The organism is Halorutilus salinus, assembly GCF_026242195.1.
Taxonomy (GTDB): Archaea; Halobacteriota; Halobacteria; order Halobacteriales; family Halorutilaceae; genus Halorutilus; species Halorutilus salinus.
Map to the genome: position 1 here is coordinate 55917 of NZ_RKLV01000003.1, position 111019 is coordinate 166935.

126 protein-coding genes, 1 tRNA gene and 5 pseudogenes (2 of these 132 only partly in view) are annotated in these 111019 nt (G+C 60.8%); 88 read left to right on the forward strand and 44 right to left on the reverse strand.

Going from position 1 to position 111019, the window contains the following annotated elements:
• On the reverse strand, positions 1 to 1170 hold the 5' portion of the coding sequence (locus EGH25_RS03635) for a 2-oxo acid dehydrogenase subunit E2 (RefSeq protein ID WP_266086288.1). Its footprint begins 612 nt before the window's first position; only the first 1170 of its 1782 coding nucleotides appear in the window; its start codon is at positions 1168 to 1170; its stop codon lies off the left edge, out of view.
• A 148-nt stretch (positions 1171 to 1318) separates the two neighbouring features.
• Here EGH25_RS03635 and EGH25_RS03640 point away from each other — a divergent pair, with 148 nt between their 5' ends.
• The 17 genes and pseudogenes from EGH25_RS03640 (at position 1319) to EGH25_RS03715 (ending at position 16041) form a co-directional block, all read left to right on the forward strand.
• Positions 1319 to 1546, forward strand: coding sequence for an Lrp/AsnC family transcriptional regulator (locus tag EGH25_RS03640; protein WP_266086289.1), 228 nt, complete (start codon positions 1319 to 1321; stop codon positions 1544 to 1546).
• A 2-nt stretch (positions 1547 to 1548) separates the two neighbouring features.
• A complete protein-coding gene (locus tag EGH25_RS03645; RefSeq protein ID WP_266086290.1) occupies positions 1549 to 2394 on the forward strand; it encodes a YgfZ/GcvT domain-containing protein in 846 nt (281 codons plus the stop codon).
• 7 nt (positions 2395 to 2401) lie between these two features.
• Entirely contained in the window at positions 2402 to 3262 is an 861-nt protein-coding gene (locus tag EGH25_RS03650) for a shikimate kinase (RefSeq protein WP_266086291.1), read from the forward strand.
• Positions 3184 to 3507, forward strand: coding sequence for a chorismate mutase (locus EGH25_RS03655; protein ID WP_266086292.1), 324 nt, complete (start codon positions 3184 to 3186; stop codon positions 3505 to 3507). The genes EGH25_RS03650 and EGH25_RS03655 overlap by 79 nt, the downstream gene beginning before the upstream one ends.
• Before the next feature lie 30 nt (positions 3508 to 3537).
• Positions 3538 to 6414, forward strand: a pseudogene (locus tag EGH25_RS03660) (DNA topoisomerase I); the annotation flags it as partial.
• Between the two features lie 162 nt (positions 6415 to 6576).
• A pseudogene (locus EGH25_RS12225) lies at positions 6577 to 7644 on the forward strand (topoisomerase DNA-binding C4 zinc finger domain-containing protein); the annotation flags it as partial.
• Positions 7645 to 7646: 2 nt separating this feature from the next.
• Positions 7647 to 7985, forward strand: coding sequence for a peptidyl-tRNA hydrolase Pth2 (gene pth2 / locus EGH25_RS03665; RefSeq protein WP_266086466.1), 339 nt, complete (start codon positions 7647 to 7649; stop codon positions 7983 to 7985).
• A 52-nt stretch (positions 7986 to 8037) separates the two neighbouring features.
• The gene (locus EGH25_RS03670; RefSeq protein WP_266086294.1) at positions 8038 to 8634 is read left to right on the forward strand and encodes an Hsp20/alpha crystallin family protein; all 597 of its coding nucleotides are present in this window, start codon (positions 8038 to 8040) and stop codon (positions 8632 to 8634) included.
• A 2-nt stretch (positions 8635 to 8636) separates the two neighbouring features.
• Positions 8637 to 9899, forward strand: coding sequence for a tRNA pseudouridine(13) synthase TruD (gene truD / locus EGH25_RS03675; protein WP_266086295.1), 1263 nt, complete (start codon positions 8637 to 8639; stop codon positions 9897 to 9899).
• A 24-nt stretch (positions 9900 to 9923) separates the two neighbouring features.
• Positions 9924 to 10334, forward strand: coding sequence for a 6,7-dimethyl-8-ribityllumazine synthase (gene ribH, locus EGH25_RS03680; RefSeq protein WP_266086296.1), 411 nt, complete (start codon positions 9924 to 9926; stop codon positions 10332 to 10334).
• Positions 10335 to 10337: 3 nt separating this feature from the next.
• Complete coding sequence (locus EGH25_RS03685; RefSeq protein ID WP_266086297.1) at positions 10338 to 11216, forward strand: A24 family peptidase; 879 nt, start codon at positions 10338 to 10340, stop codon at positions 11214 to 11216.
• A 15-nt stretch (positions 11217 to 11231) separates the two neighbouring features.
• On the forward strand, positions 11232 to 11603 hold the full coding sequence (hisI, locus tag EGH25_RS03690; protein ID WP_266086298.1) for a phosphoribosyl-AMP cyclohydrolase: 372 nt from the start codon (positions 11232 to 11234) through the stop codon (positions 11601 to 11603).
• Positions 11600 to 12400: an SDR family oxidoreductase gene (locus EGH25_RS03695; RefSeq protein WP_266086299.1), complete on the forward strand. Its 801-nt coding sequence runs from the start codon at positions 11600 to 11602 to the stop codon at positions 12398 to 12400. Before hisI ends, EGH25_RS03695 begins: the two co-directional genes overlap by 4 nt.
• Positions 12397 to 13182 (forward strand): DUF8116 family protein, encoded by a 786-nt coding sequence (locus EGH25_RS03700; protein ID WP_266086300.1) that lies wholly within the window; start codon positions 12397 to 12399, stop codon positions 13180 to 13182. The genes EGH25_RS03695 and EGH25_RS03700 overlap by 4 nt, the downstream gene beginning before the upstream one ends.
• A 24-nt stretch (positions 13183 to 13206) precedes the next feature.
• Positions 13207 to 14643, forward strand: coding sequence for a proline--tRNA ligase (gene proS, locus EGH25_RS03705; protein ID WP_266086301.1), 1437 nt, complete (start codon positions 13207 to 13209; stop codon positions 14641 to 14643).
• Positions 14644 to 14696: 53 nt separating this feature from the next.
• A complete protein-coding gene (hemB, locus tag EGH25_RS03710; RefSeq protein ID WP_266086302.1) occupies positions 14697 to 15668 on the forward strand; it encodes a porphobilinogen synthase in 972 nt (323 codons plus the stop codon).
• A gap of 55 nt (positions 15669 to 15723) precedes the next feature.
• Entirely contained in the window at positions 15724 to 16041 is a 318-nt protein-coding gene (locus tag EGH25_RS03715) for a hypothetical protein (RefSeq protein ID WP_266086303.1), read from the forward strand.
• A gap of 10 nt (positions 16042 to 16051) precedes the next feature.
• Here the strand turns inward: EGH25_RS03715 and EGH25_RS03720 are convergent, their stop codons facing one another.
• Positions 16052 to 16645 (reverse strand): DUF5806 family protein, encoded by a 594-nt coding sequence (locus EGH25_RS03720; RefSeq protein ID WP_266086304.1) that lies wholly within the window; start codon positions 16643 to 16645, stop codon positions 16052 to 16054.
• Positions 16646 to 16824: 179 nt separating this feature from the next.
• Between EGH25_RS03720 and EGH25_RS12230 the strand changes: the two are divergent.
• Positions 16825 to 17067, forward strand: a pseudogene (locus EGH25_RS12230) (HNH endonuclease); the annotation flags it as partial.
• A gap of 33 nt (positions 17068 to 17100) precedes the next feature.
• On the forward strand, positions 17101 to 17475 hold the full coding sequence (locus EGH25_RS03725; RefSeq protein WP_266086305.1) for a hypothetical protein: 375 nt from the start codon (positions 17101 to 17103) through the stop codon (positions 17473 to 17475).
• A 30-nt stretch (positions 17476 to 17505) separates the two neighbouring features.
• On the opposite strand, the gene EGH25_RS03730 is transcribed toward EGH25_RS03725, so the two are convergent.
• Positions 17506 to 18561, reverse strand: coding sequence for a M20 family metallopeptidase (locus EGH25_RS03730; RefSeq protein WP_266086306.1), 1056 nt, complete (start codon positions 18559 to 18561; stop codon positions 17506 to 17508).
• A gap of 88 nt (positions 18562 to 18649) precedes the next feature.
• Between EGH25_RS03730 and EGH25_RS03735 the strand changes: the two genes are divergently transcribed.
• Positions 18650 to 19450, forward strand: coding sequence for a nucleoside phosphorylase (locus tag EGH25_RS03735; RefSeq protein ID WP_266086307.1), 801 nt, complete (start codon positions 18650 to 18652; stop codon positions 19448 to 19450).
• On the opposite strand, the gene EGH25_RS03740 is transcribed toward EGH25_RS03735, so the two are convergent.
• Both EGH25_RS03740 and EGH25_RS03745 read right to left on the reverse strand, forming a co-directional pair.
• Positions 19447 to 21663: an amino acid permease gene (locus EGH25_RS03740; RefSeq protein ID WP_266086308.1), complete on the reverse strand. Its 2217-nt coding sequence runs from the start codon at positions 21661 to 21663 to the stop codon at positions 19447 to 19449. The two genes, EGH25_RS03735 and EGH25_RS03740, sit on opposite strands and share 4 nt — an antisense overlap.
• Positions 21664 to 21764: 101 nt before the next feature.
• On the reverse strand, positions 21765 to 22238 hold the full coding sequence (locus EGH25_RS03745) for an Lrp/AsnC family transcriptional regulator (RefSeq protein ID WP_266086309.1): 474 nt from the start codon (positions 22236 to 22238) through the stop codon (positions 21765 to 21767).
• Positions 22239 to 22326: 88 nt separating this feature from the next.
• Here EGH25_RS03745 and EGH25_RS03750 point away from each other — a divergent pair, with 88 nt between their 5' ends.
• Both EGH25_RS03750 and EGH25_RS03755 read left to right on the forward strand, forming a co-directional pair.
• The gene (locus EGH25_RS03750) at positions 22327 to 23466 is read left to right on the forward strand and encodes a 5-(carboxyamino)imidazole ribonucleotide synthase (RefSeq protein WP_266086310.1); all 1140 of its coding nucleotides are present in this window, start codon (positions 22327 to 22329) and stop codon (positions 23464 to 23466) included.
• Positions 23463 to 24098 carry an AIR carboxylase family protein gene (locus EGH25_RS03755; RefSeq protein WP_266086311.1) on the forward strand — a complete coding sequence of 212 codons (636 nt, stop codon included), beginning with the start codon at positions 23463 to 23465 and terminating at the stop codon, positions 24096 to 24098. The genes EGH25_RS03750 and EGH25_RS03755 overlap by 4 nt, the downstream gene beginning before the upstream one ends.
• Here EGH25_RS03755 and EGH25_RS03760 read toward each other — a convergent pair whose 3' ends face one another.
• Both EGH25_RS03760 and EGH25_RS03765 read right to left on the reverse strand, forming a co-directional pair.
• Positions 24099 to 24290: a hypothetical protein gene (locus tag EGH25_RS03760; RefSeq protein WP_266086312.1), complete on the reverse strand. Its 192-nt coding sequence runs from the start codon at positions 24288 to 24290 to the stop codon at positions 24099 to 24101.
• Positions 24265 to 24744 (reverse strand): redoxin domain-containing protein, encoded by a 480-nt coding sequence (locus EGH25_RS03765; protein WP_266086313.1) that lies wholly within the window; start codon positions 24742 to 24744, stop codon positions 24265 to 24267. Before EGH25_RS03765 ends, EGH25_RS03760 begins: the two co-directional genes overlap by 26 nt.
• Before the next feature lie 74 nt (positions 24745 to 24818).
• On the opposite strand from EGH25_RS03765, the gene EGH25_RS03770 reads away from it, so the two are divergent.
• Entirely contained in the window at positions 24819 to 25892 is a 1074-nt protein-coding gene (locus EGH25_RS03770; RefSeq protein WP_266086314.1) for a geranylgeranyl reductase family protein, read from the forward strand.
• 38 nt (positions 25893 to 25930) lie between these two features.
• The gene (locus tag EGH25_RS03775) at positions 25931 to 26182 is read left to right on the forward strand and encodes a hypothetical protein (protein WP_266086315.1); all 252 of its coding nucleotides are present in this window, start codon (positions 25931 to 25933) and stop codon (positions 26180 to 26182) included.
• Between the two features lie 12 nt (positions 26183 to 26194).
• On the opposite strand, the gene EGH25_RS03780 is transcribed toward EGH25_RS03775, so the two are convergent.
• Positions 26195 to 27358 carry a thiolase family protein gene (locus EGH25_RS03780; RefSeq protein WP_266086316.1) on the reverse strand — a complete coding sequence of 388 codons (1164 nt, stop codon included), beginning with the start codon at positions 27356 to 27358 and terminating at the stop codon, positions 26195 to 26197.
• A gap of 431 nt (positions 27359 to 27789) precedes the next feature.
• Between EGH25_RS03780 and EGH25_RS03785 the strand changes: the two genes are divergently transcribed.
• The 8 genes from EGH25_RS03785 (at position 27790) to EGH25_RS03820 (ending at position 38209) form a co-directional block, all read left to right on the forward strand.
• Positions 27790 to 30588, forward strand: coding sequence for a hypothetical protein (locus tag EGH25_RS03785; RefSeq protein ID WP_266086317.1), 2799 nt, complete (start codon positions 27790 to 27792; stop codon positions 30586 to 30588).
• A 274-nt stretch (positions 30589 to 30862) separates the two neighbouring features.
• Positions 30863 to 31753, forward strand: a complete 891-nt coding sequence (locus EGH25_RS03790) for a hypothetical protein (protein WP_266086318.1) — start codon at positions 30863 to 30865, stop codon at positions 31751 to 31753.
• A 117-nt stretch (positions 31754 to 31870) separates the two neighbouring features.
• The gene (locus EGH25_RS03795) at positions 31871 to 32737 is read left to right on the forward strand and encodes a hypothetical protein (protein WP_266086319.1); all 867 of its coding nucleotides are present in this window, start codon (positions 31871 to 31873) and stop codon (positions 32735 to 32737) included.
• A 76-nt stretch (positions 32738 to 32813) separates the two neighbouring features.
• Positions 32814 to 33653: a hypothetical protein gene (locus EGH25_RS03800; RefSeq protein WP_266086320.1), complete on the forward strand. Its 840-nt coding sequence runs from the start codon at positions 32814 to 32816 to the stop codon at positions 33651 to 33653.
• Positions 33654 to 33736: 83 nt separating this feature from the next.
• Positions 33737 to 34729, forward strand: a complete 993-nt coding sequence (locus tag EGH25_RS03805; RefSeq protein ID WP_266086321.1) for a hypothetical protein — start codon at positions 33737 to 33739, stop codon at positions 34727 to 34729.
• A 178-nt stretch (positions 34730 to 34907) separates the two neighbouring features.
• Positions 34908 to 36368, forward strand: coding sequence for a COG1361 family protein (locus EGH25_RS03810; RefSeq protein ID WP_266086322.1), 1461 nt, complete (start codon positions 34908 to 34910; stop codon positions 36366 to 36368).
• A gap of 122 nt (positions 36369 to 36490) precedes the next feature.
• A complete protein-coding gene (locus tag EGH25_RS03815) occupies positions 36491 to 37390 on the forward strand; it encodes a hypothetical protein (RefSeq protein WP_266086323.1) in 900 nt (299 codons plus the stop codon).
• A 51-nt stretch (positions 37391 to 37441) separates the two neighbouring features.
• Positions 37442 to 38209, forward strand: a complete 768-nt coding sequence (locus EGH25_RS03820) for a DUF6114 domain-containing protein (RefSeq protein ID WP_266086324.1) — start codon at positions 37442 to 37444, stop codon at positions 38207 to 38209.
• A gap of 6 nt (positions 38210 to 38215) precedes the next feature.
• Here EGH25_RS03820 and EGH25_RS03825 read toward each other — a convergent pair whose 3' ends face one another.
• The gene (locus tag EGH25_RS03825; protein WP_266086325.1) at positions 38216 to 38944 is read right to left on the reverse strand and encodes a uroporphyrinogen-III synthase; all 729 of its coding nucleotides are present in this window, start codon (positions 38942 to 38944) and stop codon (positions 38216 to 38218) included.
• Positions 38941 to 39834: a hydroxymethylbilane synthase gene (gene hemC / locus EGH25_RS03830; protein WP_266086326.1), complete on the reverse strand. Its 894-nt coding sequence runs from the start codon at positions 39832 to 39834 to the stop codon at positions 38941 to 38943. The genes EGH25_RS03825 and hemC overlap by 4 nt, the downstream gene beginning before the upstream one ends.
• 82 nt (positions 39835 to 39916) lie before the next feature.
• Here hemC and EGH25_RS03835 point away from each other — a divergent pair, with 82 nt between their 5' ends.
• Entirely contained in the window at positions 39917 to 41185 is a 1269-nt protein-coding gene (locus EGH25_RS03835) for a Single-stranded DNA binding protein (protein ID WP_266086327.1), read from the forward strand.
• Positions 41175 to 42413 (forward strand): RPA family protein, encoded by a 1239-nt coding sequence (locus EGH25_RS03840; RefSeq protein WP_266086328.1) that lies wholly within the window; start codon positions 41175 to 41177, stop codon positions 42411 to 42413. Before EGH25_RS03835 ends, EGH25_RS03840 begins: the two co-directional genes overlap by 11 nt.
• Here the strand turns inward: EGH25_RS03840 and EGH25_RS03845 are convergent.
• The gene (locus tag EGH25_RS03845) at positions 42410 to 42760 is read right to left on the reverse strand and encodes a hypothetical protein (RefSeq protein ID WP_266086329.1); all 351 of its coding nucleotides are present in this window, start codon (positions 42758 to 42760) and stop codon (positions 42410 to 42412) included. The two genes, EGH25_RS03840 and EGH25_RS03845, sit on opposite strands and share 4 nt — an antisense overlap.
• Before the next feature lie 86 nt (positions 42761 to 42846).
• On the opposite strand from EGH25_RS03845, the gene EGH25_RS03850 reads away from it, so the two are divergent.
• On the forward strand, positions 42847 to 43023 hold the full coding sequence (locus tag EGH25_RS03850; RefSeq protein WP_266086330.1) for a hypothetical protein: 177 nt from the start codon (positions 42847 to 42849) through the stop codon (positions 43021 to 43023).
• Here the strand turns inward: EGH25_RS03850 and EGH25_RS03855 are convergent.
• Both EGH25_RS03855 and EGH25_RS03860 read right to left on the reverse strand, forming a co-directional pair.
• Entirely contained in the window at positions 43014 to 44129 is a 1116-nt protein-coding gene (locus EGH25_RS03855) for a DNA primase large subunit PriL (RefSeq protein ID WP_266086331.1), read from the reverse strand. The two genes, EGH25_RS03850 and EGH25_RS03855, sit on opposite strands and share 10 nt — an antisense overlap.
• On the reverse strand, positions 44130 to 44921 hold the full coding sequence (locus EGH25_RS03860) for a DNA polymerase sliding clamp (protein WP_266086332.1): 792 nt from the start codon (positions 44919 to 44921) through the stop codon (positions 44130 to 44132).
• Between the two features lie 274 nt (positions 44922 to 45195).
• On the opposite strand from EGH25_RS03860, the gene EGH25_RS03865 reads away from it, so the two are divergent.
• Positions 45196 to 45840 carry a 2,5-diamino-6-(ribosylamino)-4(3H)-pyrimidinone 5'-phosphate reductase gene (locus EGH25_RS03865; RefSeq protein ID WP_266086333.1) on the forward strand — a complete coding sequence of 215 codons (645 nt, stop codon included), beginning with the start codon at positions 45196 to 45198 and terminating at the stop codon, positions 45838 to 45840.
• Here EGH25_RS03865 and EGH25_RS03870 read toward each other — a convergent pair.
• From EGH25_RS03870 to EGH25_RS03900, 7 genes are all read right to left on the reverse strand, one after another.
• Positions 45830 to 47110: a tripartite tricarboxylate transporter permease gene (locus EGH25_RS03870; protein ID WP_266086334.1), complete on the reverse strand. Its 1281-nt coding sequence runs from the start codon at positions 47108 to 47110 to the stop codon at positions 45830 to 45832. The two genes, EGH25_RS03865 and EGH25_RS03870, sit on opposite strands and share 11 nt — an antisense overlap.
• 58 nt (positions 47111 to 47168) lie before the next feature.
• The gene (locus EGH25_RS03875; protein WP_266086335.1) at positions 47169 to 47606 is read right to left on the reverse strand and encodes a transcription elongation factor Spt5; all 438 of its coding nucleotides are present in this window, start codon (positions 47604 to 47606) and stop codon (positions 47169 to 47171) included.
• A gap of 1 nt (position 47607) precedes the next feature.
• A complete protein-coding gene (locus EGH25_RS03880; RefSeq protein ID WP_266086336.1) occupies positions 47608 to 47781 on the reverse strand; it encodes a protein translocase SEC61 complex subunit gamma in 174 nt (57 codons plus the stop codon).
• A 41-nt stretch (positions 47782 to 47822) separates the two neighbouring features.
• The gene (gene ftsZ, locus EGH25_RS03885) at positions 47823 to 49142 is read right to left on the reverse strand and encodes a cell division protein FtsZ (RefSeq protein ID WP_266086337.1); all 1320 of its coding nucleotides are present in this window, start codon (positions 49140 to 49142) and stop codon (positions 47823 to 47825) included.
• Positions 49143 to 49212: 70 nt separating this feature from the next.
• A complete protein-coding gene (locus EGH25_RS03890; RefSeq protein ID WP_266086338.1) occupies positions 49213 to 50481 on the reverse strand; it encodes a D-aminoacyl-tRNA deacylase in 1269 nt (422 codons plus the stop codon).
• Entirely contained in the window at positions 50478 to 50861 is a 384-nt protein-coding gene (locus tag EGH25_RS03895; protein ID WP_266086339.1) for a DUF7126 family protein, read from the reverse strand. The genes EGH25_RS03890 and EGH25_RS03895 overlap by 4 nt, the downstream gene beginning before the upstream one ends.
• A gap of 130 nt (positions 50862 to 50991) precedes the next feature.
• Positions 50992 to 51225 (reverse strand): hypothetical protein, encoded by a 234-nt coding sequence (locus EGH25_RS03900; protein WP_266086340.1) that lies wholly within the window; start codon positions 51223 to 51225, stop codon positions 50992 to 50994.
• Between the two features lie 96 nt (positions 51226 to 51321).
• Here EGH25_RS03900 and EGH25_RS03905 point away from each other — a divergent pair.
• Together EGH25_RS03905 and EGH25_RS03910 are read left to right on the forward strand one after the other, a co-directional pair.
• Positions 51322 to 51582, forward strand: a pseudogene (locus tag EGH25_RS03905) (restriction endonuclease); the annotation flags it as partial.
• A gap of 26 nt (positions 51583 to 51608) precedes the next feature.
• On the forward strand, positions 51609 to 51740 hold the full coding sequence (locus EGH25_RS03910) for a hypothetical protein (protein ID WP_266086342.1): 132 nt from the start codon (positions 51609 to 51611) through the stop codon (positions 51738 to 51740).
• 21 nt (positions 51741 to 51761) lie between these two features.
• On the opposite strand, the gene EGH25_RS03915 is transcribed toward EGH25_RS03910, so the two are convergent.
• Both EGH25_RS03915 and EGH25_RS03920 read right to left on the reverse strand, forming a co-directional pair.
• Positions 51762 to 52214 (reverse strand): hypothetical protein, encoded by a 453-nt coding sequence (locus tag EGH25_RS03915; protein WP_266086343.1) that lies wholly within the window; start codon positions 52212 to 52214, stop codon positions 51762 to 51764.
• The gene (locus EGH25_RS03920) at positions 52211 to 53188 is read right to left on the reverse strand and encodes a DUF8098 family protein (protein WP_266086344.1); all 978 of its coding nucleotides are present in this window, start codon (positions 53186 to 53188) and stop codon (positions 52211 to 52213) included. The genes EGH25_RS03915 and EGH25_RS03920 overlap by 4 nt, the downstream gene beginning before the upstream one ends.
• A gap of 652 nt (positions 53189 to 53840) precedes the next feature.
• On the opposite strand from EGH25_RS03920, the gene EGH25_RS03925 reads away from it, so the two are divergent.
• Entirely contained in the window at positions 53841 to 54131 is a 291-nt protein-coding gene (locus EGH25_RS03925; RefSeq protein WP_266086345.1) for a hypothetical protein, read from the forward strand.
• A gap of 102 nt (positions 54132 to 54233) precedes the next feature.
• Here EGH25_RS03925 and guaA read toward each other — a convergent pair whose 3' ends face one another.
• Positions 54234 to 55151 (reverse strand): glutamine-hydrolyzing GMP synthase, encoded by a 918-nt coding sequence (guaA, locus tag EGH25_RS03930; RefSeq protein WP_266086346.1) that lies wholly within the window; start codon positions 55149 to 55151, stop codon positions 54234 to 54236.
• The gene (locus EGH25_RS03935) at positions 55152 to 56768 is read right to left on the reverse strand and encodes a CTP synthase (protein ID WP_266086347.1); all 1617 of its coding nucleotides are present in this window, start codon (positions 56766 to 56768) and stop codon (positions 55152 to 55154) included.
• An 80-nt stretch (positions 56769 to 56848) separates the two neighbouring features.
• On the opposite strand from EGH25_RS03935, the gene EGH25_RS03940 reads away from it, so the two are divergent.
• From EGH25_RS03940 to EGH25_RS03980, 9 genes are read left to right on the forward strand one after another with little or no spacing between them, the layout of a single operon-like run.
• On the forward strand, positions 56849 to 57211 hold the full coding sequence (locus tag EGH25_RS03940; protein WP_266086348.1) for an ArsR/SmtB family transcription factor: 363 nt from the start codon (positions 56849 to 56851) through the stop codon (positions 57209 to 57211).
• Positions 57208 to 57978 carry an RAD55 family ATPase gene (locus EGH25_RS03945; RefSeq protein ID WP_266086349.1) on the forward strand — a complete coding sequence of 257 codons (771 nt, stop codon included), beginning with the start codon at positions 57208 to 57210 and terminating at the stop codon, positions 57976 to 57978. The genes EGH25_RS03940 and EGH25_RS03945 overlap by 4 nt, the downstream gene beginning before the upstream one ends.
• Positions 57932 to 58357, forward strand: a complete 426-nt coding sequence (locus tag EGH25_RS03950; protein ID WP_266086350.1) for a DUF2209 family protein — start codon at positions 57932 to 57934, stop codon at positions 58355 to 58357. Before EGH25_RS03945 ends, EGH25_RS03950 begins: the two co-directional genes overlap by 47 nt.
• A complete protein-coding gene (gene hflX, locus EGH25_RS03955) occupies positions 58354 to 59643 on the forward strand; it encodes a GTPase HflX (RefSeq protein WP_266086351.1) in 1290 nt (429 codons plus the stop codon). The genes EGH25_RS03950 and hflX overlap by 4 nt, the downstream gene beginning before the upstream one ends.
• Positions 59644 to 59695: 52 nt before the next feature.
• Positions 59696 to 60112 carry a DUF998 domain-containing protein gene (locus EGH25_RS03960; protein ID WP_266086352.1) on the forward strand — a complete coding sequence of 139 codons (417 nt, stop codon included), beginning with the start codon at positions 59696 to 59698 and terminating at the stop codon, positions 60110 to 60112.
• A 31-nt stretch (positions 60113 to 60143) separates the two neighbouring features.
• The gene (locus EGH25_RS03965; protein ID WP_266086353.1) at positions 60144 to 61100 is read left to right on the forward strand and encodes a GHMP family kinase ATP-binding protein; all 957 of its coding nucleotides are present in this window, start codon (positions 60144 to 60146) and stop codon (positions 61098 to 61100) included.
• Positions 61100 to 62185 (forward strand): aminotransferase class V-fold PLP-dependent enzyme, encoded by a 1086-nt coding sequence (locus EGH25_RS03970; protein WP_266086354.1) that lies wholly within the window; start codon positions 61100 to 61102, stop codon positions 62183 to 62185. The genes EGH25_RS03965 and EGH25_RS03970 overlap by 1 nt, the downstream gene beginning before the upstream one ends.
• Entirely contained in the window at positions 62185 to 62907 is a 723-nt protein-coding gene (locus tag EGH25_RS03975; protein ID WP_266086355.1) for an NRDE family protein, read from the forward strand. Before EGH25_RS03970 ends, EGH25_RS03975 begins: the two co-directional genes overlap by 1 nt.
• Before the next feature lie 11 nt (positions 62908 to 62918).
• Positions 62919 to 63242: a DUF7116 family protein gene (locus tag EGH25_RS03980; RefSeq protein WP_266086356.1), complete on the forward strand. Its 324-nt coding sequence runs from the start codon at positions 62919 to 62921 to the stop codon at positions 63240 to 63242.
• Here the strand turns inward: EGH25_RS03980 and EGH25_RS03985 are convergent.
• Entirely contained in the window at positions 63227 to 63763 is a 537-nt protein-coding gene (locus tag EGH25_RS03985; RefSeq protein ID WP_266086357.1) for a DUF7108 family protein, read from the reverse strand. The genes EGH25_RS03980 and EGH25_RS03985 overlap by 16 nt on opposite strands.
• Positions 63760 to 64341, reverse strand: a complete 582-nt coding sequence (locus EGH25_RS03990; protein WP_266086358.1) for a ribonuclease HI family protein — start codon at positions 64339 to 64341, stop codon at positions 63760 to 63762. The genes EGH25_RS03985 and EGH25_RS03990 overlap by 4 nt, the downstream gene beginning before the upstream one ends.
• Before the next feature lie 103 nt (positions 64342 to 64444).
• Between EGH25_RS03990 and EGH25_RS03995 the strand changes: the two genes are divergently transcribed.
• The 3 genes from EGH25_RS03995 (at position 64445) to purN (ending at position 67066) form a co-directional block, all read left to right on the forward strand.
• Positions 64445 to 65422: a transcription initiation factor IIB gene (locus EGH25_RS03995; RefSeq protein ID WP_266086359.1), complete on the forward strand. Its 978-nt coding sequence runs from the start codon at positions 64445 to 64447 to the stop codon at positions 65420 to 65422.
• Positions 65423 to 65467: 45 nt separating this feature from the next.
• Positions 65468 to 66136 (forward strand): DUF7979 domain-containing protein, encoded by a 669-nt coding sequence (locus tag EGH25_RS04000; protein WP_266086360.1) that lies wholly within the window; start codon positions 65468 to 65470, stop codon positions 66134 to 66136.
• Between the two features lie 201 nt (positions 66137 to 66337).
• Positions 66338 to 67066 carry a phosphoribosylglycinamide formyltransferase gene (gene purN / locus EGH25_RS04005; RefSeq protein ID WP_266086361.1) on the forward strand — a complete coding sequence of 243 codons (729 nt, stop codon included), beginning with the start codon at positions 66338 to 66340 and terminating at the stop codon, positions 67064 to 67066.
• Here the strand turns inward: purN and EGH25_RS04010 are convergent.
• Positions 67063 to 68505 (reverse strand): dihydrolipoyl dehydrogenase family protein, encoded by a 1443-nt coding sequence (locus EGH25_RS04010; protein WP_266086362.1) that lies wholly within the window; start codon positions 68503 to 68505, stop codon positions 67063 to 67065. The two genes, purN and EGH25_RS04010, sit on opposite strands and share 4 nt — an antisense overlap.
• 112 nt (positions 68506 to 68617) lie before the next feature.
• Here EGH25_RS04010 and dph2 point away from each other — a divergent pair, with 112 nt between their 5' ends.
• Positions 68618 to 69607: a diphthamide biosynthesis enzyme Dph2 gene (gene dph2, locus EGH25_RS04015; protein ID WP_266086363.1), complete on the forward strand. Its 990-nt coding sequence runs from the start codon at positions 68618 to 68620 to the stop codon at positions 69605 to 69607.
• Positions 69608 to 69650: 43 nt separating this feature from the next.
• On the opposite strand, the gene EGH25_RS04020 is transcribed toward dph2, so the two are convergent.
• Together EGH25_RS04020 and EGH25_RS04025 are read right to left on the reverse strand one after the other, a co-directional pair.
• Positions 69651 to 69842 carry a DUF7333 family protein gene (locus EGH25_RS04020; RefSeq protein ID WP_266086364.1) on the reverse strand — a complete coding sequence of 64 codons (192 nt, stop codon included), beginning with the start codon at positions 69840 to 69842 and terminating at the stop codon, positions 69651 to 69653.
• 37 nt (positions 69843 to 69879) lie between these two features.
• Positions 69880 to 70308: an Lrp/AsnC family transcriptional regulator gene (locus EGH25_RS04025; protein WP_266086365.1), complete on the reverse strand. Its 429-nt coding sequence runs from the start codon at positions 70306 to 70308 to the stop codon at positions 69880 to 69882.
• A 499-nt stretch (positions 70309 to 70807) separates the two neighbouring features.
• Between EGH25_RS04025 and EGH25_RS04030 the strand changes: the two genes are divergently transcribed.
• Positions 70808 to 71725, forward strand: a complete 918-nt coding sequence (locus tag EGH25_RS04030) for a TIGR00269 family protein (protein WP_266086467.1) — start codon at positions 70808 to 70810, stop codon at positions 71723 to 71725.
• Between the two features lie 190 nt (positions 71726 to 71915).
• Entirely contained in the window at positions 71916 to 72665 is a 750-nt protein-coding gene (locus tag EGH25_RS04035) for a bacteriorhodopsin (protein WP_266086366.1), read from the forward strand.
• Between the two features lie 55 nt (positions 72666 to 72720).
• Here the strand turns inward: EGH25_RS04035 and ftsZ (EGH25_RS04040) are convergent, their stop codons facing one another.
• From ftsZ (EGH25_RS04040) to EGH25_RS04060, 5 genes are all read right to left on the reverse strand, one after another.
• Complete coding sequence (gene ftsZ, locus EGH25_RS04040; RefSeq protein WP_266086367.1) at positions 72721 to 73917, reverse strand: cell division protein FtsZ; 1197 nt, start codon at positions 73915 to 73917, stop codon at positions 72721 to 72723.
• Between the two features lies 1 nt (position 73918).
• Positions 73919 to 74095, reverse strand: a complete 177-nt coding sequence (locus EGH25_RS04045) for a ribbon-helix-helix domain-containing protein (protein WP_266086368.1) — start codon at positions 74093 to 74095, stop codon at positions 73919 to 73921.
• Between the two features lie 205 nt (positions 74096 to 74300).
• Positions 74301 to 74888 carry a double zinc ribbon domain-containing protein gene (locus EGH25_RS04050; RefSeq protein ID WP_266086369.1) on the reverse strand — a complete coding sequence of 196 codons (588 nt, stop codon included), beginning with the start codon at positions 74886 to 74888 and terminating at the stop codon, positions 74301 to 74303.
• Position 74889: 1 nt separating this feature from the next.
• Positions 74890 to 75327 (reverse strand): CopG family ribbon-helix-helix protein, encoded by a 438-nt coding sequence (locus tag EGH25_RS04055; protein WP_266086370.1) that lies wholly within the window; start codon positions 75325 to 75327, stop codon positions 74890 to 74892.
• 223 nt (positions 75328 to 75550) lie between these two features.
• Entirely contained in the window at positions 75551 to 76267 is a 717-nt protein-coding gene (locus EGH25_RS04060; protein WP_266086371.1) for a DUF2103 domain-containing protein, read from the reverse strand.
• Between the two features lie 71 nt (positions 76268 to 76338).
• Here EGH25_RS04060 and EGH25_RS04065 point away from each other — a divergent pair, with 71 nt between their 5' ends.
• The 3 genes from EGH25_RS04065 to EGH25_RS04075 all read left to right on the forward strand — a co-directional run bounded on the left by EGH25_RS04065 (position 76339) and on the right by EGH25_RS04075 (position 77812).
• Complete coding sequence (locus EGH25_RS04065; protein WP_266086372.1) at positions 76339 to 77163, forward strand: GAF domain-containing protein; 825 nt, start codon at positions 76339 to 76341, stop codon at positions 77161 to 77163.
• Positions 77160 to 77702 carry a DUF7504 family protein gene (locus EGH25_RS04070; protein ID WP_266086373.1) on the forward strand — a complete coding sequence of 181 codons (543 nt, stop codon included), beginning with the start codon at positions 77160 to 77162 and terminating at the stop codon, positions 77700 to 77702. The genes EGH25_RS04065 and EGH25_RS04070 overlap by 4 nt, the downstream gene beginning before the upstream one ends.
• A gap of 36 nt (positions 77703 to 77738) precedes the next feature.
• Positions 77739 to 77812: transfer RNA gene (locus EGH25_RS04075), tRNA-Tyr, on the forward strand.
• 471 nt (positions 77813 to 78283) lie between these two features.
• Here the strand turns inward: EGH25_RS04075 and EGH25_RS04080 are convergent.
• Entirely contained in the window at positions 78284 to 79126 is an 843-nt protein-coding gene (locus EGH25_RS04080; protein WP_266086374.1) for an IS5 family transposase, read from the reverse strand.
• A gap of 769 nt (positions 79127 to 79895) precedes the next feature.
• Between EGH25_RS04080 and EGH25_RS12240 the strand changes: the two genes are divergently transcribed.
• Positions 79896 to 80270, forward strand: coding sequence for a DUF2085 domain-containing protein (locus EGH25_RS12240; protein ID WP_266086375.1), 375 nt, complete (start codon positions 79896 to 79898; stop codon positions 80268 to 80270).
• Positions 80271 to 80315: 45 nt separating this feature from the next.
• Here the strand turns inward: EGH25_RS12240 and EGH25_RS12245 are convergent.
• Positions 80316 to 80450, reverse strand: a pseudogene (locus tag EGH25_RS12245) (site-specific integrase); the annotation flags it as partial.
• A gap of 275 nt (positions 80451 to 80725) precedes the next feature.
• On the opposite strand from EGH25_RS12245, the gene EGH25_RS04095 reads away from it, so the two are divergent.
• From EGH25_RS04095 to EGH25_RS04105, 3 genes are all read left to right on the forward strand, one after another.
• A complete protein-coding gene (locus EGH25_RS04095) occupies positions 80726 to 81715 on the forward strand; it encodes a formyltetrahydrofolate deformylase (RefSeq protein ID WP_266086376.1) in 990 nt (329 codons plus the stop codon).
• A gap of 65 nt (positions 81716 to 81780) precedes the next feature.
• Entirely contained in the window at positions 81781 to 82959 is a 1179-nt protein-coding gene (locus tag EGH25_RS04100) for a pyridoxal-phosphate-dependent aminotransferase family protein (RefSeq protein ID WP_266086377.1), read from the forward strand.
• Between the two features lie 141 nt (positions 82960 to 83100).
• Positions 83101 to 83244, forward strand: coding sequence for a hypothetical protein (locus EGH25_RS04105; RefSeq protein ID WP_266086378.1), 144 nt, complete (start codon positions 83101 to 83103; stop codon positions 83242 to 83244).
• Here EGH25_RS04105 and EGH25_RS04110 read toward each other — a convergent pair whose 3' ends face one another.
• Positions 83245 to 84279, reverse strand: coding sequence for a zinc-binding dehydrogenase (locus EGH25_RS04110; RefSeq protein ID WP_266086379.1), 1035 nt, complete (start codon positions 84277 to 84279; stop codon positions 83245 to 83247).
• Positions 84280 to 84376: 97 nt separating this feature from the next.
• Between EGH25_RS04110 and EGH25_RS04115 the strand changes: the two genes are divergently transcribed.
• Together EGH25_RS04115 and EGH25_RS04120 are read left to right on the forward strand one after the other, a co-directional pair.
• Positions 84377 to 84802: a universal stress protein gene (locus EGH25_RS04115; RefSeq protein WP_266086380.1), complete on the forward strand. Its 426-nt coding sequence runs from the start codon at positions 84377 to 84379 to the stop codon at positions 84800 to 84802.
• Positions 84795 to 87068 (forward strand): amino acid permease, encoded by a 2274-nt coding sequence (locus EGH25_RS04120; protein WP_266086381.1) that lies wholly within the window; start codon positions 84795 to 84797, stop codon positions 87066 to 87068. Before EGH25_RS04115 ends, EGH25_RS04120 begins: the two co-directional genes overlap by 8 nt.
• A 118-nt stretch (positions 87069 to 87186) precedes the next feature.
• Here the strand turns inward: EGH25_RS04120 and EGH25_RS04125 are convergent, their stop codons facing one another.
• From EGH25_RS04125 to trkA, 6 genes are all read right to left on the reverse strand, one after another.
• Positions 87187 to 89067, reverse strand: a complete 1881-nt coding sequence (locus EGH25_RS04125) for a formate/nitrite transporter family protein (RefSeq protein ID WP_266086382.1) — start codon at positions 89065 to 89067, stop codon at positions 87187 to 87189.
• Between the two features lie 149 nt (positions 89068 to 89216).
• Positions 89217 to 91508 (reverse strand): amino acid permease, encoded by a 2292-nt coding sequence (locus EGH25_RS04130; RefSeq protein WP_266086383.1) that lies wholly within the window; start codon positions 91506 to 91508, stop codon positions 89217 to 89219.
• On the reverse strand, positions 91505 to 92245 hold the full coding sequence (locus EGH25_RS04135; protein WP_266086384.1) for a universal stress protein: 741 nt from the start codon (positions 92243 to 92245) through the stop codon (positions 91505 to 91507). Before EGH25_RS04135 ends, EGH25_RS04130 begins: the two co-directional genes overlap by 4 nt.
• Positions 92246 to 92295: 50 nt before the next feature.
• Positions 92296 to 93807, reverse strand: coding sequence for a TrkH family potassium uptake protein (locus tag EGH25_RS04140; protein WP_266086385.1), 1512 nt, complete (start codon positions 93805 to 93807; stop codon positions 92296 to 92298).
• Positions 93808 to 93846: 39 nt separating this feature from the next.
• Positions 93847 to 95343: a TrkH family potassium uptake protein gene (locus EGH25_RS04145; protein ID WP_266086386.1), complete on the reverse strand. Its 1497-nt coding sequence runs from the start codon at positions 95341 to 95343 to the stop codon at positions 93847 to 93849.
• A complete protein-coding gene (gene trkA / locus EGH25_RS04150; protein WP_338071870.1) occupies positions 95340 to 96827 on the reverse strand; it encodes a Trk system potassium transporter TrkA in 1488 nt (495 codons plus the stop codon). Before trkA ends, EGH25_RS04145 begins: the two co-directional genes overlap by 4 nt.
• On the opposite strand from trkA, the gene EGH25_RS04155 reads away from it, so the two are divergent.
• Positions 96765 to 97337, forward strand: coding sequence for a cysteine hydrolase family protein (locus tag EGH25_RS04155; RefSeq protein WP_266086388.1), 573 nt, complete (start codon positions 96765 to 96767; stop codon positions 97335 to 97337). The two genes, trkA and EGH25_RS04155, sit on opposite strands and share 63 nt — an antisense overlap.
• A gap of 103 nt (positions 97338 to 97440) precedes the next feature.
• Positions 97441 to 98529: an AI-2E family transporter gene (locus EGH25_RS04160; protein WP_266086389.1), complete on the forward strand. Its 1089-nt coding sequence runs from the start codon at positions 97441 to 97443 to the stop codon at positions 98527 to 98529.
• Here EGH25_RS04160 and EGH25_RS04165 read toward each other — a convergent pair.
• Positions 98526 to 98741 carry a dodecin gene (locus tag EGH25_RS04165; RefSeq protein ID WP_266086390.1) on the reverse strand — a complete coding sequence of 72 codons (216 nt, stop codon included), beginning with the start codon at positions 98739 to 98741 and terminating at the stop codon, positions 98526 to 98528. The genes EGH25_RS04160 and EGH25_RS04165 overlap by 4 nt on opposite strands.
• Before the next feature lie 133 nt (positions 98742 to 98874).
• Here EGH25_RS04165 and EGH25_RS04170 point away from each other — a divergent pair, with 133 nt between their 5' ends.
• From EGH25_RS04170 to rpmD, 23 genes are all read left to right on the forward strand, one after another.
• The gene (locus EGH25_RS04170) at positions 98875 to 99675 is read left to right on the forward strand and encodes a putative RNA uridine N3 methyltransferase (protein ID WP_266086391.1); all 801 of its coding nucleotides are present in this window, start codon (positions 98875 to 98877) and stop codon (positions 99673 to 99675) included.
• Positions 99676 to 99687: 12 nt separating this feature from the next.
• Positions 99688 to 100674 (forward strand): 50S ribosomal protein L3, encoded by a 987-nt coding sequence (locus EGH25_RS04175; RefSeq protein WP_266086392.1) that lies wholly within the window; start codon positions 99688 to 99690, stop codon positions 100672 to 100674.
• Positions 100675 to 100676: 2 nt separating this feature from the next.
• On the forward strand, positions 100677 to 101426 hold the full coding sequence (rpl4p, locus tag EGH25_RS04180; RefSeq protein ID WP_266086393.1) for a 50S ribosomal protein L4: 750 nt from the start codon (positions 100677 to 100679) through the stop codon (positions 101424 to 101426).
• Positions 101423 to 101674, forward strand: a complete 252-nt coding sequence (locus EGH25_RS04185) for a 50S ribosomal protein L23 (RefSeq protein WP_266086394.1) — start codon at positions 101423 to 101425, stop codon at positions 101672 to 101674. The genes rpl4p and EGH25_RS04185 overlap by 4 nt, the downstream gene beginning before the upstream one ends.
• Before the next feature lie 51 nt (positions 101675 to 101725).
• A complete protein-coding gene (locus EGH25_RS04190; protein ID WP_266086395.1) occupies positions 101726 to 102439 on the forward strand; it encodes a 50S ribosomal protein L2 in 714 nt (237 codons plus the stop codon).
• A 2-nt stretch (positions 102440 to 102441) separates the two neighbouring features.
• The gene (locus EGH25_RS04195) at positions 102442 to 102846 is read left to right on the forward strand and encodes a 30S ribosomal protein S19 (protein WP_266086396.1); all 405 of its coding nucleotides are present in this window, start codon (positions 102442 to 102444) and stop codon (positions 102844 to 102846) included.
• Between the two features lie 3 nt (positions 102847 to 102849).
• Positions 102850 to 103395, forward strand: coding sequence for a 50S ribosomal protein L22 (locus EGH25_RS04200; protein WP_276591904.1), 546 nt, complete (start codon positions 102850 to 102852; stop codon positions 103393 to 103395).
• Between the two features lie 49 nt (positions 103396 to 103444).
• Positions 103445 to 104413 (forward strand): 30S ribosomal protein S3, encoded by a 969-nt coding sequence (locus EGH25_RS04205; RefSeq protein ID WP_266086468.1) that lies wholly within the window; start codon positions 103445 to 103447, stop codon positions 104411 to 104413.
• Entirely contained in the window at positions 104414 to 104629 is a 216-nt protein-coding gene (rpmC, locus tag EGH25_RS04210) for a 50S ribosomal protein L29 (RefSeq protein ID WP_266086397.1), read from the forward strand.
• Positions 104626 to 104895, forward strand: a complete 270-nt coding sequence (locus EGH25_RS04215; protein ID WP_266086398.1) for a ribonuclease P protein component 1 — start codon at positions 104626 to 104628, stop codon at positions 104893 to 104895. Before rpmC ends, EGH25_RS04215 begins: the two co-directional genes overlap by 4 nt.
• Before the next feature lies 1 nt (position 104896).
• On the forward strand, positions 104897 to 105226 hold the full coding sequence (locus EGH25_RS04220; protein WP_266086399.1) for a 30S ribosomal protein S17: 330 nt from the start codon (positions 104897 to 104899) through the stop codon (positions 105224 to 105226).
• Positions 105223 to 105621, forward strand: a complete 399-nt coding sequence (locus EGH25_RS04225; RefSeq protein WP_266086400.1) for a 50S ribosomal protein L14 — start codon at positions 105223 to 105225, stop codon at positions 105619 to 105621. The genes EGH25_RS04220 and EGH25_RS04225 overlap by 4 nt, the downstream gene beginning before the upstream one ends.
• On the forward strand, positions 105618 to 105986 hold the full coding sequence (gene rplX / locus EGH25_RS04230; protein ID WP_266086401.1) for a 50S ribosomal protein L24: 369 nt from the start codon (positions 105618 to 105620) through the stop codon (positions 105984 to 105986). Before EGH25_RS04225 ends, rplX begins: the two co-directional genes overlap by 4 nt.
• Positions 105983 to 106702 (forward strand): 30S ribosomal protein S4e, encoded by a 720-nt coding sequence (locus EGH25_RS04235; protein ID WP_266086402.1) that lies wholly within the window; start codon positions 105983 to 105985, stop codon positions 106700 to 106702. The genes rplX and EGH25_RS04235 overlap by 4 nt, the downstream gene beginning before the upstream one ends.
• Positions 106699 to 107217 (forward strand): 50S ribosomal protein L5, encoded by a 519-nt coding sequence (locus EGH25_RS04240; RefSeq protein ID WP_266086403.1) that lies wholly within the window; start codon positions 106699 to 106701, stop codon positions 107215 to 107217. Before EGH25_RS04235 ends, EGH25_RS04240 begins: the two co-directional genes overlap by 4 nt.
• Positions 107214 to 107390, forward strand: a complete 177-nt coding sequence (locus EGH25_RS04245) for a 30S ribosomal protein S14 (RefSeq protein WP_266086404.1) — start codon at positions 107214 to 107216, stop codon at positions 107388 to 107390. Before EGH25_RS04240 ends, EGH25_RS04245 begins: the two co-directional genes overlap by 4 nt.
• Positions 107391 to 107400: 10 nt before the next feature.
• Positions 107401 to 107793: a 30S ribosomal protein S8 gene (locus EGH25_RS04250; protein ID WP_266086405.1), complete on the forward strand. Its 393-nt coding sequence runs from the start codon at positions 107401 to 107403 to the stop codon at positions 107791 to 107793.
• Between the two features lie 10 nt (positions 107794 to 107803).
• Positions 107804 to 108328 carry a 50S ribosomal protein L6 gene (locus EGH25_RS04255; protein ID WP_266086406.1) on the forward strand — a complete coding sequence of 175 codons (525 nt, stop codon included), beginning with the start codon at positions 107804 to 107806 and terminating at the stop codon, positions 108326 to 108328.
• A gap of 3 nt (positions 108329 to 108331) precedes the next feature.
• Complete coding sequence (locus tag EGH25_RS04260; protein WP_266086407.1) at positions 108332 to 109009, forward strand: 50S ribosomal protein L32e; 678 nt, start codon at positions 108332 to 108334, stop codon at positions 109007 to 109009.
• Positions 109006 to 109449, forward strand: a complete 444-nt coding sequence (locus EGH25_RS04265; RefSeq protein ID WP_266086408.1) for a 50S ribosomal protein L19e — start codon at positions 109006 to 109008, stop codon at positions 109447 to 109449. The genes EGH25_RS04260 and EGH25_RS04265 overlap by 4 nt, the downstream gene beginning before the upstream one ends.
• Before the next feature lie 2 nt (positions 109450 to 109451).
• Positions 109452 to 109991, forward strand: a complete 540-nt coding sequence (locus EGH25_RS04270; RefSeq protein WP_266086409.1) for a 50S ribosomal protein L18 — start codon at positions 109452 to 109454, stop codon at positions 109989 to 109991.
• Positions 109988 to 110635 carry a 30S ribosomal protein S5 gene (locus EGH25_RS04275; protein ID WP_266086410.1) on the forward strand — a complete coding sequence of 216 codons (648 nt, stop codon included), beginning with the start codon at positions 109988 to 109990 and terminating at the stop codon, positions 110633 to 110635. The genes EGH25_RS04270 and EGH25_RS04275 overlap by 4 nt, the downstream gene beginning before the upstream one ends.
• 88 nt (positions 110636 to 110723) lie before the next feature.
• On the forward strand, positions 110724 to 111019 hold the 5' portion of the coding sequence (gene rpmD / locus EGH25_RS04280; RefSeq protein WP_266086411.1) for a 50S ribosomal protein L30. 163 nt of this gene lie beyond the right edge of the window; the window shows 296 of its 459 coding nt (coding positions 1-296); its start codon is at positions 110724 to 110726; its stop codon lies off the right edge, out of view.

Here is a 111019-nt window from a genome sequence, read left to right on the forward strand (position 1 = left end):
GTCCATCTCGTCTTCCGCGCGTATCCGCGAGGAGCCGTCGGGTGTCGTACCCTCCTCGGTTGAGTCCGTACCGCACGTCCGCTTCGTCCCTTCTGTCACGTCACCGTTCTCGTCGGTCACGTCTCCGGCTTCGTCAAACGGTGACTCCACCTTCTCACCTTCCGTCTCTTTCCTCACCTCCTCAACCGTCCGTCTCGGCTTCGCCGACGCCTCGTCCTCGGTGCCGTCGGAGCCTTCGTCCTCTTCCTCATCTTCTCCGGTTTTCCTTTCTATTTCCTCCTCCGTCTCCGTTTCTATCCCTCCTCCCCTTTCAGTTCCTGTTTCTGTCACTGCTTCTGTCTCCTCCTCACCCTCTCCGTCATCCTTCTCCGCCTCCTTACCTGTCTCACCCTTCGCCTCCGTCCCCCTCTCCGTCTCTGCCTCTACCCCTGCTTCTTTCTCCTTCTCCGTCTCTGGCTCCCCTTCCTCCCCCTCGCTCTCGTCGCTTCTCTCTGCCGTCGGCGTCTCGTCGCCGAACATACTCGTCTCCTCGGCTGTGTTTGGCTCGACGGCGGGCGTCTCAGGCTGTCCGAAGTCGGGTGCCGTATCGTCGTCCTCCATAGCCGGTGTCTTCTCGCCCTTTCCGGGTATACCGGTTCCCGGATCCTCGGCTTCCTCGTCGCCGCGCTCACCGTCGCGTCTCTCCTGATCCTGTTTCGCCGCGTGGAGTACGTCCTGCGCGACGATACGTCCGTCCGCGCCGCTCCCCTCTACGTCGTCGAGGCTAACACCCATCTCGCGCGCGAGCCGTCGCGTCGCCTCCGACGCTCCGTCGTCGTCACCGTCGTTCTCGACAGTATCCTCGTCGCCTCCGTCGGCGTCCACGTCAACAGCCGCGTTTCCGTCGCTGTCGAGTATCTCGACGCCTCCGTCGTTTCTCGCTGTACCCCCCTCGCCCTTCTCGAACGTCACCAGACGGTTCCCGACGCCGACCGTCTCACCCTCGTCGGCGTGTAACCGGTCTACGGCTCCGTCGACGGGCGAAGGTATCTCGATTATCGCCCTCTCAGTCTCAACCTCGGCGATCGGGTCGTCTTCGAGCACGCCGTCGCCGACGTTCACCATCCATTTTAGAACCTCGGCTTCCTCGATCCCGTCCCCAACGTCGGGTAGATTAAACTCGTGTGCCATGGTGCTGGTAGTTCCTCCTAACAGTTCTTCCGGAGGTAGATAACCTTTTTCGAGGCGCGCTCCGCGTAAGACGCGTCTTAGACCGTCACCCCCGCACCGACGGCTAAGACATGAACAGACGTATTACGGAAGACACCGTACGACGACCATGGTACAAGCGTACGTCCTGATGACCTGTGAAACCGGGTCGATACAGGGTATCGTGGACGAGATGGAGAACTTCGACGAGGTCGTAGAGGTAACCGCCGTGACCGGAGACTACGACGTCATCTCTAAGCTTGAGGTTGACGAGGTCGACGAACTCCTCAAGATAGTCGCAGGAAAGATACACGGTCTTCCCGGTGTGGGAGACACCACCACCTGCATATCGACCTGAAAGTGACCGAAGAAGGAAACGAAACGGCGGGGTACGAGGCGGTCTACGACACCTTCGGCTGGAAACCGCTCGACGCCGAGGTTCTGCGCCTCACGGGCGAGGACGCGCACGACTTCCTCGACAGAACCGTGACCGCCGAGGTACGTGACCGACCGACGCGCGCACTCCTTCTCGATCCTAACGGGAAGACACAGGACGACCTCCGTGTCGTCCCGCGCGACAACGGCTTCCTCGTCCTCTCACGCCGACCCGACGAAACCGCCGATGTATGGCGGTCGAACATCTTCGTCGAGGACGTTGAGATCCAGAAGACCGACCACGGCGTCGTTTCTGTACAGGGATCCGAAGCCGCACAAGCCGTAGGGAAGCTCGACGCAGAGGCTACCTACGAGGCGAAACGGTCTGTACCCGGCGGGTACGACGCCGTCGGCGACCAACTGAAGCCCGACGCGCCGCGTTACGACGACCACGCCGACGCGCTCCGTGTCGAGGCTGGCGTCGCGGGCTTTGAGAACGAACTCGCGGGACGTATACCCGTCGGCGCGCGTCTCGAACTTTTCAGCGAGGACAAGTGCTACGTCGGTCAGGAGGTCGTCGCGCGTGTGAGGCAACGCGGCGGCGGCGCGTCGCGCGTCCTACATCCGCTCGTCCTCGAAGACAACGTCTCGGAAGGCGCGACGGTGATGCGTGACGGAACGCCCGTCGGGGAGACGACGACTGTCGCCGACTCACCGCGTTACGGCGATATCGGTCTGGCGTACATCGAAACCGACGCCGTCGGCGGTACCGTCGAGGTGGAAGGCGTCGAAGCCGAGGCGCGTAAGCCGCCTCTGCGGGAGGACGTATGAACGACGCATGAAGGGCGAGGCGTCCGCACCCGGCGCGGCGACTGTCGTCAACGCCATAGCGACGCTCAAGGGAAGCGCCTTCGCCGTCGACCTACGAACCCACGCGACGGTCGAACTCGACGAAAGCGCCGCAGGGGTGGACGGAACCACCGATGTCGACGTAGACACGACGCTCATAGAGACCTGCGTCGAGAAGACTGTCGCGCGTTTCGGTATCGAAGCGGGCGGAACCGTCGAAACGACGACTGAGATACCGCCCGAAAGCGGACTCAAGTCGTCGTCCGCCGCCGCGAACGCGACGGTGCTCGCAACACTTGACGCCCTCGGCGAGACGGACACGCTCGAACCACTCGAAACCGCGCTCGTTGGCGTGGAGGCGGCGCGCGACGCGGGCGTGACGATCACGGGCGCTCTTGACGACGCGACGGCGAGCGCACTCGGCGGCGTCGTTCTCACCGACAACTCGTCCGACGAACTCCTCCATCGCGAACCGTTCGACCGCTCCGTCGCCGTCTACGTCCCTGACGAGCGCGCGCCGAGCGCATCGACCGACGTCGGACGTTCGAAGCTCGTTGCCCCCGTCGTCGAACGCGCGTTCGATATGGCACGCGACGGTGACTACGCCGACGGTATGACGACCAACGGATTCGCCTACTGCGCCGCGCTCCGACGCGACGCCTCGCCCGCCGTCGACGCACTCGCGCATGCAGAAGGCGCGGGTTTAAGTGGAACGGGGCCCTCATTTGCGGCGATAGGAGACACCGAGGATATACAGGAGGTTGCGAAAGATTGGAAGAAACTCGACGGAAAGGTTCTGAGACCCGAAACGGACAACAGGGGAGCCTCGACGAACTCCGCGAAGAGATAGAGGAGATCGACAACGGTATCGTCGAGAGCATCGCCCGCCGTACGTACGTCGCCGAGAGCATCGCGCGTGTCAAGGAGGAACGCGGTATGGGGATACACGACCCCGACCGCGAGGAGGAGGTTCTCGAACGCGTCGAGGAGCGCGCCGAATCGCTTGAGGTCGACCCCGAGACGGTGCGCGAGGTCTTCGAACTCCTCATGGGCATGAGCAAGGACGAGCAGAGACGGCATACGGACACCGACTGATTTTTATATGCGAGCGCGGATAGACCGCGTGTGGAACTCGTAATCGCCGAGAAGAACAACGCCGCCGAACGTATCGCCGAGATACTCTCAGGTGGCGACTTCTCGACGGGGAGCGCCAACGGCGTCAAGACGTACGAATGGCACGACGAGACCGGCGAGCGCGTCTGTATCGGTCTCGCGGGTCACGTCGTCGAGGTCGACTTTACGGACGAGTACAACGACTGGCACGCCGTCGAACCCTCCGAACTCGTCGATGCGGAGATAGAGAAAAATCCGAGCAAGAAGGATATCGTTTCGGCGGTCGAACGTCTCGCGCGTGACGCACACCGTGCTGTCATCGCCACAGACTACGACTCCGAGGGCGAACTCATAGGAAAGGAGGCTTACGAGATAATCAAGGACTCCGCGGACGTACCCGTCGACCGTGTCCGTTTCTCGTCGCTTACCCCTAACGAGGTACGCTCCGCGTTCGACGACCGCGACGAACTCGACTTCGACCTCGCCGCCGCGGGCGAGGCGCGTCAGATAATAGATCTCGTCTGGGGCGCGGCGTTGACGCGGTACCTCTCGCTCGCGTCGAACCGCCTCGGTGACTCGTACCTCTCGGTCGGACGCGTACAGTCGCCGACATTGAAGATACTCGTCGACCGCGAGAAGGAGATAGAGGAGTTCGAGCCTGATCCGTACTGGGAGATCTACATCGACCTCCTCAAGGACGACCGAACGGTGGAGGCACAGCACTTCTACAAGGACGACGGCAGGGAGCAGGAACGCGTCTGGGACGGTGAGACGGCGGAGACTGTTCACGACCGCGCGTCGGATGCTTCGGGAGCGGAGACAGTCGAGGTGAGCACACGGACGCGTAACGACTACCCGCCCAAGCCCTTCGACACGACGGCGTTCATACGTGCCGCGGGTTCGTTGGGCTTCAACGCCTCGCGCGCTATGAGCGTCGCAGAGGAGCTTTACACAAACGGCTTCATATCGTACCCGCGCACCGACAACACGGTCTACCCCGACGATATCGATGTGTACGGCGTGCTCGGCGTTCTGGAGAACCACGACGAGTTCGCCGACGACGCCACCCAGCTCGCCGAACTCGGACGCGCACCGACGAGCGGTGACAAGGAGACGACCGACCACCCGCCTATCTACCCGACGGCTCTCGCGACGCACGACGAACTCTCGGAAGACGAGTGGGAGGTCTACGAACTCGTCGTCCGCAGGTTCTTCGCTACTCTCGCACCGCCCGCCGAGTGGGAGCACGTACGCGCGACGTTCGGTATAGACGGCGACAGGTACAAGTCGAACGGAAGACGCCTCCTCGACGCGGGATACCACGAGTACTACCCGTACTTCGGGACGGACGAGAACCGTCTGCCCGAACTCGAAGAGGGCGAGACGCTTGAGGTCGATGAGGCGCGTATAGAGGAGAAGGAGACACAGCCGCCATCACGTATCGGACAGTCGAAGCTCGTCGAACGTATGGAGGACGAGGGGGTGGGGACGAAATGTCTCACGGCTGACACGCGCGTCGTCGTCCCCGACGAGGACGGAGCGGGCGACGAAGACGTGCGACGTACACGTGTATCCGAGCTGTTCGACCCCACGCGCGTGGCTCTCGCCGACGGCGACACGGACGTGGCGTTCTCGCGCGACGAAACGTCGGTACTTTCCTTGGATCACACGGCGCGCTCAGTCGGACGCCGCGACGGTACGTTGGTCAGTAGACGCGAGGTGGAGGAGGGCGAACGTGTGTTCCGCGTCAGGACTTCTACAGCCGTCTTCTCCGTAACCGAAGATCACCCCGTCTACGTCTACGACACCGACGGCGACGGCGAGGGGGACATCCGCGTCGTGCCGGCTTCGGATCTGAACGCCGGCGACAGGCTCGTCTCCGTGCGCCCCTCGGTCGGTGCCCAAGCCACCCACGAAGCGGCGCTCACGTGGGATGGGTTCGCCTCCGACTGCGACAAGGAAACCAAGCTCTACGGAACGGGCTGTAACGACGCCGTGTCGGAGGCACGCGACCGCCGCGACGAGTCGCAGGCTGAGTTCGCAGAGAGACACGGAACCTACCACGACGCAGTAAGCAGGTTCGAGACGGGCGACCGTGACCCTCCTCTCTGGCTCCTCCGCGAGCTTGACGCCGAACCCGACGGCGTACACGGTCTCAACGACGACGTTACGTTCGACCCGTTCCCAATCGAATGGACGCCGTCGATCGCGCGTCTGCTCGGTTCGGTACTGGGCGACGGCTCCGTCCATGTCTCGGACGGTAACACTGTCGATCTACGTTACCAAAACACGGATCCCGCCCTCATCAGGAGGTTCGTCCGTGACTTCGAGAACGTCTTCGGTGTCGAGCCTACGGTTCGGAGACGTGAGACGGACGACTCCAGAAAGACGAAGTATCAGGCTCAGGCACCGTCGGCTGTGGCACGTGTCGTACGCCACCTCCTGAGGGATTTCTCACCGACAGACGTTCCCCGTTCACTCCAGCCCGTCTTCGTAGGCGCTCTCTTCGACGACGAAGGGCACATCTCTACCGACGGAAAGGCGTTCATATCTAACACGGATCACGGGCTTCTGGAGGACGTAACCGAAGCCCTGTCCGCACACGGCGTAGGCTCCAGCCTCAACCGTGACCAGCACAAGCTCTACATCCGCGGTAGGCGCGACCTCGAAAGCTTCCTCGACACGGTTCCCGTGCTCGCCGACGAGAAGTTCCAACGTGGCGTCTCACGCCTCCGGGGGTACAGCTTCACGGCTTCGAAGGCGACGGTGCTCGAACTCGTCTCCGACGAGGAACGTACGTCGGACGAACTCGCGTCGGAGCTGGGCGTCACGCGTAGCATGGTGAACAAGTACCTGACCGAACTAAGCGACGAGGGCTACGTCGAGAGACGCGCCGAGGGTAGCAACAGATCACATAACGCCAACAGGGAGTACTACTACTCGGCGGACAGGGAAGCGTTCAGAGGCTCCGTCTACGCTGTCGTCGCCCGAAAGCCGTGCTCTGCGACCGTAACGGCTACCCAAGAGCGCGACTACGACGGCTACGTCTACGACCTGACGGTCGACGAGGAAGCACCCAACTTCGCCGTCGAAGGCGGTGCTGTCGTACACAACTCTACGCGCCACAACACGATCGACAAGCTGTACAGCCGCGGATACGTCGAGAGCAACCCGCCGCGTCCGACGGGGCTTGCGCGCGCCGTCGTTGAGGCGATGGACGAGTACGCCGACCTCGTTACGGATCCTGAGATGACCGAACAGCTCGAAGACGACATGCGGCGTATCTCGGAGGGCGAGGTTTCACAGGACGCGGTCATGGAGGAGTCGCGCGAGATGCTCGACCGGATCTTTGAGATACTGGAGGAGAAGGAGGACGAGATAGGCGAGACGCTCCTCCAAGGCTTGAAGGAGGATCGCACGCTCGGCGACTGTCCCGAATGCGGGGGCGATCTCGTCGTACGCACGTCGCGCGGCGGCGACGAGTTCGTGGGATGCGACTCGTACCCCGAATGCGAGAACACCTACCCTCTCCCCGACGACGGAAAGCTCGTTCTGACCGACGACGAATGCGACGAACACGGTCTCAAACACGTCAAGATCCTCAACGGACGTAGCACGTACGTCCACGGATGTCCTATATGCAAGGCGGATGAGGCGGAGGAGGAGGACGACATCGTAATCGGGGACTGCCCCGACTGCGGTGACGACGAGGGCGGCGAACTCGCTATCAAGCAGACACGCGGCGGCGGAAGGCTCGTCGGATGTACGCGTTACCCCGACTGTGACTACTCGTTGCCCTTACCGCGCCGCGGCGATGTAGAGGTCACCGACGGTATATGCGAAGAGCACGACCTGCCCGAACTCGTCGTACACCAGAGCTGGAGCGACGAGCCTTGGGAACTCGGATGTCCCATCTGTAACTACGAGAGCTACAAGGCAGAACAGGAGGAGGAGAAAGGTCTCCGCGCGATCGACGGCGTCGGTCCCGCGACGGAGGAGAAGTTGGAGGACGCGGGCGTAGAGACGGTCGACGACCTCAACGAAGCCGACCCCGACGAACTCGCCGAGGACGTTGACGGCGTAACCGCTTCGCGTATAGAGGGGTGGCAGTCGGCATGACCATAAAACAGGTTATCGCCGTACGTACCGACCTCGGAATGGGCGACGGAAAGCTCGCCGCGCAGGTCGCCCACGCGTCTCTAAACGCGTACGAGGAGGCGGACGAAAACGCCGCCAACGGCTGGCGACGGACGGGCGCGACGAAGGTCGTCGTCTCGGTCGGGAGCGAGGACGAACTTCTCGAACTCGAAAGGAAGGCGCGTTCCGCCAACCTACCGCATGCGCTCGTACGTGACGCGGGACGGACACAGGTTGAGTCGGGTACGGCGACCGCGGTCGGCGTGGGTCCTGCCCCTGAAGAGGACGTTGACGCGGTTACGGGTGACCTCAAACTCCTATGAACACGTATACGATTAAAGAAAGGCTTTTTTCGCACCTCTCTGATTTACAGGTATGGTCGAAATAAGCCTGCGTGAGAACAAGGACGCGTTGTTACGACGTATAGGGAGGAGGCTACCTACGTCGGCGGATATGCTCGAAAGCGAGGACGAGTTCCTCGTGCTCGTCAACGTACCCGGATGCGACGAGGACGGTATAGACCTCCGTTTCGTCAAGGGTAGCATAAAGGTAAACGCCGAACGGTCGGAAGCATACGAAGGATACGTACCCGTCAGGGACGAGCGCCCCGCGCGTATCTCCGAGACGGTACCCGTCCCCGACGATGTTGATGTAGACGGTGCGGAGGCGACCTACGAGAACGGTGTTCTTCATATCACGCTTCCCAAGACGGAAGCCGTCGGCGAGGTGGAGGATACCGGAACCGTCGAGGACGAGGAAGAGTACCGCGAGGTCGGCGTTACCGAAGAGGAAGATGAGGACGAACAAGAGGCGGAGAAAGCCGATGAATCCGACGACCTACCGTCAAGCCGTGACGAACTCGAAGATATGTCCTACCGCGACCTTCAGGGGGTTGCGAAGGAGGTTGGCGTCAAGGCTAACCAGAGCACCGAGGATCTCGTCGACGGTATCGCCGAGGAACTCGATCTTTAGCGGTGCCCGAACAGGTAGACGACACCGACCTCGGTCTCGACTGGTACGCGACAGGCGCTCCCGGAACCGGCGGGCGTCTCAAGAAACGTAACGATGACTTCCGTGTAGACGAGCATACGGGGTTCCCCTACGGCGACGAGGGGAAGCACGCCGTCCTACGCGTTACGCTCCGTGGCTACGAAACCCACGAGTTCGCGCGCGATCTTAGCAGTGCGCTCGGCGCGAGCAGAAAACGCGTCTCGTGGGCGGGTACCAAGGACAAGAAAGCCGTTACTACGCAGGTCTTCACGGTCGCGGACGTATCGCGCGACGAGGTCGAGGACGTTTCTCTCGAAGGCGCGACCTTGGAGTACATCGGCAGGTCGCACCAGAGCATCGCCCTTGGCGACCTCGTCGGAAACGGCTTCGAGGTGCGCCTCCGCGACACCGACGCTCCCGGAAACGCCGACGGCGTAGCCGACGAACTCGACGCCTTCGGAGGCGTACCCAACCTTTTCGGCTCCCAGAGGTTCGGTTCGCGGCGTCCTATTACACATCTCGTCGGCGAACGTATACTCGCCGACGACTTCGCGGGCGCTATCGACGCTTACCTCGTCGAGTCCTTCGACGACGAGCCTGAACGCACCCGCGAGGCGCGCGAACGTCTCGCAGACGACCGTGACTACGCAGAGGCGCTCGACTACTTTCCCGGATACCTCGGATACGAGCGCGCCTTGCTCAACGCAGTCGTGGAGGGACGCGAACCCCGCGACGCCCTTGAAGCACTCCCGCACAACCTCCGGCGTATGTTCGTCAACGCCGTACAGTCGCGCGTATTCAACCTCGTCCTGCGCGAACGTTACCGTGACGGCGCGCGCTTCGACCGTGCGTACACGGGCGACGTCGTCTGTTTCGCAGAGACGCACGATAACGTACGCGTCCCTGACACGTTGAGCACCCAACGCGTTACCGAGTCGAACGTCGACGCCGTTAACAGACACGTCGAGCGCCGACGTGCGTTCGTGACAGCACCGCTCGTCGGAACCGAAACCGGGTTCGCCGACGGTGAACAGGGCGAACGCGAGCGGCGTGTACTTGACGCCCTCGGCGTCTCGCGCGATGACTTCGACAGGGAAGACGGGTACGGCTCCGAGGGTACGCGCCGTGCCGTGCTCGTCGACCCCGAACTGAGCTACGGACGCGACGGCGACGATCTAACGTTCGACTTCTTCCTACCCCGCGGTAGCTACGCCACGGTCGTCCTGCGCGAGTTCACCAAGAGTTAAGGAAGGCGTCGCCGTTCTTCGTCCATGAAGATAGGTCTCGTCGTCTCGGAGTTTAACACCGAGGTGACGCACGAGATGGAGGAACGCGCCGTTGAGAAAGCAGACGAACTTGGCGTTGAGGTCATAACTGTACGCGTCCCCGGAGCGTACGACGCGCCGCTCGCCGTCAAACGTCTGTGTGAGCGCGACGGTACCGACGCCGTCGCAACCGCGGGCGCTGTCGTCACGGGCGATACCGACCACGACGCCGTCGTCACCGAAACCGCGGCGGAAGCGTTGACGCGTCTATCACTCGAACACGACAAGCCCGTGACGCTCGGTGTCGCGGGTCCCGGTATGTCGGGCGCGGAGGCACGCGAACGCCTCGACTACGGCGCGCGCGCAGTCGAGAGCGCCGTTGAGATGGTACGGACGCTCGAAGGTATAGAGGACTGATAGATGGAGCCGGCGGCCTACGTGGACGCTGTACGTGTCCTCGCGGCGGTATCCGTCTTCGCGTACGCCTCGTACCTCGATATACGCGACCGCCGTGTGCCTCACCGTACGTGGTATCCTCTCGTCGCAGTCGGTGCCGTGGCGCTCGTCGCGGATCTCTTCGTCCGCGACCCCGGAACCGTCGTACTTTACGCGACGGCGTCGCTCGCACTCGGCGCTGTCTTCGGATACGGCTTCTACTACCTCGGTACGTTCGGCGGCGCTGACCGTTACGCACTCGTCGTACTCGGCTTCCTCTTCCCCGTCTACCCGTCGTTTCCGACGCCGCTCGGAACCTTCCCCGTCGTCGTCCCCGATGCGCCGTTCTTCGTACTTTCCGTACTCGGCAACACCGTCCTCGCCGGTATCGCCTACCCTGCCAGCCTTTTTGTCCGTAACGCCGCACGCCGTGACACGGTGAACCCCGCGCTCATGGCTCTCGGCAGACGTGTCACCACCGACGAACTCCACGACGAGTTCGGGCGTATCATAGGCACCGACGAGGACGTATCGCTCAGAGGAAACGGCGTCTTAGGCGGTAACACCGACGGGATTAGGGATATCGACTTCGTACGCGACTACGTCGACTGGGCGGACTTCGACAGCCTGCGCGGTGTACGTGACGCCGAAGACCTACGTCTCGGACGGTTCGTCGAAGAGACGGCTTGGGAGTCCGACGACCTAAGAAACGACGCCGAGGAACTCCGCGAACTCGCCTCGCACGACGCCGTCTGGATATCACCCGGCATACCGTTCATCGTGCCTATCTTCGCGGGTCTTCTCGTCGCTCTGACCGTGGGTGATGTTCTTTTCATCGTCATCCGCGCCGTTTTTGGTCTCTGAGCGCGACGGTTCCGTATGATTACGGTTGAGATCGACTACGGCGACGACGGACTCGTTCCCGTCGTGGCGCAGGACATGTCCGAAGGCGACGTGCTGATGCTGGCGTACGCCGACGAGGAGGCTGTCGAAAGGACGCGCGAGACGGGTTATGCGCACTACCACTCACGTTCACGCGAGGAGACGTGGAAGAAAGGTGCGACGAGCGGGAACACACAGCGCGTCGAAGAGGTGCGCGTGGACTGCGACGCCGACGCACTCCTGTACATCGTTGAACAGGAGGGCGAGGGCGCGGCGTGCCATACGGGTCACAGGTCGTGCTTCTACAGAACCATCGATGGGGAGGAACGTGGCGAACGTCTCTTCGACCCCGATGAGGTGTACGGATGACACGTACCGTTCTCGTTACGGGAGCGTCGCGCGGTATCGGTGAGGTGACCGCACGGCGTTTTGGCTCGAACGGATGGACGGTGTACGGAACGGCTCGCGACGCCGGACGTGTCGATGCGGGTGATGTCGCCTTATCCGTAGACGTGACCGACGAGAAACAGGTCGACGAAGCCGTCGAAACGGTCGTTGAGGACGAGGGGGGGATCGACTGCGTCGTTAACAACGCCGGAAACTCACTCCTCGGTCCTGTCGAGGAGACAACGGTCAAGGACGCGCGCGCACAGTTCGACGTCAACGTCCATGGACCCCACCGTGTCGTACGTGCAGTGCTTCCGCATATGCGCGACGCGCGCCGCGGAAGTATCATCAACGTATCTAGCGTCGCAGGACGCGTTGCGTCGTCCGGAATGGGTACGTACGCCGCGTCGAAGCATGCGCTCGAAGCACTGAGCGACGCCCTACGTGTCGAGGTCGCACCCTTCGGCGTCGATGTCGTGCTTATCGAACCCGGTCCCGTCGATACGGGCTTCGCCGACGACTCCGTGGCGGACGCCGACTACGACGGTTCGTACGCCGAAGTACACGACGGTATCCGAAGCTTCGTGGAGAGGGGTATACACGGTCCTCTCGCGGCGTCGCCCCAAGACGTAGCCGAAAAGATAGTCGACACAGCCGAGGACGACGACCCCAAGCCGCGTTACACCGTCGGTCGTGGTTCGCGTCTCCTCGCCGCGACCGAAGGCGTGCCCTCAACCGTCCGTGATGCGTTTCAGGATCTCTTCTTCCGTCTCCCATGACGGTCTTCGGTCTCGTACTCCCGACAGCCTTCCGGAAGCCGTCGGACGCCGCCGACTACTTCCGTCTCGGCGCGGAGTATACGGTCGGTGTCACGCGCGAGATGGGGTGGGACGTCGGTGACCTCCCGGAACGCGTCGACAACGCGTACGAGGCGATGCGCGCGAACGAGACGGACGTTGACGACGATGTGGCGCGTCTCATCGCCGTCGTACTCGCGGGTGACGCGGATTTCTACAGCGCCTTCGTACGTTGGTTCCCGTGGCGTTACCGCGTCTTCGTCGTCGACCTCGACCATATCTTCCGACGTAAGCTACGCCGGCTTGCCGCGATCTACGGTGACACCGACGGTGCGCGCACGTGGCGCGACTACCTCGCGTGCTATCCCGGCGTCCTTGACCCGCCGTCGTCGTACAGAGCGCCGCAAGACGTACGTGTCGAAGGCGTCCCCGCGACGCGCCACGTCTCCGGGTACGCCGACCGTACCGTACTCGTCGACTCGGTTCTACACGTCGACTGGTACGCCCACACAGCACGGTACGTCGGTATAGACGTACCCGAGACGCTCGTACGTGACGCCGTTGAGGAGGGCGCACGTTTCTTCGCCGTCGGCGGGGATATATCGACCGAAGCCGCGCGTTTCCAGCATGCCCTCTTCGCCGACGCCGACTGGCTCCGCGGCGTCAACGAGGCGTACGATCTTAGCTCATGGGCGTGCGTACGCGGCGCGGAGGCGATAGACGACGCACGCGACCGTCTATCGGAACAAGTGACAAAGGATTAAGTCTGTCCTCGTCTAAGCCGCGGTATGGCGAACGACCTCCCTCCCAAAGAGGAGTTCAGCGACTGGTACAACGAGCTTCTGTTCCAAGCCGAAATCATGGACGTCCGTTACCCCGCGAAGGGTGTCTACGTCTGGTTCCCTTTCGGGTACGACCTGCGTAACAACGTCTACGACCGTCTCAAGAGCCTCCACGACGAGTCGGGGCACGACGAGGTTGACTTCCCCGTCCTGATCCCCGAAGGCATACTCGCAAAGGAAGGCGAACATATCGCCGGATTCGAGGACGAGGTCTTCTGGGTCACCCACGGCGGGCGTAAGGAACTCGATGAACGTATGGCGCTCCGTCCGACGAGCGAGACGCCGATGTACACGATGTTCGACCTCTGGATACGTAGCCATACAGACCTGCCGCTCAAGATCTATCAGGTCGCCAACATCTGGCGTAGCGAGACGGAGCACACGCGCCCGTTGATACGTCTACGTGAGATTACGGGGTTCAAGGAGGCGCATACGGCGCACGCCACCCCTGAGGGAGCGGAAGAACAGGTCGAGACCGCCCTCTCGCTGTATGAGGAGTTCTACGACTTCCTCGGTGTCCCGCACGTCGTCACCGAACGCCCCGAATGGGACAAGTTCCCCGGCGCGGAGTACACCTACGCCGTCGATACGCTGATGCCCGACGGGAAGGCTTTACAGATAGGCACGGCGCACAACCTCGGTCAGAACTTCGCCGAAGCGTTTGACGTAGAGTTCGAGACGCAGGACGGCGAACAAGATCACGTCTACCAGACCTCGTACGGCGTCTCCGAGCGGTGTATCGCGGCGGTCATGGGCGTACACGGCGACGACAACGGTCTCGTCCTTCCGTCGGAGGTCGCGCCCACGCAGGTCGCCGTCGTGCCCATACCGTTCGGTGATGAGGACGAGAACGCCGAAATCATGGAGACGTGCGAGAAGATCGTCGACGAGCTCAACGACGCAGGTATACGCGCCGAACTCGACGACTCCGAGGACAACCCCGGCGCGAAGTACTACAAGTGGGAGCTGAAGGGAACGCCGCTACGCGCCGAGGTGGGTCCGCGCGACCTCGAATCCGGAAGCGCCAAGCTCGTAAACAGGCTCGGCGACGAAGCCGAAGCCGGTTTCGATACTGTCGTCAAGGATGTCCGCGAGGAACTCGACGCCCTGAGCGAAGAGATACGTGAGACTGCCGCGGACGACCTTGACGCCTCAGTCGTCGAATGTGAGACGTATGATGAGGCGCGCGATGTCGTCGACGAAGGCTTCGCGCTCGTCGGCTGGAACGGCGACGAGGACGCGGGCAAACGTATCGAGGACGAGGTCGGCGTCGACATGCTCGGCGAACCGCGCGGGTACGGGGTCGGTGACACTGCTATCGAGACTTGCATAGAGACGGGCGACGACGCGAAGAAGATCGTCCTCTTGGCGAACACGTACTGACCTGACCGACCCGACTTCCGTTCCTTCTTTACGCGCCACCGCTTATGCTCAGTATGTCAGAGTTCCCTACACGCCGTATGCGACGCCTTCGCCGTGGCGGTGTCCGCGATCTCGTCGAGGAGACGACGGTCACGTCAGACGACCTCGTCGCTCCTCTGTTCGTCGACGCGACGGCGGACGAACCGCGCGAGATACACAGCATGCCCGACGTGTACAGGTACCCCGTGGACGGAACCGTCGTACGCGCGGGCGAGCTACGTGACCTCGGCGTGCCCGCCGTTATTCTATTCGGCGTCCCTGAGGAGAAGAACGAACAGGGAACGCGCGCATGGGCGGACGACGGCGTCGTACAGCGTGCCACGCGCCGGGTAAAGGACTCCGTCGACGACCTCCTCGTGATTACCGACCTCTGTATGTGCGAGTACACCGACCACGGACACTGCGGCGTTCTCGATGACGAAGGAAACGTCGACAACGACGCGACGCTCGCGTACCTACGTAACATAGCCGTCTCACAGGCGGAGGCGGGAGCGGACATCGTCGCGCCGTCGGGCATGATGGACGGTGCCGTCGGCGCTATACGCGAGTCGCTCGACTCGCACGGCTACGACGGTGTAGGGATCCTGTCGTACTCCGTCAAGTACGCGAGCGGATTCTACGGACCTTTCCGCGACGCCGCCGACTCAGCGCCGTCGTTCGGTCACCGCCGCGGCTACCAGATGAACCCCGCGAACGCACGTATTGCTTCGGAGGAGGCGCGTCTCGACGTTCAGGAAGGCGCGGACGCGCTCATGGTGAAGCCCGCGCTTCCCTACCTCGACGTACTCCGGCGCGTCCGTGAACAGAACGACCTTCCCGTCTTCGCTTACAATGTTTCAGGTGAGTACGCGATGATCCGCGCCGCCGACGAGAAGGGCTGGCTCGACGCAGAGGAGACGGCGCTCGAAAGCCTGACCTGCATAAAACGCGCAGGTGCGGATGCTGTAATCACGTACTTCGCGGACGACCTCGCACGCAGACTCTGAACACAGTCCCTTCCACGGAAAGGCTGATTAAGCTGGAGTCTTTTTTGTCCACGCTATGTCCGAGGATCAAGAAAGGAAAGAGCTCGTCGACAGGTTCAGTGAACGTATCGACGAACTCGATAACGAGATAGACGAACGCGTCGATGAGGGAAAGAAACGACTGAAACAGACAACTTCCGGTATACGCGAGAAGGCTGGTAAGATAGGCGAGGACGACGCGGGGAAGGTGACTGTGGAAAAGATACGCAAGGAACTCGACGATATAGAGAAGGACGTGGACGAGAACATCGACGAAGGAAAACAGAAAGCCTCGGAACTCGTCGACGAGGCACGCGAACGTCTTGATACGCTCGAAAAGAAGGTACGTAACTGAGACGTACCGGTCAGAACTCATGCCCGCAGTCGGGGCACTCGTGTTCCTTCTCGTCTTCCCTTAGCTCCTCACTCGACCGGCGTATCTCGCGCATAGCGTCGCTGATACGATCCTCAACCTCCGTTTCGTGGTCGACATCGACCTCCGCGCCCTCGACCTCAAGCAGGAAACGCGCCGTCTCGGTGACCTCGTACATCATCTCGTCGAGTTCCTCCGTCGTGAAGAAGCCCGACATCGCGCCGTACAGGAACGTCGCCCCCGACTTGCGCACCTTGTCCTCGAACGATGAACGCGCTTGGTTCACCGCCTGCGGCGTGTACGTGTCCTCCATGAAAGGCACGAGGTCGGGGAGGTTCTCACCCACGAGGGTCATCTCGACACCTGTCTCAGTCCGGAAGTCGGCACAGAGACGCGCTATCGCCCATTCGCGCGCCGTGACGTACGTCCGTTTGCGCACGAAGTCGTTGACACGGTCGTACCGCGCCCTGTCCACCTTCTTGAAACGGTCGTACTTCTCGACGCGTTCGGGTGTCTCACCCTCGCCGTCGTTCTGCTCTTCCTCCGAACCCTCCCGCTCTTCGGTTTCTATGCTCTCGGATTCCATATAACGTTATGTGGTTTACATCCTACCGACTAAAGGCTTCGTCAGACGTACGTCGTCTCGGAGAACGTTCGCTCCCTTTGGCTGACCGGGCGGGATGTCGTATCCTTGATCTCCAGCTTCGACAGGAGCCGGATCCCTGTCCGTAAACATAATACTGGCTCAACCAGACTGTATTAGCTATGCCTAATCAAGACGCCGACTACAGTCCGAAGTATGACGACTGGTCTGACGGTTATCCTCCTGACTGGAACAGTAGGAAGACCAAGGTCAAGCGTCGAGACAACTACCGATGTCAGGAATGCGGAGACAAATGCCTATCTGAGAATGATGTACGGCTTCACGTCCATCACACAGTACCGAAGAGTGACGGCGGACCTCACACGTTCGATAACCTGCAAACACTTTGCGTTCAATGTCACTCGGCGAAACACCCGGACAACTGGAAAATGGCTCGAATGGCTGACGACACGTCTTCTGTTATAGCCCTCTTTTTTCTCTGGCTTGTTGAACTCTTCTCAGATGATTCTGAAGAGCAATCCGAGGAAACTTCTCTTACCGCACACGGTATGTCTAACATCACCACCGACCACGAACGCGCTCACGTAACTGCTGATGTAAACCGGCTCTGGAACCCGAACCACGAGGATCAGCAACAGGTTGGTCTACTGGACGACAGCGACGACAGAATCAGGTTCACCTCGTGGAAAACCGACGAGGTGAAACAGGTACAGGAAGGAAATACCTACGACATACAGTACGCCCGCGTGGGTGAATACGAAGGAGACCCGCAACTCACGCTCGATACCTACACCGAGATAGAGCGCGTGTAGCTGTCTACGTACCTCCTCTTGGTTACGTCCTCACTCCTCCAGAACCGCGCGGTAGATGCGCTCCGAACGGACGAGCGCACCGAGATCCACGCTTTCGCCATCCGTATGCGCCTCACCCTGCTCCGCGGGTCCACATACGACGGTTGAGGTACCGGCTGACGCGAGCCATCCAGCGTCGGTTGCGTGCGGCTTCGCCACGTACTCCGATGCGCCGGTTTCGCGCGCCGCCTCCCGGATCTCACGTGCGAATCCGCCGTCGTCGCATACCATCGGCGGCATCTCGCCGACCACCTCCGTCTCAACCCCGACCGTTTCGAGGTCTAAGCTTCCTTCGGGAACTGTGCGTTCGTCGACGGTAAACGCGCACCGCGACGGGGTTACGTTCGTCGCCTCGTCGCTCGTCCTTACACCGGTCACCGTCGCGGTTCCTTCGAGCGAGACCTCTTCGCCGTCTATCTCCGGACACGTTTCGGGGCTTTCGTATCGCCTTATTTGGTTTATGCTGTCGACGGCGGCGTAGACGGGGTTCCCGTCGTCGTCCGCGTCGCCTGCATGTCCCCGTTCGCCACGCGCCACACCGCGTACCTCGCGCCTTCCGCGGTGCGCTACGGCGACGTCAAACGCACCCGGTGACGAGTAACCCGTTGAGCCTTCGACGACGACCGCGCGTTCGGGTACGAAGCCGTTCTCCGTCGCGTGTCTCGCACCCACACCGCCGCTTTCCTCTCCGACGAAAGAAGCGAACCCAACATCCGACGTGTCGGCGTCTCGGAAAGCCACCATCCCTGCGGCGAGAGCGCCCTTCATGTCCGCTGTTCCGCGCCCGTACAGGCGTCCGTCGCGTTTCTCGACCGTCGGCGCGCCGTTCTTAACCTGTCCGTCGGCGGGCGGTACGGTGTCGTGGTGTCCGACGAGCGCCAGTTCGGCGTCGCCACGTCGCGCTACAACGTTTCCGGCGTCGTCGCGCTCCACCCCCGCGTCGGTTTCGTCGCGGAGCCAGCCCTCGATCAGGTCGCCCGCCTCCGTCTCGTCCTCGTGGCTCGGTGTCCGCACGAGTTCACGTGTCAGCTTCTCAACTTCGTTCACGTCCGTAAACCGTATGCGGCTATAACAAGGCTGGCGTTTCCGTGTAGAGAACCGAAGAAATCTCGTGCGCGACGCGACGACTAACCCCATGGGTTCGTATAAACCACCCTTGCTCGATCCTGAGGGCTACGACACACCCTCTGTTTTCCAGCCCGAAGCCCTTCTCGAAGGGGCGCGGAGACAGAAGAAACTACCCGAAACGGACGTTCCCGATGTATGCGTCCTCGACCCGGACGGCGACGTTGTCGACCATCTCGTCTCGACCGACGAAGCCGAGAGAGACCCGAACTGGCCCGGCTACCACACCGACCTGTATAGGTTCGACCGCTGTGGCGTCGAGCACGGGATCGTAGGATGTGCAGTTGGTGCGCCGTTCGCGGTTCTCGTCGCCGAACAGCTCTTCGCATCCGGATGTGAACTACTTGTCAGCGTGACATCCTCCGGGCAGATCACCTCCCGTGGAGACACACCTTACTTCGTACTCATCGACCGTGCCCTGCGCGACGAGGGTACGAGCTACCACTACGCGCCCCCGTCGAGGTACGCCGATGCGGACGAGAGCCTCATCGACACTGTTGAGGATGCCTGCGAAAACGTCCCGCATACCGTTCACCGGGGCGCGACGTGGACGACCGACGCCCCGTTCCGCGAGACGGAGGAGGCGATAGAAGACGCACGCACCGACGGTGTTCTCGCAGTCGAGATGGAGGCTTCGGCGCTGTACACGTTCGCCAACGTACGTGACGAGGACGTCGTATGTTTTGCACACGTAACCAACGAGATGGGTACGTCTGACGATGAGTTCGAGAAGGGTGAGGAATCCGGAACCGAGGACGCGCTCGGTGTCGTCGACGCGGCGAGACGTGGATGGGGGCGCGACGGCGTTTAGAAGACACGGCTTTCGACGAACCGCCTGAGGCGTCCGGCTTCCTCCTCCCCTCCTTTGACGGCGATCGCCGTTCCGTCTACGCCTTCGATGATACGTTCCGAAGGCTCCTCGAAGACCGCGGCTTTCAGACCTGCGTTACCCGCACCCACCACGACAACATCGGCGTCGCTTGCGGCGTCGATAAGCGCGAGCGCACGGTCGTCGCCCTCCACGACCGTCGACGACACGGGGGCGACGAAGTTCGACTCCAGCTCCGTCAGGTACTCGCCGAGAGTCTCGCGCTGTTGGGGCGGCGCGTCGGTTCCGACTGCGAAAAGCAGCTCCACCGACGCGTCTGAGTCGCACGCGACGGCGTCCGCAACCGCCACCTTCGCGGGGTCGTACGGTCCACGGTCGGAGACAACGGCGACCTTCTCAACGTCTTCGACGCCTTTGTCTTCGAGTTCCACGACATCACACGGCGCGTGGCGTCTTATCCAGCCCACCTCGTCGTCGAAGACGGACGTATGTAGACGTTCGGGGCGTCTCTCTATGACCACGGCGTCCGCGCCCGTCTCCTCTGCGCTGTTTACGACGGCGTGCTTCGTCTCGTGGCTCACGACCTCGCCGTACTCGGCGTCCACGCCGACGTTCTCACAGACCTCCTCCATACGTTCCTCGAACGAGACGTCTCCCTCCGTCTGGTCCGACACCTTTTCGAGAGGCGTCTGGTCGGGTACCTCGTCGAAACGGACGGCGTGGACGACGCCGTCACGTCCCCGTGCGAGCGAGATACCGAGACGCATGAGCGCCCTCTCGCGTTCGACGTCGGTTCGGTCGGTTACGCCGACGAGTACGTCGTACGTACCGTTCTCGACGGCTGTCTCCGTCTCCTCCACGACCTTTCTACCCACCCAACGCCGTACTGCGTCCGTCGCCGCGCCCTCACGATCAACGTCACCGCGCCGCCGGACGTAGGTGTAGTACCAGACGAGCGAACCCGCCGTGATGACGACCGCACCAGCGACGGGGAGGCGTCCCATGAACGGTAGGAGCGCCACGCCGCCGACAACACCAACAACCTGCGGAAACGGGTACAACGGCGACTCGAAGCTCGGTTCGTAGCCGTCGAAGTCGGCGTGCCTGAAGGCGACGAGAGCGAGGTTTACGAGGACGAAGACGAGTATCTGGAACGCGCTCGCCATCTTTGCTATATCCTCGACGGGTACGAAAGCGACGAGGAACAGAAGAACGACACCCGTCACTGAGATGGCGTTGACGGGCGTGCTGAACCTGTCGCTCACGTCACCGAGCGACTCAGGCACGAGCGCGTCACGGCTCATGGCGAAAGGGTAACGTGACGACGAAAGCACGCCCGCGTTTGCGGTACTGACGAGTGCGAGGAGGGCGGCGACGACAACGGCGACGACGCCCACACCCGGTAGAGCGTACTCGGCGGCAAGCGCCATGGGGACATCGGAGGCGACGAGTTCCTCTGCGGGTGCAACGCCGACCATGACCGCCACGATAGCGACGTAGACGAACGCCGTAAAGACGAGCGAGCCGAGTATGCCGAGAGGTATGTTCCTGTCGGGGTTCTCTATCTCCTCCGCGACGCTCGCAACCTTGGTGACGCCCGCGTAGGAGACGAAGACAAACCCCGTTGCGGACAGCAAGCCGACGATCCCGCCCTCCGAAACGGCGTCGTACCGTCCCGTCTCGATACCCGGAGCGCCGAAGACGATGAAGCCAGCCATCGCCGTGAGCATGGCGATGACGATACCGACCTGCATCCTGCCCGTCTGTTTAACGCCGAAGACGTTTACGACTATAAGAACGACCGCGACGACGAGGGCGACGGGCACCGCGGGAAGATCGAGGTAGTAGACGAGGTACGGCGCGCCACCGACGAGCGCGAGAGCGCCCTTGAACGTGAGGGAGAACCACGTCCCGACGCCTGCAATCGTGCCGAGCAGAGGACCCATACCCCGTTCGATGTAGAGGTACGTACCGCCGGCTTCGGGCATAGCCGTCGCCATCTCAGCCTTCGAAAGCGCCGCAGGGAGGACGAGGAGACCCGCGAGAACGTACGCGAGAACGACCGCCGAACCCGAGTTGTTGACTATACCGAGCGCCAAGCCGGGTAGTATGAAGATACCGCTTCCTACCATAGCGCCTATGCTGATAGCCATCACCGAAGGAAGACCGAGGTCGCGCTCAAGGCTCTTGGGCATCTTATGTGACCCGTTTAGACGGCGAACTGTTAAAAGAAGGTCGATACAGTACCGAACTGTCTGATATACGGGGCTATATTCTCGTTCTGTCCTCTAACCCCTTAGCCGTCGCTCCTGAGCAGAAAGCCGTGGTAAGGGCAGTAGTACTCGTCACGTATTAGCTGTTCGTCGACTATCGTCAGACCGAGTTCGCTAAGCTCCCTACCTATACGGCTCAGGTCGTCGTGGCTCCGACCTATGGCGTTGACGTAGACGTTGCGCTGTCCCGTCATTATCTCACGCACCGCCGTCACGCTCTCCACCTGCCGTGCCTCGTCGGCGAGCTCCTCGCGCTCCGAGATGGGCGCTGTACAGATTATCTTTGTAAAAAGCGGATACCCCGCCTTCTCGTAATCTATATCTATATGGTAGCCGCGTATCACGCCCTCGTCTTCGAGCTTCTGTATACGGTTCCGTACGGTGCTCGACGATATGTCAAGCTCGCCGGCTATATCGCTTGAGGAGGTCGTCCGCGCGTCCTTCTGTAGCTCGTACAGTATCTGTCTGTCTATCTCGTCGAGTTCGACGGTGTCCATTTCGGTTTACTCCGAACGCCGCTCAGTTTAAGCTTGCCCTCCGCACGGACGCGGAACTGTTTAGTGGGTTTCGCGCCACGGACGAACGATGAGGCTCACACACGAACCGACGACCCTCGGCGTCGTAGGCGGCGGTCAGCTCTGTAGGATGCTCGCTGAGGCGGCGTCACCCCTCGGTGTCGAGGTCGTATTCGTAGACCCGACACCCGACGCCCCAGCGAGCGCGGTGGCACGTGACCAGATCGTCGGCGGATTCGACGACACCGACGCAGTCACGCGTCTCGCTCACCGTGTCGACGGTCTGACGTACGACATAGAGCTCGCCGACCCCGATGGTGTCGAAGCCGCCGTCGAGGAGGCGGGCGTCCCCGTCCATCCCGACCCAGACACGCTCAGAACCATACAGGATAAGTACGTGCAGAAGGAGGCGCTCGTAGAGAACGGCGTCCCCGTGCCCGAATACCGCGCCGTCGAGACCGTCGACGACCTCGCCGACACCGCCGACGCGCTCGGTCTTCCTCTGATGCTCAAGGCGCGCGAGGGCGGCTACGACGGACGCGGAAACTACCCTGTTAAGACGCGCGACGACTTCGAGGACGCCGTCGAGGCGCTCGAAGGACGTATGATGGCTGAGGAGTTCGTCGACTACGACCGCGAACTCTCCGTAATCGCTGTACAGGGCGACGGCGAGACGACGCTTTTCCCGACGACGGAGACCGTACACCGTGACGAAATACTCCGGCGTACCGTCTCGCCCGCGCGCACCGACGAAACGACGCTCAAACGCGCCCGCGGTGTTGCGCACGACGTACTCGGTACGATGGACGGACGCGGCGTATACGGTATAGAGATGTTCGAGGACGGCGACGAGGTCATGGTCAACGAGATAGCGCCGCGCCCCCACAACTCGGGACACTGGACGATCGAGGGCGCTCGTACGTCGCAGTTCGAACAGCACGTCCGCGCCGTCATCGGTGCGCCTCTCGGTTCGACCGCTCTACGCGACAAGACCGTCTCTGTCAACATACTCGGCGAAACGGGTGCGCGCGACGTATCGCTCGCGGGCGTCGACAGCCTCCTCGCTTCCGGCGCGGATCTGCACTGGTACGGTAAGCGCGAGGAACGCCCGCTCCGAAAGATGGGGCATTTCACCCTCACGGGCGACGACACCGACGAACTCATGAGTAAGGCGGACGAGTTACACGACGGACTGAGGTTCGAAGGATGACAGAGGTAGAAGAGATCATCGACAGACTCGAAAGACAGGCGGACGACGAGACGCCGGAGAACACGCCGGACGTAGGTATCATCATGGGTTCGGACTCCGACTTCGATACCATGATGGGTAGCGGCGAAGACGGCGACCGCGGAGGCGCGTACGACGCGCTCACGCGTCTCGGATTCAAGGAACAGACGGGGTACCACGACGCCCCCGACGCGCGTTTCACCTTTGAGACGTACGTCGTATCGGCGCACCGCACGCCCGACCTGATGTACGCCTACGCCGAAACGGCTGAGGAACGCGGCGTCGATATAATCATCGCGGGAGCGGGAGGAAAGAGCGCCGACCTTCCCAACATGACCGCCTCCGTCGCATACCCCGTGCCAGTCATCGGCGTCCCCGTACAGGAGAAGTCGGTCGACTCGGTTATAGGAATGCCGACGGGCGCGCCTCTCGTCGCCGTCGACGCGGGAAAGTCTTTCAACGCTGTGCTCTCTGCCGTCCAGTTCCTCTCCCTGCGCGACGACGAACTCGCCGACCGTCTCACCGAGTACCACGACGAACTCCGTGGGAACGTTGCCGACGTCTCGCGCGAGATGCACGACGGCGGAGCGGAAGCGTTCCGCGACCGCTCGTAGCTAAGCCGTCTCCTCCGTTCCTTCTACCGCCAGCGACACGTCCTCGATAACCTTCTCGGCTGAGCGCGCCGCAACCCGCGCGGGGTTCGCGCCATTCTGTATAGCGCCCACGGGTTTACACAGCGACGAGAGGTAGACGGTGGACGAAGACGAAAGAACCGGAGGGCTACGCGGCTTCCTCAACCGCGGCACGGACTTCGTCGAAGTCGGGGAGAACGCCGGGGTCGTCGCTAACCCACGAGTACGTCACAGCGCCGTCGTTGTCGATTACGAAGACAGAACGTTTCGCCACGGGTCCGTAGATCCCCGCGAGGCTTTCGAGTACGACGTCGTAGTCGGCGATTATCGACCTGTCGAAGTCACTCACGAGACCGAAGTTGAGGTCGTTGTCGTCGGCGAACGCCTGCTGTGCGAAAGGTCCGTCGACGCTGACGCCGTAGACCGAGGCGTCGAGCGACTCGAAGTCGGCGAGGGCGTCGCGGAACTCACACATCTCGTCCTCACATACGCTCGTGAAAGCGCCGGGGAAGAACGCGAGTACGACGGGTCCGTCTCCGAGTTCGTCCGAGAGCGTAACCTCGTCTACGTCGTCTTGTGTTGCGAGCGGTGCAGTAAACTCCGGTGCTGAGTCTCCTTCTCTTACCATTGCGTTCGTGAGACGTTCGCGCGCCACTACTACCTTTCGACAACCGTTAAGTCGACTCCCGACCACCGATCCGTATGTACGACCTCGTCGTCGTCGGTGCCGGACCTGCGGGTTCACGTCTCGCGCGCCGTTTCGCAGACCGCGGTGAGAACGTCGTCGTCCTCGAACGCGGCGAGGTCGGCGTCCCTCTCGCGTGCTCCGGACACGTCTCAGGCGATGTCTGGAACTTCCTTCCCGATGGCGCGCGTGACGAACTCATCGGAAACGAGATACGTGGCGCTCGGTTCCACGTCGGCGATTCCTCCTACGAGTTCTACAGGGACGAAACCGTCTCGTACGCGATCGACCGTGTGGGGATGGATCGTATACTCGCCGACGAGGCGCGCGACGCGGGCGCGACGTTACAACAGAACACGCCCGTCGTGGGCGTCGACGAGAGCGACGACGGCGTGACGGTGCGCACCGATGGGGGGAAGACCTACGACGCAAAGCTCGTCGCGGGATGCGACGGTCCACGGTCAACGGTACGTGACGAGGTCGGTCTCCCCGAACCCGACGAACTCCTACAGGGCGTACTCGGATTCGCCGACGAGGGCGACGCCAACGACGACGATCTCGTGGATGTCTACGTCGACGTACCCGACTTCTTCGGCTGGCGTATCCCACGCGGCGACTGCGTCGAGTACGGCTCAGCGTCGTCAGGCTCCCCGCGCGAAGAACTCGAAGACGTCGCGGGCGTCGACGTATCGTCGTTCGACCGCGTCTGCGCGGGACAGATACCTATCGGCTCACCGACGCGCACGGCGACCGACCGGTGTTTCCTCGTCGGCGACTCAGCCGCGCAGACGAAGCCTTTCACGGGCGGCGGTATCGTCTACGGCATGACCTCTGCGGACATCGCGGCGCGCCACGTCAACCCCGACTCGCCCGGTACGCTCGGCGTCTACGACCGCGCGTGGCGCGACGAACTCGGACGCGAAATGTACCTCGGAAGTATTATACGGAAGGCGTACGCGCTTCCGCGTCCCGTCCAACGCGCCGTAATGACCGCCTTCGAGGGCGAGATAAACGTCCATATGGATCGTCCGACGACGCTCCTCAACCGCTCGACCGCACGCCGCGTCGTCCGTAACGTCCTCGGTGTCTGATGCAACAGTATAAGTAGCTGGCTTCCTCTTGTGGTGGTATGAAGCAGAATGACACGGAGAAGGCGGCTTCGTCCGCCCTCGGCTACCTGCTCGTCTCGGTCGGCTTCGTCCTCGTCATACTCTCGTTCGGTCTCGGCTTCCTACCCTTCATCGACATGCTCCTAGAGTCACTCGGCTTGAACTACCTCGTTGAGAACTCGGGGACGCTCCTCTGGGGCGGTATCGGGGGCGTCGTCGTGGGTGTTCTAATAATCGTGATGTCGGATATCGACGTCGAGGAGTACGAGTAGACCGCCCGCTTCCTACCTCAACGTGTACGTCGTCGCCGCGCCCTGACCGAATCCGACGCAGAGCGTCGCAAGACCGCGTTCGACGTCGCGTTTCTGCATCTCGTGTACGAGCGTCACGGGGAGGCGCGCGCCGCTCGCACCGAGCGGATGTCCGAGAGAGATAGCGCCGCCGTTGACGTTGAATATCTCTTCGTCGATACCGAGTTCTTCCTGACAGTAAAGCGTCTGCGAAGCGAAAGCCTCGTTTAGCTCCACCAGACCGAACTCCTCGATATCCTCGCCCGTCCGTTCGAGAAGACCCCGCGTCGCGGGAACGGGACCGATACCCATGACCGTCGGATCGACGCCCGCGACGTTGTTGTCGTCGACCTGCGCGATTACGTCGAGTCCGTGTTCGTCGGCGAACTCTTCACTCGTCAGGAGGAGCGCCGACGCGCCGTCGGAGATCTGCGACGCGTTCCCCGGTGTGACGGTTCCTTCCGACTTGAAGACCGTCGGGAGTTCGGAGAGCTTCTCCATCGACGTACCGGGACGTATACCCTCATCGCTCTCGACGACGATCTCCTCCGTCTCTCCGTCGTCGTTCTCGCGCTCCGTCTCTATCGGAACGATCTCGTCGTCGAACCTGCCGCTCTCGGTGGCATCGTGCGCCCTTTCCTGCGACCTAAGCGCGTACTCGTCCTGCTCCTCGCGCGTTATGTCGTACTCCTCTGCGACCTTCTCCGCCGTCATACCCATCCCAAGTTCGAACATGTTGTAGTCCTGCGCGAGTCCGGGATGGAAATGCTCCTGCGCTCCGCCCATCTCGACGCGCGACATGTTCTCGACGCCTCCGACGATCACACAGTCGCGCTGACCTGCAGCGATGGCGTCGCTCGCCGAGATAACCGCCTGCATGCTCGAAGCGCACCACCGGTTTATCGTGGTAGCGGGAACGTCCTCCCCGAGTTCGGACAACAGCGCACAGATGCGCGCGACGTTGTTCGCCTGCTCCTCGCGCTGTTGGGCGCATCCGAGCATGAAGTCGTCAACGTCCTCGCCGGACAGCCCGGTGCGGTCCACGATTTCGTCCAAAAGCGGGACAACGAGGTCCTCGCTGCGCGTATCGGCGTAGACGCCGTCTTCTTTGCCCTGCGGTGTCCTTATCGCCTCTACGATAACCGGTGTTTCAGACATACCAAGAACACTGTGGGAAACTCACTTAACCGTATCGCCTGCTGTATCGGCGGTGTTCAGATAAGAATCGAAGGCGATATTGAGACGTTGTGAGATGGTCTTCTTCGAAGCCGCGTTCCGTGTCCGGATGTTTGAGTGGCTAATCTGTGCCAGAACCATTCAATCCATGTCCTGCGAAAACAGCTTATCTGAACGCTACCGCTGTATCGGGTTGTTGACGCTCTTCTGTAGATCCGATCCGGTGTAGGCACCCCTCCAAGCGTAAGTTTAATATGTTTTCGGTATCGATCGAATTCTACAGATGAAAGTTACGAATATCCTCAACACCGTCACCGATAGTTCTCGGACAGGAATCCAAACAGCCCGGTCTATACGGGGCGCGGGTAACCGACCGCGGTGGATAGAAACATACCACAACAGGGTGTTCCGGTGTGAGTAAACCAGCCGATATCGAAAGGCTGTTGCTCGTCCTGGGAACCGTCCTCTGTCTGAGCATCCTCGCCGGTCTTGCCCTTGCGGGGACGGCGGCGGCGGACTCACCGTCATGCGATGGCGTCGCATACGACGGTGACGGTAACGCAACGAACCCTTTCCAAGTCGATAACGTCGACAGACTCCAGTGCATCGACGCGAACCATACTGACGTAGGCTCTCAGACCGAAGCGCGACACAGCAACTACACGCTCGTATCCGATATCGATGCGTCCGGCGCGTCGTCTTGGAACGCCGGCGAAGGCTTCGCTCCACTCACGGGGTTCAAAGGCACGTTCGACGGTCAAGGCAATACGATACAGGGTCTGGTCATAGACCGACCTAACGAAGACAGCGTTGGGCTGTTCGGCGTTCTTGAACCCGGGGGTAATGTGACCAACGTCGCCGTCGTTGAAGCTAACATCACCGGCAACAACCTGGTGGGCGGCATTGTCGGCGACAGCAAAGGAACGAGTTCGAACTTCGGTACCATAGAACAGTCCGCAGTTGTGGACTCAACCGTAGAGTCAACGGGTACCGGTGACGGTGAGGCGGGTGGACTCGTTGGTGAGAATAACGGCGTAATCAGGCAGTCATATGCCATCGCAACCGTTAGTGGTGAGGATAGAGTGGGTGGCTTAGTTGGTCAGGACCTATCGAGCGCCTCACTCTCCGTCACCGATTCCTACTCCGCCTCCGTTATCGAACCAAAGAACGGCAAGACCGACGATTACGGTGGGTTAGCTGGTCGTGTATCCGGTACAAACGGGGACAACCTCTATTGGGACGGGAAGATAGCAGACAGGAACTTTGACTCCTCACTCCCTAATGCAGCCTTCGGATCATACGAGGACTCCACGGACGTAACCCGACTGAACACCACGGAGATGGTCGGTGCCGCCGCCAACGGTAACATGTCCCAACTCGGCTTCCCGAGCCCGTGGGAGACGGTCACGGGTCCTGATGCCTACCCCATTCTACAGGCGCTCGACGCCGACGCACAGGAGTACACACCGGCGGAGTCTCAGCTTACGGGGCTAGAGATCGCGGGGGAAGGGGATGCGCCAACCGTATTCAACGTATCCGGAAAGGACGTGAACGCGACCGTCGAAAACCTCGGAGACCGCTCGGGTAACTTCACCGTCGATCTTGAGATAGAGAACGATAGTGGTACCGACGTGGTAAATGAGAACAAGACGACGTCCGAAATCGAATCCGACGGAAACAATACGGTCGTGTTCAACGACGTGGCGAACGGGCTGTCTGTCGGAACGTACGGCGTCAATGTCTCTACCGAGGACGACGAAATCAGTGGGTCGCTGACCGTCTCCGAACTCGGGTCGTTAAACATCGCGGAACAGCGAGTGCCCTCGTACATCTCCACCGGAACCGAAGGAAACGTGAGCGCCGTGGTTGAGAACCCCGGCGGAAACTCCAGTACCTACAACGTGAGCCTCGAAATCCTGAACCGGTCCGACGGGGTTGAGGTAAGCAACAACACGACCTCTCAACTCAGCCCCGGTGAGAACGAGACGGTGGTATTCGAGAACGTTACGAGCACACTGGACGCCGGCACGTACGGTATCAACGTCTCCACGGACGACGACTTCCTGACGGGGAACCTCGAGGTTGTCGGATCCGAGTTCAATCTAAACCTCTCGAACACGTACAAGAACGGCTCCGACTTCCTGATTACCAACGCCTCAGCCGTGAAGCTCAACGACCCGAACGAGGAAGTTGAAAACCTTCGGCTGGATCTGAACGTCACGGAGAACGGAACGGACGTGAACGAGACGGAGCTGTTCGACGACCTGACCGTGAACCCGATACAGACGGGACGGACACCGATAATTGAGGACGGCGAGAGACAGGCTGAGTTCGACGATGGCTTCGACGCCGTACGTCTATCATGGTTCCGTGATGGGCACGAAGTCTCCCTCAGCGGAGGGATCGCAAGGGACGCTAACCTGAGCAACTACACCGTGACGTTTGAGGCGTCGATGTCGACGCGGGGTCCGACGGTCGAAAGCCAAGACACGCAAGCGGTAGAGGTGGAGGGAGCCAAGGACAGGGGCGCCGAGTTCAACCTGAACTTCTCGGGAGAGTTTAAGCCCGACGAGTCTTTCTCGGTCACCAACGAGTCCGCGATAGTACTCAACGACCCCGACAGGGTGGTTGAGGAGGTTGAGATACTGTTCAACGTCACGGAGAACGGAACGGACGTGAACGAGACGGAGCTGTTCGACGACCTGACCGTGAACCCGATCCGGACGGGAAGGACACGGATAATAGAGGACGGCGAGAGACAGGCTGAGTTTGACGAAGGATTCGACGCCGTACGCCTGCGACAGTTCCGTAACGGGCTTGAAGCTTCCTTGACAGGGAAGATGAACGACACCACCGGGGAGTACAACATAACGCTCACGATGTTGGTGGACGGTGAAGCCTTCCGAGGCGAAAACCCGATCACACTTAGTAGACAGGCGTCGCCCGCGGATGCGACCACATCTGGCAACGACCTCTCCGAAGACGGTACGGTCTACGGCGTGGATAGCTTTACCGTCAGGTTGGTGCGAGATGCCGCGAATGACGGAAACAACTCTCGCAACAGTCCGTTCTTCAACGGTAATGAACCGATCAATCGATCTGACACGATAGATCGCCTCGTCAGCTGGTCGGATACCGGCGAGATAGACGGTTCTGAGTACTCCAGGCTGGAAATAATCGAACACCTCGTTTCCTGGAACGGGGCTCAGTAACCGGCTCGGTCGCCATCCACAGACGTCAGATGGCACACGGCGATCCGGTTTTCGAACCCGGTAAACCACACTTCGGTGGTAGTACGTGTGAGGCAGACCAATCCCCGGCTAAGAACTAACAGAAGGTATGTACCCGTACCTCCGGCGATTCACCAGCGTTCAGAACTAATCCGCGATAGGTCGTCAGAATGCCGCGGACTCCCGTCTGCCGTAATACTTATATACGGTTGGCTTTTAGTGTGACCAACTGTCGCAGAGGTGACAGTGTACAACAATGACAGACAAAGAAAAAGAAAAGGTCGAGTATACACGACCTAAGGACGAAGGTGAAGTAGACAAGCGGCGGTTCGCCGGTATAATGGGGTTAGCCGGCACAGCGATGGCGGTAGCTCTGGTTACGTTCTTCAGCATCGGTATGGTTGGTGCGGCTATGGGTGTGGGCATCGGTGGCTTCGTCGCCAACTTCGAGGAGGTATCGTACGACGGCGGGAACGCACAGATATACCCCGTCATAGGTTCCAGCGCGGCGTGTGACAACGCACCCCAGCTCCAGGCGAGCCTGGCTGGGTCAGGCAACGACGCCGCGGAACTCATAGGTGGGGTCGAGTTCTTCAAGGATCTGCCGCTCCCTGAGGCGGCAACCTTCAACGAGGACGACTTCGCACGTATAACGATTATCGGTAACGGTACCGACGGAATACAGGTCGAGGATCTGAACCTCCGGCTGTCGGCTCTCGAAACCGAGGAGCTTAGCTTAGATTCGGCTGACATACAGGAGTTCGGTCCCGGTAGCTACAGCGACAGTTCCAACGACACCACCGCTGACGGCTCGTACGTCCTACCCGAGACGAGCGGGAACATAACCGACGCTGACTCCGGCGTTCAGTCGACCGCCGAGTTCGGCATAGAGGCTGACTCGTTCAACCTCCCCCAAGGTGGCACCGCCGCGGTTCATCAGGTCTCGCTCGGTTCGATAACGCTTGATGAGGTCAATATCGCGGTTCAGATTCTCAATGAGTCAGAGGATACCGAGAACGGTCCTGTTACACGTGTCGTCAATCCCACCGAGCGTAGCTGTGACGGACTCGCCGACGCGAGTACCTCCAGCAACTTCACGAACGTGAACAACGCGACCGGTGGACTCTCGCTCGCTGACCCATCGTAACGTACGAAGGTACCGGGTCTCCGGCGGGTATACCTTCTATGGGTATACCGAAGGCTGAAAAGGCATGAAAGCGGAGTCTCGTGCGCTGTTCGGGGGCGTACACTGAAGGAAAGACGGATGACAGACGGAACGAAACGTATCTATACCCATGAAAAGGGTGAAAGATACTCACGGAGACGGTTCAAAGCCGTCTTGGGCGTGGCGACAGCCATGGCTACGGTTGCGATCATAACGTTCTTTTCGATAGGTATGGTCGGGGCGTCCCTCGGTGTCGGTATAGGCGGCTTCGTCGCCAACTTCGGCGAGGTAAACGCGACCGAAGGTGCGGAGATATTCCCTGTCGTAGGGCAACAGCCAGCCTGCGCCGACGCACCTCAGCTACAGGCGAGTCTGAAAGGAACCGCGAACCTTTCGGGTGGCGTTGAGTTCTTCAAGGACATGCCGTTGCCGACGGGCGTCTTTTCGGATGACGACTTCGCGAGGATCAGTATAAAGGGGCAGGACAGGAACGGAAAGCCGATACAGGTTTCCGAACTCGACCTCAGGCTCTCGGCGCTTGAGACCGACAGGCTGTCGCTTAACGGTACGGAGATAACCGAGTTCGGTCCGGGTGACTACGGCGATGCGGACGGACCCGGCGCTCAAGGTTCGTACGTCGATACCACGGACGACGCCGTGGGCGGTATCGACACGGAAGGTCCCTCGGCGGCTTTTGACGACGGTCGTAGCGCCCTTGACCCTGCAACGGGGAACTCCTCCACGCCGGAGTTCGGTATAGACGCGTCGGGGTTCTCGATAGTGAACGGTACGGCGGCGGCGCATTTCGTATCCTTCGGGGGCATAAGCCTGAACGACGTTAACATCGCCGTCCAGATACTCAACAAGACGGAGACCGGCGACCGCACCGTCGAACCCGGAAACAGGACGTGTGACGCGCTCGCCGAGGCGAGCACGGTCAAGGAACCCGAAGGGATAGAGCTGTAAAACCCGGTCTTAGGTACCAAGAGTTATGTATCGTTGAACGTTAGTGGGGTACACGTACCTACAGGTATACCGATAGATGAACGACCGAAACGGCGACGAGGCGTCACAGATACCGCGTCCACAGAGACGCCTCCGTCCCAAACGCGACGACGAAGGCTACGAACATCCGCCGGGTTCGGTCTCGCGTAGACGTTTCGCCGCCGTCTTCGGCGTCGCCTCGGCGTTCGTCGTCGTCGCGGGCGTCACCTTCTTCGGCGTCGGCATGGTGCTCGGCGCTTCCCTGGGTCCGGGAATGGGCGGCTTCGTCGCACAGTTCGACAACGTGAGCTACACAGAAGGCGACGCCGACATCTACCCCGTTCTCGGTGCGCACGCGGCGTGCGACGACGCGCCCCAGCTGGAGGCGAACCTCAACGGAACCACGTTACTCGACGGCGGCGTGACGTTCTACAAGGATCTACCTCTTCCGGATAACTTCGCCCCGGATCAGATAGCCCGCGTCTCCATAGTCGCGGACTCAGGCGGAAGCCCCACGGAGGTCACCGACCTGAACCTACGTCTCACGGCGCTCTCCGCCGACAGTATCGAGCTCGGAAACACGAAGATACGTGAGTTCGGTCCCGATAGCTACGAGGACACGGGCGACGCCAACGACTCGTTCGCGCCCGTTGGCGACGGAAGCCTTGACCCGACCGCAGACGCCTCGCGCGTGCCTGAGTTCGGTATAGACGCAGAGACGTTCGTCCTACCCAAGGGCGGAACCGCGGCGGCGCATCAGGTCTCTCTCGGCTCCATAAGCCTTCAGAACCTCGACCTGTTCGTCGTAATCGACGACGAGAGCGACCTGTCCAGCCCCGCGACGCGCGTCGTCGAACCCGGGAACAGGACGTGCACCTCGCTCGCAAACGCGATGTAGCCCGCCGGCTCTCCGAACCGGGGCGAAGGATTTATATAATAGTCGTTATAATAGCTTGGCTAAGGTCACTGAGGTGACCTTGTATGTCAAAGAAGGACACAGAGTTCGAAGACGGTACGATAACCGTAACGTATAGGGAAGACGACGGTGAAGTAGACCGTCGTCGCCTCGCCGGTATCATGGGCGCGGCGACGACAGCGACGATGGTGTTGCTCATAGTAACGCTATCGCTGGGTATGGTTGGTGCCGCAATGGGTGTCGGTCTCGGAGGCTTCGTGGCGAACTTCGACAAGGTCAATACGACCAGCGATGCGTCGATATACCCGGTTCTCGGTGAACAGGCGGCATGTACACAAGCACCCCAGCTTGAGGCTACGCTTGCTGGTACCGCTGAGATAACATCCACCAGTGAAGGGACACCAGCGGTTGAGTTCTTCAAGGACCTACCGCTCCCAAGCAACCTGTGGTACGATGGTGACTTCGCACGGATAACGATCGCCGCGAACGGCTCGGATACGAGTCCGATAGAGGCTGAGAACCTTGACCTCCGCCTATCGGCGCTTGAGGCGAATTCGCTCAACCTCGGTGATGGTAACATAGCCGAGTTCTCCACAGGGAACCTCGGTGACAGTCCTGAGGATTCGTACGAGCGCGCAGATGCGTTGAACGAGTCCTCAAGCATAAACGCGACTGATACTATAGGCTCAGGTTCCTTCGCGGGCGAGACTGAGTTTGGTATCTCCGCCGGTAGCTTCGAGATACTCGGCGGTACCGCGGCGGCGCATCAGGTTGCGTTCGACTCCATCAACCTCCAGGACATCAACCTCGCCGTCCAGATCGTCAACAACACGGACAACGCGGTCGTCAGTCCCAGCACACCTACTGAGAGCGACTGCCACGCTCTCAGTGACTACGCTGAGCTTAATGACCAGCCGTACACCGGCAACCAGACGGATATGACCAGCACCTCCGAGGCTGGCATACAGCTTGACGACGAGACAGCTGTCACCGAGGACGACGGTAAGAGTCCGCGGTCCAACAACAACACGCAGAGCCTACCGTTCAGTCAGCCCTAACGTAGCGTAGCACAGCAGAAAACAACCTCTGACGACCGGTCGCCACGCGACGTGACGTAGCTTTCCGAGGCTGGCTCGGAGGCGGTTTCTTCCGCTTTTAGAGAACAGCGACAGCCACGCCGTAGGCGCTACCTAAGACTTATACGGTATCGAAGCTAATTTTCGGGAGAGCATAGACGTGTCATCCGAAGAGCCGGACAACGTCATCCTGACATACCGAGAGGATGGGAAGATAGACCGACGCAGGCTTTCAGGTGTGCTCGGAGCCGCGACGACGTTCCTCGTTCTGCTTCTCATAATCGCGCTGTCGCTCGGCGCTATCGGCGCGGCGGGGGTCGGAATCGGCGGCTTTGTCGTCGAGTTCAGCGACGTAACCGCACCGAGCGGTACCGTCTACCCGGTTCTCGGCTCTCAGTCCGAATGCGACTCAGCCCCCCAGCTTATGGCGACGCTCGACGGACGTGCTGTGATACAGGACGGCTTCCGTGTCACCAAGGGTATACCCCTTCCCGGAGGTGTCGCCGAAGGCTTCTCCGTGAACGTCGTTAGCGAGGCTGGTAACGGCACCAACATAACCGCGCAGGATCTCGAACTCAGGCTTACCAACCTCCGATCCGACGTCGTCCGGCTCCAGAACGCGACGATCTTCGAACAGAACGTCGAGGGTGAGAACGGCTCGCCCGCGACCGCCGCGGACATGTACGCCGACGCGTCGGATCCCAACTCGACCAACTTTAGCCGCGTCGAGACGGGGTTCGCGATCAACGCGTCGGGCGGCTTCGCGCTCAGTAACGGTCGCGCCGTCGTCTACCAGATAGCCTTCGGTAACGTCGACATCTCCGACATAGGCGTCAACGGCTCCGTCGCAGAGGAAGGCGGTATGACGATGCCGGGTACGCAGGACTGCGACAGCCTCAGAACGATGTCGAACGCGACGCGCAGGTTCACCGACGGCGACGTTACCGAGGCGGTCGGCTACCCCCGCAACACCGGCACGGAGCCGGAGCCACAGGCTCAGCTCGGTATACTCAGCTCGTCGCTCCAGGAGACAAACCGTAGCTTGGAGGTGGGTGACGTGTTCACCTCGTCTCTCAACCTCACCAACACGGGCAACGCGACAGGCTCGTGGACGGTTTCGATGCGCGTCCTTTCGGGCGAGGAAAGGACGGTCAGGACGGAGAACGCGACACTGGAACCCGGTAACACCACACGTATCAACTTCACGTACGAGGTGGCTCCCCCCGACGTTCCGGGCTTCGCAACCCGTTTCACGGCGGAAAGAGCCGGCTCCGACGCGCCTGAAACCGACGAGGGATCGGAGGCAGGGACGGGAGAGGGGGCGAACGCCACCGACGAAGCCGAACCCACCATAGAGGTCATCGACACGTACCCCGACACGGCGCTGGAGGTCGGCGACACGTTCTCCGTAGACCTCAACGTGACAAATGTCGGAAACGCGACGGGCGACTGGCGCGTCTACATGAACGTCACCGACGATGGGGGCGAGAACTCGACGGTCGCCTCCCGAAACGTCACGGTCGAAGCCGGCGAGAGCGTCGGTGTCTCCTTCGACTACGAGGCGACGCCGTCCGACGTACCGACGGTCGACGCCACCCTCGGCGTCGACGGGTTAGACTAACGTGCGATTTACATGGGTAAGTTTTATAAACACGTACGTCGATAAACGGCATACGCAGGAAACTCATTCACCGGCTGAAACACGTTCACCGTATGGGGCACCGGTGAACGGAGAAGATAGACATGTTTGACGACGATGAACTCGAACAGATCAGGGAGGAGCAGGAGGACTGGCAGGGACACGTAGACAGGCAGACTGTCAAGAGGTCGAGGACGTCGAGAAGGCTTTTCCTCAGCTCCATCGGAAGCTCGGTCGTCGGTGTGGTTCTCCTTGTGATTCTCGTCTCCTCAGGCTTGATGAGCACTGTGGCGCTCAGCGTTGCGGGGGTCGGGGGGTTCACAGCCGAGATAGGACAGCTAAACGGCTCCGACATAGCGATCTATCCCGCACTCGGTCCTACGGCGGCGTGTAGTAGTACCGAGGGTGGCAGTAAACTTGACTTTCAGGAAGGTCGTAGTAGCGCGGGTAGCTCCGCTACATCTCTGCCCCAGCTACGCGGTGAGGTCGGTAACGCGGAGATACCGAGCAACCAGAACCTCGTCTTCGTGAAGGACATGGCGATTCCGAACCTGAACTTTACGAACAACGTGGACACGTTCAGGATAAAGATAAACCAGTCGGCACCGAGTAGCACCCCTATTAGCCTCGGTGATGCGGAGCTTTACCTAACCGGTCTCGAAGCTGGCGACCTCGTTATAAAGAACGCCGTAATTCAGGAGTTCTATACCGACCAGAGCAGTAACCCTAGGTTCTACAACCCCGACAGTAGCCCCGGTGACAGCGTTATAGACGATAACGCGGAACCCGGCGAGTTCAGCATAGAGGGTGAAGGTGACGGCGGTGCGGACGCGAGTATAATCAACGCCACTGCGCGCGCACACTTCATCGCGTTCGATGAGCTTACACTACCCAACGTACAGCTCTCCCTGAAGTACTTCGACAGGAGTAATCCGCCAGCCAGCGTCGGTATAACGCCGAGGGTCGCGGACAACAGCCAGTGCCCGCACGGTAACAACCCGTAGTACAGGCACCGTAACAACTCTTTTGTACCAACGCAACTATAACAAACTAAGATGGCATCATCAGCAGTAATAGCGATCGGGAAGCCGATACTCAAGACGTACCGGAGGTACGCGGCGTACAAGGCTAAGTTCGACGACTGGCGCGCGGTTCGTCCGTTCTGGGGCGGCGTCCTTCTGATGCTCTCGGGTTTGCTCCTCGGATACATACCGTTCTACACGCTCGACAACTTCGCGTTCACGGGCGGAACGGGTGAACTGATCGGTCTCATCGGTCTCGTCTTCGCGTTCTTCACCTTCCTGAGCGGCGTCGCGTCTATCACGCATCCCCAGATATCGACGCTCGCGGGTATGACCGGCATCGTGATGGCGATACTGTCGATCGTCGGCGGCACTTTCGGCGGAATGGGCGTCGGAACCTTCGTCGGAATGGTCGGCGGTTCGCTCTGCGTCGCGTGGATACAGGAGGAGGAGACGGTCGAACTCGACCCCGACGCAGAGGAACAGGGTGTCGAGGAGCTAAGGAAGAAGGCACAGCAGTACGAGCAGATGGTTAACGAGGGTGAGATAGACTCCGATGACGACGTTGAGGTGGATGATCTGACCTTGGACGAAGAGGGCGATGCGCACGTCGAGGCGGAGGCTGATGCCGAGGAAGCCGAAGAAGTCGGCGCGGACGAAAACCTCAGCGCTGAAGAGGCTGAGGCGGAGACGGAGACAGCCGGCGGGGTCGAAGACCTGACTGAGGACGGTGACGAGGAACCGAAGCAGACGGAGACGGACAACGAGGGTACGACAGAGACGGAAGAAAAGAACGGATAGACGGGTTTAGACGCCGTCCTCCGCCGTCTCCAACAGGCTCTCGAACGTCTCTTTCTCAGGCACACCGTCAACCTCAATACCGACCGACTCCGCGGTTCGGCGTGTCGGTTCGCCTATGGCGTAGACACCGACACCGTCGAGCGCCGTAACCCCGACGCCCGTCTCTTCGAGGGCGTCGACGAGATACTCGACGGTCAACGATGACGTGAAAAGAACGGCGTCGACGGTTCCGTCTTCGAGGGCGCGCGCCGTCTCCTCCCCGCCGCCTTCGGGACGACGCAACCCGTACAGAACCGTCTCGTGGACGTACGCGCCGGCGTCGAAAAGACCGTCGATGAGTTCGTCGCTTCCGTGGTCGCTACGCGCTACCTCGACGCGCGCGCCGTCGACGCGCCCGGTTAACTCCTCAACGAGACCCGTGCTCGTGTACGCGTCGGGGACGACGTCGACCTCTACGTCTGCTTCACGTAACGCCTCCGCCGTCTTAGGACCGATCGCGCAGACGGTGGCGTCGGAGCCGCGTATGTCGTCGGCGGCTATTTCTACGCCCGTGACGCTCGTCAGAACAACGAACCCCGCGTCCGTACGGGGTGTCGCACCCGTCGGGACTGTTTCGAGAAGAGGGTCGCTCAAAGGCACGAGTCCGCGTTGGCGCGCCCTGGTCTTCGCTCTCTCCGCGCGTGCGTCGTCGGGTCTGAAGAAGGCGACACGCGGCGTGTCGTCCTCGTCGCTCACGCCGAAGCCTCCTTCAGGAGTTCGTCAGCGCCGCGATCCACCATCTCACCCGCCATCTCACGCGCGCCTTCGAGGTACGACTCCGCGGGGTAACGGCGTTCGAGGCTTACCGACTCGTCGCCGCCTCCGGAAAGAACGTCACCGCGTATACGTATACGGTCGCCCTCGATACGTGCGTGGACGCCGATAGGCGCTATACATCCGCCTCCGACGCGTGAGAGAACCGTACGTTCGGCGGTGGCGACGACGCGCGTCTTTTTGTGATCCGCCTCGGCGAGACGGTCGAAGGCGTCCGTACCGTCGACGGCGACGACAGCCACGGTGCCCTGATTCGCGCTCGGTACGAAGCCGTCGAGAGGTAGACGGCTGTACGCGACGTCGAGACCAAGCTGTTCGAGACCCGCTTCGGAAAGAACCGCGGCGTCGTAGTCGCCTTCCACAACCTTCTCGACACGCGTGTCGACGTTTCCGCGCAGACGGTCGACGTTCAGGTCTCCGCGTTCGCGTAGTAACTGCGCGCGTCTGCGTCGACTCGACGTACCTACCCTCGAACCTTCGTCGAGTTCGTCGAGTTCGTCGCCGTCCGTGGTTACCAGAACATCGTGTTCGGGGGCGCGTTCGAGAACCGCGGCGACCTCCAGACCGTTGGGGCGCTCCGTCGGCATGTCCTTCATAGAATGGACAGCACCGTCGAGTTCGCCGTCGACCACACGTAGGTCGAGTTCGCGCACGAAAGCGCCCTGCGTACCGAGTTCGGCTATGTCACCCTCGAAGGCGTCGCCGCTCGTCTCCACGACGACCGTCTCAACGTCGGTGTCGTACGGTAGTGCTTCTTCCACACGCCGTGTCTGTTCGAGGGCGAGGTCGCTTCCGCGTGTTCCGAGCTTCACGCCCCACGGTACGCCGGCGTGTCACATAGGAGCCACGGTTGTCGCCGCTGACTTTATTACCTCGCCGTACCAAACCACCTCAATGAGCGACACCCAAGACGTCTCGGAGCACGCGGCATCTATCGCCGAGGAGGTGGACGCCGATACCGACGAGGTTGAGGAACGCCTCAGGAACCTGCTGGAGTACAGCGTCCCTCTCGAAGAGGCGGAACGTACCGTGCGTCGCAGGTACGGCTCCGAGGGTGCGGAGCCGGAAGACGCCGAGACAGCCGACCTCGGCGATCTCTCGACCGACGACACGCGTGTATCCGCCGAAGCCGTCGTCGTCTCCGCCGGCGCGCGGTCGATACGTGTCGACGGCGAGGACACGGTCATTACGGAGGGCGAACTCTCCGACGAGACGGGCGTCATCTCCTACACGGCGTGGGACGAACTCTCCGTCGAAGCCGGCGACACCGTACGTGTCGAGGGTGAGGTACGTGAGTGGGACGGTGAGCCACAGGTAAACATCGACTCCGACGCCGACGTCATCCACGCGGACGCTGACATCGAACCCGAACGCGAACCGTACGGTGTACGGTCGGTTGCAGAGCTCAAAGCCGGCGACCGGGCGGTGACGGTTGAGGTCGGCGTCGTCGATTCGGAGGAGAAGGAGATAAACGGACGTGACGGCGAGACGACCATAACCTCAGGGACGTTCGGCGATCCGTCGGGACGTCTACCTTTCACCGACTGGGAGAACAGGAGCCTCGACGAAGGCGGGTCGGTACGTGTCGAGAACGCGTACGTCAACGAGTACCGCGGTATACCGCAGGTGAACATGGGCGGGTACACGACGGTCGAAACGTCCGAGGATATCGATGTCTCACATACACCGCCCGAAACCGATATCGCCGAGGCTGTCGAGAAGGGCGGTGACTTCGATGTCGTCGTACGCGGAAACGCACTGACCGTCAAGGAAGGGTCGGGCATCGTGGAAAGATGCCCCGACTGCGGACGCGTCGTACAGAAAGGGCAGTGCCGTGTCCACGGCGACGTTGACGCCGAGTCGGACATGCGCACAAAGGCGGTACTCGACGACGGCACGGGAGCGGTCACTCTCGTCGTCGGACGTGAGCTTACGGAGGAGCTGTACGGCGGAAGCCTTGAGGATGCACGTGAGGAGGCGCGCGACGCGATGGACAAGACGGTCGTCACCGAAAGTATCGCCGACAACACCGTCGGACGGCGGTGGCGCGTACGCGGAAACGTCAGCGTCGGCGACTACGGAGCCAACATGAACGTCTCTGAGATGGAGGAAGCGGACGATGATCCCGCCGACACAGCACGGGAGGTTCTCGATGAGTTCTGAGACCGACGCCGAGACGGCGGACGTATCGCGCGAGGTCGCTTGGCGCGTCTTCGCGCGCGAGTACAACGGCTCCGACTACGCGTTCAAGCAGGGCGACGACGAACGCGCGCCCAACTACGTGGCGACGCCGACGGGCGCAAAGATAAACCGCCTTTTCGTCGTAGGCGTACTCACGGAGATAGAACGCGTCGGCGACGGCGACCTGCTCCGCGCGCGCGTCTCCGACCCGACGGGAGCGTTCGTCGTCTACGCCGGACAGTACCAGCCCGACGCAGTCTCGTTCCTCGCCGACGCCGAGACGCCTTCATTCGTCGCCGTCGTGGGCAAGGCGCGGACATACGAACCCGACGACTCCGACGATGTCTACACCAGCATACGTCCTGAGGGGATCAACGTCGTCGACTCCGAGACGCGCGACAGATGGAACGTAGAGACGGCGAACGAGACACTGAAACGAGTCGAAGCCTTCCGCGACTACCTCCGTACGGGCGTGACGCCTGAGACGCGTCCACCGCTCCACGAACTCGGCGACGTTACCGACCGTTATGGTACCGACGGGTCGTACCTGAACGAACTCGAACGCGAGGCGCGCGACGTTCTGACAGAGGTTGCGGGCGTCGAAACGACCGCGGGCGTCGGCGCAGGCGGCGATGGAACGTCATCCGCCGAAGAAGCCGCCGCAGAAACCACCGAGACACGGACGGAGACGCCCGGAGGGGCGGGAGGGACGGACGAGACCGAAGGTTCCGGGTCCGAGACGGTCGACGCGCCGAACGGAACCGACGACGGTACGGACGGAACCGCCGAAACAGACGAGACACAGACGCCGGACGAAACACAGACGACCGATACCGACGACTTCGACGATATAGAACAGGAGGACGTCGGCGAATGGGACTGGGACGAAGGACAGCGCGAGGAGGTCGCCGACGAGTTCGGTTCCGGCTTCGAAAGCGGTGCGGAGATAGCCGACGAGGAAGAGGGCGAGACCTCCGAGGAGGACGAAACTGAAGACGTTACGAGCGGGGACGAAGCCGACTCAGCCGAGACGGTCGTTATGGGTATAATCGAGGACGAGAACGGAGAGGAGGGAGCCGAGAGGTCGACGATCATAGAGATGGCTGAGCAAAACGGGGTAGACGAGGAGGTCGCCGAAGCCACTCTTGAAGACCTCCTTCTCGAAGGAATGTGCTATCCCACCGACGGCGACCGCATAAAGCCGCTTTAAGTACAGAGACGACACAGGTAACGTACGTCGAGACTCCCCTGATAGCCGTCCGTCTCGACGTGGTAGTCCTTCTCACCCACCCTGAGATGCCACCGACCGCATGCGCTACATTTCTTGGGCTTCAGCCTGTCTGCGAGCGACGGCGAGACGTGTAGAACGAAGCTACGTTCAACCGACTCCCTCTCGGCGTTCATAGAGACGGCTTCGGCGGTCTCGAACATCTCCACGATCTCGTTTATACTACCGTCGTGCCCGTCGTCGTCCTCAATATCCCGTCCGCAGAGAGGGCAGGCTCCGTCTATGAGTTCCTCCTCGTATATCTTCTCTCCACAGCCCGGACAGTCCATACACAGTTAGTACCGGCGCTAACCGTATATAGCTTACGCGGCACACTACCGTCAGTATTATGCGACGGCAACGCCGACGGAACCGTATGTCCAAGACCGTGGAGATAGGCTCTACGCTCGGTGTCGTGGCGGTCTTCGTCGCCCTCCTCGCAGTCGTAGGCTCCGTGGGCTTCGAAAAGGCTGGAACAGTCGGGGCTATACTCGTCTTTATACTCCTATCGGGGGTGGCGGGCTACATCATCGCCGACGAGACCTACTCCTGACCGTCTTCGTCGCCGCCCTCCTCGTCGTCTTCCCCGCCGTCCCCTTCTTCGTCGTCGAGCGCCTCTAACCTCTTGCGGTAGTATCCGAGGGGATGGCTGATGGTTTCACAGAGTTCGTCCTTGTTCCTACAGTCACCGTACGTTACCATCGTCGAACACGACGGACAGGTGTACTCGGTGGGTCCCGTGTCGCCGCGTATATGGTCGGTCTGGTAACGCGTCACCTCCTCGCCGAAGCCGGGGTTGACCTCGTACGTCTCTATTATCTCGTCTGTCTCCATACCGATGTTCGTAAGGAACGAAGTGATAGCGAAACGCGAGTGGTGTTCGAGATGCTCGCCCTCACGTATCTCTGCGAGTAACGTCTTCATGCACGGCGGGAACTCCGTCTCCTCGACACGGTCTATCTCCGTCGTTATATCCGCGTCCGCAACGACCTCGCGTACGTTCTCAACGGCGGGAGCTACAGCATCGCGCGCCTCCTCAGGGACGAACAGCGGCAGACCGTCGGCGACGCGCTCACGGACGGCTTCGCGCGAAAGTTCGAGAACGTCGTCGCGCGTCACGCGTACCCAGCCGTCGGTGACCTCCCTGTTTACGAGCTTCCACTCCTCGTCCGACATCCCCGAAGCGAGTTCGAGGAAGTCGCCGACCTCCATACTTACACCGTCGTCCTCCCTCCTTACCTCAAGACCGAACTCGTCGACCACGTCGTTAAAGACGGCGCGTCTACCGTCTCCACCCGCTGTCTTTGCGTCGCGTTTGTCCGAACGCCGGCGTTTCTCCTCCTCGCTCAGGTCGTCCCTAAACCTGTCGCGCGCCGTCACCGACTCCGCCCACGCGTAACGCCGTGTCACGGGATGTTCGTCGACGATACTTACGACCGCGCGGGCTACGGGGTACGAGAAAAGCTCGACGTGCGCAGGCACACCGTCGGGTATCCCTACGTCCCCGGTGGTTCCCTCACGTAACGCCATCGTGACACGTTCCTCGGCGCGCCCCAGAACCTCGTCGTCTACGACATCCACGAGCTGGTCGGCGCGTTCCGCCACCTCCTCGCGCGCCGGTTCGAAGAACGGGTAACGTGCGAGGAGCGTTGAGACCATCTACTCGTTCTCGATACGCGGTGCGAGCAGGTAGGTGACGTGTGCGTCGCCGCCCGCGAGTTCGAAGTTCATCTTTACGGGGTAGTCGTCGCCGACCTCGACCGCCACCGCGGCGTCGTTGGGTATCGCCTTCGCCATAGAGTCGAGGTAGTCGAGCGAGAAAAGCGACTCCGCTTCTTCCCCGCCCGTGTCGAGCGAGATGAGGTCGTCCTCGCCGAGATCGACACGTACGTCGTCGGTGTCGCCCTCGGCGCGCATGTAGAACGTGCCGTCGTCGGAGACATCCGTCGACCCGGTCGACGCGCCATCCGAGCTTTGCTCGGAGACACCGAAAGCCATATGATCGCTTACCATCCCTGCCGCCTTCACACCGCGTCTCAGCTCGCGCCCCGCGACATCTATATCTCCGGGTAGGTCGAGGTCGGGGACGTTCGGTTCCTGATGTATGGAGTCGGGGTCTATGAGCGAAAGCGTGTAACGCAGACCGTCTATACGGATGGTGAGCTTACGCGTCTCCTCGTCGAGTTCCATGACGATCGTGTCGCCCTTGTTCGCCATGCCGACGATATCCTCGAAACGGACGAGGTTGAGACCGAGAAGTTCGTCGTCCGCCTCGTACGACTCAAACGATTCGGCGGGTATATCGAGTTCGACCATGCCGACGTTAGCGGGGTCGACAGCCTTTATCGAGAGACCTTCTTCGTCTAAACGTACCTTGCATTCGTCGACGAGGACGCTCACCGTATCAACGGATGATTTCAACAGCCCGGCGTTGATTTCGGAGCGGAACATACGTTTTCGTCGCCCGCGCGCGTATTAGTCTTTTCCACTGCGGTCTTTTCCACTGCAGGCTTTTCCACCCCGGTCTTCCGCCCCGATCTTCTCTACCTCCGCCTTTCCTCCCCGGTCTTCTCTACCTCCGCCCCTCCACTCCGGTCTTCTTTACCCCCCACTTCCTCCTCGGTCTTCTCCACTTCCGCCCTTCCTCTCCGATTCCCGGTTCTTCCACCCCTGTCCTTCCACAGCCATCCGCTACGGTTTTGTCGTCCCCGCCCGTACCGCCGGCGTGTACGTCGTCGTAAACGCCGGTATGAGCGCCGACGGTAAGCTCTCGGACAGAACGCGTTCGCAGGTAGCCCTGTCGTGCGAAGACGACTTCGAACGCGTCGACCGTCTGCGCGCCGAGACCGACGCGATACTCGTCGGTGTGGGTACGGTACTCGCCGACGACCCGTCTTTGACCGTCAAGGACGACCGTCTCCGCGCCGAGGAGGGAAACCCCGTCCGTGTCGTTCTCGACTCGTCGGCGCGCACGCCCGTCGACGCGTCGGTACTCGACGGTGAGGCGGAGACGGTCGTCGCCGTTACGGACGAAACGTCCGGCGACAGCCTCGACGCACCCCGCGAACGTACGACGGTGGTCGAACTGCCGGGTGACGACGGACGTGTAGACCTACACGCCTTGCTCGACGAACTCTCACGCCGCGGCGTCGAACACCTCATGGTCGAAGGCGGCGGCGAGACGATCGCGTCGTTCCTCAGCGCCGGAGTCGTCGACGAGGTACGCGTCTACGTCGCGCCCGTCTTCGTCGGCGGACGCGAATCACCGACGCTCGTCGACGGCGAAGGCTTCGTTGAGTACGTCGAGGCAACTGTTAACGAGGTCAAGCCCCTTGGCGAAGGCGTCGTCCTGCGTTATATTATAGAATGACGATGAGGGGTAGTAGGAGCGCCCCCATACAGTTGACGCGCCTGACGCGGCTGTAGTTCGGCATGAGACCCACGACGGTTGAGGCTACGAGTATAGGTAGACCGACGAAGCCCGAGAAGACGAACGTGACACCGACGAGTAGGACGATGACACCGGCGCTCAGGACGCGGTAGTTGAAACGCCGTACGACGCCGAAGGCGTACCTTCCGAGCGTTACGGTGAGCAAGAAGGATGCTACGGAGACGACGGCTACGGCGACAAGGTACACACCGACCGTCCCTGCGTTCAGCGAGAGTTCGAGACGGTCGAGCGCCACCATCACACCGCTACGCGGAAAGCCGATGAAGTACAGCGCGAGGAGTGCGAAGACGGCGTTCGACGAGTCGACGCCTGAGACGGCGACGATGAACTCACGCATCGATTCGGGCTCCGTCTCCGAGTCGGGGAGGAGGCTCTGTACGAAGCCGGTTGCGACGGCGGGCGAGACACCCGGAAGCCAGCCTACGATGCTTCCCGCGACGCCGCCGCCGACGGCGTGAACCGCGACAGAACGCCGCGACAACGCCACGCCGTCGCCGTCCTGTTCGGGTATCTCGGCGTTCTCGGACGCGCTCGCCACAAGTATAGGCACGCCGAAGAGACCGACGAAGAGCGGCGTTAGCAGAGAAGGCTCCCCGACGACCGCCTCCGCGCCGGGGCTATGCGTCAGGACGTAGTATCCGAGGAGTCCTGAGGCACCGAGGACGACGACAGCCTTTGCGCGCACGGCGATCGCACCGCGTCCTCCCGCGCGTCCGCTCCGACCGACCTCGCCGCCGCGTTCCGTCGCAACGAGGAAGACGACCGTCGCGGCGAGTATGTACGGCATGTAGCCCGAAACGACGGGGTAGGCGCGTGACATCACCAGAGCGACCGGAACCGCGACACCGAAGCCGAAGACGACCGCGAGCATGCTACCCGCGGCGGAAAGGACTACAGCCTCACGTCCGTCGCCGTCGAGTACCATACGGTGACCGGGGAGGGCGACGAGAGCCATCGACTCGTCGGGGACGCCGATCACGACGCTCGGTATTATATCGAGGAAGGTGTGCGTTACCGATGCGGTGACGAGAGCGACGCCGAGTGCCGCGGGCGAGGCGAAGCCGACACCGGGCGCAACCGCGGCTAAGAGAAGAGCGAGGTTGTTGACATGGAGACCCGGCGTCAGACCGCTCACGCATCCGATCCCGAAGCCGACGGCGCAGAGAGCGGCGGCAACGGCGATATCCATCCGTTCGCGTCTGCCGCGCCCGCACGTATACGTCTGACGTTACCGAATCCGTCGTCACCTACCTCTCTTCGCTGTCGAGAACGCGTATATGATCGCCCCGAACCGTGACAGGAATCGGGACTGTCGACTCGTGGAGTTCGACCGTCACCTCCTCGCTCGACTCGTCTATACGTTTTATGCGCGCCTTCTCGCCCTTGAAAGGACCGCTGATGATCTCGACGACGTCGCCCTCGTTGACGCCCGATACCGACGGCTTGGGCGTCAGGAAATGTTCGACCTCCTGCATGCTCGTCTGTCCTTCCACCATCGAATGCGCGTGCGGTATACGGTCTATGGCGCGATCCACGGCGTTTTCGTCCTCCGCCTCGACGAGTACGTACGCCGTAACGTCGCTCGGTACGAGAGCGGACAGCACACCGGGGTTGTCGCGGTCGGCGAGCATGTCCGCGACCGTCGTTTCTTGGCTCGCCGTCGTCTTGACTGCGTAGATACCCATCTTACGGAGGTAGGGGTCGCATTCCTATGTATATCAGGAAGCCCACGATACCCACCAGAAGCACGCCCGCGCCGGCTATCATAGCCACCTGTTTGAACTCGTCCCATGTCGGCGTACGGGCGAGCTTAAGCACCCGGAGGTAGTCGTTTACGTTTAGACTGAAGTACTTTCCCATCGGAGAGGCGTACTCGACGCCGGAACTTTAGTGTTACCCTACTACTCTACGTAGTCGATACCGCTCGTGGAACCGTCGGCGGAGACATCCGTCGCCGCGGTTCCCGTATCCGTCTCCGTCTTCTCCGTCTCGCTCTTCCTCGTAACCTCGTCGCCGTATATCTGCGGGCTTTCGACACCCGTGACGACTATCATCGTACGCATAGAGCCTTCGAGTTCCTCGTCCACCGACGTGCCCCAGATGATACGCGCGTCGGAGTCGATACGGTCGTAGATATCGTCTACGACGCCCTCGGCTTCCTCGATCGTCATGTCGTTGCCGCCCGTTACGTTTACGAGCGCAGACGAAGCGCCGTCTATGTTGACGTCGAGGAGGGGGGAGCGGAGAGCCTTCTGTACGCTCTCCTCAGCCTTGTTCTCCGTGTCGCTCTCGCCGAGACCTATCATAGCGACCCCGCCGCTCTCCATCACCGTACGTACGTCTGCGAAGTCGAGGTTGACGAGACCCGGCTTGGTGATGAGTTCGGTGATCCCCTTTACGGAGCGCATGAGAACCTCGTCGGCTACACGGAAGGCGCGTTTGACCGGGAGACCGCCGACCGACTCTATGAGACGGTCGTTGGGTACGACGATGACGGTGTCTGCGACGTCGCGGAGGCGTTCGAGACCCGCCTCTGCGTTGTTACGCCGTACCTCGCCCTCGGCGGTGAAAGGCGTCGTGACGATGGCGATCGTGAGCGCGCCCTCGTCCTGTGCCGCCTGCGCGACGACAGGGGCGCTTCCCGTTCCGGTGCCGCCGCCAAGACCCGCTGTGACGAAGACCATGTCAGAGCCTTCTATCTGCGAATGTATCGCGTTCTGCGACTCTATCGCCGCCTCCTCGCCGACCTGCGGTACCGAACCCGCGCCGCGTCCGCCCGTCTTCTCCTCGCCTATCAGTATCTTCTCGTCCGCCTCTATATCGACGAGGTGCTGAACGTCGGTGTTTGTGGCGACCGTACGCGCGCCCTCGATACCCTCCTTGAACATACGGTTGATCGTGTTACAGCCACCGCCTCCGCACCCGACGACGGTTATGGTCGTCTTGAGGTCGTCGAGAACCTCGCGTAGCTCCTCGTCGCTCGTCCGTGCTTCGACATCGCCCGACGGCTCACTCCCGCCCGTCTCCTTCCTCGCCGTCGGTTCGTCGTCTGTCTTTTCGAACGAGGGTTCTGTCTCCGTCTCCTTCGTCGTCTCTTCCGTCGCGCTGTCGGTAGACGAAACCTTCCTCTCGTCGGTCGTCTCACCGCCTGTCTCTACCTCCCTATCCCTCCCTGTGTCCTTTTCAGCCTCCTCAAGCGCGTCTTGAACAATTTTGTCCATAGTACTGAGTCTGTGAACCCAATAACGAAACCGCGCATATAACGTTACGTCAGACACGCGGATGACGCGGTTACTTCCCGTAGACGAAGACGCGGCGCTCCGTCCCGTGCACCTCGTCGGGCGTCACCACGCCGTCGTCCGTCTCGACCGTCTCGCCCGACGAAAGTCTGCCGAAGTCGGGTCCTTCTTCGACGCCGAGTTCGCGTGCTTTTCGGGCGTCGAACACCTCGCGCTTGACGGCGACGGCTTGGTCGTCGACCGTGACCTCGTGTTCGTCGCTTAGGATGTCGCCGACCGTTTCAGCGAGTTCACGCGCACCGTCCTTCGGAACAGCGACACGTATAACCTTCCCGTTCTCCTCGACGTAGCCGACGGCGTTTCTTTCGAGCGCCTCGTCCGTCGCCCCGCTGTCGACGTTACGCGCCTCACGTACGAGTTCAGCGTCGAAGACGGTCGCCGCAGTCGCCCCCTCCGCGGCGCGGCGCGTTAGACGCGCCTCTCCCGCATCGGCGTCGAGAACCTCCTCTACAGCCTCGACTGTTTCCTCCGGCACGCCCGCGCGCTCGCGGAGGCTCGTTTCGGAGACGACGGGAAGACTGTAACCCTCCTCGACAGCCTCGCCGTCGAGTACCAGTGCGTCGGCGTCGGAGGATTCGTACGTTTCCCTCAGAAGTTCGTCGTCGACGGGCAGGTCGTACCCCGCGGCTATATGCCCGACACCGGCGTCGGTTTCGAGCGCGATACGTGTGAAACGCGGCGCGTAATGACCGCCCCCGATGCCTACGACGGTCGTACGTGGTTCGTCGCGTTCGTCGAGCGAGAGCACACCGTGCGCGACCGTCCGCGCCGCGTCCTCGCTCTCCCATTCGTCGGGTTCGCTTCCCACCTCCGCGAAGACGGACGGTACGTCGAGTTCCGAGGGTCCATGGTGCGTCACCTCCATCGATACGTCGAAGCCTTCGGGGGCTTCCTCGTCGAAGAAGCCCAGTAGATGCTTCGTCGCTCCGGGCGCTGGCGATGCGAGACTCCCCGGTTCGCCGCCGTACTCCGCGCCGCCGAAGTTACCCGTATGGTGTGCCGTCAGCAGACGACCCGTGTCGCCCGAATGGCGCGAGACGAAGACTATGAGCGAGACGTCGAACGCGTCGCGCAGTTCGTCGTCCAAGCCGTCGTAGTAGAGATGCAGACCCTCCTTCTCGACCATCACGAAGCCGTAGTGCGACCATTCGCGCTCCCACGAACCGTGTGGCTCGTGTCGCCGCCAGTCCGCGGCGTCGAGCAACGCGTCACGTATACTGAGCGACGCCTCGTCCTCGCGCGAGACGACGACGGCTATCATACGTTCTCGTCGGTTTCGAGCGCCTCAACGACGCGATCCGCGAGTTCGTCCGACAGTATCAGGTCGGCGTTCCCGCGTACGAACCCCGGAACCTCGTCGGAGACGAAGAGCACACGCGCGTCGGGGTTCATCTCCTTCGCAACCACGACCTGTGTCGGATAGCCTCCGCCGATGACGACGGCGTCGGCGTCCTCGACACCCGCTTCGCGTAACGCGTCCGCGCCAAAGGCGTCTGTGCTCGAAACCTCGTGTTCCTCGTCGCGGAGAGCGTCGACCGAATCCGTGTCGATGCCTACTGTCACTACTTTCATTCGACGCAGAAACGTGCCTTTCGTGTATGTCTTTTCGGTTTCGACTGCTCCGCGGTTTCCGTAGCCCAAACTTTCTAATAGCCTTCTGTCTTCACAGATCTTACCGCTACCTCACGTACAGTGGCGGCGGAGACGTGAAAACCGAATACCTCGATCCCGTTGAGGAGTAACCCGTAGTAGTTGGCTTAGAAACTACATATCAGCGGAAGTAGTCGTCAACGGTTGCCATCGCGTAGAAAACTATTGGGACAAAAACGAGGAGCGCAACCGCTTTTGGATATTCAATTGCGAGAGGAGGGATGGAAAGGAGTAACTGAACCATATCAAACGGTAGGGCAAAATGAACCAGAACAATAGCACCAATAAGAGCGACGCCAAAGACTGCAACATTCCGTTTTAATTGGTTCCTCGCGGATTGTTGCCTATCGGGCATACCGAACTAAATTGACTGAGATTATTAAAAAATTGCGGTCAAGAGAAAAACAAGACATAGGCGTTTGCGCAACTCGCAAAATAAACATCGAACGCGGATGAGGCGGGAGGCTTCGCGGGCTTCCGCGATAGTGCGACCAAGACGAACTCGCTCGTCGACAGGCTCGAAGATCTGACGCTCCCCGACGTGGACGCGACACGCGACGGACTCGAACGGTACATCGACGTGAAGGAACGCGCCGACGAACTCGATGAGAAGATAGGGAAGACCGACGACCTAATCGACGAGATAGTCTACGACCTGTACGGGCTTACGGACGAGGAGATCGAGATAGTCGAAGAAGCCGTCGAAGGCTGAACCGCGAGCGACGGAGGAGCGAGCGGGTGGTTTTTGGTTCAGCTTTTTGCGAGTCGGGTGAGCGAAGCGAACCCGATGAAGTAAAAAGGTGGGTGTACAACCTGTACGGGCTAACCGACGAGGAAACCGAGATAGTCAAAGAAGCCGTCGGCGACTAAGTACACCACAAAACGTGAGCCTCAGATCCTACCGAGTAGACGCTCTACGTCACCGGCGTCGAAGGCGTCCCTGTCTTCGAGGTACCCCTCCACCTCTTCCTCGCCCGACAGACCGCGTACTGTCTCTATAACCTCGCCCGCCCTTCTGTCGTACTTGGCTACGGGATACCTGTCGTACCCGTGGTCGGTAACTTCGAGAAAGTAGAAGATGTTGTAGGACTCGGGTTCGTCGGCAAAGACACAGTAGCCTCTCATCACGTCACCCGCACGGAACTGTGACACGTTCTCGACCCCTTTGTACGGCTTTTCCACGTACCTCCCCGGCGTCTTGCTTCGCAGAGCATCCCGAAGACGCGACAGAAACTGACGCTGAAGCTCCGTCTTCTTACTCAGGTCGTTGAACAGCGATCCCTTAGCCTTCTTATGGAAGACGGCGACGTTCTTGTCCGACGTCAGGGTATGTTCCCGCGTCATCCAAGCTCTTCGAGAACATCGTCCACGGACATAGTGTCGGACTCATCAAAGCCGTCCTCTTCCTCAAACATCTCCGCCGATCCTACACGTACCCCGGCAGAGTCGGATGTTAGACCGTGTTCATCGGCTTCCTGTTCGAGCCTCGAAACCTCCTTACCGTAACCGGCTCTGATCCGCTTAAGGTCATCCTCTATGCTGTTTAGTAACCGGTCTTGGTTCTCCCCCGGAGACAGGTCAACCGTGTCCCTCGATATGAGAAGCGCGACGTACTTCCAGACACCTCCGTAGAAGTAGTCTACAACGTTCCGTATAAAACGTTGCTGGGCTTCGTCCAGCCCTTTCATCTCAGAGGCTGTTACTATCACTTCCATCAGGAGGTTCCCGTACCTTCTCACAGCCTCCTCAGACTCGTCCAGCTTGGGGTTCGAAGCAACCTCGTGAAGAACACGAGGGAGTCTCCTGTTCAACAGGGTGATAACTTCCTCGTGCTCGTCGTGCCACGAGGCGTCTTCCTTTACTTCGTCGAGAACCTTTTGGAGTTCGGCACCCGCTATGTACAGATCCCGGTACTCATCCGGCGCGTCTTCAAAGTAGAACCCGGTGAGGTACTCCTTCGTCTCCGTCTGCATTATACCCTCGAACTCTTCGAGATCGTCCCTAAAGAAGTAGTAGTACTCCTCGGGACTCAGGAAATCGGAGGAACGCCGTATTCTCGGCTGGTTGGTGGCAGGTGTTTCACCCTTTGACCGCGGCGATATGTTCACGTTCCGGTTAGCTACGTTGACGGGAGCGGGACCGTACTTGTACCATCCGTACGTTATCGGAATCCCGTACTCCTGTATGGCGAAATAGGCTAACTTGTTGAACTTGATATCGTCGACATCGTCCTCCTCGTATCCCATGTCAGACATGGCGATCTCTATCCCTTCGCGTATATCTTCCAGAGCATCATCCTCTTCGCCTAACGTAACCATGGCTAAGACGTGTACGAAATCCAGCTAATTATTCTTTCTGTTAGATGACGGATAGGCACCCGACTGTGATGAACACAACCCGCAAAGAGTACGGGACAGACGGACGGTAACGACCTCCCAAAACCGCCCTGAACCCTTCCGTGGACACCGCCGGTTCGTGGGTTCCCGACAGCCTGACGCTTGACATCCTCCCCCGCCTAAAGTCGGGTGAATCCCACGTTGGGAATTTAAGGTTTCCAACCGACACAACCTTATCAGGTGTTTCCACCGTTCGCGGTTATATCGGTTCGTGGCAGTGCCAAACAGCCGTTACTCCTACCTTCCGTAAGAAGATTCGGAGTCATCTTTTTCACCGTGCTTGATGGGAGTTTTACAGTACACCTTTCAGGATGCACCTTCACAACCTCTTTCGGATACTGTCTCGTTGCTTCGAGCGGACAAGCCGCCTCCGTAGGTCAGTTAACCTAACTACAACTAAATTCCTGATTATATTAACACTAACGGTTAGTTGAATCGTTCGACGGATTCATAACCCGTTCAGAAATCGAAGGTTTCTGAGTAAGCAAATCCCTGATTTGCATACACCTAAAGGCGGGTGTATTCTCCTGTACTATCTATAACCCCCTACCGTCTCAGATCGCCGTACATCCGGATGCGGAGAGGTACACGCGAGAACGGTATACAGCTAAAGGAACGCGCCGACGAACCCGACGAGAAGATAGACCGCAGACGGAATTCAGAACTTCAGAACCGACCCAAGCCCCTCCTTGCTGACCGTCTCCCCTTCGGACAAGTCTTCGATTCCGGAAAGGACATCCTCCGGAAGCTTGTCGTCCTCGACTTCGGACTCGCGGTAGGACTCAGACATCTTACCTCAGATAGGGTTCACTCACAGATAACAGTTTGGCTTGTCGGAGAGCTACCGGAAGCCGTCGACGGCTGAACCGCGAGCGACGCAGGAGCGAGCGTTCGTTTTTGATCCAGATTTTTGCGAGGAGAGGTGAGCGAGCGCCGCGAGCGAACCCGACGAAGTAAAAAGGTGGGCTTACTCGTACTCTATCGTCGCGGGCGGCTTATGCGTCACGTCGTACGCGACACGCGCGACGTTCGGTAACGTCCCCGTAATCTTCGACTGTATACGCTGAAGCGTCTCCCAGTCGAGGTCTATCGCCTGCGCCGTCATACCGTCGCGCGACTCGACGGCGCGCACCACCACAATCCATCCGTGTACGCGTTCGTCGCCCTTGACACCGGTTCCCTGACCGACCACGGCGGCGAGCGCCTGCCAAGGCTCGTACCCCTCAACCTCGTCCTCGACGACGGCGTTCGCCTCGCGTGCGACCTTTAGCTTCTCCTCCGTCACCTCACCGACCACACGTATAGCGAGTCCCGGACCCGGATACGGCATACGTTCGCTTATCGCAGGAGGCAGGTCGAGTTCGCGCGCGACCTCACGCACCTCGTCCTTGTACAGTTCGCGCACCGGCTCCACGATACCGTCGAACTCTATGACATCGGGGAGACCTCCGACGTTGTGGTGCGACTTGATGTTACCCTCCGACTCGACGCGGTCGGGGTAGATAGTCCCCTGTACGATATGGTCGGCGTCAACGTCGCGCGCCACCTCCTCGAAGACACGTATGAACTCCTCGCCGACGGCGCGGCGTTTCTCCTCAGGGTCGACGACGCCTTCGAGTGAGCCGAGGAAACGGTCGCGTGCGTCGACGACGCGGAACGAGTCCATGTAGTCGAACGTCTCGCGTACCGTCTCCGTCTCGCCCTTGCGCATAAGTCCGGTGTCGACGTAGACGGGCGTGATCCTGTCGCCGACCGCCTCGTACGCGAGCGTCGCGCAGACAGACGAGTCGACACCGCCCGAAAGCGCCATTATCGCCTTGCCGTCACCTATCTCGTCGTCTATCTCCTCTACAGCCTCGTCTATGAACCTCTTCGCGTCGACCATCTACGCCACCTCCTCGACGTTGACGGCTTCTTCCTCCCTCTCGACCGCCGCGCCCACGAGTCCCACAAACGGAGGCGACGGCTTTCCGGGACGCGACCTGAACTCAGGATGGAACTGGGTGCCGACGAAGAACGGATGGTCGGGTAGTTCGAGTATCTCCATACGTGTACCCGACGCAGACCTTCCTGAAAACACCATCCCTTCGTCTTCGAGGCTCTCTATGTAGTCGGGGTTGACCTCGAAACGGTGGCGGTGGCGCTCTACGACGGACTCCGCGCTGTACAGTTCGCGCGCAACGGTTCCGTCGTCTATAACCGTCTCCTTGTCGCCGAGACGCATCGTACCGCCGAGGTTCTCTATGTCGTACTGTTCGGGCAGAAGGTCGATGACTGGATGCTGTGTCCCTTCGTCTATCTCCGACGAATGCGCGCCTTCGAGACCCGCGACGTTACGCGCGTACTCGATGACAGCCATCTGAAAGCCGAAACACAGACCGAGGAAGGGCACGCCGTTCTCGCGCGCGTAACGCACCGCGTCTAGCTTACCTTCCGTACCGCGCTCTCCGAACCCACCGGGTACGACGAGCGCGTCGGCGGATTCGAGACGCGCAAAGTCGTTCTCGTCCATACGGTCGGTCTCGACCCAGTTCGTCTCGACCTCGACGTTGTGACGTAGACCCGCGTGCTTCAGCGCCTCGTAGACCGAAAGGTAGGCGTCCTCGAAGTCGTACTTGCCTGCGAGGGCGACCTCGACAGTACCCTCCTGTTCCTGCGTCACCACGTCGCGCCACCCCGTGTCGTCCGCGCGACGTTCGACGCCGAGTTTGTCCATCGCGTACGTGTCGAGACCCTCGTCTTCGAGAAACAGGGGTACGTGGTAGATGTCGTCTACATCGGGTGCGGAGATAACGGCGTCTTCGGGGACATCGCAGAAGAGCGATATCTTCTCGCGCGTCTCGTCCTCAAGCGCTTCGTCCGAACGTCCGACAACTATATCCGGATGAAGACCTATCTCACGTAGCTCCTTCACGCTGTGCTGTGTCGGCTTCGTCTTCTGCTCTCCGTTGTTCGTAACGGGTACGAGCGTGACGTGTATCAGAAGGAAGTCTTCGTCGTCCTGTTCGTTACCCATCTGCCTCACGGCTTCGAGGAAAGGCATCCCCTCGATGTCGCCCACCGTACCGCCGAGTTCGACGAGACAGACGTCGTGTCCCTCACCGCAGTCACGTATACGTTGCTTGATCTCGCGCGTCACGTGTGGTATTATCTGGACGGTCTTACCGAGGTAGTCTCCCGACCGCTCGCGCTCTATAACGCTCCTGTAGACCTTACCCGTCGTGACGTTGTGCTTCGACGTCATCTCCGTGTCGAGGTACCTCTCGTAGTTTCCGAGGTCGAGGTCGACCTCAGCGCCGTCCTTTAGGACGTAGACCTCGCCGTGTTCGTACGGGTTCATCGTACCCGCGTCGACGTTGAGGTACGGGTCTATCTTGACCGCCGTCACGTCCAACCCCGCGTTCTTGAGCAGACGACCGAGCGATGCCGCCGTGATACCCTTACCGAGTCCGGACATTACGCCGCCCGTGACGAAGACGAACCTAGGAGAGTTCTTTGGCATACTACCTCTAAACGAAGCCGTCTCAAATCCCTTGCGGTGTGAGGTAGTTTTTTGTTTCGAGAGCGCCTAACCCTTTTCAGATGTCGGGTAACACGAAGACCCTTGCCGACCCCGTATCGGTTCTCGACTCTCTTGGGGACGAGTACAGCGCACGTATACTGTCGGCGCTCACCGACGAGGAGATGAGCGCCAAGAGGATAAGCGAAGAACTCGGTATCCCTATAGCCACGGTCTACAGACGTATAGAAGACCTCGACGAGGCGGGGCTTATAGAGTTCGAGGGCAAGGCGTTGACGCAGGACGACAAACGCGTCAAGGTCTACCGCTCGTACGTCGACGAACTACGTATACAGTTCGAACCCGACGAGCCACAGGTCGAGATGAAACGGTATTCGGAGGCGCAGAGAAGCATAGACGAAGCATGGAAGAGGATAAAGAGATGACTGACACAGACGACGACAGAATAAAGACGGGTATCGACGGACTCGACTCCATACTCAACGGCGGTCTACGTAGGAACTCGACGGTTCTCGTAAGCGGTAACCCCGGCACCGGGAAGAGCATACTCGGTGCGCAGTACCTCGATCACGGCGTCCGCGAGCACGGGGAGGGCGGCGTCTACCTTACGTTCGAGGAGACACAGGAGGACGTTATAGAGGCGGCGGAGTCGATAGGTATGGAGGAGTGGAGGGAGCATGTCGAAAACGACGACATAATCGTCTACGACAAGATGGATCTGCTTGAGGAAACCGACTTCTCACAGTCGTTGGTGCGTATACTCGACGACATCGACTCCGACTCTTACAGCCGTCTCGTTATGGACTCGCTCACCATGTTCCAGATGTTCTTCGAGAGCGAACAGGAGAAACGCACCTACCTACTGAAGCTAATCGACATACTCAAACACAACGGGTTCACGTCCCTCCTCGTACAGGAGTCTCAGGAGACGTTCCCCGACCGCGACATAGGTCTTGAAGAGTTCCTGACCGACGGCAACATCTACCTCGCACAGACACCGACCAAGTCTGGCACGAACCGTTACATATGGGTTGCGAAGATGCGTAAGCAGGAGATAAACACCCATGTCTTCCCCATGGAGATAGGCGACGGGGGTGTACGCATCCACGACAACGCCGCGGAGTTCTCGTACATGAGCGGCGAGGATGTCGATATGGGGAACGAACCCGGCGGCGGAAGGGGGGGTCTGTAGGCTCACAGCCGTCGATATAAGCGGGAGGCACGAGCGCGACGGACGTTACCTCATGGTCTGTGCCGCCGTCGGTGTCGAGACGAAGGCTGACGCCGTCGATGCTGTCGGTGCGATGGAGTTCGACGTTCTCGATACCGAACGCGAACCACGTTTCGAGGTCGTCGTCGACACCGTCTCGCGCGCCGTCTCACGTCTCGACTCCGACGCCACCGTCGTCGCCGAGAAGGGCGAGTTCTACAACAAGCCCGACTGGATCGTCGAGGGCGCTCTCGGAACAGGGTTCAAGTACGTGGAAACCATAGGAGAACGTAAGGCAGTAGGGGTTGCACACCACGCGGCGTACGCCGTACGCAACCTGCTGTTGAGACACGACATATGAGAAACGATACCGCCGTACTCGTCAAACGTGTTGATTCGGGCGAGGACGCGTCGCTCGACGAGATACGTGACCTCGCGCGCGCCGCAGGGTACGACATCGTCGGCGAGGTGACGCAGTCGCGCCAACAGGACTCGGCGTACGAGATAGGGCGCGGAAAGGTCGGGGAACTCCGCGCGCTCGTCGAACGCGTCGACGCCTCGAAGGTTGTATTCGACAACGAACTCGGACCGTATCAGGTCTACAACCTCGGAAACGAGATAGGCGTCGAGGTCGACGACCGTTTCACGCTCATACTCGAAATCTTCGGCGACCGTGCAGGTAGCCGTAAGGCTCAGCTACAGGTCGAACTCGCCGAGCTAAAGTACGAACTCCCGCGCGCCGACGCAAAGGCGAACCTCGCAAACCGCGACGAACGCCCCGGCTTCATGGGTCTGGGTGAGTACGACGAGAAGAGGAAGAGCGACATGGAGGATCGTATCTCACGTATACGCGACGAACTCGGCTCGTTGAGCGAACGTGACGAGGCGTGGCGGCGCGAGCGTCGGCGCTCCGGCTTCGAACTCGTCGCTCTCGCGGGCTACACGAACGCGGGTAAGTCTACGCTCATGCGGTCGCTCGCCGACGTTGACGAAGCCTCCAACCATCCCGACATAGACGACACAGCCGAGTCGCGTAACGAGCTTTTCACGACTCTCGGTACGACGACACGTCGGATGGACGTACCGGGACGGAACGTCCTTCTGAGCGACACCGTCGGCTTCATATCCGACCTTCCGCACTGGCTCGTACAGAGCTTCGAGTCGACGCTTGACGAGGTGTACCTCGCCGACCTCGTACTCCTCGTCGTCGACGCCTCCGACCCCGTTGAGGAGATGCGTGAGAAGCTCGTTACGTGCCACGATACGCTCTGGGAACGCGTCGAAGCGCCCGTGGTGACAGTCCTAAACAAGGCGGATCTTCTCGACGAAGACGAACTCGCCAAACGTGTCGAGGCTGTCAGGTACCTCGCACCCGACCCTGTCGTCGTGAGCGCCGTCGAGGGCGACAGCCTCGACGAACTTGTGGGACGCGTAAAGGACGAGCTACCCGACTGGGAACGCGAGACGGTCGAGCTACCGATGTCGGACGACGGTATGAGCACAGTCTCGTGGCTCTACGACACCGCCGAGGTTCTCGACGTTGAGTACGGCGAACGTATACGCGTTGAGTTCAAGGCGCGTGACGAGATAATCGCAAAGGCGCGTAACCGTTCTCCGCTCGAAACCGAGACGGTCGCCGCGCGGTGAGACGCGCGCGGATAACGAAAGCCGTTTTGCGCTCCCCTGCGTACACTTCCCTGTGAGTCCCAACACGAGCAACGTTATGGGCGTCGCCCTGATCGTCTTCGGAGCCGCGCTCGCCGTCACAGCGGGGTCGTCGGGCGACACGACGGCTGTCGTCCTCGGCTTCATCGGTGCCGTCGCCCTGTTCTACATGGGTATCGGTCTGTACTCGCGCGGGAACACCGACGAGGAGACGTTACACGAAACCGAGGAGACGACCAAACGTTCGACGCTCCACCGCACCTCGTCGTACGTCGCAGGCGTCGCCGCGTTAGTGGCACTCGCGGGCTTCGTCTCCGCCACGGCGTCGGGCGAGTCGCTCGCCGTACGCGGCGTCTTCGGCGTCGTCTTCCTTTACACGCTCCCCGTCTCCGTACGTCTCTGGAGACGCTCCTCCGGCGACGACCCATCCACCCCGGAGGAAGCCGCGTAAGCTTATTGTCGCTACGGCGCACCTTAGGTCTATGAAAGCGACCGCAGTTGCTCATCCGATACAGGGAGTCGTAAAGTACCACGGTCTCCGTGACGACGAACTCCGTATACCGTACCACGACTCCGTCTCCGTCTGCACCGCGCCTTCGCATACGCGTACGACGGTTGAGTTCGGCTACGAAGAAGACTCCTTCACGGTCGACGGCGAGGAACTCGTCGAAGGAGTCGAACGTGCGCAACGTATACTCGACAAGGTTCGTGAACAGACGGGCGTCTCGTCGGGTGCACGCGTCGTATCCGAGAACTCTTTTCCCTCAAACGTCGGTCTCGGCGCTTCTTCGTCCGGCTTCGCCGCGCTCGCGTACGCCGCTCTCGAAGCCACCGACGGCGACACGTCCGTCAGGAACGCGTCCGCCGTCGCACGTCGCGGCGCTACGAGCGCGGCGAGGAGCGTAGCAGGAGGCTTCGCGCGTCTCCACACGAGCGACAAGGACGACCGTTGCTACGCCGAACGCCTCGACGACGGCTTCGGTGACGAGCTACGGATCGTCGTAGGTCTCGTGCCCGAGCATAAACATACTGCCAAGGCGCACGAAGAAGCCGAGGCGTCGCATATGTTCGACGCACGTCTCGCGCACGTCCACGGCGCTCTCGCCGAGTCGGAGCGCGTAATCGCCGACGGCGACTTCGAAGCCACCTTCTCTCTCGCCGAACGCGACTCTCTTTCGCTCCTCGCCACGACCATGACGGGACCCGCCAACTGGTTCTACTGGAAGCCCCAAACCGTCGCACTCCTCGAACTCGCCCGCGACCTACGTAACGACGGCGTACCCGTCTACTTCTCGACCGACACGGGGGCGACGGCGTACCTCAACACTACGGTGGCGCACGCTGACCGTGTAGCCGAAGCCGTCGAATCGCTCGGTGTCGGATCGCATATCTGGGAGGTCGGCGGTTCTGCGCGTACCTCCGAGGAACCCCTCTTCTGATGAACCCCGACGAACTCCGCGTTTCGATGCCGTCCGCCGTCCGCGGTACCGCCTACCTCAACACGGGCGCTTCGGGTCCGTCGCCGCGTCCCGTACGTGACGCCATGGAAGAAGCGCTCGACGCCCACGCCGAGGCGCATCTCGACAGCCCGTACATGTACGAGTCACGTGTCGCGTCCGAGACACGCGACGCCGTCGCATCTTTCGTAGGCGCACCTCCCGAACGCGTCGCGCTCACGTCGAACACCACCAACGGAATCAACACAGTCGCCGACTGCTTCGATCCCGATGGCGACGACACGGTCGTAACGACGGCGCTCGAACACCCCGCGGGCGTCCTGCCGTGGCAACGTCTCGCCGAGACACGCCGAACCAACGTCCGCACCGTACCCGCGGCGACCGACGGTGACGGACTCGATCGGGACGCGTACAAGGACGCAGTCGACGGTGCGGCGCTCGTCTGTCTTAGCTCCGTCTCGTGGTACGGCGTCTCAGTTCCTGTCGCCCAACTCGTTGACGTGGCACATGACACGGGCGCGTCGGTGGTTGTCGACGCCGCACAGTCGGTCGGCGTTGAGGACGTGGACGTTACCGACTGGGGGGCTGAGTACGTCGCCTTCCCGGCGCACAAATGGTTGCTCGGTTCTTGGGGCGCGGGGTTCCTGTACGTCGCATCCGACGCCCCGTCCGACGGACAGGAACGCGTCGGCTACAAGAGCACCGTCTCCCCCAACGACTCCCCGACTCTCCACGACGACGCACGTAGGTTCGAGGTATCGACGTCGTCTCCGTCCGTCCTCGCGGGTGCACGCGCCGGTGTCGAGACCGTACGTTCGGTCGGTCTGAAGACGGTCGAGAAACGCGTCTCGTCGCTCACCGACCGTCTTGAAGACCGTCTCGGCGACCGTCATCTTACGACGGGCTGTGGTCTCGTCCGTTTCTCCGACCCGACGCCCGAAGGGACAGCCGAACGTCTCAAGAACGAGGGTGTCGTGATACGTTCCCTACCCAACGGCGACCTACGCGCATCGCTCCACGTCTTTAACACGCCGGAGGACGTAGACCGTCTCGCCGAGGCTCTCTGATGTGTACGGTCGTCTTTGCGTACGGTGTCTTCGACGGTGTCGCCGTCGCGTCGAACCGCGACGAGTCGTACGGACGCTCCTACTCGCTACCCGGACGCCGCCAAAACGCCGACGGGTGGAGCTTCGCACCCCGCGACGAACGCGCCGGCGGAACGTGGATAGGCTTCAACGGCGAAGGCGTCTTCGTCACACTGTCCAACCTTCCTGTCGAGAGGGACGACGCACGGTCACGCGGCTCGCTCGTCGACGAACTCCTGCGCGCGCCCTCGGTCGAAAAGGCTCAGCGCGTCCTCCGTAACTCGTACGACCGGTACACGTACGAGGGCTTCAACGTCGTAGTCGCGTCGTCGGACGACTGCTTCGTCGGCGTCAACGACAGCGGTCTCCGCACGGTCGAACCCGACGGTGGAGTACACGTCGTCACCAACTCACCGTTCGACGATCCCGACGAGAAGGCGCGCCGCGTTGCGGAAGCAGTCGACGACCCGCGTCGGTACCACACACCGATCGACTGGCTCGACTCCGTACGTCCCGTCCTCGCCGACCACGACCTCGGCGTCTGTGTCCACGGCGACGGACGCGGTACGACATCCTCCAACCTCGTCTACACAGCGCCCCAAGCCGACGGGTCGTACTGGCTCTTCGCCGACGGCGCACCGTGTGGGACGACGTACAGACGCGTATTCCCCGACCGGGGAAAGAGTTTTAACCTCCGGCGTTGATTACCATGTGAATGGTTACCAAGCCATACGTCAGCCACGGACGCGCGCCTCTCGAAGGGCGCGCACGTCTCGTTTTCGAACGCCTCGGCTACTCGGTAACGTACGACGGCGAAGCACTACGCGCCGAGCGCGACGGTAAGACGGTACGTGTCTACACCGTACAGGACGGCGAACCGCCGCGTCCGAACGGCGCGGACGCCGACAAGTACTGCCTCGTAACACGCGCCGAACGCGCGCCGTCGCTCAAACGCGACGCCGAGAGCCGTCTACCCTCCGACTCCGACTGGGCTGTTATAGGCGTCGAGACGGATGACGACGGCTACTTCGTCGCCTGAACGAGGTCGTCGCGTCCCGCCTCGCGTAGAAGGGCGCGTAGTGAACCCTCGACGCGCTCCTCCGCCTCCTCGTCCGCCCAGACGTTTCTGACGTAGTAGTCGTTCAGGAAGCTGTCGACGTGTTTCTCGCGTGCTTTCTCGACCGCAACCGCGTGGTGGTTCTCGCAGAACTCGACGAAAGCGCGTGCGTTGAACATCTCCGTCTCGTCGGCGTCCTCTGCGAAGTCTTCAAGCAAGTCCTCGTTCCTCCGCCGTGCATCGTCGAAACCCCCGCCGTCAAGCGGAACCTCGTACGCCTCGTCGGCGTCGAAAGCCTCCATGTCGACCACACCGTCCTCGTCGAGCCAGTCGTCGGGGTGGAGGACAAGCGTGCCGTCGTCGCGTACGCGCGCCTCGTATCCCTTCTCGCCCGCGACCTCGTCACGTCTCTCGCGCGCCTCGTTGTCGCCCGAAACCCCGATACGGCTTAGACGCGCCACCTCATCGACCCAGTCGGGGTGTCGGTCGCCGTCGTCCGTCATTCCTCACCCTCGTCCAACGCGACATTCGCCGCCTCGTCCGCCCCCTCGTTCGCCCCGCGCCCGACATGACGTATACCGAAGCCATCGAAGCCCTCCGCCGTCCGGACGACCTCGTCGTGCAGAGGCTTCAGGTTTTCCGCCTTACACCGCCAGTCGCCGCGCACCTGATTGACGACGAGTTCTGAGTCACCGACCGCCTCTACTTCGGTGTATCCGAGTTCGCGCGCTTCGACGAGTCCATGAAGAAGTGCGACGTACTCAGCCTCGTTGTTGGTCGCCTCGCCGATCACCTCGCCGTCGCGTTTCACCACCCCGCTCTCGTCACGGAGAACGTACCCTACGCCGGATCTTCCGGGGTTTCCGCGCGAAGCGCCGTCGAACTCGACAGTCACCGCGCCGCCGCCGTCGGTCAGAAGAGGGACGAGACGTTCGGTGTTACCCGCCATAGACAAGCCGCCGTCATCGTAGACAACAACGCTCCCGCCGAGGTGCGCGCGCCATCCGTCGGTGTGCGTCTCGAACTCCGCGCCCGCGCGTTCGAGAACCCGGCGCGCACCGTTCTCTGTCTTCTTCCGCATACCTCCGTGTACGCGCCCTTTCTTCTACTTCTTTACGAAGATTCCTCCGTCGCACATCCCAGAGTTTAAATGGAGAAGTACGCTCTGTATATATGGTTATCGTATGTCTAACTCAACCCGACAGAGGACGGAGGAAGTCGAAGCCGAATCCGTCGAACAGGAGGAAGCTGAAGGCGAGGATGTTGAAGCCCGGCAGTGCCCCGAATGCGGCTCCGACGAACTCATGTCTGATTCGGAGCGCGCCGAGGTCGTCTGTGGCGACTGTGGACTCGTCATAGAGGAGGACAAGATAGATCCGGGTCCCGAATGGCGTGCCTTCGACCACTCCGAGAACCAAGAGAAGTCACGTGTGGGTGCGCCGACGACAAAGACGATGCACGACAAGGGTCTGACGACGACCATAGACTGGAAGAACAAGGACGCTTACGGGCGGTCTATCTCGTCGGAGAAACGGAGCCAGATGCACCGTCTGAGGAAGTGGCAGGAACGTATACGTACGAAGGACGCGAGCGAACGTAACCTACAGTTCGCGCTTTCGGAGATCGACAGGATGGCGTCCGCCCTCGGCGTTCCGCGCTCCGTACGTGAGGTCGCCTCCGTCATCTACAGGCAGACGCTCAAGGAGGATCTGATACGCGGACGTTCGATCGAGGGCGTCGCCACCTCGGCGCTGTACGCCGCGTGCCGTAAGGAGGGCATACCGCGTTCGCTCGAAGAGATCTCGGAGGTCTCGCGCGTCGACCGCAAGGAGATCGGGCGCACCTACCGTTACATATCGCAGGAACTCGGCTTGGAGATGGAGCCTGTCGACCCCAAGAAGTACGTACCGCGTTTCTGCTCCGAACTCGGTCTTCCCGAAGAGGTTCAGTCGAAGGCGAGCGAGATTATCGACACGACCTCCGAGAAAGGTCTTCTAAGCGGCAAGTCGCCGACGGGCTTCGCCGCCGCGGCGATCTATGCGGCGTCGCTCCTGTGTAACCAGAAGAGGACTCAGAGGGAGGTTGCTGAGGTTGCGAACGTCACCGAGGTCACTATACGCAACCGGTATCAGGAGCAGATGGAAGTTATGGGACTTCAGTAGGCGCAGGCGCACAAAGAATTTGGGCGGCGGAACTGTTCCTTCGGTATGCTCAGACGCGGCTTTCTCGCCTCCGCCGGCGTCGTCTCGACGGGCTGTCTCAGTCAGTTCGGCTTCGGCTCCGGACGCGCCCTACAGCTTAGACGCGTTAACCCCGTCGAACAGTACGCGGCTTCGACCGGCGAACTCGACGCAAGGGAGCGCGACGCCGTCGAAGCGACCGTCGACGGAGGTAGCTATACCGTCTACGGTGCCGACCCGCGACCGCCTTTCCACGAGGTTCGGTACGTCGAACACGACGGTGTTTACTACAGTGTCGAGACGGACGAAACGGAGACACGTACCATGAACAGAGACATCCTACGCGCCGAACGCGTCAACGGCACACCGACGGAGGACGCCGTCGAACCCGACGCGTACGGCGACGACCGCGGTACTGTGGTACGCGCGTACCGGCGTGCGGCGTATCCGGAACCCGACTCGCCGGTACCCGACTTCGTTCCCGTGCGTTCGCCTCCGAACGAGACTGAGCTACTCCCCGAACCCGAACACAGGTACGTGGTTGTCGGTGACTCCGTCGTCTACCGTCTCTCGGCTGAGGAGCGCCAACTTGAGGAAAGAGGATTCGACGTGACGACCGAGCGTGTTGCCGATAACGACGCCCAACTTCGGCGGCGCATCGATGAAGAAAAAGCCGTCGCCATCGACGCCGACTAACTTCCCGACGAACAGCGGCGTGTCCTCGACGCCGCCGAAACGGGTTCGTACACCGAGCCGTCAGGCGGATCGGACGCTCTCGATGCCGTACTGGAACGGATAGACGGCGGCGACCTGATACGGTACCGCGGTGACTACTACGACCCGAACGTCGCGGGACCCTGAGGCAAGACTTATTCGTTGTAGGGACGGTTTTCGGATATGGCAGAGATACGTGTCTTCGTCTTCTTTTCGGGCGGCGCGAGCGGCTTCCGTTATCTCGCCGACGACGACCCGTTGTATGGCGAAGCCTACGAGGTCGTGGGCGGCTTTACAGACTCGCCCGACGCGCCGGGTGTCGACGTTCTCCGCGAACGCGGCGTGCCCGCCGAGACGAACGACCTCGAAGCCTTCTACGCCGAACGCGGCGCGCCGACGACCGACCTCGACGTACGCGAGGAGTTCGACGCGGAGACGCGCGAACTCGTCGAGCCTTACGAACCCGACGTTGTCGTCCTTTCGGGCTACATGCGTATACTCACCGCGCCCGTCGTCTCTGCGTTCCCGATCGTCAACGTCCACCCCGCCGACCTGCGCGTCGAGGACGACGGCGAACGCGTCTACACGGGCTTCGACGCCGTGCGCGACGCCGTACTCGCCGGAGAGGAGGAGACACGGTCGTCCGTCCATCTCGTCACCGAGGACGTGGACGACGGCTCCTTGCTCGTTGTCTCGCGCCCGTTTCCCGTCGAACGCGGTATGGTCGAGACGTTACGCAAACGCGACGGTGAGGCGCTCGACGGCTACCTTGACGCGCATCAGGAGTGGATGAAGTGGGACGGCGACGGTCCCGCGCTCGCAAAGGTGCTCGAACTCGTCGCCGACGGACGCGTCGACTTAGAGACGGGCGAGGTCGACGGAGAGGACGCGCCTTTCGTGATGTCGCGTTAGAATTCACGTACCTTCTCCGCAGTCTCCCGAAACAGACCGTCTAAGATTTCGGGCGTCGTCGGATGGTACGCGCGGTGTGGCAGGTCGCGGACATCCAGACCGAGTTCGACGACGACCTGCATCGTCTTCGCCATGGCGTCTGCGTGGTAATGTAGAGCCTGCCATCCGAGGACGGTACCGTCGTTCGCGTCGACGACGAGCTTTGCGCGTCCGTGCGGCACGTCCTTGGTCTTAAACACGCCGTCGCTCGCGGCGTCGCGCTCGGCGACGACGTAGTCGACGCCGCTCTCGCGTGCCTCTTCCTCCGTCATACCCAGACGCGCGAACGGGTAGACGCCCGCGCCCGTGAACGTCACGCGGTGTTTGGTGAAGCCGTACCTGCGCGGTTCGCGTCCCTCCTTCTCGGCGATGATGTTCTCCGCGGTGTGGTAGCCTTCTTCCTTTGCTACGTGAAGTATAGGCTCGCGTCCGTTTAGGTCGCCGACGGCGTAGACGCGCGGGTTGTCACGCGCGCGGAGCGTACCGTCTACCCAGTCGCCCGTGGGTTCGACGCCGGCGTTTTCGAGACCAAGACCTTCGACGTTCGGCTTTCTGCCTGTAAAGAGGTAAAGATCGTCCGCCTCTATGACGTGCTCCTCGCCTTGGTAGAACTCGTCCGAACCGATTCCGCTCTCGCTTTCGTCGCCGACCTCGACGTGCAGACGCACGCCTCCGTCTTCAGTCGGTTCGAGGCTTTGCTCGTACGTGTGTGTCAGAACCTCGACGCCGAACTCGTCGCGGTAGAGTTCCAGAAGCTCGCGCCCGAATCCGTCGTCGGCGTAGTCGAGGGGCGCGGCGTCGTGCTCTATCACGGTCAGGTCGACGCCTGCTTCTGCGAGGTACGGCACCATCTCCATCCCCGTCGTTCCGAACCCCATGACGACACCCGTGTCGCCGAACGAACGTGCGTCGAGAACGTCGTCGCTCGTCATGTAACCGACATCCTCGATCCCCGGAAGATCGGGGACGTTTACGGACGAACCCGTTGCGACGACCACCCGATCGACATCGTACTCGTCTCCGCCCGCCTCCACCGTCGTGTCGTCCACCACCCGCGCCGTCTCGCGGACGAACTCGACGTCGTCGCGCTCAGCCATGGTATGAACCGCGTCGCGTCTATGCTCGGCGAAGCCCAGAACGTGGTCGTCCTTCCGGTCGACAACCTCGTCGAGGTCGAGTTCGTGCGCCTTACCTGTCAGCCTCTCGTCCGCGCGCGCCTGATAACGGTGCGCCGCCCCCGAAAGAACCTCCTTAGACGGCATGCATCCGCGTAGTATACAGAGACCGCCGCCGGGTTCGCCGTCGTCGAAAAGGACGAGACTGATACCGTCGGCGTCGACCAGCCCCTCGGCGACCGCTACACCCGCGCTTCCGTACGCTCCTATGACAGCTACCTTCATAGTTGCTAAAAGGTGCGCGCGCCCTATTAGGCTTCGCGTCTTTGCGAGGACAACGCACGCCCGCAGTCCTACTTCTAAACCGTTATACGCGTAGAACACCTCGCACCGTACGATGGAGCTACACGAGTCGGCTTTCGGCTTCGAGATAGACCGTATCGTCGACGAGATCGAAGATCGTGGATGCGACAAGGTGGGTCTACAGTTCCCTCAGGGTCTCAAACGCAGAGCGACGACGGTCGTCGACACACTCGAAGACCGAACCGACGCGCGTTTCTACGTCTCTGGCGACCCGTGTTACGGAGCGTGCGACCTCGATGAATGGCTTATGCGTAACACGGAGATCCTCGTCCATTTCGGACATTCGCCTATCGAGGACTCGAAGGACGTGCTCTACGTCAAGTCGCGTTCGGACGCGCCTATCGAGGGTATAACGCGTGAGGCGACCGAGGAACTCGACGCCTCTGAACCCGTCTGTCTCGTCACGACCGCACAACACTCACACGTCTTCGAAGAGGCGCGCGAACTCCTCGTCGACGAGGGCTTCGAGGTCGTATCGTCGGGCGGAGGAAACAGGCTCGAAAACGAGGGACAGGTTCTCGGCTGTAACTACACGTCGGTCGTACCCGAAGCGCCGCAGGTACTGTACCTCGGAGGCGGCGACTTCCACCCCGTCGGACTCGCGATGGATCACCCCGACAAGCTTCTCGTCGTCGCCGACCCCGTCAACGACAAGGTACACGAGGTTGACGGAGAGAAGTTCATACGACAGAGGTACGCCGAGATCTCACGCGCACGCGATGTCGATCCCGACCGCTGGGGCGTCCTTCTGTCGACCAAGATAGGACAGCGCCGCGAGGAGATAGCCCAGTACATACTCGACAACTACGACGACACCTACCTCATAACGATGGACGAGGTGACACAGGATCGCCTTCTACATTTCGACGCCGATGCGTACGTCAACACGGCGTGTCCGCGTATCACCACCGACGACGGACCCCGTTACAACGACCCGGTTCTGACGCGCACCGAGTTTGAGATCGCCGTCGGGGAACGCGACTGGGACGAACTCTCCTTCGATACCTTCCACGGCGCGTGGTGACGGCGCGTCACGACGACCCCGCACCGCGAAGTAAGAAGAAGCCTCAGCCCGCCGCCCTGTACTCGCCGTGTTTTACGCCTATCGCAACCATCACAGCGCCGAATATAGCCATCGAAGGCGCGACCATCATCAGAACGATGTCTGTCGGCATCACCTGCATACCGACGAGCGCCCCTACACCGGCGGCTATCAGAACCACGAACAGTCCCGCTGTTATCTTTTCGTCGAACTCCATACGTCCAAAACGCCCCGCGCCGGCTTAACTTTGGCGTCTACTTGACGCGCTCCTGTAACACGGTGGGATGCGACGCATCGACGCCCTCGACGCTGTCGACCTCGTCGGCGAGCGTCTCACGTAGTGACGAGTTGTCGTTTGTAACGACCTCGGCGAGCAGGTCGTGGTCGCCGCTACTGATGTAGAGCTTACGTACAGGCTCTATACGCTTCAAAGACTCGACGACACCCAGGAAACGGTCGCTCTCGGCGTCGATACCCACGAGAGAGACGGTGCGCCCCCCCATCTTCTTGGGGTCGACCTCTGCGCTGTATCCGAGTATCGTCCCCTCGTCTTCGAGTTCGCGTATGTACTTACGTACGGTCGGCTTGGAAACCCCGACAGCGTCGGCTATCTCCCCGTACGACGCCTTCGCGTCCTCCTCCAGCACCTCAAGTATCTCCGCTTCCGTCGAGGACTTGCTCACATACGTCTCTTTGCGTTGCTGTTAAAAATAGTTTGCGAACCGAAAAGCCGGTCGGACGGCTTGAACCGGGACAGGAGCCGTTTTCCGAGGTTCATTACGACCGTTCCGGCTTTCGCCGGATTCACGAACGGCGTTTGGCACGCCGTCCGTTACTTGGTCTTCTCATCCGCCTTCCACTGAGCGCGGCGACGCGACGTTGTTCACGGTACGCCGTCGCCCTCAGAGGGGGGCGAAGCCCTCGACCGAAGCCGTGGGCGAACCCCTTCGCTTCTCCTGAGAACCTTATCTCCTCGTCGCCCGTCGAAGGGCGGTTCGGTTTTTAGTTCTCAGACCTTACCGACACGTCCCGGCGAACCGGGGACGCGCCGACAGAGGGCCGTCCCGTATGCTCCCGTCGACCGGATCTATACATATATCATGGAAGATAATAAACTTTTTGCCGGTGGGTCTCGACGGCGCGACACGTAAGCCCTATTGGCACGAGACGCGTCTCTCCTCCGTGAACTGCTCGCTATGCGACGAGGACGCCGTACTGCGTCAGGCGTACAGCGGAAAGCACGTCTGCGAGACGCATCTGTACGAGAGCGTGGAGTCGCGCGTAAAGTCGAGGGTGCGCGAGGACGATCTGCTCGAAGGCGACGAGCGGTGGGTCGTGGGTCTTAGCGGCGGCAAGGACTCGTCCGTCCTACTCGACGTTCTCGCGCGGACGTTCGACGAGAACCCGTCGGTCGAGATTATCGCCCTCACGCTCGACGAGGGTATCGCCGGGTACCGCGACGACGCTATCGAGGCGTCGCGCCGGCTCACCGACGATCTCGGCGTGCGTCACGAGGTCGCCGAGTTCGAGGACGAGTTCGGTGTGCGTGTCGACGGCGCTGTTTCGGAGGCGGAAGGAAAGCCGTGCTCCTACTGCGGCGTCTTCAGACGGACGGCTCTCAACCGTCACGCCGAGGAACTCGGCGCTACGAAGCTTCTCATGGGGCACAACCTCGACGACGTTGCGGGGACGGCGCTGATGAACTTCCTCGACGGCGGCGTCGACCGTATGGCGCGCCACTACAGGGCGTCGCTCTCTACGGAGGAGACCGACGAGTTCGTGCGGCGTGCGAAGCCGATGCGCGACATCCCTGAGAAGGAGGTCGCCGTCTATGCACAGCTAAAGAGCCTGCCCGTCTACCTCGAAGAGTGTCCCAATGCAGAAGGCGCGACACGGCGCGACGTACACGAGACTCTCATCGAGTTCGAGCGTGACCGTCCGGGTACGCGTCACTCTATCGTCTCGGCGTACGAGGAGATAGCTTCCCAGCTCGACTGGAACGAAGCCGATGTCGGCGCGTGCGACAGATGCGGCGAACCCACATCGGCGGAGAACGATCTCTGCCGCGCGTGTTCGATGCGCTCTGAGGTCGCGGATTAGGATCGATACAACAGCGTTATTATACCGACCGCTCAAACCGACGGTACGGTGGAGCAAGAGAACGGTTGGGTGAAGGTCTACCGTGGTAGGACAGCCGTCCGTGTGGGAACTCCAGCCGCGGATACCGTTTTGACGGGGTTGACGCAGGCTTCCGTCGCCGTTACGCCGGCGATCGGCGCAGGAGGCTGATATGGAGGCGTATACCCTCGCACTCTGGGCGGGCGCTTTGTCGATGTTACTCGGTACAGCCGTCTACCTATGGCTGGGTAGGAACGTCGCCGTGTACGAACAGAGCTTCTTTGTAATATCTATCTCGATCACGGTGATAGCCGCGACGGCTTACCTCGCCATGGCTCTCGGAACGGGACGTGTCACGGTCGGCGGCGAGGAGGTTCTTATCGCGCGGTACATCGACTGGATACTGACCACGCCGCTCGTCGTCGTCCTCCTCGGTCTCGTCGCCAACGCGAGCAGACGCCTCATCGTCACCCTCGTTGTCGTCGATATCTGCATGATGATCACCGCCACGCTCGGCGCGCTCACCCCGTCGCTCTCCGCCACAGCCGTCTGGTTCGGCGTCGGTTCCGTGGCGTACCTGATCTTCCTGTACCTCGTTCTCGGCTCGCTCTCCTCCGCCGTGACCGAGATGCCCGACGCTGTCTCCGACGTATACACGACTCTCCGTAACCTCACGGTCGTCGTATGGAGCCTCTACCCCGTCGTCTGGCTACTCGGGGGTAACGTCCTCGGCGTCGTACCGTCGCTCGCAGAAGGCGTAGCCTTCGTCGTTCTCGACATACTGTCGAAGGTCGTCTTCAGCTACATACTCCTGAGTAGCCATGAGACGCTCCGTGTCTACGGCTTCTACGGAGCCGAACGCGACCGTGTCGTATCTTCGTCCCCGATGGATTCGGACGCCTCCCGCGAAGCCGACGGCTGAGACGCGTCTGTCCGCCGTTTCGTGAAGAAGGATGGACTCCGCAAAAAGGCTCAGGCTACCTTATAACGTCGACATCCACGCTGTTCTTCTCGGGCTTGTCGCGTCCGCCGTCGCTCGTTCCGAACGTCCCCTCGTCCGACGAACCTTCCGCGTTCGCGCCGCGTTCCTCGGCGTCGGAGAACATCGAGTCGGCGGTCGGCGTCTTGTCGTCGTCCATGCTCGCCCCGCTCTTGGCACCGTCGCCACCGAGAACCTGCGACGAGTCGACGCCCGTCATTATCGCCATGACACGTACCTTGCCCTCGTACTCCTCGCGTATACGCGCGCCCCAGATGACGTTTGCGCGCTCACCGAGGCGCTCCGTGATGTTCTGTGCCACACCCTCCGCCTCGCCGAGCGTCAGGTCGGGACCGCCCGTGATATGTACGAGGCTACCCGTCGCCCCGCGGTAGTCGACATCGAGAAGCGGATGGTTAAGCGCGTCCTCGACCACAGCCTTCGACTTGTCGCGCTCCTGCGTCTCGCCGACGAGCATGACCGCGACGCCGCCTTGGTTCATGATCGTCGTCATATCGGCGTAGTCGAGGTTGATCAGCGACGGCTGTGTGATAGTCTCGCTTATCCCCTTGACCGTCTCTGCGATAATCTGATCCATCACCGAGAACGCCTTGCTGATAGGGAGGTTAGGGACGTAGTCGAGCAGACGGTTGTTGTCGAGCACGATCGTTGAGTCCGCCTCGCTCCGGAGGTTCTCTAACCCCTCGTGCGCCTTGTCGGTACGTGCGCGCTCGACGTCGAAAGGCATGCTGACCATGCCGACGACGATACCGCCCTGCTCCTTGGCTATCTTCGAAACGACGGGCGCGGCACCCGTGCCTGTACCTCCGCCCATCCCCGCGGTTACGAAGCACAGGTCGACGCCTTCGAGTATGTCCTTGAGCGTACCGCGCGCCATCTCGGTCGCACGTTTACCCATCGACGGGTCGCCGCCAGCACCCAGACCGCTCGTCAGCGACTTGCCGACGAGTATCTTGGTGTCCGCCTCTATCATCTGAAGGTGCTGTTTGTCGGTGTTGACCGCGATTGTTTCAGCGCCCTCGACACCGATGTTGTACAGACGGTTGACGGTGTTGTTACCCGCGCCGCCACAGCCGACGATGACGATGTTGGGGTCGCCGAAGTCATCGGCGTCCCCCATCGACTCCTTCTCGCGTTCGTCGTTTTCGAGCGCGTCCTGTACGATGTCCTCCATCCTAAACCCTCGCTATACGCCTGTTCTCCTTGAGCTTCTCGTGTCCGTCCTTCTCCGTGACCATCGTCCGCACCGCGGCGCGTATCGCCTCGCTCCTGTTAGGGAACTCTCCTTCTTCAACGAGCGCTTCTACCGCCTTTACTTGCTGTTCCGGTATGCGTAGTGTTACCCTTTCCATACGTACCACCTTTGAGGCTCCCGGGTCAGTATTTAGCTTTCGTACGCGTGACTTGACCCAGTGTCACACGCGTTGTAAGACGTTTGTCTTACAGATTACGTGTTAAGATGCGGAGCTAATAAAACTTTGGGCGAAACGTATGACAAAACGTCCGGGAGCCGAGGACACAATACCTAAATTATACGCGTCGGTCATATTTTTTGTCTTACTCACCGCTCAACGCGTGGCTCGTGGGCGTCCGGCGTCCGCACGATGGGCAGAAGCTCCAGTCTGTGCGCACCTCGTCGCCGCAGTCGCAGAAGACGCGCCCTGACGCCTTCGCGCCGCAGTTGGGGCAGTGGACGTGTTCCTCGTCGACTTCCTCGCCGCACTGTGGGCATGTCTTACGCGCGCCGACATCTTCCTCGTCCGTCGTACGACGCGCGTCCGCGTCGGCTTCCTCGCCTCGCGCGCGCCCCTCGACACCTCCGCCTTCGGGCATGTTAACGGTTACGTTGACGCCTTCGCGCCCTCCCCGCGCGCTCTCTGAGCCTTCCTTTCCGAGGCGTCGTTCCACAGCCTCATCCACGGCTTCTTCGACCATCTCGCGCACGAGGCTGTCGAACGTTGGACGTGTGTTACGCGCCGGTTCGCCCCGCTCGTCTCCGCCCCTTCGGCTGTTTCCGCCCCCGCGCGCACCTTCGAGGTACGACCGGAGCGCCTCGCGCATTATCTCCGAACGCGACTCGTCTATACCGTCGACGCGTTCGAGCAGGTCGTCGCTGACGCGGAAGGTTATCTTTGAGTCCCTCATCTTACCCCTCCGTTTCGATCGTCCAAGACGGATCGTTCGGCGATACCTCGCGGAGTTCGTCGGACTTCTCGCGCGCGTGGTCTTCGAGTAGCTCCCCGGCTATCTCGCCTACGGAGGTTTCGAAGGCGTGCGTATACCCGTCGTAGAACTCGCGCACGTCGTCGTCCACCTCCGTCTCGACGTTGATAACCGCCCTTTCTTCGCCTTCGCCCTGTTCGAGTCTGTCGTATATCTTTCCGAGGCGCGGGTAGATATCGTTCTCTATCTTCCTGTCCACCACGCCCTCGACGACGTCCGCAAGCTCCTCCTCGTCGTGTCTTACGTCCTCCTTACCGAGGTACTGCTTCAGGGCGTCGCGTACGACGTCGCTACGTACGTCGCCCTGTGAGTCGACCTCGTCGAGGAGATCCTCGTCCACACGGACGTTTATTCGACCCATTGTCCCTTATTGAGTGTGACAGGGTTATAAGCTTTCTGTGGGATGTCATACGAACGGCTTACACGTCCGGCTTGAGACGTTTCTCGTACCCGGATTACGTTCTCGAACCGAGACAGAATGAACGAGCGTCCGGATTTGGTGTACGTACGTCTCCTTCGATGCTGTCGGTATCCTCCCTCACCACACGGCGTAACACACGAAACCCGTCTCCGACCGTTCTGTCTTACGCGTAGCCAGCCTCGGCGAGCGACGCGTTTAGCTCCTCGCCGACGCGTTCGCCCGTCTCGCGTTCCCCTGCGGTGGTTACGACGCGGTTCTCCTGCACGCTCGAACCGTCGCGGAGGAGGAGACGTAGGTTGCCGTCGTCGCCCGCGCGTGTGACCTTCGCCCCGAAGCTGTCTTGCGAACCTCGACCGCTCGCGTCTATGGGTCCGGGTATCACCTTCTTTACGTGTCCGTGTCCTGCGACGTGTCTTACGGCGCGTCTTCCGTCGCGTCCGCCGATGAGCGTCGAATGGCTTCCGCCTATCTTCTCCGCGGGGTCGGCGTCCACGACTTCGAGCGCCTCTGTTTCGTCACCGAAGACCTCGTCGTAGGGGGCGTCCTCGGATACGCGTACGACGCGTGTTGGTGTTTCCCCCCTGAGACGCGCGACGGCTTCGCGTTCGCCACGGACGTAGAGTTCGTCGGGGCGTTTACGCCGAACCTCGTCGCCCGCGCGTCCCACGAGGTTACGTAGGGCGACCTCGCGCTCAGGATCCTCGTCGTGCGCCTCCGTCTTGACAGTACGTTCCGAGACGACATCGCCTTCGAGCGCGGCGACTACGACCGCTGTCTGTGTATCTATATCGACGAGAACGGCGTCGGCGTTACGTGTCTTACAGACGAGACAGTAGTCGCCGGGGCGTTCGAGGGGCGACGCGCAACGCCGGCAGTCCATGCATCCTCTTCGTACTTGCTCCGAATAACCTCATCGGAAACTGTTTGTGCGACCGGTGAGAAAACAACGTGATGACAGAGGTTCTCTGGGTCGGGAACCCACATAACATACCCGACGGCTTCGCAGGTTCGGACGCGTTCAACGTCCGATCCGTCACCCCGAACCGGATCGAGGACGCGTTCCCGGCTGACGATATCGACTGCGTCGTATACGACCCTTCGGACGGTACGGACGACGACAACGCCGCCGTGCTCGAAACCGTCTGCGCCGACTACCCCGAACTCCCGTGTGTCCTCGTCGGCAACGTAGACGGCGTCGGCGAGGGCTACGTCTTCGACCACGTTCCGAAACGCGACGGCTGGGTCGACGTACTTTCGGACGTCGTGCGTTCAGCCGTCGAAAGAAGGAGCCACGTCTCGTACCCGCTCCCCGACGACGAGGAGGGACGCCTCACGGAGGTCGAGGTTGTCGAAAGCCTCGACCTACGTGGCGCGTTCGACCGTATCTCGGAGATAGGTCGTTACTGCTTCGACACCGACATGTGCTTCGTCGGCGTCGTCAACGATAGACGCGAACGGTTTCTGTCGTGCCACGGCGGTTCGGTCGAAGAACTACCCCGCGAACAGTCGGTCTGTGCCTATCAGATACTCGACGGAGGCGTCACGGTCGTCAGTGACGTTCTCGAAGATCCGCGTTTCGAGAACCGCGAACGTCTTAGGGAACTCGGCATGAGGTTCTACGCGGGTGCGCCCTTGGACATCGGAGGCGTCCGTGTCGGCTCGTTCTGCATAATGGACGCCGAGCCGCGCGATCTCGACGACGACGAAAGCCGCCTTCTACGAAGCTTTGGCGAGGAGGTCGCGGAGAAGATAAGCCTGCTAAAGGAGTTAGGATGAGCAGGGAGACGGAGGAGACGCCGAAGAAGGACAGGACGCCGTCTCTCGAACGACCGTCGAACGTACTCGTCGAATCCGACGCCTCCACGTTACCCTCGGCGCGACGCGGGCAGGGCGACGAGACAGCCTTCGTGGTCGTATCCTTGCTGTCGAAGACCGACCGCCGTATCGAGGCTCTCGAAGGGACGTACGGCGAACCCGACTCCGTACACGTTATATCTGTCAAGGGACGCGCCGACAACGGCTACGACACCGTCCGAACCGTCTCCAGCTCCGGCGACCTGACGGGACTGTCGATGCGTATCGGCGAGGCTCTGAGCGAGCTACACGACGACGATGTATACCTCTACTTCGACGATGTTACGAGCCTTCTACAGTACACCGACCTGAACACAGCCTACCGTTTCTTCAACGTTCTAACGGGCAGAATAACCGCCGCCGACGGCGTCGGCTACTTCGGTATTACACCCAAGGCGCACGACGACCGCACCGTCAACACACTGCGCAACCTGTTCGACGACACCGTAGGGATGTCTTAGCAAAAGTTAAGTCGGCGTCCCCTCTACCGTACCTCACCCGCCTTAGCTCAGCCTGGTAGAGCAGCCGACTGTAGATCGGCTTGTCCCCCGTTCAATTCGGGGAGGCGGGACAACTGCGAGTGAGCGACGCGAGCAGGCAAACCGCCGACACGAATTGAATAGTGAGGAGCTTCGCTCCGACCGTGTTCAATTCGGGGAGGCGGGACTTGTTCTCCCGTCGAATTACATTCGACGTACGGCGTACGAATCTCGCCGTATTTCCGGCTTCTGCCCGACGTGATTTGAACGTTTCTCCAAGCGGGGGTTCGCGCTGTCCCTCCATTCCGTCAAATCTGCTTTGTTTAATCACCATACACAATTGACTTCGTATTTTCTGGTGCTATAGACAGCGACTCTGAGGATGATTTCTCCGAACTTGGATCCCCAGAATTGTGTACGCACAGCTTTGTCGAATATATTCTTGATACTGGGAGGGAATCCTACATATCCAGCATTGGCTATAGCCTTTGTGCCCACTACGTATAGCGATTAAACAGAGCAATGAATTCCATATCGACAGAATTAATAAGTTTCTGCTCTGTTTAATCACCATACATAGTTGACTTGGTGGATTTTTTGATGTTGTAGACGGCGGCTTTGAGGATTATCTCTCTGAACTCACGGTTCCAGAGGCGCGCACGCACGGCTTTGCCGAGCGTGCGCTTGATGTTAGAGAAGACGGTTTCAGCCATCCAGCGTTGATTGTAGTCATCATCTTTCATTCGTGCGTTGTGTGCCTTATCGAGGTGAGTGAATTCACGATGTTTGAGTAAGGGACGGACTCCGCGTGAGCGGAGTTCGTCCCGTAACTGCTGCCAATCGTAGCCTTTGTCTCCAGCAACGGAGAGCAGGTCATCGGCGTTGCGTTTGATGACCTGCTCGCCTACCTTAGTATCGTGTTTCTTGGTCGTGGTACAGTGAATATCCACGACAGAGAGTGTATCAGTATCGACGAGAGTGGTGACCTTGAGCGAGCGAACGCGGTAGTTCGCTCGCTGAGCATAGTGACGACTTGCTCTGTCTCGGTCGAATCCGGTACTGTCTACAGCTACGTTCCGTTCGTCTTTGTTCGATGAAGATAGACGAAGAAAGAGACGTACGGCAGCGATTTTTATCTTACCGAACCAGTTACAGAGAGTGGAAGGGTGAGGGAGATCGGTCGTGGAGAGACCGATCTCCTCACATATCCGAGGCATCTCTTCGAGGTAGTCAAGAGCAACGCGATACGGCTTCTCCATGTGAAAACGTAGGCAGTGGAGGGATATCATCGTCCACTCCGCGAATCTGCCTCCACCTTCCGGTGGGGCAGATTCGCTTGGATTATCCACAACTCTTTTGACTAGCTTTACACATCTCTTGGTGAAGCAGTAGAGGTTTGATTTCACATCCCTCCATCGCTTCTTCTCACACTAAAATCAGACTATCTACTTCCGTATAGCGATTAAACAGAGCATAAGTTTCCTATATGATCATGGCAAACGGTAGAAACATGATACTCGAAGCAACTTGGTTTTTATCACTCTGGTTTCCCTAGTTGGATTAGGTACTGTTGGATGTTGCCGTACAGACCAACAACAGCAACAACAAGTCAGGGTTGTTGATGATGATAATGGTGCCCCAAAACGAATTTGTCCTGATTGCGGTATGCAAAATCCACGAAAAGCTAATCACTGCGGAGATTGTGGATTTAGCTTCAAATCTACAGGAGAAGAGTAACAATGGCGAATAACAACAATTCTGAAGATTCATCTAAGAGTACCGAGAGAGGTGAAGACGAAAGACGAGGGGAAGAATATAACGAAGAGACTGACCAGTCTACAGAAGATCCCGAGATGAGTCAAAGAAAAGCTACTATAATTTTGTCCACGGTACTGTCTACACTTGTTTTTATGACAGTATCTCTCTATCTAGGGTATCCTGGGTACGGACTTCTTGTTCTATTTGTGGCACTGGGTGTCTTTTTCACTCTTACTGAAGAGTGACGTGAAGCAGGTCGCGAAATGATGGAGGAAATGCAAAACGCAAACCAGCAGCAAGCAAATAACCGATCCAGCGGTTCGGAAGAGAAACAAGTTTGCTCCAACTGCGGCTGGCAAAATATAGCACGTAATAATTACTGTAACGACTGCGGATCCGAGCTCTAACCAAACACGAATGAGTGATTGGCTTGACTTTGTGTTTAGACTATCAAATCGCTTTCTGCGACCATATCCGCTTTGCCACTCGCGTCCCGACCGCTCCTTGTCTTATCGAGGCAGGTACTTTGGACTCTGCGCTCGATGTACTGGCATGTATCTTAGCGGATTAATCTCCATAATACTGTTTCCTATCCGCAAGGGGATACTATCACCAACGACCAGTGCCGTTATTGGGTGCATACTATTAGTTCCAGGTGGAATTGATGGTACAACTCAAATGCTCGGGAATAGGGAGAGTACTAATCAATTGAGGGTGATTACCGGGACTTTCATGGGTATAGGAATTGTGTTGTTCGCAGAAGGTTTTCTGTTTACACTATTATCTATCTAGGTTGACGTTGAGACAGCTTGTGACGGTCTAAGTAGGATAAGAATATCAGATGTTGTCGAAGTATTGTCGACGTTGCTTGACTTTCACTTCCTCTGAACGCTTATCGTAATGCTTGTCGAGCACGTCCTGACCGGCGTTCATACGGTCGCTGACGACCTTCTCAGGGACATCTTCGGTGAGGTGAAAGTGACCTCTGAGTCGTACCCCTCAATGGTTGCCTGTGAAGACTCACGCTTGTGCGCGCCGAGGTACATCGCCTTTGCTTCTCCGGGCGGTAATTCGTTCTAACTCGTTCCGGTTCGTATTCGAAGTATAGAGCGCGGTTCCGTCGCGTTTGTGCGAGTCTCGAAGGTGGGATTCGACTCGGCTACCAAGCCCGTGCCCTTTCTCTAAGTCGGCACAAAAAAACGAAAGCATTTGACGCCCAAGCACACACGTCGAACCGAAGAGACTCAATGACAGACGGTCTTACAGAGATAACCGTTATAGGCGACGACGACACGGGGTTAATTGCGGGCGTCACCAACCTGCTTTTCGAGCGCGGTATCAACATAGAGGATCTCGACCAAGCCGTGCGCGAGGGCGTCTTCCGTATGAAGACGCGCGTCGACACGTCCGAGATGGTCTGTACGCGCGACAAGCTACGTGACGACCTTGAAGAACTTGGCGATGAACTCGGTGTCGAGGTACGTATACGTTTCCCCGACGACCGCGAGGCGCGACAGATAGCCGTCCTCGTGAGCAAGGAGTCGCACCCTCTCCGTGCGATACTCGAAGACTGGGGGGGTAACGGCGACGCCGAGGTCAGCGTCGTCATAGGTAACCATTCGGATCTGAAGCCTATCGCAGACGAACACGGTGTGCCTTTCCACGGTATAGGCGACGAAAAGGGCGCACCTGACGAGGGACGCCTTCTCGAACTCCTAAACGAGTACGGCATCGACCTCGTCGTCCTCGCGCGGTACATGCGTATACTTAGCCCCGAAGTCGTCTTCAGGTACGAAAACCGTATTATCAACATACATCCGTCGCTCCTACCTTCGTTCCCCGGCGCGGAGGCGTACCTTCAGGCGGTCGAGGAGGGCGTCCGTATCGCGGGCGTGACAGCGCACTACGTTACGACCGACCTCGACCAAGGACCTATCATTACACAGAACGCGTTCAACGTCCCGCCTGACGCCGATGCCGACGAACTCCGGCGTATCGGTCAGCCCGTCGAGGCGGAGACGCTTCTAAGGGCGATAAACCTCCATCTCAGCGACGACGTAGCCGTACACCGCGGGAGGACGCGCCTCCGGAACCCCGATGATAGGGACGACGTACGTCTCGGTGCGCCTGAGGAACTCGACGCCGCGTTACCCGACGAACCCGTCGACGAGCCTGTGGAACGTGTCGCCGGGGATACGGAGGAGGACGCCGAAGCGGGCGCTGTCTCCGAGGATTAGCGCCGGGATTGGGCGACCGGCTTTACAACCTACCGTTTTTATTACGCCCCCGAATAGACGCCCCCATGGAAGAACCCAACGTGGGCGAACTTAAGCCGCCCGAACGTGTGCTTCTCGGTCCGGGCCCGAGCAACGTACATCCACGCGTCCTCGGCGCGATGAACACGAGCATCGTGGGGCATCTCGACCCCTACTTCGTCGACATAATGGACGAGGTGCAGGATCTCCTCCGTTACGTCTTCCGTACCGACAACGAATGGACGCTCCCCGTGAGCGGCACGGGTTCGGCGTCGATGGAAGCCGGTATATCCAACCTCGTCGAACCCGGCGATACAGTGCTCGTCCCCTCGAACGGCTACTTCGGCGCGCGTATGGAGAGCATGGCGCAACGCGCCGGGGGCGAGACTGTACGCGTCGACGCACCGTGGGGCGAACCCCTCGACGCCGTTGACGTGCAGGAGGCTTTCAACGAGCACCAGCCCGATATATTCGGCTTCGTACAGGCGGAGACGAGCACCGGAACGCTCCAGCCCGACGTGTCCGAACTCGTCGATATCGCACATTCGCACGATGCCCTTACGATCGTCGACACCGTGACGTCGCTCGGAGGCGTCGAACTCCATGTCGACGACTGGGGTATAGACGTATCGTACTCGGCGGCGCAGAAATGTATCTCGTGCCCTCCCGGCGCGTCGCCGCTCACGCTCAACGACGACGCGATGGACAAGATACTGTCGCGCGAGACGGAGCCGCGTTGCTGGTACCTCGACCTCGCCGAACTCGAAGACTACTGGGGCGACAACCGTTCGTACCACCATACAGCGCCCGTAACCAACATCTTCGGTCTGCGCGAGGCGCTCCGTATCGTCGCCGAGGAGGGTATAGAGGAGCGCTGGAACCGCCACCTCCGCGTATCGGGTGCGCTCAAGAGCGGAATAGAGGCGATGGGTCTGGAGATGAACTCACGCGACGACGCGTGGCTACCCACGCTCAACGCCGTACGCGTACCCGACGGCGTCGACGACGACACCATCCTACGCCGTCTCGTCGAGGAGTACAACATAGAGATTTCCGCTGGACTCGGTGACCTCGAAGGCGAGATACTACGTATCGGATGTATGGGACATTCGGCGCGCGCACAGAACGTCCTGTACCTCGTTGACGCACTCGGCGAGATACTGGACGACGAGGGCGTCGATGTCAGCCCCGGTGACGCCGTCGCGGCGACGAGCGACGCGCTCTGAGGCTATGCGGACGGCGATCGTTGCCTATACGTCAACGACCGTCCATTCCGATCCACCTACGACGACCGTTTCGACCGACGACCGGATCGCCTACCTGCCGACGACCGTTCGTTTTATACTCGCGCGCCCACGAGATTCACCATGGTAGACGTTGACATCGAGGAGCTAAAACACGACTCGTACCTCACCATACTTGCGACCGCCGTCTCGTACGGCGTTCTACTCGGTATAATGACAGTCCTTCTGTTCGGTGTGCCGTACGTCCTGTTCCGTTTCTTCCTGTAGCTACAGTTCGGTGTCGGGTACGAGAACCACCTTCCCGAAGCCGTCGCGTTCCTCCAACATCCTGTGCCCCTCCTTCGCCTCACTCATGGGTAACGTCGCGCGTATACGCGGTTCGAGCGCACCCTCCCAGACGAGCGAAAGTACGTCGTCTACCTCACCGCGCGTCGCCATCGTAGAGCCGTACACGTCAAGCTGGTTCCAGAAGATCCTGTTTATATCCGTCGTCGCGTCGCCGCCCGTCGTCGCTCCGCACGTGACGAGTCTGCCGCCCTTTGCGAGCGAGGCAAGCGAGTCGCGCCACGTCTCCTTTCCGACATGGTCGACTACGACATCGACGCCGCGTCCGTCGGTCGCCTCGCGGACGGCGTCGGCGAAGTTCTCGTCGGTGTAGTCGAAGACGCGTTCCGCGCCGAGTTTGCGTGCTGTCTCCGCCTTCTCGTCGCTTCCCGCCGTCGCGTAGACCGTCGCCCCTGCGTGCCGGGCTATCTGTACGCACGCGTGTCCCACGCCGCCCGAAGCGCCGAGGACGAGGACGTTCTCGGTTGGACGCAGACCGGCGCGCGTTACGAGCATACGCCACGCCGTGCCGAAGACGAGAGGAGCGGCGGCGGCGCGTTTCATATCGACATCATCGGGTACGCGTACGAGGTTCTCCGCGGGTACTGAGACGCGTTCGGCGTGTACGCCCTCGACGTGTTCGCCGATTATGTGGAAGCTGGTGCAGAGGGGTTCGTCACCGTTTCTGCAGAACTCACAGTCGCCACACGCGACACCCGACCAGACCGCGACGCCGTCGCCCTCGTCGAAACGCGTCGCGCCGCCGTCGACGACAACGCCCGCGGCGTCGCTTCCGGGGACGTGGGGCATGTTGAGGTCGATACCCGGAAGACCCCGGCGCGTCCATACGTCGAGATGGTTGAGAGCCGCGGCTTTCACGTCTATCAGAACCTCGCCTTCTTTGCGCGTCGGCTCCTCGCTTTCGCCGTACCCTATAACGTCGCGCCCGCCGTGTTCCGAGAAACGGACAGCCTTCATAGACTCACGTCGTACCCTCGCGTCAAAACCCCACCGAACGACTGTGACGTATCCTTCCGAACGGTGGTATTATTATGCATCACACCGAACCGCGCACGTGAAACTCACACAGACAGTCGTCGTACCCGTTGCAAGCCCCGATGACGCGACGACGACCGCCGAAGCCGTCGCGCCGTATCTCGGTGAGGTCGAACGTCTTGTCTTTGTATACGTGGTCGAGAAGGCGGGCGGAGCGCCCGACAAGGCGTCGGTCGAACAGCGCGAGGGGTACGCCGACGAGATATTTGAGACGGCGCGCGAAACCATCGGCGCGAACGGGTCGTCGACGGAGATCGACGGACGTGTCGTATACGGAACCGGTATAGCGGATGCTGTCTTCGACCTCTGTGACAAGATAGGCGCTGAGTCCGTCGCACTCGTCCCGCGCGACTCCAGCCGTCTGCTCGATCTCCTCGTCGGCGGCAGAATGGACGCGTTCGTACGAGACAACAACGTCCCCGTCGTCGTTCTACCAAATGACTGACGACGAACTCGCAAAGGATCTCGGTCTACTCTCCGCCCTTACCATCGGCATAGGTACGATGATAGGCGCGGGCATCTTCGTGCTACCCGGACTCGCCGCCGAGGAAGCGGGTCCCGCCGTCGCGCTCTCTTTCGTCCTCGGCGGTGCGATAGCTATGTTAACCGCACTGTCGGCGAGCGAACTCGGTACCGCGATGCCCAAGGCGGGCGGCGCTTACTACTACATAAACCGCGCCCTCGGACCCCTGTTCGGAAGCGTCGCCGGATGGGGTAACTGGCTCGGTCTCTCGTTCGCATCCGCTTTCTACGTCGTCGGCTTCGGTAGCTACCTCGCCGTCTTCGTCACGCTACCCTCGCTCGATCTCGTCGTCCTCACGCTCTCACCCGCACAGGTCGGCGGCGTCGTCGCGGGTCTCGCCTTCGTCGGTATAAACTACTTCGGCGCAAAGGAGACGGGCGGTGCGCAGAACGTCATCGTCGTCACCCTTGTCCTCATACTCACGCTCTTCGCTATCGTCGGCTTCCTGAACGCCGACTTCTCGACGCTCCGACCGTTCGCACCTCAGGAGACGGGCGGGTACGCCTCCGTACTGCCCGCGGCGGGTCTCATCTTCGTATCCTACCTCGGCTTCGTACAGATAACCACTGTCGCGGAGGAGCTAAAGAACCCGGGACGTAACCTACCTATCGCCGTCATAGGAAGCGTCGGTATAGTGACCGTGATGTACGCAGTCCTGATGCTCGTCCTCATGGGCGTCGTACCGTGGTACGAGGTGGCTGAGTTCGGCGAAACCGCCGTCGTCGACGTTGCGGAGATAGCCTTCTCTGGCGTCTTCGGCGAGAGGTTACTTTTCGGTCTCCTCCCCTCCACGGCGGTCGGTCTTGGTCTCCTAACGTTCGCGGGTCTCCTCGCCACCGCCTCGTCGGCGAACGCATCTATACTCGCTTCGTCGCGCATAAACTTCGCCATGGGGCGCGACAAGATAGTCCCCGACTCGCTCAACGAGATACATCCGCGTTTCGCCACTCCGTACAGGTCGATACTCGTCACGGGCGTCATAACCCTCGCTTTCGTCGTCTTCGGCTCCGTCGAGATACTTTCGCAGGCGGCGAGCGTCCTACATCTCATCGTCTACGGTCTTCTGAACATCGCACTTATCGTGTTCCGTGAGACGGAACCCGAAGACTACGACCCCGACTTCCGCGTCCCTTTCTATCCCATCGTCCCTATACTCGGTGCCGTCCTGTCGCTCTCGCTGATCTACTTCATGAACCCGTCCGACTGGCTCCTTAGCGGCGTCCTCGTCGCGGGCGCCGTCGTCTGGTACTTCGCCTATGCCCGCCGAAACGTTGAAGAAGCCGGGCTTCTCGCTGACTACCTGATGGAGGACTCCGACGAGATGCCCGATGCCGCCGTCTCCGCCGCCGAGGCTGTCGCCCCCGACGACTACCGTGTCATGGTACCTGTCTCCAACCCGCGTACAGAACGCGATCTCGTACGTCTCGGAGGCGCGGTTGCGAAGGCGAGGAACGGAAAGCTCGTCGCCGTCCATGTCGTCACAGTTCCCGACCAGACGTCGCTGAGACGCGCCTCCGAGTCGGATGCTTTCACGGGCGACAAGACCGTAATCGAGAACGCGCGCCAACACGCAGAGGAGATGGGCGTACCCGTCGAGACACATACGGTCTTCTCACACAGGTCTCTCGAAGAGGTCTTCGACGCCGCACGGACGTACGAAGCCGACCTCGCTGTCATGGGATGGGGCGACGAGGGACGTATATCCGCGGGACGCGCCGAGACGGTCATAGACGAACTCGCCCACGACCTACCCTGTGACTTCCTCGTCTACGACGAACGCGGCGGCGATTCGTCACGTATACTCCTACCCACGACGGGCGGTGTACACACCGAACTGGGTGCCGAGGTCGCCCTCGCACTACGCGACGCAGTCGGTTCGGAGATACGTCTCCTGCATGTTGCCGACGATCGCGACGAGGGCGAGGTGTTCCTCAAGGACTGGGCGGAGGCGAACGGTCTGAGTGACGCCGAACGCGTCGTCCGTACCGGCGACGTCGAGGAGGTTATAGAGGACGAGGCGCGCGACGCATCACTCCTACTCATGGGTGCAGTCAGCGAAGGTCTCCTGTCGCGTCTCGTCGGCGGTTCGCTCGTCTACGACGTTGTAAACGACGTCGACACATCGGTGATAATCGCCGAGAAGGCGCGCCACAGGTCACTCTTCGAACGTATCTTTGGCAAAGGCTGAAGCCATCCGAACCGTTCGTTCCTCCGTCCGTACCTGCGACGACGAAACGGTCGTTCTCACGTACACGGAGATCAGGCGGGATATACGTAACGTCGGTGAGAAAGGGGGCTTTCTCCCTCTATCCGTTCCTTTCTTCGGTTTCCTTCTTTGCTTCTGATCCGGGCGGTTCCGGAAACTCGTCGGCTTCCGTCGCACTATTCCTCGTACCTCTTCCAAAGAGACGTTCGCGTACGGAACGTTTCGAGGGGCGTTCGGCGAGTAACACCGTGCAGTCTACCTCTTCAACGATTTCGAAGTGGAGAGACCGCGAAACTAACCTTGACAGGAGACCTTTGTGTGTCGCACCCGCTATCACCATCGTGTTCTTTTCCGCCTCGCGTTCTATCGCGGTTTCTATGTCGCCCGATTCATCGACGATGGTTCCTGCGTCTTCGAGTTCGTGTTCCTCAGCCCACCCTCTTAGGAACTTCTTGCCCGCTTCGCGTTCGTGGGAGCCACCGACGACGTGCAGGAGCGATACCTCAGAGCCTGCTGTCTTCTGAAGAACACGCGCAACCTCGGCACTAAGGTCGGAGTCCTCGCCACCCGCGGTCGGCAGAAGCACACGCGACGTGTCTAATCCACGGTTTTTTACAACGAGGAAGTCACAGGGTAGCCTGTTCGTCAGTTCCTCGATTGGACGTTCGGCACGTGCCGCGCTCCATATACCGCTCTCGTCCCACTCCATGACTACGAGGTCGGGACGTGTCCGTCTTGCGAACGCGAAGATCTCTTCGAAAGAGCGGTGTGTAGATACCGTCGATGTCTTGACCTCCACACCGTACTCGTCGCCTAATCCGCGTACGTTTTCGAGCATCTCGTCGGAAGTTTCCGCGATACGTTCGGCGTGTCCCCCGGAGATGAGGGACATCTTTTCGGGTGCCTGCACGACATGTACGACATGAACCTTCGAGTCCTCCTTGTCGCTTGCGAGCTTACACGCGAACTCCACGATGTCTTTGTCCTTCCTCGGGTTTGTCACTGGCACGACGATACGGTGTGAGTCGTCACCGAACGCGTCCCCTGCCGTGTTGAGAAGGGGGACGTACGACCGTCCGACGAAACGTCCAAGCCCCCACTCGGAGACTGACAGCCTTCGGTCAACGCCTTCGAGACGCGCCTCTTCGAGACGCTCCTCGCTCGTCTGGAAGTAGTTGACGACGGTAACGAGAACCACACCGCCGACTGTGTTTCCGAGGAGGACGGGGACGACGAATCCGACGAATCCGGGGAGTAACCCTGCCTCTCCGAGAAGAGCGAGGTAGACGATCTCTGTGAAAGAGACGACAACGTGGAACAGGTTGCCCGTCGGTATCGCAAGGAACGCGAGGTAGACTACTACGATACGTGAGACGGTGTCGCGTGCTGCGTACTCAACCCAGACAACACCTGCGACGATAAGACCGGCGAAGACAGCCTTGAAGAAAAGGACGGACGGCTCCGTTTCGATACCTTTGAGCGCGATATCGGTCGCCGCCTCCGTCGTCGCGGGTTCGAAGACGCCACCCCAGACGAGAACAGCCGCGCCTACCGCGCCGCCTGTGAAGTTGCCGACGAGGACAGTCACCCAGTGGCGGAGGAGCGAGGGTATGCTGACGAGCCGTTCTAAGACGAGAGCGACGGGCGGTAGTGTGTTTTCGGTATAAAGCTGGTAGCCGCCTATTATGATGTAGATGAAGCCGAGCGGGTAGAGGAGCGAAGCGACGAGTTTGCTGTCCGTCGTAGCCGACATAGACGCGTACATCAGGAAAGTGATAGTGATTGCGAAGCCGGCGGCAACACCGCTGAAAAAGAGTTCGCGTGTTGTCGAGGTCACCTCCTCGTCCGCCGCTGAGACTATACGCTGGAAGACCTCGTCCGAAGAGAAACGGTCGGGAACGGCTTCGCCGTATGCGGGCGCGCCCCTTTTGGAACGCCCGCCACCCTCTCTCGTGTCTCCGGGTCGTCCGCTGTCGGTCATCAGAGAAAACGGAACGCGGAGGAACTAAGCTTTGTCCCTCGAAGTCGATCGACGCCTGCGAGCGCGACATCGACGATACGCGGAGGAAGTAAGCTCCGTCCCTCGGCGTCTCTCCTTCGGCACCGACGCCGGAACCGACTGTATCGGTCTTATGCGTCGTCCTGTCGCGCAACCGTTTCCCCGGGCGTGTCGGGGACTTCACCTTCTCTCTCAGCACCCCGGACGACAACGACGTTGCCGGTTTCTCGCTGGCTAATGCGCTCCGCAATCGACCCGAAAAGGATACGTGACCTGTCACTCTTTTCGGAGAGCCCCACGCAGATGGTTTCGAACTCGTCGACTGCATCAAGGATAGCCGACTCTGTGTCCTCGTCGACGACGACTTTCACCTCGTACTCTTCGCGGTCTATCCCCGCTCTGTCGGCAACCCACGCGACCGCTTCGTGACCGCGCCGGACAGGGTCGGATTCCCCGTCGGGTGCCGGCGGCTGGACGTTGAGCAACACGGGGGTCGTCTCCTGCACCGTCGCAAACTCGACTGCGCGTTGCGCAGCCTTCGGAGAGTGTGGACCGGGACCAGCCAGCGCAACCGGACGACCGACGGTGTCTGACCGTATCTCCGCAAGAGAGGCGTCACACGGCGCTTCCGAGAGAACCGTGTCCAGCGTCTTACCGAAGACGTAGTCGTCACGAGCTAACGTTCCGTTCCACCCCGTGAGAACCTGGTCGGCGTCCTCCTCGCCCGCTACCCGGACGATAGCCTCTCCGATCTCCGGTTCCACGAGAGAACGTGTTCGGACGTCGACATCCATCCCGTCGGTTATTTCGTGGACGTTTTCCAGCAGGGCGTGCTGGTGGTCGATGCGATCCGATTCGACGTTCCGGCGCGAGGTTTCCTCCGCCTCGATGACGTTCATAGCGACGAGCTCCGGTGACTCCTTGTCCGCGTGTGCCCGGGCACTGGCTGCCGCTAGCCGCAGGAGACCGTGCTGTGTCTCGGGGTTTGCCACGGGGACGACGATTGTGTACGTCTCCTCGGCTGTCTCCGTCGGCGTTGACCCGGGGAGGAAGTCCGGCAGTTCGTCGAGTAAACCCTCGACGGCTTCGTCGGCGACCCCCTCCTCGAAGGCACGGTCGCGGGCGTAGACGGCGTACCAGACGACGCCGAGGACGATTACACCGAAACCGACCACGATGACGGGTGCTCGCATCTGCGAGACGACGACCACAGCCGTCACGATACCCAGTATCGGAACCGTCGGGTACATGAGGCGCGGGAGTTTGAACTCGGGGTCGTACTCGTCGGGGTCGGCACCCCTGAAGACGACCACGGCGACGTGGACGAGCGCGTACGTAACCAGGAAGCTGAAGCTCGCCACCTGCGCCAAGAGGGCGACTATCTCCCCCACCTGGAGACCCAGAAGGATGAGTCCGCCCGTCACCGCACCCGTCGTGATAATTGCGCGGTGGGGGGTGTTGAACCTGTCGTGGGTGACGTTCAGGCGCTCGCTCATCAGGCTGTCCCGTCCCATCGCGAAGATGACGCGTGAGGCGGCGAGTATCGACGAGTTCGAGCTGGAGATGGCGGCGACCGCCGCCGCGAAGGTGACCGCGGCGACCCCGATACCCCCGAACATCGATATCGACGCCACGTCCGAGACGGGGACGAGCGAGCCACCCAGCTCCTGATACGGGACGACCCCCGTGCTGACTATCATGATGACGACGTAGAGCAACGTCACGGAGACGACCGAAAGTACCATCGTCAGCGGAATGAGCTTCCCGGGTCGCTCTATCTCACCCGCGACGGTCGCGATTATCTCGAACCCGAGGTACGTGACAAAGACGGTTCCGGTGGTCGCTACGATACCTGTCGGTCCTGTCGGCGCGAACTCCTTGAGGTTCGCGGGGTCGACGAAGAAGACGCCGAGTGCGACGTACACGAGAACGATGATAAGCTCGACCCCTATCATCACGTTCTGCGCACCGCTCGACTCATCAGTGCCGTAGTAGTTGATACCGACTATCAGGAACAGTCCGAGAACGCCCAGAAGGACGATGAGGGCGCGTCCGTCGAGGAAAGGGAGCGGACCGACGATGTACTGACCGAAGCCTATCATGTAAAACGCGCTCGCAAACATCAGCCCTGTCCACATTCCCCAGCCCACTATGCTTCCGAAGACACCGCCGAGCGCACGGTTGACGTAGTGGTAGCTCCCGCCCGCGACAGGCATTCCCGTCGCCAGTTCCGCCAGCGAGAGTGCCGCGAGGAGAGCGACGAAGCCGGCGATTAGGAACGACACGGAACTCGCAGGACCTGCACCCTCGGCGGCGAGACCCGGCAGTATGAAGATACCGGCACCTATCATCGTACCGCCGCCGAGTGTCATCGCTTCGAGGAAGCCGAGGTTCCTTTCTAGCTGTCCTGTGTCGGCGGTCATTCTTCTTCCTCGTCGGTGCCTTCCGTGTCACGGACGACGAAGACGGGTTCTGACGTATCCATGAGAACCTTCGAAGGGACGCGTCCAAGTATACGGTCACGGAGCGAGGGCTTAGTTTCGCCTATCACGAGGACGTCGTACCCGCCACCCGCGGTGAGTATGTCGGAAACGGTGTCATCGCCAGTCGAGAGCTGTACGTCAACCCGGCTCCGGTTGATGCCGCCCTTGATGAGATGTTCAACGGCTTCTTCGAGCAAGTCCTCTCCGTGCCCCTCGGCGTCATCCTCGTCCACGGAGTGGAAAAGCGTCACTCTAGAGTCCGTCGGTTCGAGGAGTGTCTTGACCAGCGAAAGGATGTTTTCGACGTTCGAACCGCCTCTTAGTGGCACGAGAACGTTGTCGACCGAACCGACCTCACCAGGTGTCAGAACCGCGTCAGCCTCGTGTGTGTTCGCGATGCGGTCGATAGTCTCGTCGCGGTCGTGGGTGAACACCAGAACGTCGGTTACCCTTTCGGCGTGACCGCTCAGTTGGTTTGCGACCGCCTCAAGCTTCCGTTCCGCGTCGGTCTCGTGCTGGTGTTTTATCTGTGCGGGAGCCGTCTGGCTCGGAACCGGGTAGTACCCGAGGACGACAACATGTGCCGACGAAAGCAGTTTCAGAACCGCCGCCGGGATCGAGTAGCTGTCTGATATATCGACCGGGATTAGGACGGTGATTCTGTCAGTGTGAGGCACATAACATATTTTCGGGACTAACCGCATAAGAGTACCGTGTCTTCCGTACGTCACTCTCTCCAGAAGGGACGTGTAAAGACGACGAGAACAGGCAGGATTTCGAGTCTACCCATCCACATCATAACGAACATCACCATCTTTGTGGTGTTCGTGAAGTCGCCGTAGCCGCCCATAGGACCGACGACGCCGAACGCGGGACCTATGTTTCCGACGAGTGCGGCGGACGCGCTCAGAGCCTCGAAGTTGGAGAGCGAAAGACCCGCACGCAAGGAGTCTTCCATTATGACGACGGCACCGAGAAGGAAGACCAAGAAGTAGATAACCAAGAAGGCTAGCGCGCTACGTACGGCGTCCTCGTCAAGAACCCTACCGCTTAGACGCAGAGGAACCACAGCGTCGGGATGCGAGACGGTGTAAAGCTCGCGTCTGAGCACCTTCGAAACCACCTTCCACCGCAGAACCTTGACGCCGCCGCCCGTGCTACCAACCATACCGCCGACGAACATAGACGCAAAAAGCAGTAGCTGTGTAGACGCGCCCCAGAGGTTGAAGTCGGCGCTTGCGTACCCTGTCGTCGTTACGGTTGAGACAAACTGAAAGACGGATTCGCGTACCGAAGCCTCTACACCGCCGACCGCCGCATCCGTACCTGCACCGAGGAAGAGCAAGACCGCACCGAGCGCAGAAGCCGCACCCACGATACCGACGTAAAGACGGAACTCGCCGTTGCGGACGAGGGCGAGCGGGTCTCTTTCTTCCACCACCGTCCAGATAAGCGCGAAGCTCGTACCCGCGACGAGCATGAACGCCGCTAACGTCCACTGTACGGCTGGCGAGAAGGCTTCGATTGAACGCGCTTCGGGCGAGAAACCTCCCGTCGGCATCGTTGTAAGCGCGTGCGCCACGGCGTTGTACAACGTCATTCCGTCTGCGATATCTGCGATGTGTAGACCGTAGAGAAGACCGACGAGAACCGCGGTCGCGACGAAGTACAGACCCCAGAGTATACGCGCAGTCTGTACGATGCTCGGTGCGAGCTTCTCAATACCCTGACCCGGGGTCTCCGTCTCCATCAACTGCGCACCCCCGACCGATAGGCGCGAAAGTATTGCGACGCCCAGGACGATTATACCCATTCCTCCGAGCCACTGTGTCATCTGTCTCCACATCATGACCGCACGTGAATGCGTCTCGAAGGAGATGTCTTCCATGACCGTCGCACCCGTCGTCGTGAAGCCGCTCATCGATTCGAAAAGCGCGTTGACGGGATGTGCGACAGCACCTGCGTCGGCAAGGACGTACGGAAACGCGCCGAACACGGAGACGGCGAGCCACGAGACCGCAACCATAAGGAACGCTTCGCGCCCGTGCAGACTCGGTTCGGTGTCGAGACGTTCGAGCAAGAAGCCGGTAACGAGCGCGATACCCGCCGTGACCGCGAAGACCCACGCGTCCTCGCCGTAGTAGAGACCGATTGCGAGCGGAAAGAGAACCGGGACGGCGAGGTACTTTACGACCGTACCGACGAGACTGACGCTCGACCGCCAGTCTAACTTTGCCATGTCCCAACCACGTTACGGGACTAACATAACTCTGTGGTATCATCGCCTCCAGTACGTCGGCGTGAGAAGGACGAGTATGGGGATTATCTCTATACGTCCGACCCACATCATGACGACCATACCCAGCTTGGTCGTCTCAGGAAAGCCGGCGTAGCTGTTCATGGGTCCGGCGTCGCCAAAGGCGGGTCCTATGTTGAAGAACGTCGCCGCCGCGGCGCTCATCGCCTCGAACTCGTCGAGGCTTACAGCCGCGCGCGCAGAGTCGACGGCGACGAAGACGGTGAAGCCGAAGAAGAAGACGAGTGAGACGAGGACGAAGGCGTACGTGTCACGTACGGTATCCTCGTCGACGACGGAGCCGCTGAGACGTACGGGACGGACGGCGTCGGGATGCACGGCTTTGAACAGGTCGCGTCTGAACGCCTTCGCTACGACGAGCCACCGTACCATCTTTATAGAACACGTCGTGCTACCCGCCATACCGCCGAAGAACATACAGACGAACAGGAGGTGCTTGCCGGCGGACGACCAAGCGTTGAAATCCGTGCTCGCGTACCCCGTCGTCGTCAGCATAGAGACGACGTTGAAGACGCCGTGACGGAGGCTCTCCTCGACCGTCGCGTGCGCACCGTCGAGTACGAGAAGAGCGGTTGCGGTCACCGCGAAGACGGAGAGCACGACGCCGTAGAAACGGAACTCCTCGCTTCTCCGTAGCCTCGCAGTGTCGCCGTGCGTCACGTAGTAGATGAGTATGAAGCTCGTCGCCCCGACGAGCATTCCGGGTATCATCGCCCACTGGACGACGGGGGCGAAAGCCTCTATGGAGCGCGGTTCGGGCGAGAAGCCCGACGTGGAGACGCTCGTAAACGCGTGCGCGACGGCGTTGTAGAACGTCATACGTGGCGCGAGACCGACGGCGTTCAACGAGTACAGGAAAGCCGTCTGCGCCACGGTGAGAGCGACGTACAGCCTTACGATTATACGCGCGGTTTCCTCAATACGTGGCGTTAGCTTGTTTACGTTCTGTGTCTGTGTCTCCGTCTCCATCAACTGCGCACCGCCGACGGAGAGTTCGGAAAGTATGGCTGTGGCTACGACGAGTATACCGAGACCGCCGAGCCACTGTATTAGCTGACGCCAGATAAGCACGGAGCGCGAATGTACGTCGAAGCTCTCGACAACCGTCGCCCCCGTCGTGGTTATACCGCTCATCGATTCGAAAACCGCGCTCATCGGCGACGCCAGAACCCCTTCGCCCGCGACGATAAAAGGCACCGCACCGATGAGGGCGACGCCGAGCCACGAAAGTGCGACGGTCAGGAAAGCCTCACGTCCGCCAAGGTCGCCGCCGCCTCTGCAGACGGTTTCGAGACCGACGCCAACGACGAAGGAGACGACAGCGGCTGTGACGAAAGGCACGACTGTTTCGCCGTAGTAGACGGCGACGCCCGCGGGTAGAACGAAAGCCACGGTGAGGTACTTCAGAACCGACCCGACCAGCGCGATAGCCGCGCGCAGGTCGACTGAGAGTTTCATACCTTCTCCAGAACCTCGTCGTGTACCTCCGCCTCGACGAAAAGTACGACGTGGTCACCTTCGTGTATCGTCGTTCCTCCGCGCGGCGGTACGAACTCGACGCCCCGTGATACAGCGCCGACGACGACGCCGCCGGGGAGGTCGCCGTCCGCCTCGTGTATCGTACGACCCGCAAAGACGCTTTCGCCGTCTATCTCAACCTCGACGACCTCCGCCTGTTCGCTACCGACGAGCGCGAGACCCACCGTCCGGTTCTTCTGTGTCAGACGCGTGATCTCCTCCGCAACCTCCTGACGCGGGTTTACCGCGACATCGACGCCCACGGTCTCGAAAAGCTCAGTGTACTCGGTGTTCTCCGTCACGACGATACTACGTTCCACCCCCATACGTCCGGCTATGAGCGCCGAGAGTAGGTTCTTCTCGTCGGAGTCGAGAGCCGAGACGGCTATGTCGGCGTCGCCTATACGTTCGCGCTCCAAGAAGTCACGATCCGTGGCGTCGCTCTCCATCACGACCGTCTCAGGGAGTTCCTCGGCGAGTTCGCGCGCCCTGCCGCCTTCGCTCTCCACGAGACGCGGCTTGAAGCCACGATCCTGAAGAAGCGACGCGACGACCTCGCCTATCTCACCCCCGCCGAAGACGACTATGTCGGCGTCCTTGTCCGGCGTCCCGCTCGGCGCTACGTCGACGGCGAAAGAGTGTACGCTCTCAGGGCTTCCTATGACAACGACACGGTCGCCCGTCTCTATCCTCGTCGACCCGCTCGGTATGACGACATCGCCGTTGCGCAGGACGGCGGCGAACGTAAGCGAGTCGAACCTGTCCGCCTCCGCGACCGTCTCGCCCGCGACCGGGCTGTCGTCACCGACCTCGAACTCCGCCATCTGTACGGTACCCTCGGAGAATACGTCGACATCGTGCGCCGCGGGCGTGACGACGAGACGCGCTATCTTCTCCGCCGTTAGCACGTTCGACGCCACCATCAGATCGACACCGAAAGCGCCGGGTGAAGGCTCCCATGTTTCGAGGAACTTCCTCTTCTTGACGCGCCCGACAGTAAACGGGTCGCCCGCGGTCTTTGCCGAACCGCAGACGGCGAGGTTTGTCTCGTCGCTGTCGGTCGTTCCTATAACGATGTCCGCCTCGTCGACGCCCGCCTCGCGCAGAACCTCCATCGATGTACCGTCACCCTCGACGGCGAGCGCGTCTATGTTATACGTTACCTCCTCGACGCGTTCGGCGTCCTCGTCGACGACGGTTATCTCGTGGTTCTCCCCAAGCGACGACGCTATGTCGGTACCGACCTGCCCCGCTCCGACTATCAGGATTTTCACACCACAAATTCGTACCCAAGCATAAAAATCCGCCTCTTCGCTCCGTCGACGCGTAAACGTTTTGCACGAAAGCCACTTAACCGCTGTATGGAACTCGACACGGAGTCGACGGCGGTCGTCGTGGTCGATACACAGAAAGGCTTCTGTCACCCCGACGGCTCTCTTTACGCACCCGCAAGCGGTGAGGCGGTCGGTGCGATCGCCGACGTGGTCGACGAGGCGCGCGACGCCGGCGTGCAGGTCGTCTTTACGCGCGACGTACATCCGCCCGAACAGTTCGACGACGCTCATTACTACGACGAGTTCGAGCGGTGGGGCGAGCACGTCGTCGAGGGTTCGTGGGAGGCTGAGATAGTCGACGAACTCGAAGTACGCGATGAGGACAAGGTCGTCGTCAAACACACGTACGACGCGTTTCAGGGTACTGAACTCGACGCGTGGTTGAGCGCGCACAACATCGACGACCTCGTCTTCTGCGGCACTCTTGCGAACGTCTGCGTCCTACATACGGCTGGTAGCGCGGGTCTGCGCGACTACCGACCCGTTATCGTTGAGGACGCGCTCGGCTACATCAAGGAAGACCACCGCGATTATGCGGTTGAGCACGCCGACCGGCTCTTCGGCGAGACGGCGACACGTGACGAACTGGGGTTCGTGTGACGACGGAGTTCGGCGAAAACGGGAGGTACGTACGTCTGCGCGACGAACACCGGCGTCGGCGCGACTGAGCAAGAGTTATCCGTCGCGCGACGGTGCCACCAACATGGCTGACGTCGAACGCACCGCGCTCGCACTCCTCGGTCTCGGACTCGCCGCCGTGGTTGCGTACGTCGGTTACGTCTTCGTCGCGCCACTCACAGTCGCCGTCTTCGTCTACTACGCGACGCGCCCCGTCTACCGTCGACTCGGCGCGCTCCCCGTCGATCTACCCGCGAGTCTACGCGCGTCCGTCTCCATACTTTTCATAGGCGTCCCTCTCGTTCTCCTCGTCGGCTACACCGTCGTACTCGTGGCGGTCGAGACTCAGGCGCTCGTCGAGAGGTACAGACTTTTCGAGACACTCCTCGACGGCGCGGACTCTTACATCGATACCGACCGCCTCCCCGACCCCACGTTCGAGAGCGTCTTCGAAGCCTACCGTTCGGGCGAGTTCGATGCCGCCATCGGGTTTCTGCGTCAGAACCTCACCGCGCTCACGGGCTTCGTGACCGGCTTCCTGTTCAACCTCTTCGTCGTCACCGTAACAGCCTACTACCTCCTCGTCGACGGCGCGCGCCTCCGTTCCTACGTCCTCCGGTACGACGAGTCGGGCGTCCTCCGCCGGTATCTCGACGCCGCGGACAGGGAACTCTCGTCCGTACTTTTCGGTAACCTCCTCAACGTCCTCGTCGTCGGTGTGGTCGGTGTCGTCGTCTTCACGGCGTACAACGCGTACGTCCCCGCGGCGGTCGAGATACCCTCGCCCGCTCTCGCGGGTGCGCTCACAGGAGTCGCCAGCCTCATCCCTGTCGTCGGTATGAAGGTGGTCTACGTCCCTCTCGCGGGATACGTTGCCGTCAGAACCTTTCTCGCGGGCGACACGTCGCTCCTCGTCTACGTCGCGGGCTTCGTCGGTGTGACCGCCGTCGCCGTCGACTTCGTCCCCGACATCGTCCTGCGACCCTACCTGAGCGGAGAGCGCACACACGTCGGTCTTCTGATGCTCGCGTATATCTTCGGACCCGCCGTCTTCGGCGTCTACGGTCTCTTCTTCGCCCCTATCGTCCTCGTACTCGCACTCACCTTCGCAGACGTTGCCCTGCCCCATCTCCTCGGTGTCGACGAAGAACAGAAAACGCTCGACGGCTTCTAACTCATACCGCCGGTGTCCTCGATCTCAAACGCTACCTCGACCTCCGTCTGGTACTCGGGTTCGTCGACGTTTGCAAGTTCGATACCGCGCCCCTGTACCTCAACCCACTTTACGTTCTCCAGAGTCGTTTCGGCGCGTTCGACAGCCTCCATCGCGGCGTCCTCCCATGACTCGGTGCTCGAACCCGTCAGGTTGACCTTCTTGTATACCATGCGGATGTAACACGTACGCGGGAGGTATAAAACCATGGCACGCCGTCACAAACCAACTACTTAACGACACCCTTATTAGTACGAGCGAACCACGACCGATAAGGTCTAAATGCAGGGCGACGGTAGCTTCCCCATGAAGCTAACCGTCCTCGTTCCGGCGTCGCTCGTGACGGAGACCGACGACGCGCGCACCGCCACCGCAAAGGTGGGTCAGGTCGCACGCGCCGCCGCGATCTTCCGTTGCGAAAACGTCGTCGTCTATGACGACGGCAAGGAACACGAGGATGACGGCGACCTGATCGCCCAAGTCCTGCGGTACGCCGCGACCCCGCCGTATCTGAGAAAGACCGTCTTCGACAGACGCGACGAACTCAGGTACGTCGGCGTCCTACCGCCGCTTGGAACGCCCCTGCACTCCGTGACCGCCGGTTCGGATTCGGAAGGGTTCGAACCCGAGTACAGAGAAGGTGTGGTGACGAAGGTCGGAACTGACGGACGCGTCTGGGTCAATTGCGGAACGCAACACCCGGTCGCCCTTCGCGTCCCTGACGAGGGGATACGGGAGGGGGAACGCGTCACCCTCAGAATCTCTTCGAGAGAGCCTCTGCGCGCCCAAGTCGCAGAACAGCCGCCGTACGGCGGATACGAGGTCGAACGTGCGCCCCTCGACGACTGGCTTGACGCCCATGAAGGCGTCGTAGTCTGTGCGTCGAGACGCGGGAAGGTCGTCGAAGACGGCGACCTACGCGCCGACAACCTCGCGATCGTCTTCGGCGCTCCACAGCGTGGTGTCGGCGAGATTCTGAGGGAGCGCGACGTATCCGTAGAGTTCGACTCCGTTGTCAACACCTTACCCAACCAAGGCGTTGAGACTGTGAGGACAGAGGAAGCCGTCCTCGCCACGCTCGCCTTGGCTAACAAAGCAAACAGATAGGAGAGAAAACGAATGCCAACGCCATCGAATCCGAGGAAAGGATCGAAAGGCTTCGGTCCACGGAAACGCGCCGACAGCGAGGTGCCACAGTTCCGTTCTTGGCCCGAAGCCGACGGCGAGCCTGCGCTACAGGGTTTTGCCGGCTACAAAGCCGGTATGACCCATGTCATGATGGTCAACGACCAGCAGGGTTCGCCACGTGAAGGAATGACGGAGAGCGTTCCCGTCACCATCGTCGAGACACCGCCTATGCGTGTCGCCGCGGTCCGCGGATACCGCGAGACACCGTACGGGAGACGTCCCGTTACTGAGGTCTGGACGGACGAACTCGACGAGGAGACGGAACGCGTCGTTGCACAGCCCGAAGAAGAAGGCGATGTCGACGAGTTACGCGGCGAGGACGTTGACGAGGTACGTGTAATCGCTTACGCCACGCCCGCAGAGGTCGACGGCGTGCCCAAGAAGAAGCCCGAACTGATGGAGGTTCCCGTAGCGGGCGGAAACGTCGACGCTTCGCTCGACCGTGCGGAGGAACTACTCGGCGGCGGCGCCGATGTCGACGAGGTTCACCGTTCGGGCGAGTACATCGACGTGTCCGCCGTTACGAAGGGCAAGGGTACGCAGGGTCCCGTCAAACGGTGGGGCGTCAAGCTACGCAAAGGGAAGCACTACAGACAGGGATGGAGGAGACGTATAGGCAACCTCGGTCCTTGGCACCCGTCGCGCGTACGTTCGACGGTTCCACAGCAGGGACAGATGGGATACCACCAGCGTACGGAGATAAACAAACGCGTCCTGTCGGTCGACGACGAGGACGCTACGCCCGAAGGCGGCTTCGTCAACTACGGCGAGGTTTCGTCGTCGTACCTGTTGGTCAAAGGAAGCGTTCCGGGTCCCAAGGGTCGTCTCGTAAGGACGCGCCACGCGGTGCGTCCCAAGGACGACGCCGCTTACGACCCAGAGATACGTTACGTAAGCACGAGCTCTGACCAAGGATGACGATGAAAGCACAGAAGGTCGATACGGACGGAGACGAGACGGGCGAGGTCACCCTCCCCGGTGCCTTCGGGACGCCGTTCCGTCCCGACATCGTGGAACGCGCCTTCCTCGCGACGCAGGCGAACGAGAAACAGCCGTACGGCGCGGACGAGTTCGCGGGTATGCGTACGAGCGCAGAGTCGCCGGGTAGCGGACAGGGTATCGCGCACGTTCCGCGTATCAACAACGGCAACCGTGCGGCACGCGTTCCGCACTCCGTCGGCGGACGTAAGGCACACCCGCCTAAGGCTGAGAAGAAGATCGGCGAGGACTTCAACGACAAGGAGCGCGCACTCGCCTTCGACAGCGCCGTCGCCGCGACCGCAGACGAGGTACGTGTACGTGACCGCGGGCACGACTTTGACGAGGACGTAGACCTCCCCGTCGTCGTTGACGCAGGGTTCGAGGAACTCGTCAAGACGCAGGAGGTCGTCGATGTTCTCGAAACGCTGGGTCTCCACGACGATATACAACGCGCAGACGAAGGACGTGGGATCCGAGCAGGACGCGGCACGACGCGTGGAAGGAAGTACAGGACGCCGACGAGCATACTTTTCGTGACGAGCGACGGGTTGCGCGCGGCGCGTAACCTGCCCGGCGCGGACGTTGTTACCGCCGACGAGTTAGGCGTCGCCGACCTCGCACCCGGCGGCGACGCGGGACGCCTCACCGTCTGGACGGAGCCTGCTCTGGAGGTGCTTGACGAACGATGAGGGTTATCAAGAGACCGCATATCACGGAGAAAGGTATGGACATGATGGACTTCGAGAACAAGATGCAGTTCATCGTCCACACCGATGCGACGAAGCCGGAGGTTGCGGACGAGATAGAGGACGAGTACGAAGCCGACGTTGCGAACGTCAACACACAGATAACCATGAACGGAGAAAAGAAGGCGACCGTAGAGTTCGCCGAGGAAGACGTGGCACAGGATATAGCGTCGCGTATGGGGGCGTTCTAAAGATGGCACTGAGCAAAGCTCAGCGCTTCTCAGACACGGGAGGTGTCTGAGATGGGTCGTCCGATACGCCAACAGAAGGCTGGCAAGGGAAGCTCCGTCTTCCGTGCGCCGAGCCACAACTACAAGGCGACGTTAAGACACAAGAAGACGGGTGACCACGAGACGGCGACCGGAGAGGTCGTTGGTCTCGAACACGACCCCGCGAGAAGCGCACCCGTCGCACGCGTCGAGTACGACGACGGCGACGAACGCCACGTGCTCGTCGCAGAAGGCGTCGGTGTCGGTGACGAGATACAGGCGGGCGTGAGCGCGGACGTAGAGACGGGCAACACGCTCCCTCTCGCCGAGATCCCTGAGGGCGTTCCCGTCTGCAACATCGAGATAAACCCCGGCGACGGCGGAAAGATCGCACGTTCGACGGGTACGAGCGCGACGCTGATCACGCACGAACGCGGCGGTGCGGTCGTACAGCTACCCAGCGACGAGATACGTCAGTTCGACCCCGACTGCCGCGCCACGATCGGTGTGGTCGCTGGAGGCGGACGTACGGAGAAGCCGATGCTCAAGGCGGGTAAGAAGCACCACAAGATGAAGAGCCGTGGAGGCAAGTGGCCCAAGGTCAGCGGCGTAGCGATGAACGCCGTCGACCATCCGTTCGGAGGCGGCGGACGCCAGCACCCCGGACGCCCCAAGTCGGTCAGCCGTAACACGTCGCCGGGTCAGAAGGTCGGCGACATTTCGAGCAGGAGGACAGGAAAGGAGTAACCATGTCAACAGAAGACCTACCAAGCAGAGAAGGAGAGTTCCAGTACCGAGGCTATACGCTCGACGAGCTGAAGGAGATGTCGCTCGACGAGTTCGCCGAGGTCGCACCCGCGAGGATCCGTAGGACGCTCGAACGCGGTCTTTCGGACGAGCATCAGAAGCTCTTCGACCGCGTCCGCGACGGCGACGACAAGATACGTACGCATCTACGTGACACGCCTATCGTTCCTGAGATGGTCGGCACGACGTTCATGCTCCATAACGGTCAGGGGTTCGAACGCGTCGATGTCGAAGCGGAGATGATAGGGCACTACCTCGGCGAGTTTGAGATGACACGTAAAGACGTAGAACACGGACAGGCGGGCATAGGCGCGACCCGTTCGTCGAAGTTCGTGCCCCTCAAGTAAACCATGGGAATAAGCTACTCAGTCGAGGTTGACGAGGAAAGATCCGCCAAGGCGATGGGGCGCGAGCTTACGGTCAGCAAGAAGGACGCCGTCGAACTCTGCCGTTTCGTCAAGGGCAGGTCGCTCGACGGCGCACGCGAGACGCTCTCAGCCGTTGCGGACGGCGACGAGCCCGTGCCACTCAAGAAGCACAACTCGGGTTCGGGGCACACGTCGGGCATCGACGGCTGGGACGCGGGCGGCTTCCCTAAGAAGGCGGCGGAGGCGCTCGACGACGTTCTGTACAACGCCAAGATGAACGCCGAGGAACAGGGCTTCGACACCGACGAGATGGTCGTCGAACATATCGCGGCGCACAAGGTCGGCGAGTCGCGGGGTATGAAGCCGCGCGCCATGGGACGCGCCACGCAGTGGAACTCCGACCTTATCGACATCGAGGCTGTCGTGCTACAGGAGGACTACGAAGCCGTCGGTGACGACGAAGCCGAAGACGAAAACGAGACGGAAGCCGACACCGACGAAGGAGCCGACGAAGGAGGCGAGGACTGATGTATCGAACCGAAGCTTCGATGCTCACGACCACACGGAGGTGGTCGTGATGGCGATAGAACGCGAGTTCGTGGAGAAAGGCATGCGCCGGTCGCAGATAGACGAGTTCCTCGCCGACGAACTCGAACGCGCCGGTTACGGCGGTATGGAGCTTGCACGCACCCCGATGGGAACCGAGATCACGCTCAAGGCTGAGAAGCCGGGTATGGTCATCGGCAAGGGCGGTAAGAACATACGCCAGCTAACCGATGACCTCGAACGCGAGTTCGATCTCGAAGACCTACAGGTCGACGTACAGGAGGTCGATGAACCCGACCTGAACGCACGTATCGTGGCGGACAAGCTCGCCAACGCGCTCGAACGCGGCTGGTACTTCCGCGATGCGGGACGTACGACACTCAGCCGTATCATGGAGTCGGGCGCGATGGGTGCCGAAATCGTCTTCAGCGGAAAGGTGACGGGCGCACGTTCGCGCGTCGTCAAGTTCAAGGAAGGCTACGTAAAGCACTGCGGCGAACCCGCCGAGGAGGTCGTCGAGACCGGATACGGTACTGCGATAATGAAGCTCGGCGCTATCGGCATACAGGTACGTATCATACCGCCCGGCTCCGAGCTACCTGACAAGTTCGAGGTGAAGCAGGACGCCGACGTTGAGGAGCTCGTACCCGAAGCAGAGGCGACCGAGGTAGAGGTCGAGGAGGCGGAGACCGCCGACGAAGGTATCGAGGAACTCGTCGGCGAAGCCGGCGACGAAGAGACCGAAGAAACGGCTGAGGAGTCCGAAGCCGAAGAAGCCGAGACGGTCGAAGAACCGGAAGAGGCGGAAACCGAGGAAACAGCCGAAGCCGACGACGAAGCTTCCGACGAAGCACCGTCGTCGGTCGACGAGCTACACGAGAAGTCTTACCGTGAGCTACAGAAGCTCGCAAAGGAGGCGGGCGTCAAGGCGAACCTCAAGACGGAGGAGCTAATCGACGCACTCGCCGACGAGTACGGTCTCGAAGGAGGTGACGCATAGATGGCGATTCTACGCGCCGATGAGATGCGTGAGATGACCGATGAGGAGCTTGAGGACGAACTCAACAACCTCCAGTCGGAGCTTCTTCAGGAGACTTCGATACAGGCGGCGGGCGGAGCGCCCGACAACCCCGGACGTATAAGCGAGATGAAGAAGACGATAGCGCGCATAAAGACGGTACAGCGCGAACGCGAGATGGAGGAAGAGAACGAATGATAACCCCGCGGAACATCGCGCGTCACGAACTCGTCGGTCTGAACGGACGCGTCGTTGAGTCGTCCGATACGTCCCACGTCGGTATACGGGGACGTGTCGTCGAGGAGACGGCGTGTACGTTGACCTTCGCCGTCGAAGACGGCGGCGAGAAGACAGTGCCGAAGAAGTACACTGTCTTCGAGTTCGATCTCCCCGACGCTGAGACGGTACGCGTCGACGGAGAGGCGATAGAAGCGCGACCCGCGGAACGCGTAACAGGTGTCTAAGATGCCAGAGATAGGATACGACGTACCGGAGCCGACGACCGACTGCGACGACGACAACTGCCCGTTCCACGGTACGCTGTCGCCGCGCGGCACAGTCCTTGAAGGACGTGTCGCAACCGACAGCATGGACAAGACGGTTGTCGTCGAGCGCGAGCACGACGTCAAGGTTCCCAAGTACGACCGATACATGAGACGGCGTTCACGCACGCCCGCTCACTCGCCTCCATGCGTAGACGCGGAGGAGGGTGACACGGTGCGTATCGCCGAGTGTAGACCGCTGAGCAAGACGAAGCAGTTCGTCGTTATTGAGGTAGTGGAGGACGAAGAATGAAGGCGATAAAGGCGGACATAACGAAGTCACTCACCAAAGGCTCACGCCTCGTCTGCGCCGACAACACGGGGGCGCGCGAGCTACAGATAGTCAGCGTGAAGAACTACCGCGGTACGCGCCGGAGACAGCCTAAGGGCGGTGTAGGTGACATCGTCGTCGTGAGCGTCAAGAAGGGCGACCCCGACATGCGTCGTCAGGTTCTCGACGCCGTCGTCGTGCGACAGAAGAAGCCCTTCAGGCGTCCCGACGGAACCCGCGTCGCTTTCGAGGACAACGCCGCCGTTATAATCGACGACAACGAGGAGCCGCGCGGTACGGAGATACGCGGTCCCATAGCCCGCGAGGTAGCGGACAGGTTCGGACCCGTAGCAAGCAAGGCAAAGATAATAGCATGACAGAGAAAGCAACACAGCCGAGGAAGCAACGCAAGGAGCGCGAGGAGGCACCCCTGCACAGACGCAACCGATTCGTCCGCTCCACGCTCTCCGACGATCTCCGCGAGGAGTACGGCACGCGTTCGGTACGTGTCTCCGAGGGCGATACGGTCGAGGTACTACGTGGCGACGACGCGGGCGAGGAGGAAGAGGTTCTTTACGTCGACCTCGACGAGACGAAGGTCTACGTCGAGAACGTCACCGTAGAGAAGACCGACGGCGAGGAGGTTCCGCGTCCTATCGATGCGTCGAACCTCCGTGTCGTTGACCTCAACCTCGACGACCCGGAGCGCGTCGAACGTCTGGAGGAGGTGGATGAAGAATGACGCACCAGAAGAGGCTATCCGCCCCCGACTCCTGGCCTGTCGAGCGCAAGAATCAGGTCTACACCGTGGCGTCGCATCCGGGACCCCACGGTGGCGACGCAGTGCCGCTCGTCGTCTTCGTCCGCGACGTTCTCGGATACGTCGAGAACGCAAAGGAGCTACGTTACGCACTCGACCACGACGACGTTCTGGTCAACGGCGAGGCGGTGAGCGACCACAAGCTGTCCGTCGGCAACTTCGACATCGTAGCCTTCCCTTCGCGCGACGAGTACTACCGCGTCTTCCCCGGCGAAGGCGGCAGGCTTTCGCTCGTCTCCGTCGAGGCGGACGCCGCGGACAACAAGCTCGCGCGTATCGACGACGTGACACACGTACCCGGAGGGGAGGTACAGCTAAACCTCCACAACGGCGCGAACGTCATAGTCGAGGACGACGGCTACTCGACCGACGACTCGGTCGTTGTCGATCTCGAAACCGGCGAGGTACTCGAACGGTTCGCATTCGCCGAGGGTGCGGCTGTCACCGCCGTCGACGGACGCCACTCAGGCGAGGTCGGAAAGCTCGTCGAGTACAACGTCAACGAGGGTTCGAGCGACAACACCGTCGTCGCCGAACACCCCGACGGCTCGACGTTTGAGACTATCGAGGACTACGTCTTCGTCATAGGCGAGGACGTTAGCGACCTTGAGGAGCAGGAGGCGGAGGCTGAAGCATGACGCTCGAAGAGATACACGAGATGCGTCAGCCCGTCGTCGAGAAGGTCGTCGTCCATATGAACGTCGGCGAGGGCGGACGTGAGCTACAGAACGCCGAGGAGATAATCGAGGACATCACGGCGCAGACATCGGTGCGCACGCAGGCGAAGCAGAGCAACCCCGAGTTCGGTATACGTGAGGGCGACCCGATCGGATGTATGGTTACCCTACGCGGCGACGAAGCACACGATCTGCTGAGCGAGGCGCTCGGTATCGCAGGAGCCGTGCCGCGTTCGTCTTTCGACGAGTACGGCAACTTCTCGTTCGGCGTCGAGGAACACACCGACTTCGAGGGTCAGGAGTACGACCCCGACATAGGTATATTCGGTATGGACGTAACCGTCGCACTGGCGCGGAAGGGTAAACGCGTCGAGCGTCGCGGTGTCAAGCCGCGCGAGATACCCGACGAGCACCGTCTCAACGAGGAAGACGCCGTCGCATTCGTACACGAAACCTTCGAGGTTGATATCGAATGAGCGAAGCAGAAACCGGAGAGAACGAGACAGAAGACGAGACGCGGACGGGCAACAAGCTCGAATGCCGCCGTTGCGGACGTAAGGAGGGACTCGTGACGCGTTATGAAATAAACCTCTGCCGTCAGTGCTTCCGCGAGGTTGCACGCGACATGGGAGCAAAGAAGTACAGCTGAGGTGACAGGTATGACAATGACAGACCCACTTTCCGACGCGCTCTCGGCGATAAAGAACGCCGACAAGCTCGGAAAGCTCGACTGTAAGGTAGAGCCGGCGTCGAACACCGTCGGGAACGTCCTCGGCGTCCTACACGACGAGGGGTACGTCGACGGCTTCGAGTTCGTCGAGAACGGTAAGGCGGGCGAGTTCGACGTCGATCTCGCCGGTCAGATAAACGACTGCGGCACGGTCAAGCCGCGTTACTCGGCGAGCAAGGACGAGTACGAAAAATGGGAGAAACGTTACCTGCCCGGACGCGACTTCGGCTCCCTCATAGTAACGACGAGCCACGGCGTCATGACCCATTACGAGGCGCGAGAGGAGGGCGTCGGCGGGCAGATACTCGCGTACGTGTACTGAGGTGAAAGGAATGAGAAATGAAATCGAGATACCGGACGATGTCGAGGTCACCAAGAGCCTCGACGAGTTCACGTTCGAAGGTTCGAACGGGACCGTGGAGCGTACCTTCACGTACCCCGGTGTGACGGCGACGGTCGAGGACGGCGTTATCGTCTTCGAGACCGACTCGGAACGTAGGAAACAGCGCGCGACCGTCGGGACGTTCGAGAGTCAGGCGCGTAACGCCTTCCGTGGCGTTACCGATGGCTTCGAGTACGAGATGAAGGTACTGTACTCCCACTTCCCGATGCAGGTTGAGGTCAAGGGCGATACGGTCGAGGTTCGTAACTTCCTCGGCGAAAAGCACCCGCGCGAAACCTCCGTCGTCGGCGACACCGAGGTTGAGGTACAGGACGAAGAGATCGTCGTACGTGGTCCCGACAAGGACGACGTTGGACAGACGGCGGCGAACATCGAACAGGTGACGTACGAAAACGACAAGGATGTCCGTGTCTTTCAGGACGGCATCTACATAACAGCGAAGCCGGAGGTGTAACGAATGGCAGAACAACTCACGGACGTAGACGGTGTGGGCGAGTCGAAGGCGGAGACGTTACGCGAAGCGGGCTACGAGACGGTCGAAGACCTGAAACGCGCGTCGCAGGACGAACTCGCCGAGACGGAGAACGTCGGTAAGGCGCTCGCCGCACGTATCAAGGCTGACGTAGGCGGTCTGGAGGTCGAGGAGACTGAGGAGGAGTTCGTCGAGGAAGAGGAAGAAGAGGAAGGCGAGGTCGCCGAGGTCGTCTCAGCGGCTTCGCTCTCCGACAAGACGCCCGAACTCGACGACGAGACACGCGACGCGCTCGACAAACGCGCCGCGCAGAACAACCCGTCGTTCAAACGTCAGGATCACCACAAGAAGAAACGCGTCTCCGCCGACTCGTGGCGGAAGCTACGCGGAAACAACAGCAAGCGTAGGAAGAACATCAAGGGCAAGGGCGCTGAGGTCGGCATCGGCTACGGTAAGCCCGCCGAGGCGCGCGGTCTCCATCCGAGCGGATTCGAGGAGGTTCTCGTACACCGCCCCGAAGACCTCGACGACGTTGACGCCGATACACAGGCTGTCCGTATCGGCGGTAGCGTCGGCGGACGCAAACGCGAACGTATCGAGGAGCGCGCACTCGACGAGGAGGTACGTGTCCTCAACCCGACACATGTGGAGGGAGAGGAATGACAGACCTGAAGAGCCAGCGCCGTCTCGCCGCAAAGATAATCGACTGCGGCGAGAACCGTGTCTGGATGGATCCCGACTCGCAGGGCGAGATAGCCGAAGCGATCACGAGAGAGGACGTACGCGAACTCGTCAACCAAGGCGTCATACGTGAGAAACGCAAGAAAGGCGTCTCGCGTGGACGCGCACGTGAACGTGATGAGAAACGCGACTACGGTCATCAGAAAGGACCGGGTACGCGTAAGGGTAAGTCGGGCGCACGTAGCGACCCCAAGGACGAATGGAAGTCGACCATACGCGCGCTCCGTAAGGAGCTACGCCGTATGAAGGACGACGACGAGATAGACGCGTCGACCTACCGCGACCTGTACGCGAAGGCGAAGGGTGGCGAGTTCGACTCCGTCCGTTACCTCAAGAACTACGTCGAAGGAATGGAGGACTGACAATGGCAACAGGAGCAAGATACAACGTTCCGATGCGACGAAGACGCGAGGGGCGCACCGACTACCACCAGCGCCTACGTCTTCTCAAGAGCGGGGAGCCACGTCTCGTCGCACGGAAATCCAACAAGCATACACAGGTACAGGTCGTCGTTGCGCGTGACCAAGGTGACCATACGGTGACGAGCGCGCACACGAACGAACTATCCGGGTTCGGCTGGGAAGCCCCGACGGGCAACCTGCCCGCGGCTTACCTTGCGGGACGTATCGGGGGCGGACGAGCCGTAGACGAGGGACACGACGAGGCGGTTCTCGACGTCGGTCTCAACCGCGTCACGCCGTCGAACCGTGTCTTCGCCGTCCTTAGCGGCGCGGTCGACGCGGGTCTTCAAATACCCCACGGCGAGGACGTTCTGCCTTCGTGGGAACGCGTACGCGGCGAGCATATCGCCGAGGGCGTCGAGTACACCGCACAGCCCATCGACGCCGACGAACTCCCGGAGCATTTCGACGAGGTACTCGAAAACGTGGAGGCTGAGCTATGAGCGAAGGGGAGTACGAGGACGAATGGCGACCCAAGACGCGTCTCGGACGTAAGGTTCAGGAGGGCGAGATCACATCTATGGACGAAGCTCTCGACTCAGGTCTCCCCCTCAAGGAGTCGGAGATCGTAGACACACTCCTGCCCGATCTCGAAGACGAGGTGCTGGACATAAACATGGTTCAGCGTATGACCGACTCCGGAAGGCGCGTCAAGTTCCGTTGCTCGGTCATCGTCGGTAACGGAGACGGCTACGTAGGGTACGCAGAGGCAAAGGAGGATCAGGTCGGTGCAGGCATACGTAAGGCGATAGACGTCGCAAAGCTTGACCTGATACGCGTCCCGCGCGGAACGGGTTCGTGGGAGTCGCGTGCGGACAAACCCCATACGGTTCTACTCGAAACCACGGGGAAGGCGGGGAGCGTCGAGGTCACCCTCATACCCGCTCCCAAGGGTATAGGCATCGCCGCGGGCGAGACGGCGAGCCACGTACTCGAACTCGCGGGTATCGAGGACGTATGGACGAAGGCGAGCGGTCAGACACGTACGACGGTAAACTTCGGTAAGGCGACCTACAACGCACTCGAAGCGAGCGCAGAGGCACGTATACCGGATCGCGCGTACGAAAATCTGGAGGTATCGGAATGAACGCGAACTCAACGCAGACGGTACAGAGACGTGCTTCGCACGTCTCCTCGTCGTCCAGGGGCGAAACCGTGGATGTGGAGGTATCGGAATGAGCTACGGAATCGTACGCATCCGCGGCGGCGCGGACACGCCCGGCGATGTCGAGGACACGCTCGACATGCTCAACATCGGGCAGGTCAACGCCTTCACTGTCGTCGCCGAGGACGACACGTACACGGGTATGGTGCAGAAGGTCAACGACTACGTAGCGTACGGTCAGCCCGACGCGTCGACCCTCGCCACCCTGCTCGAAAACCGCGGTGAGACTCTCGAAGGCGGCGATGTGGACGACGCCTACGCCTCCGGCAGAGGATACGAGGACGTCGCCGGACTCGCCGAGGCGGT

Coding starts and splice junctions, on each gene's coding strand:
- EGH25_RS04045 (WP_266086368.1), bottom strand. CDS start 74,095: ATGGAAAGGGTAACACTACGCATACCGGAACAGCAAGTAAAGGCGGTA.
- EGH25_RS03815 (WP_266086323.1), top strand. CDS start 36,491: ATGTTTGACGACGATGAACTCGAACAGATCAGGGAGGAGCAGGAGGAC.
- EGH25_RS04215 (WP_266086398.1), top strand. CDS start 104,626: ATGATAACCCCGCGGAACATCGCGCGTCACGAACTCGTCGGTCTGAAC.
- EGH25_RS03780 (WP_266086316.1), bottom strand. CDS start 27,358: ATGTCTGAAACACCGGTTATCGTAGAGGCGATAAGGACACCGCAGGGC.
- EGH25_RS03950 (WP_266086350.1), top strand. CDS start 57,932: ATGTCGATATGGGGAACGAACCCGGCGGCGGAAGGGGGGGTCTGTAGG.
- purN (WP_266086361.1), top strand. CDS start 66,338: ATGGCAGAGATACGTGTCTTCGTCTTCTTTTCGGGCGGCGCGAGCGGC.
- EGH25_RS04165 (WP_266086390.1), bottom strand. CDS start 98,741: ATGGTATACAAGAAGGTCAACCTGACGGGTTCGAGCACCGAGTCATGG.
- EGH25_RS04035 (WP_266086366.1), top strand. CDS start 71,916: ATGGAGGCGTATACCCTCGCACTCTGGGCGGGCGCTTTGTCGATGTTA.
- EGH25_RS03900 (WP_266086340.1), bottom strand. CDS start 51,225: ATGCCCGATAGGCAACAATCCGCGAGGAACCAATTAAAACGGAATGTT.
- EGH25_RS03740 (WP_266086308.1), bottom strand. CDS start 21,663: ATGCCCAAGAGCCTTGAGCGCGACCTCGGTCTTCCTTCGGTGATGGCT.
- EGH25_RS03750 (WP_266086310.1), top strand. CDS start 22,327: ATGAGGCTCACACACGAACCGACGACCCTCGGCGTCGTAGGCGGCGGT.
- proS (WP_266086301.1), top strand. CDS start 13,207: ATGGCGAACGACCTCCCTCCCAAAGAGGAGTTCAGCGACTGGTACAAC.
- EGH25_RS03880 (WP_266086336.1), bottom strand. CDS start 47,781: ATGGGAAAGTACTTCAGTCTAAACGTAAACGACTACCTCCGGGTGCTT.
- EGH25_RS04020 (WP_266086364.1), bottom strand. CDS start 69,842: ATGGAGTTCGACGAAAAGATAACAGCGGGACTGTTCGTGGTTCTGATA.
- EGH25_RS04190 (WP_266086395.1), top strand. CDS start 101,726: ATGGGTCGTCCGATACGCCAACAGAAGGCTGGCAAGGGAAGCTCCGTC.
- ribH (WP_266086296.1), top strand. CDS start 9,924: ATGAAGATAGGTCTCGTCGTCTCGGAGTTTAACACCGAGGTGACGCAC.
- EGH25_RS04125 (WP_266086382.1), bottom strand. CDS start 89,067: ATGACCGACAGCGGACGACCCGGAGACACGAGAGAGGGTGGCGGGCGT.
- EGH25_RS03975 (WP_266086355.1), top strand. CDS start 62,185: ATGTGTACGGTCGTCTTTGCGTACGGTGTCTTCGACGGTGTCGCCGTC.
- EGH25_RS03775 (WP_266086315.1), top strand. CDS start 25,931: ATGAAGCAGAATGACACGGAGAAGGCGGCTTCGTCCGCCCTCGGCTAC.
- EGH25_RS04010 (WP_266086362.1), bottom strand. CDS start 68,505: ATGAAGGTAGCTGTCATAGGAGCGTACGGAAGCGCGGGTGTAGCGGTC.
- EGH25_RS04220 (WP_266086399.1), top strand. CDS start 104,897: ATGCCAGAGATAGGATACGACGTACCGGAGCCGACGACCGACTGCGAC.
- EGH25_RS03715 (WP_266086303.1), top strand. CDS start 15,724: ATGTCCGAGGATCAAGAAAGGAAAGAGCTCGTCGACAGGTTCAGTGAA.
- rpl4p (WP_266086393.1), top strand. CDS start 100,677: ATGAAAGCACAGAAGGTCGATACGGACGGAGACGAGACGGGCGAGGTC.
- EGH25_RS04055 (WP_266086370.1), bottom strand. CDS start 75,327: ATGGGTCGAATAAACGTCCGTGTGGACGAGGATCTCCTCGACGAGGTC.
- EGH25_RS03820 (WP_266086324.1), top strand. CDS start 37,442: ATGGCATCATCAGCAGTAATAGCGATCGGGAAGCCGATACTCAAGACG.
- EGH25_RS04255 (WP_266086406.1), top strand. CDS start 107,804: ATGAGAAATGAAATCGAGATACCGGACGATGTCGAGGTCACCAAGAGC.
- EGH25_RS03805 (WP_266086321.1), top strand. CDS start 33,737: ATGTCAAAGAAGGACACAGAGTTCGAAGACGGTACGATAACCGTAACG.
- EGH25_RS03990 (WP_266086358.1), bottom strand. CDS start 64,341: ATGCGGAAGAAGACAGAGAACGGTGCGCGCCGGGTTCTCGAACGCGCG.
- rplX (WP_266086401.1), top strand. CDS start 105,618: ATGACAGAGAAAGCAACACAGCCGAGGAAGCAACGCAAGGAGCGCGAG.
- EGH25_RS03850 (WP_266086330.1), top strand. CDS start 42,847: ATGTCCAAGACCGTGGAGATAGGCTCTACGCTCGGTGTCGTGGCGGTC.
- EGH25_RS04200 (WP_276591904.1), top strand. CDS start 102,850: ATGGGAATAAGCTACTCAGTCGAGGTTGACGAGGAAAGATCCGCCAAG.
- ftsZ (WP_266086367.1), bottom strand. CDS start 73,917: ATGGAGGACATCGTACAGGACGCGCTCGAAAACGACGAACGCGAGAAG.
- EGH25_RS04245 (WP_266086404.1), top strand. CDS start 107,214: ATGAGCGAAGCAGAAACCGGAGAGAACGAGACAGAAGACGAGACGCGG.
- EGH25_RS03965 (WP_266086353.1), top strand. CDS start 60,144: ATGAAAGCGACCGCAGTTGCTCATCCGATACAGGGAGTCGTAAAGTAC.
- EGH25_RS04260 (WP_266086407.1), top strand. CDS start 108,332: ATGGCAGAACAACTCACGGACGTAGACGGTGTGGGCGAGTCGAAGGCG.
- EGH25_RS04270 (WP_266086409.1), top strand. CDS start 109,452: ATGGCAACAGGAGCAAGATACAACGTTCCGATGCGACGAAGACGCGAG.
- EGH25_RS03725 (WP_266086305.1), top strand. CDS start 17,101: ATGGCTGACGACACGTCTTCTGTTATAGCCCTCTTTTTTCTCTGGCTT.
- EGH25_RS03970 (WP_266086354.1), top strand. CDS start 61,100: ATGAACCCCGACGAACTCCGCGTTTCGATGCCGTCCGCCGTCCGCGGT.
- EGH25_RS04120 (WP_266086381.1), top strand. CDS start 84,795: ATGACTGACGACGAACTCGCAAAGGATCTCGGTCTACTCTCCGCCCTT.
- EGH25_RS04275 (WP_266086410.1), top strand. CDS start 109,988: ATGAGCGAAGGGGAGTACGAGGACGAATGGCGACCCAAGACGCGTCTC.
- EGH25_RS03940 (WP_266086348.1), top strand. CDS start 56,849: ATGTCGGGTAACACGAAGACCCTTGCCGACCCCGTATCGGTTCTCGAC.
- EGH25_RS03875 (WP_266086335.1), bottom strand. CDS start 47,606: ATGGGTATCTACGCAGTCAAGACGACGGCGAGCCAAGAAACGACGGTC.
- EGH25_RS03985 (WP_266086357.1), bottom strand. CDS start 63,763: ATGACGGACGACGGCGACCGACACCCCGACTGGGTCGATGAGGTGGCG.
- EGH25_RS03685 (WP_266086297.1), top strand. CDS start 10,338: ATGGAGCCGGCGGCCTACGTGGACGCTGTACGTGTCCTCGCGGCGGTA.
- EGH25_RS03980 (WP_266086356.1), top strand. CDS start 62,919: ATGGTTACCAAGCCATACGTCAGCCACGGACGCGCGCCTCTCGAAGGG.
- EGH25_RS04105 (WP_266086378.1), top strand. CDS start 83,101: ATGGTAGACGTTGACATCGAGGAGCTAAAACACGACTCGTACCTCACC.
- EGH25_RS04185 (WP_266086394.1), top strand. CDS start 101,423: ATGAGGGTTATCAAGAGACCGCATATCACGGAGAAAGGTATGGACATG.
- EGH25_RS03945 (WP_266086349.1), top strand. CDS start 57,208: ATGACTGACACAGACGACGACAGAATAAAGACGGGTATCGACGGACTC.
- EGH25_RS04110 (WP_266086379.1), bottom strand. CDS start 84,279: ATGAAGGCTGTCCGTTTCTCGGAACACGGCGGGCGCGACGTTATAGGG.
- EGH25_RS03845 (WP_266086329.1), bottom strand. CDS start 42,760: ATGGACTGTCCGGGCTGTGGAGAGAAGATATACGAGGAGGAACTCATA.
- EGH25_RS03855 (WP_266086331.1), bottom strand. CDS start 44,129: ATGGTCTCAACGCTCCTCGCACGTTACCCGTTCTTCGAACCGGCGCGC.
- hemB (WP_266086302.1), top strand. CDS start 14,697: ATGTCAGAGTTCCCTACACGCCGTATGCGACGCCTTCGCCGTGGCGGT.
- EGH25_RS03720 (WP_266086304.1), bottom strand. CDS start 16,645: ATGGAATCCGAGAGCATAGAAACCGAAGAGCGGGAGGGTTCGGAGGAA.
- EGH25_RS04155 (WP_266086388.1), top strand. CDS start 96,765: ATGGAACTCGACACGGAGTCGACGGCGGTCGTCGTGGTCGATACACAG.
- hflX (WP_266086351.1), top strand. CDS start 58,354: ATGAGAAACGATACCGCCGTACTCGTCAAACGTGTTGATTCGGGCGAG.
- EGH25_RS04050 (WP_266086369.1), bottom strand. CDS start 74,888: ATGAGGGACTCAAAGATAACCTTCCGCGTCAGCGACGACCTGCTCGAA.
- EGH25_RS03835 (WP_266086327.1), top strand. CDS start 39,917: ATGAGCGACACCCAAGACGTCTCGGAGCACGCGGCATCTATCGCCGAG.
- EGH25_RS04225 (WP_266086400.1), top strand. CDS start 105,223: ATGAAGGCGATAAAGGCGGACATAACGAAGTCACTCACCAAAGGCTCA.
- EGH25_RS04065 (WP_266086372.1), top strand. CDS start 76,339: ATGACAGAGGTTCTCTGGGTCGGGAACCCACATAACATACCCGACGGC.
- EGH25_RS03890 (WP_266086338.1), bottom strand. CDS start 50,481: ATGATAGCCGTCGTCGTCTCGCGCGAGGACGAGGCGTCGCTCAGTATA.
- EGH25_RS04250 (WP_266086405.1), top strand. CDS start 107,401: ATGACAATGACAGACCCACTTTCCGACGCGCTCTCGGCGATAAAGAAC.
- EGH25_RS03860 (WP_266086332.1), bottom strand. CDS start 44,921: ATGTTCCGCTCCGAAATCAACGCCGGGCTGTTGAAATCATCCGTTGAT.
- hisI (WP_266086298.1), top strand. CDS start 11,232: ATGATTACGGTTGAGATCGACTACGGCGACGACGGACTCGTTCCCGTC.
- EGH25_RS03640 (WP_266086289.1), top strand. CDS start 1,319: ATGGTACAAGCGTACGTCCTGATGACCTGTGAAACCGGGTCGATACAG.
- EGH25_RS03735 (WP_266086307.1), top strand. CDS start 18,650: ATGGGTTCGTATAAACCACCCTTGCTCGATCCTGAGGGCTACGACACA.
- EGH25_RS03755 (WP_266086311.1), top strand. CDS start 23,463: ATGACAGAGGTAGAAGAGATCATCGACAGACTCGAAAGACAGGCGGAC.
- EGH25_RS04195 (WP_266086396.1), top strand. CDS start 102,442: ATGTCAACAGAAGACCTACCAAGCAGAGAAGGAGAGTTCCAGTACCGA.
- EGH25_RS04265 (WP_266086408.1), top strand. CDS start 109,006: ATGACAGACCTGAAGAGCCAGCGCCGTCTCGCCGCAAAGATAATCGAC.
- EGH25_RS04095 (WP_266086376.1), top strand. CDS start 80,726: ATGACAGACGGTCTTACAGAGATAACCGTTATAGGCGACGACGACACG.
- dph2 (WP_266086363.1), top strand. CDS start 68,618: ATGGAGCTACACGAGTCGGCTTTCGGCTTCGAGATAGACCGTATCGTC.
- EGH25_RS04070 (WP_266086373.1), top strand. CDS start 77,160: ATGAGCAGGGAGACGGAGGAGACGCCGAAGAAGGACAGGACGCCGTCT.
- EGH25_RS03795 (WP_266086319.1), top strand. CDS start 31,871: ATGACAGACGGAACGAAACGTATCTATACCCATGAAAAGGGTGAAAGA.
- EGH25_RS03935 (WP_266086347.1), bottom strand. CDS start 56,768: ATGCCAAAGAACTCTCCTAGGTTCGTCTTCGTCACGGGCGGCGTAATG.
- EGH25_RS03770 (WP_266086314.1), top strand. CDS start 24,819: ATGTACGACCTCGTCGTCGTCGGTGCCGGACCTGCGGGTTCACGTCTC.
- EGH25_RS03790 (WP_266086318.1), top strand. CDS start 30,863: ATGACAGACAAAGAAAAAGAAAAGGTCGAGTATACACGACCTAAGGAC.
- EGH25_RS03765 (WP_266086313.1), bottom strand. CDS start 24,744: ATGGTAAGAGAAGGAGACTCAGCACCGGAGTTTACTGCACCGCTCGCA.
- EGH25_RS03695 (WP_266086299.1), top strand. CDS start 11,600: ATGACACGTACCGTTCTCGTTACGGGAGCGTCGCGCGGTATCGGTGAG.
- EGH25_RS03800 (WP_266086320.1), top strand. CDS start 32,814: ATGAACGACCGAAACGGCGACGAGGCGTCACAGATACCGCGTCCACAG.
- EGH25_RS04100 (WP_266086377.1), top strand. CDS start 81,781: ATGGAAGAACCCAACGTGGGCGAACTTAAGCCGCCCGAACGTGTGCTT.
- EGH25_RS03920 (WP_266086344.1), bottom strand. CDS start 53,188: ATGGTTACGTTAGGCGAAGAGGATGATGCTCTGGAAGATATACGCGAA.
- EGH25_RS04205 (WP_266086468.1), top strand. CDS start 103,445: ATGGCGATAGAACGCGAGTTCGTGGAGAAAGGCATGCGCCGGTCGCAG.
- EGH25_RS03870 (WP_266086334.1), bottom strand. CDS start 47,110: ATGGATATCGCCGTTGCCGCCGCTCTCTGCGCCGTCGGCTTCGGGATC.
- EGH25_RS04060 (WP_266086371.1), bottom strand. CDS start 76,267: ATGGACTGCCGGCGTTGCGCGTCGCCCCTCGAACGCCCCGGCGACTAC.
- EGH25_RS12240 (WP_266086375.1), top strand. CDS start 79,896: ATGAGTGATTGGCTTGACTTTGTGTTTAGACTATCAAATCGCTTTCTG.
- guaA (WP_266086346.1), bottom strand. CDS start 55,151: ATGGTCGACGCGAAGAGGTTCATAGACGAGGCTGTAGAGGAGATAGAC.
- EGH25_RS04170 (WP_266086391.1), top strand. CDS start 98,875: ATGAAGCTAACCGTCCTCGTTCCGGCGTCGCTCGTGACGGAGACCGAC.
- EGH25_RS03700 (WP_266086300.1), top strand. CDS start 12,397: ATGACGGTCTTCGGTCTCGTACTCCCGACAGCCTTCCGGAAGCCGTCG.
- EGH25_RS04145 (WP_266086386.1), bottom strand. CDS start 95,343: ATGAAACTCTCAGTCGACCTGCGCGCGGCTATCGCGCTGGTCGGGTCG.
- EGH25_RS04000 (WP_266086360.1), top strand. CDS start 65,468: ATGCTCAGACGCGGCTTTCTCGCCTCCGCCGGCGTCGTCTCGACGGGC.
- EGH25_RS03995 (WP_266086359.1), top strand. CDS start 64,445: ATGTCTAACTCAACCCGACAGAGGACGGAGGAAGTCGAAGCCGAATCC.
- EGH25_RS04140 (WP_266086385.1), bottom strand. CDS start 93,807: ATGGCAAAGTTAGACTGGCGGTCGAGCGTCAGTCTCGTCGGTACGGTC.
- ftsZ (WP_266086337.1), bottom strand. CDS start 49,142: ATGGACAAAATTGTTCAAGACGCGCTTGAGGAGGCTGAAAAGGACACA.
- EGH25_RS04130 (WP_266086383.1), bottom strand. CDS start 91,508: ATGACCGCCGACACAGGACAGCTAGAAAGGAACCTCGGCTTCCTCGAA.
- EGH25_RS03915 (WP_266086343.1), bottom strand. CDS start 52,214: ATGACGCGGGAACATACCCTGACGTCGGACAAGAACGTCGCCGTCTTC.
- EGH25_RS04160 (WP_266086389.1), top strand. CDS start 97,441: ATGGCTGACGTCGAACGCACCGCGCTCGCACTCCTCGGTCTCGGACTC.
- EGH25_RS03840 (WP_266086328.1), top strand. CDS start 41,175: ATGAGTTCTGAGACCGACGCCGAGACGGCGGACGTATCGCGCGAGGTC.
- EGH25_RS03925 (WP_266086345.1), top strand. CDS start 53,841: ATGCGGAGAGGTACACGCGAGAACGGTATACAGCTAAAGGAACGCGCC.
- EGH25_RS04235 (WP_266086402.1), top strand. CDS start 105,983: ATGACGCACCAGAAGAGGCTATCCGCCCCCGACTCCTGGCCTGTCGAG.
- EGH25_RS03650 (WP_266086291.1), top strand. CDS start 2,402: ATGAAGGGCGAGGCGTCCGCACCCGGCGCGGCGACTGTCGTCAACGCC.
- EGH25_RS04175 (WP_266086392.1), top strand. CDS start 99,688: ATGCCAACGCCATCGAATCCGAGGAAAGGATCGAAAGGCTTCGGTCCA.
- EGH25_RS04240 (WP_266086403.1), top strand. CDS start 106,699: ATGACGCTCGAAGAGATACACGAGATGCGTCAGCCCGTCGTCGAGAAG.
- rpmC (WP_266086397.1), top strand. CDS start 104,414: ATGGCGATTCTACGCGCCGATGAGATGCGTGAGATGACCGATGAGGAG.
- EGH25_RS03670 (WP_266086294.1), top strand. CDS start 8,038: ATGGTCGAAATAAGCCTGCGTGAGAACAAGGACGCGTTGTTACGACGT.
- EGH25_RS03745 (WP_266086309.1), bottom strand. CDS start 22,238: ATGGACACCGTCGAACTCGACGAGATAGACAGACAGATACTGTACGAG.